At 57.7% G+C, this 84,669-nt stretch carries 78 protein-coding genes (1 of these 78 running past the window's edge); 46 read left to right on the forward strand and 32 right to left on the reverse strand.

Annotated features, from left to right (window positions below; translation table 11 throughout):
• Together DT594_RS14220 and gloB are read right to left on the reverse strand one after the other, a co-directional pair.
• Window positions 1–363, reverse strand: partial view of a LysM peptidoglycan-binding domain-containing protein gene (locus tag DT594_RS14220; protein ID WP_149333287.1) — the beginning only. The gene continues 1,206 nt to the left of window position 1, outside the view; only the first 363 of its 1,569 coding nucleotides appear in the window; the start codon lies at window positions 361–363; its stop codon lies off the left edge, out of view.
• Between the two features lie 75 nt (window positions 364–438).
• The gene (gene gloB / locus DT594_RS14225; protein WP_149333288.1) at window positions 439–1,218 is read right to left on the reverse strand and encodes a hydroxyacylglutathione hydrolase; all 780 of its coding nucleotides are present in this window, start codon (window positions 1,216–1,218) and stop codon (window positions 439–441) included.
• Between the two features lie 102 nt (window positions 1,219–1,320).
• Here gloB and DT594_RS14230 point away from each other — a divergent pair, with 102 nt between their 5' ends.
• From DT594_RS14230 to DT594_RS14260, 7 genes are all read left to right on the forward strand, one after another.
• Complete coding sequence (locus DT594_RS14230) at window positions 1,321–2,094, forward strand: class I SAM-dependent methyltransferase (RefSeq protein ID WP_149333289.1); 774 nt, start codon at window positions 1,321–1,323, stop codon at window positions 2,092–2,094.
• Window positions 2,091–2,552 (forward strand): ribonuclease HI, encoded by a 462-nt coding sequence (rnhA, locus tag DT594_RS14235; protein WP_096347386.1) that lies wholly within the window; start codon window positions 2,091–2,093, stop codon window positions 2,550–2,552. The genes DT594_RS14230 and rnhA overlap by 4 nt, the downstream gene beginning before the upstream one ends.
• A complete protein-coding gene (gene dnaQ, locus DT594_RS14240; RefSeq protein ID WP_149333290.1) occupies window positions 2,545–3,267 on the forward strand; it encodes a DNA polymerase III subunit epsilon in 723 nt (240 codons plus the stop codon). Before rnhA ends, dnaQ begins: the two co-directional genes overlap by 8 nt.
• A 204-nt stretch (window positions 3,268–3,471) precedes the next feature.
• The gene (locus DT594_RS14245) at window positions 3,472–4,284 is read left to right on the forward strand and encodes a crotonase/enoyl-CoA hydratase family protein (protein WP_149333291.1); all 813 of its coding nucleotides are present in this window, start codon (window positions 3,472–3,474) and stop codon (window positions 4,282–4,284) included.
• A 96-nt stretch (window positions 4,285–4,380) separates the two neighbouring features.
• Entirely contained in the window at window positions 4,381–6,000 is a 1,620-nt protein-coding gene (locus DT594_RS14250; protein ID WP_149333292.1) for a FimL-related protein, read from the forward strand.
• 5 nt (window positions 6,001–6,005) lie between these two features.
• Window positions 6,006–6,845: an NAD(+) diphosphatase gene (nudC, locus tag DT594_RS14255; RefSeq protein WP_149333293.1), complete on the forward strand. Its 840-nt coding sequence runs from the start codon at window positions 6,006–6,008 to the stop codon at window positions 6,843–6,845.
• A 17-nt stretch (window positions 6,846–6,862) separates the two neighbouring features.
• Complete coding sequence (locus tag DT594_RS14260; protein ID WP_149333294.1) at window positions 6,863–7,510, forward strand: hypothetical protein; 648 nt, start codon at window positions 6,863–6,865, stop codon at window positions 7,508–7,510.
• 23 nt (window positions 7,511–7,533) lie between these two features.
• Here the strand turns inward: DT594_RS14260 and DT594_RS14265 are convergent, their stop codons facing one another.
• From DT594_RS14265 to DT594_RS14280, 4 genes are all read right to left on the reverse strand, one after another.
• Window positions 7,534–8,301, reverse strand: coding sequence for an SDR family oxidoreductase (locus DT594_RS14265; RefSeq protein WP_096347392.1), 768 nt, complete (start codon window positions 8,299–8,301; stop codon window positions 7,534–7,536).
• A 20-nt stretch (window positions 8,302–8,321) separates the two neighbouring features.
• Window positions 8,322–9,389: a phosphotransferase family protein gene (locus DT594_RS14270; RefSeq protein ID WP_149333295.1), complete on the reverse strand. Its 1,068-nt coding sequence runs from the start codon at window positions 9,387–9,389 to the stop codon at window positions 8,322–8,324.
• Window positions 9,390–10,008: 619 nt separating this feature from the next.
• Window positions 10,009–10,323, reverse strand: a complete 315-nt coding sequence (locus tag DT594_RS14275) for an SCP2 sterol-binding domain-containing protein (RefSeq protein ID WP_096347394.1) — start codon at window positions 10,321–10,323, stop codon at window positions 10,009–10,011.
• Window positions 10,324–10,378: 55 nt separating this feature from the next.
• Window positions 10,379–11,080: a histidine phosphatase family protein gene (locus tag DT594_RS14280; protein WP_149333296.1), complete on the reverse strand. Its 702-nt coding sequence runs from the start codon at window positions 11,078–11,080 to the stop codon at window positions 10,379–10,381.
• A gap of 205 nt (window positions 11,081–11,285) precedes the next feature.
• Between DT594_RS14280 and sohB the strand changes: the two genes are divergently transcribed.
• Window positions 11,286–12,305 carry a protease SohB gene (gene sohB / locus DT594_RS14285; RefSeq protein WP_149333297.1) on the forward strand — a complete coding sequence of 340 codons (1,020 nt, stop codon included), beginning with the start codon at window positions 11,286–11,288 and terminating at the stop codon, window positions 12,303–12,305.
• Window positions 12,306–12,314: 9 nt separating this feature from the next.
• Complete coding sequence (locus tag DT594_RS14290) at window positions 12,315–13,301, forward strand: YhdH/YhfP family quinone oxidoreductase (RefSeq protein ID WP_149333298.1); 987 nt, start codon at window positions 12,315–12,317, stop codon at window positions 13,299–13,301.
• Window positions 13,302–13,357: 56 nt separating this feature from the next.
• Here the strand turns inward: DT594_RS14290 and DT594_RS14295 are convergent, their stop codons facing one another.
• Together DT594_RS14295 and gspG are read right to left on the reverse strand one after the other, a co-directional pair.
• Window positions 13,358–14,545: a type II secretion system F family protein gene (locus DT594_RS14295; protein ID WP_149333299.1), complete on the reverse strand. Its 1,188-nt coding sequence runs from the start codon at window positions 14,543–14,545 to the stop codon at window positions 13,358–13,360.
• A 63-nt stretch (window positions 14,546–14,608) separates the two neighbouring features.
• Window positions 14,609–15,040, reverse strand: a complete 432-nt coding sequence (gene gspG / locus DT594_RS14300) for a type II secretion system major pseudopilin GspG (RefSeq protein ID WP_149333300.1) — start codon at window positions 15,038–15,040, stop codon at window positions 14,609–14,611.
• A 153-nt stretch (window positions 15,041–15,193) separates the two neighbouring features.
• Here gspG and DT594_RS14305 point away from each other — a divergent pair, with 153 nt between their 5' ends.
• The 19 genes from DT594_RS14305 to DT594_RS14395 all read left to right on the forward strand — a co-directional run bounded on the left by DT594_RS14305 (window position 15,194) and on the right by DT594_RS14395 (window position 36,622).
• Entirely contained in the window at window positions 15,194–15,790 is a 597-nt protein-coding gene (locus tag DT594_RS14305; protein WP_149333301.1) for a lytic transglycosylase domain-containing protein, read from the forward strand.
• A gap of 357 nt (window positions 15,791–16,147) precedes the next feature.
• Window positions 16,148–21,844, forward strand: a complete 5,697-nt coding sequence (gene mnxG / locus DT594_RS14310; RefSeq protein ID WP_281290911.1) for a manganese-oxidizing multicopper oxidase MnxG — start codon at window positions 16,148–16,150, stop codon at window positions 21,842–21,844.
• Complete coding sequence (locus tag DT594_RS14315) at window positions 21,837–23,771, forward strand: YncE family protein (protein WP_149333303.1); 1,935 nt, start codon at window positions 21,837–21,839, stop codon at window positions 23,769–23,771. The genes mnxG and DT594_RS14315 overlap by 8 nt, the downstream gene beginning before the upstream one ends.
• Before the next feature lie 38 nt (window positions 23,772–23,809).
• Window positions 23,810–24,514 (forward strand): SCO family protein, encoded by a 705-nt coding sequence (locus tag DT594_RS14320; protein WP_246164649.1) that lies wholly within the window; start codon window positions 23,810–23,812, stop codon window positions 24,512–24,514.
• Window positions 24,511–25,134, forward strand: coding sequence for an SCO family protein (locus tag DT594_RS14325; RefSeq protein WP_149333304.1), 624 nt, complete (start codon window positions 24,511–24,513; stop codon window positions 25,132–25,134). The genes DT594_RS14320 and DT594_RS14325 overlap by 4 nt, the downstream gene beginning before the upstream one ends.
• Window positions 25,135–25,137: 3 nt before the next feature.
• Window positions 25,138–26,670 (forward strand): ABC transporter substrate-binding protein, encoded by a 1,533-nt coding sequence (locus DT594_RS14330; RefSeq protein ID WP_246164650.1) that lies wholly within the window; start codon window positions 25,138–25,140, stop codon window positions 26,668–26,670.
• A 232-nt stretch (window positions 26,671–26,902) separates the two neighbouring features.
• Window positions 26,903–27,454 carry a response regulator gene (locus DT594_RS14335; protein WP_149333365.1) on the forward strand — a complete coding sequence of 184 codons (552 nt, stop codon included), beginning with the start codon at window positions 26,903–26,905 and terminating at the stop codon, window positions 27,452–27,454.
• 32 nt (window positions 27,455–27,486) lie between these two features.
• Window positions 27,487–29,190 carry a GspE/PulE family protein gene (locus DT594_RS14340; protein ID WP_149333305.1) on the forward strand — a complete coding sequence of 568 codons (1,704 nt, stop codon included), beginning with the start codon at window positions 27,487–27,489 and terminating at the stop codon, window positions 29,188–29,190.
• A complete protein-coding gene (locus DT594_RS14345) occupies window positions 29,171–29,992 on the forward strand; it encodes a hypothetical protein (RefSeq protein ID WP_149333306.1) in 822 nt (273 codons plus the stop codon). Before DT594_RS14340 ends, DT594_RS14345 begins: the two co-directional genes overlap by 20 nt.
• 1 nt (window position 29,993) lies before the next feature.
• Window positions 29,994–30,545, forward strand: coding sequence for a pilus assembly protein (locus DT594_RS14350; RefSeq protein ID WP_149333307.1), 552 nt, complete (start codon window positions 29,994–29,996; stop codon window positions 30,543–30,545).
• Window positions 30,532–31,077, forward strand: coding sequence for a GspMb/PilO family protein (locus tag DT594_RS14355; protein WP_149333308.1), 546 nt, complete (start codon window positions 30,532–30,534; stop codon window positions 31,075–31,077). Before DT594_RS14350 ends, DT594_RS14355 begins: the two co-directional genes overlap by 14 nt.
• 2 nt (window positions 31,078–31,079) lie before the next feature.
• A complete protein-coding gene (locus DT594_RS14360; RefSeq protein WP_149333309.1) occupies window positions 31,080–31,625 on the forward strand; it encodes a secretion system X translation initiation factor in 546 nt (181 codons plus the stop codon).
• Window positions 31,622–33,475, forward strand: coding sequence for a secretin N-terminal domain-containing protein (locus DT594_RS14365; protein WP_149333310.1), 1,854 nt, complete (start codon window positions 31,622–31,624; stop codon window positions 33,473–33,475). The genes DT594_RS14360 and DT594_RS14365 overlap by 4 nt, the downstream gene beginning before the upstream one ends.
• Complete coding sequence (locus DT594_RS14370; RefSeq protein WP_149333311.1) at window positions 33,472–33,951, forward strand: type II secretion system protein; 480 nt, start codon at window positions 33,472–33,474, stop codon at window positions 33,949–33,951. Before DT594_RS14365 ends, DT594_RS14370 begins: the two co-directional genes overlap by 4 nt.
• A 3-nt stretch (window positions 33,952–33,954) precedes the next feature.
• Window positions 33,955–34,329 carry a type II secretion system protein gene (locus DT594_RS14375; RefSeq protein WP_149333312.1) on the forward strand — a complete coding sequence of 125 codons (375 nt, stop codon included), beginning with the start codon at window positions 33,955–33,957 and terminating at the stop codon, window positions 34,327–34,329.
• On the forward strand, window positions 34,316–34,843 hold the full coding sequence (locus DT594_RS14380) for a type II secretion system protein (RefSeq protein WP_149333313.1): 528 nt from the start codon (window positions 34,316–34,318) through the stop codon (window positions 34,841–34,843). Before DT594_RS14375 ends, DT594_RS14380 begins: the two co-directional genes overlap by 14 nt.
• 74 nt (window positions 34,844–34,917) lie before the next feature.
• The gene (locus tag DT594_RS14385) at window positions 34,918–35,343 is read left to right on the forward strand and encodes a CsgE family curli-type amyloid fiber assembly protein (RefSeq protein WP_149333366.1); all 426 of its coding nucleotides are present in this window, start codon (window positions 34,918–34,920) and stop codon (window positions 35,341–35,343) included.
• Window positions 35,340–35,756, forward strand: a complete 417-nt coding sequence (locus DT594_RS14390) for a curli assembly protein CsgF (RefSeq protein WP_149333314.1) — start codon at window positions 35,340–35,342, stop codon at window positions 35,754–35,756. Before DT594_RS14385 ends, DT594_RS14390 begins: the two co-directional genes overlap by 4 nt.
• Before the next feature lie 23 nt (window positions 35,757–35,779).
• Complete coding sequence (locus tag DT594_RS14395) at window positions 35,780–36,622, forward strand: CsgG/HfaB family protein (protein ID WP_149333315.1); 843 nt, start codon at window positions 35,780–35,782, stop codon at window positions 36,620–36,622.
• Window positions 36,623–36,695: 73 nt separating this feature from the next.
• Here the strand turns inward: DT594_RS14395 and DT594_RS14400 are convergent, their stop codons facing one another.
• The 4 genes from DT594_RS14400 to DT594_RS14415 all read right to left on the reverse strand — a co-directional run bounded on the left by DT594_RS14400 (window position 36,696) and on the right by DT594_RS14415 (window position 42,208).
• Window positions 36,696–37,979: a hypothetical protein gene (locus tag DT594_RS14400; protein ID WP_149333316.1), complete on the reverse strand. Its 1,284-nt coding sequence runs from the start codon at window positions 37,977–37,979 to the stop codon at window positions 36,696–36,698.
• 55 nt (window positions 37,980–38,034) lie between these two features.
• Complete coding sequence (locus DT594_RS14405) at window positions 38,035–38,535, reverse strand: curlin (RefSeq protein WP_149333317.1); 501 nt, start codon at window positions 38,533–38,535, stop codon at window positions 38,035–38,037.
• A 64-nt stretch (window positions 38,536–38,599) separates the two neighbouring features.
• A complete protein-coding gene (locus DT594_RS14410; RefSeq protein WP_149333318.1) occupies window positions 38,600–40,816 on the reverse strand; it encodes an Ig-like domain-containing protein in 2,217 nt (738 codons plus the stop codon).
• A gap of 33 nt (window positions 40,817–40,849) precedes the next feature.
• Window positions 40,850–42,208 (reverse strand): hypothetical protein, encoded by a 1,359-nt coding sequence (locus DT594_RS14415; RefSeq protein WP_149333319.1) that lies wholly within the window; start codon window positions 42,206–42,208, stop codon window positions 40,850–40,852.
• Between the two features lie 288 nt (window positions 42,209–42,496).
• On the opposite strand from DT594_RS14415, the gene DT594_RS14420 reads away from it, so the two are divergent.
• The 3 genes from DT594_RS14420 (at window position 42,497) to DT594_RS14430 (ending at window position 46,710) form a co-directional block, all read left to right on the forward strand.
• Window positions 42,497–43,960 carry a sensor histidine kinase gene (locus DT594_RS14420; RefSeq protein ID WP_149333320.1) on the forward strand — a complete coding sequence of 488 codons (1,464 nt, stop codon included), beginning with the start codon at window positions 42,497–42,499 and terminating at the stop codon, window positions 43,958–43,960.
• Between the two features lie 2 nt (window positions 43,961–43,962).
• Window positions 43,963–45,390, forward strand: coding sequence for a sigma-54-dependent transcriptional regulator (locus DT594_RS14425; RefSeq protein ID WP_149333321.1), 1,428 nt, complete (start codon window positions 43,963–43,965; stop codon window positions 45,388–45,390).
• 105 nt (window positions 45,391–45,495) lie between these two features.
• Window positions 45,496–46,710 carry an MFS transporter gene (locus DT594_RS14430; protein WP_149333322.1) on the forward strand — a complete coding sequence of 405 codons (1,215 nt, stop codon included), beginning with the start codon at window positions 45,496–45,498 and terminating at the stop codon, window positions 46,708–46,710.
• A gap of 39 nt (window positions 46,711–46,749) precedes the next feature.
• Here DT594_RS14430 and DT594_RS14435 read toward each other — a convergent pair whose 3' ends face one another.
• The 5 genes from DT594_RS14435 to DT594_RS14455 all read right to left on the reverse strand — a co-directional run bounded on the left by DT594_RS14435 (window position 46,750) and on the right by DT594_RS14455 (window position 51,683).
• On the reverse strand, window positions 46,750–48,114 hold the full coding sequence (locus DT594_RS14435; protein WP_149333323.1) for a mechanosensitive ion channel family protein: 1,365 nt from the start codon (window positions 48,112–48,114) through the stop codon (window positions 46,750–46,752).
• Window positions 48,115–48,179: 65 nt separating this feature from the next.
• Window positions 48,180–49,559: an L-serine ammonia-lyase gene (locus DT594_RS14440; RefSeq protein WP_149333324.1), complete on the reverse strand. Its 1,380-nt coding sequence runs from the start codon at window positions 49,557–49,559 to the stop codon at window positions 48,180–48,182.
• A gap of 135 nt (window positions 49,560–49,694) precedes the next feature.
• Complete coding sequence (locus DT594_RS14445; RefSeq protein WP_149333325.1) at window positions 49,695–50,039, reverse strand: DUF3135 domain-containing protein; 345 nt, start codon at window positions 50,037–50,039, stop codon at window positions 49,695–49,697.
• A 204-nt stretch (window positions 50,040–50,243) separates the two neighbouring features.
• Window positions 50,244–50,642, reverse strand: coding sequence for a GFA family protein (locus DT594_RS14450; protein WP_149333326.1), 399 nt, complete (start codon window positions 50,640–50,642; stop codon window positions 50,244–50,246).
• 150 nt (window positions 50,643–50,792) lie between these two features.
• The gene (locus DT594_RS14455) at window positions 50,793–51,683 is read right to left on the reverse strand and encodes an AraC family transcriptional regulator (RefSeq protein ID WP_149333327.1); all 891 of its coding nucleotides are present in this window, start codon (window positions 51,681–51,683) and stop codon (window positions 50,793–50,795) included.
• A 149-nt stretch (window positions 51,684–51,832) separates the two neighbouring features.
• Between DT594_RS14455 and DT594_RS14460 the strand changes: the two genes are divergently transcribed.
• From DT594_RS14460 to DT594_RS14485, 6 genes are all read left to right on the forward strand, one after another.
• On the forward strand, window positions 51,833–52,588 hold the full coding sequence (locus DT594_RS14460; RefSeq protein ID WP_149333328.1) for an SDR family oxidoreductase: 756 nt from the start codon (window positions 51,833–51,835) through the stop codon (window positions 52,586–52,588).
• Between the two features lie 127 nt (window positions 52,589–52,715).
• A complete protein-coding gene (locus DT594_RS14465) occupies window positions 52,716–53,087 on the forward strand; it encodes a hypothetical protein (protein WP_149333329.1) in 372 nt (123 codons plus the stop codon).
• A gap of 110 nt (window positions 53,088–53,197) precedes the next feature.
• On the forward strand, window positions 53,198–55,399 hold the full coding sequence (locus tag DT594_RS14470; RefSeq protein ID WP_149333330.1) for an FUSC family protein: 2,202 nt from the start codon (window positions 53,198–53,200) through the stop codon (window positions 55,397–55,399).
• 79 nt (window positions 55,400–55,478) lie between these two features.
• Window positions 55,479–56,741: a PQQ-dependent sugar dehydrogenase gene (locus DT594_RS14475; protein WP_149333331.1), complete on the forward strand. Its 1,263-nt coding sequence runs from the start codon at window positions 55,479–55,481 to the stop codon at window positions 56,739–56,741.
• Window positions 56,742–56,866: 125 nt separating this feature from the next.
• Window positions 56,867–57,793 carry a DUF808 domain-containing protein gene (locus DT594_RS14480; RefSeq protein WP_149333332.1) on the forward strand — a complete coding sequence of 309 codons (927 nt, stop codon included), beginning with the start codon at window positions 56,867–56,869 and terminating at the stop codon, window positions 57,791–57,793.
• Between the two features lie 45 nt (window positions 57,794–57,838).
• Window positions 57,839–58,165 (forward strand): PQQ-dependent sugar dehydrogenase, encoded by a 327-nt coding sequence (locus DT594_RS14485; RefSeq protein ID WP_149333333.1) that lies wholly within the window; start codon window positions 57,839–57,841, stop codon window positions 58,163–58,165.
• On the opposite strand, the gene DT594_RS14490 is transcribed toward DT594_RS14485, so the two are convergent.
• Window positions 58,158–59,123: a sulfite exporter TauE/SafE family protein gene (locus tag DT594_RS14490; RefSeq protein WP_149333334.1), complete on the reverse strand. Its 966-nt coding sequence runs from the start codon at window positions 59,121–59,123 to the stop codon at window positions 58,158–58,160. The genes DT594_RS14485 and DT594_RS14490 overlap by 8 nt on opposite strands.
• A gap of 284 nt (window positions 59,124–59,407) precedes the next feature.
• On the opposite strand from DT594_RS14490, the gene DT594_RS14495 reads away from it, so the two are divergent.
• Entirely contained in the window at window positions 59,408–60,514 is a 1,107-nt protein-coding gene (locus tag DT594_RS14495; protein ID WP_178091532.1) for a histone deacetylase family protein, read from the forward strand.
• A 53-nt stretch (window positions 60,515–60,567) separates the two neighbouring features.
• Here the strand turns inward: DT594_RS14495 and DT594_RS14500 are convergent, their stop codons facing one another.
• The 6 genes from DT594_RS14500 to DT594_RS14525 form a co-directional block, all read right to left on the reverse strand.
• Window positions 60,568–61,755 carry a GGDEF domain-containing protein gene (locus DT594_RS14500; protein ID WP_149333335.1) on the reverse strand — a complete coding sequence of 396 codons (1,188 nt, stop codon included), beginning with the start codon at window positions 61,753–61,755 and terminating at the stop codon, window positions 60,568–60,570.
• Between the two features lie 265 nt (window positions 61,756–62,020).
• Window positions 62,021–62,467, reverse strand: coding sequence for a GNAT family N-acetyltransferase (locus DT594_RS14505; RefSeq protein ID WP_149333336.1), 447 nt, complete (start codon window positions 62,465–62,467; stop codon window positions 62,021–62,023).
• 72 nt (window positions 62,468–62,539) lie between these two features.
• Entirely contained in the window at window positions 62,540–62,944 is a 405-nt protein-coding gene (locus tag DT594_RS14510; protein ID WP_149333337.1) for a VOC family protein, read from the reverse strand.
• A gap of 128 nt (window positions 62,945–63,072) precedes the next feature.
• Entirely contained in the window at window positions 63,073–63,240 is a 168-nt protein-coding gene (locus DT594_RS14515) for an excalibur calcium-binding domain-containing protein (protein WP_149333338.1), read from the reverse strand.
• Window positions 63,230–63,649, reverse strand: coding sequence for a hypothetical protein (locus DT594_RS14520; protein ID WP_149333339.1), 420 nt, complete (start codon window positions 63,647–63,649; stop codon window positions 63,230–63,232). Before DT594_RS14520 ends, DT594_RS14515 begins: the two co-directional genes overlap by 11 nt.
• A 100-nt stretch (window positions 63,650–63,749) precedes the next feature.
• Complete coding sequence (locus tag DT594_RS14525; protein ID WP_149333340.1) at window positions 63,750–64,334, reverse strand: DUF6151 family protein; 585 nt, start codon at window positions 64,332–64,334, stop codon at window positions 63,750–63,752.
• Window positions 64,335–64,489: 155 nt separating this feature from the next.
• Here DT594_RS14525 and DT594_RS14530 point away from each other — a divergent pair, with 155 nt between their 5' ends.
• Entirely contained in the window at window positions 64,490–65,020 is a 531-nt protein-coding gene (locus DT594_RS14530) for an outer membrane beta-barrel protein (RefSeq protein ID WP_149333341.1), read from the forward strand.
• Window positions 65,021–65,316: 296 nt separating this feature from the next.
• Here DT594_RS14530 and DT594_RS14535 read toward each other — a convergent pair whose 3' ends face one another.
• The 4 genes from DT594_RS14535 to DT594_RS14550 form a co-directional block, all read right to left on the reverse strand.
• Complete coding sequence (locus DT594_RS14535; protein ID WP_149333342.1) at window positions 65,317–65,895, reverse strand: Swt1 family HEPN domain-containing protein; 579 nt, start codon at window positions 65,893–65,895, stop codon at window positions 65,317–65,319.
• 8 nt (window positions 65,896–65,903) lie between these two features.
• Window positions 65,904–66,527, reverse strand: a complete 624-nt coding sequence (locus DT594_RS14540; protein WP_149333343.1) for a DUF5343 domain-containing protein — start codon at window positions 66,525–66,527, stop codon at window positions 65,904–65,906.
• Between the two features lie 432 nt (window positions 66,528–66,959).
• Window positions 66,960–67,457 (reverse strand): DUF934 domain-containing protein, encoded by a 498-nt coding sequence (locus DT594_RS14545; protein WP_149333344.1) that lies wholly within the window; start codon window positions 67,455–67,457, stop codon window positions 66,960–66,962.
• Window positions 67,441–69,099 (reverse strand): nitrite/sulfite reductase, encoded by a 1,659-nt coding sequence (locus DT594_RS14550; RefSeq protein ID WP_149333345.1) that lies wholly within the window; start codon window positions 69,097–69,099, stop codon window positions 67,441–67,443. The genes DT594_RS14545 and DT594_RS14550 overlap by 17 nt, the downstream gene beginning before the upstream one ends.
• A 265-nt stretch (window positions 69,100–69,364) precedes the next feature.
• On the opposite strand from DT594_RS14550, the gene DT594_RS19155 reads away from it, so the two are divergent.
• Entirely contained in the window at window positions 69,365–69,487 is a 123-nt protein-coding gene (locus tag DT594_RS19155) for a hypothetical protein (RefSeq protein ID WP_281290913.1), read from the forward strand.
• Window positions 69,488–69,591: 104 nt separating this feature from the next.
• On the opposite strand, the gene DT594_RS14555 is transcribed toward DT594_RS19155, so the two are convergent.
• The gene (locus DT594_RS14555; protein ID WP_096347304.1) at window positions 69,592–69,819 is read right to left on the reverse strand and encodes a DUF2970 domain-containing protein; all 228 of its coding nucleotides are present in this window, start codon (window positions 69,817–69,819) and stop codon (window positions 69,592–69,594) included.
• A 68-nt stretch (window positions 69,820–69,887) separates the two neighbouring features.
• Window positions 69,888–73,592 carry a methionine synthase gene (gene metH / locus DT594_RS14560; protein WP_149333346.1) on the reverse strand — a complete coding sequence of 1,235 codons (3,705 nt, stop codon included), beginning with the start codon at window positions 73,590–73,592 and terminating at the stop codon, window positions 69,888–69,890.
• 198 nt (window positions 73,593–73,790) lie between these two features.
• Here metH and nfuA point away from each other — a divergent pair, with 198 nt between their 5' ends.
• Together nfuA and DT594_RS14570 are read left to right on the forward strand one after the other, a co-directional pair.
• A complete protein-coding gene (gene nfuA, locus DT594_RS14565) occupies window positions 73,791–74,375 on the forward strand; it encodes a Fe-S biogenesis protein NfuA (protein ID WP_096347302.1) in 585 nt (194 codons plus the stop codon).
• Window positions 74,376–74,503: 128 nt separating this feature from the next.
• Window positions 74,504–75,436 (forward strand): chemotaxis protein CheV, encoded by a 933-nt coding sequence (locus DT594_RS14570; RefSeq protein ID WP_149333347.1) that lies wholly within the window; start codon window positions 74,504–74,506, stop codon window positions 75,434–75,436.
• Window positions 75,437–75,465: 29 nt separating this feature from the next.
• Here DT594_RS14570 and DT594_RS14575 read toward each other — a convergent pair whose 3' ends face one another.
• A complete protein-coding gene (locus DT594_RS14575) occupies window positions 75,466–77,412 on the reverse strand; it encodes a transglycosylase SLT domain-containing protein (protein WP_149333348.1) in 1,947 nt (648 codons plus the stop codon).
• A 195-nt stretch (window positions 77,413–77,607) separates the two neighbouring features.
• Between DT594_RS14575 and DT594_RS14580 the strand changes: the two genes are divergently transcribed.
• Window positions 77,608–79,542, forward strand: a complete 1,935-nt coding sequence (locus tag DT594_RS14580) for an ATP-binding cassette domain-containing protein (protein ID WP_149333349.1) — start codon at window positions 77,608–77,610, stop codon at window positions 79,540–79,542.
• 322 nt (window positions 79,543–79,864) lie between these two features.
• Here the strand turns inward: DT594_RS14580 and DT594_RS14585 are convergent, their stop codons facing one another.
• Window positions 79,865–80,308 (reverse strand): universal stress protein, encoded by a 444-nt coding sequence (locus DT594_RS14585; RefSeq protein ID WP_096347298.1) that lies wholly within the window; start codon window positions 80,306–80,308, stop codon window positions 79,865–79,867.
• Window positions 80,309–80,401: 93 nt separating this feature from the next.
• Between DT594_RS14585 and DT594_RS14590 the strand changes: the two genes are divergently transcribed.
• The 3 genes from DT594_RS14590 to fadA all read left to right on the forward strand — a co-directional run bounded on the left by DT594_RS14590 (window position 80,402) and on the right by fadA (window position 84,508).
• A complete protein-coding gene (locus DT594_RS14590) occupies window positions 80,402–80,839 on the forward strand; it encodes a hypothetical protein (protein WP_149333350.1) in 438 nt (145 codons plus the stop codon).
• Between the two features lie 315 nt (window positions 80,840–81,154).
• Window positions 81,155–83,302, forward strand: a complete 2,148-nt coding sequence (gene fadB, locus DT594_RS14595) for a fatty acid oxidation complex subunit alpha FadB (protein WP_149333351.1) — start codon at window positions 81,155–81,157, stop codon at window positions 83,300–83,302.
• 30 nt (window positions 83,303–83,332) lie between these two features.
• A complete protein-coding gene (gene fadA, locus DT594_RS14600) occupies window positions 83,333–84,508 on the forward strand; it encodes an acetyl-CoA C-acyltransferase FadA (protein WP_149333352.1) in 1,176 nt (391 codons plus the stop codon).
• Window positions 84,509–84,669: the final 161 nt, after the last annotated feature.

Raw genomic sequence — 84,669 nt, forward strand, 5'->3', positions numbered from 1 at the left:
GTAGTGCATATAGCGTTCGGCGCGCGGACTGGTGAGTTCGAAATAGCGTGGTTGAGCAGTATATAAAAGGCGTTGCTGAGTCACCCGCGGATTGTCGATTGCGCCGGGGTCGAGCATGAAACCCTGACGAATCCGACTCCACAGGGTGTAGACCGATTCGATCTCGTCTGCGCTGCGAGGCGTGCGCGCGGTACGCAGTAAAGTGATCTGCCGTGCTTCCTTGCGTTCGGCGTCTGTAGGGTTGTTACCCAACCCGGAGCGAGAAGTGCTGGGCGATGACTGGCAACCTGCAAGGCCCGCAATCAGCAGGCACGCAAACAGTATTTTTGTGAATGAATACGAGCGTGGATCAGAAAAACACATAGGCTGGTCCGTTGAAAATTGGCTCGATTCTAGGAAGTCACCCTTCGGCGGTCAAGGAACCATTCCACAGAAACCTCAGAAGCTGTCTTTCCAGGCCCTGATCCGGGCAAAGGTCGCGACCTCTGTACCGGCCTCTTCGCCAGCATGGGCCGCCGCCGCGTGGTTCACTTGTGCCACTGCGGAACGCAGAAAGGGGTTGGTTTTCTTCTCCAGGCCAATGCTCGATGGCAGGGTCATGCGTCCTGCTGCGCGCAGATCATCCACCACTTCGGAGCGCACCTTGATATCGTTGTTTTCAGGCTCGACTGCGCGGGCAAAACGTAGATTGGCCTGGGTGTACTCATGCGCACAATAAACCCGCGTGTCATCGGGCAGGGCAGCAAGGCGCTGAAGCGAGCGGTGCATTTGTTCGGCCGTCCCCTCGAATAGCCGGCCGCAGCCGCCAGCGAACAAGGTATCGCCACTCAGCAGCCAGGGTGCACCGGGCTCATTGCAATAGAAGGCAATATGCCCGCGGGTATGGCCGGGCACGGAGATTACTCGCAGGTCCAGGCCGAAAAGGCTGACTGTTTCATCGTCCACCAATCTGCGATCCAGGCCGGGAATGTCTTCGGCAGCCGGACCCCAAACCTTGCAGCCGGTGGCCGCCTTGATGGTGGCCAGGCCGCCGGTATGATCCCGGTGATGGTGGGTGATCAGCATATGCGTCAGATCGTATTCGGGATGTCGTCCCAGCCAGGTGATCACCGGGACCGCATCACCAGGATCAACCACCGCGGCGCGGTTGTTCTGGGTGTCGAGAATCAGCCAAATGTAATTGTCCTGGAAGGCTGGTAATGCTATGAATTCGAGCATGTCTAAAGCACCCTGAAAGGAATATGCTTTTATAGTACAGGCGCCGAGTGGCTTGGCAAACCTGGTGCTCAAGAACTCAGGCGTGACGCCAACGGAGGCTCGATGTTGATTGATGACCGGTCCGGCTCCATCAGCCAGGCCGACTTGATGGACCTGCTAAGAGTGGCCCGCGGTTGGCTGGACACGCCCGCCGGAGTAATGCTGCTGCAGTCTCAGCAGGTGGTGATCGAGGAGGCGTTGCAGCGCTGCTTTGGACAGCATCTGGTGCAATATGGGCTGGCCCCGTCGTTGCTTGATGGCAGTCAGGAGGTGTTGCGTAATCGCTGGCATTTCGATCTGATTGCCGAGCCGCCCGCCATGCCTTTACAGGAAGATCAATGGCCGTTCGCTGCGCAGTCGCTGGACGTGGTGCTGCTGCACCACGGCCTGGACTTCTGCCTCTCGCCACGCACCTTGTTACGTGAAGCCAGTCAGGCGGTGCGCGCTGGCGGTCACATAATTATTCTTGGCTTCAATCCCTGGAGTAGCTGGGGGCTGAATCATTTCGCCGGCCGCAGTTGGCTGAGTGAGGCCGGGTTTGTCAGTCCGGCGCGCCTTGCCGACTGGTTGGAAGTCCTGGGTTTTGCTGTGGAGAAACGCATTAATGGGTGCTATCGTCCGCCGCTTGCCACACAGAAGTGGCTGGACAGGATGGTCTTTCTCGAGCGTTTCGGGGAACGGCATAATCTACCGGTGGGCGGCTTCTACTGCCTGATCGCACGCCGGCAAATGTACGGAGTAACTCCGCGCAAGCAGCCCGCCAGAGCCTTTCCAGCCTTGAATTTGCCGCCCCTGACGGTGGGTACCCGGCGCACGCAGAAACGGAAGAGTGAATGACGCACACGATCGAGATTTTTACCGACGGGGCCTGCAAGGGTAATCCCGGACCCGGTGGCTGGGGCGTATTGCTGCGCCTGGGCGAGCACGAAAAATCGCTGTACGGCGGCGAGTTGCAGACGACCAACAATCGCATGGAGCTCACCGCGGCGATCCGCGGGTTGGAAGCGCTGAAAAAGCCGGCGCCGGTATTGCTCACCACCGATTCGGAATACGTGATGAAAGGCATTCGTGAATGGATGCCGAACTGGAAAAAGCGCGGTTGGAAAACGGCCAGCCGCCAACCGGTGAAGAATGCCGACCTGTGGATGCAGCTCGATGCGTTAGTCAATCAGCATCAGGTGGAGTGGCGATGGGTCAAAGGCCACAGCGGCCATAGAGAAAACGATCTGGCTGACGAGTTGGCCAATCTGGGAGTGCAGGACGTGCTGGCGAAACGGAGTCCGAAACATGCGTGAAGTGGTACTCGACACGGAAACAACCGGCATCGATCCCAAGGACGGCCACCGCATCATCGAGATCGGCTGCGTCGAACTACTTGATCGGCGCCTGACCGGCCGGCATTTCCACGTCTACATCAATCCCGAACGGGAAGTGGAAGAAGGTGCGTTCGCGGTCCACGGCATCAGCGACGAGTTTCTGTCCGACAAGCCATTGTTTGCCGACGTAGCCAATGACTTCATGCAGTTCGTCAAAGGCGCCCGGCTGGTCATCCACAACGCAGCGTTCGATATCGGCTTTCTGGATATGGAGCTGGAACGCCTCGGCGGTCTGCTCGGCAAGATGGGCGATCATTGCGGCGTGGTTGATACGCTGATGATGGCCCGGGAGAAGCATCCTGGTCAGCGCAATAGTCTGGATGCGCTGTGCAAGCGCTACATGGTCGACAACTCCCAGCGCGACCTGCACGGCGCTTTGCTCGACGCGGAGATTCTGGCTGACGTTTACCTGACCATGACCGGCGGCCAGACGGCACTGCTGTTGGCCGGGCAGGGCGCAGAAAGCGACACCAATAGCCACGGCGTGACCAGTATCCGCCGGCTCGACTCGAGCAAGCGCGGCGCCCTAAAAGTGGTCATGCCCAGCCCGGCTGAACTGGATGCGCATACCGAGCGGCTCGCGGCGATCGAAAAGGCCGCCGGGTTTGTGGTGTGGGAGGGTTCGGCCGGATAGGTCCGGCCGGGTAGGCTCGGCCGGATAGGTTCCGCCAGATAGCCCCGGCCGTTAGGTCCCACGAACAGATCGGCCGAATGCTGGCTTTTTGCTTCACCCAGTACCCGAGCAGCCTGAGCTATGCCATTGATCCTTAATGCTTGTTATAGTCTGGTTTGAACACATTATCGCCGCGTTTGGCTAAAGTATCCCGGGAGCGCAGTCATGCCTGAGTATCAAACCCTGCTGGTGGAACAAACCGGCAATATTGCCCACATTCAGATCAATCGGCCTGACAAGGTCAATGCGATGAATAAGGCCTTCTGGGAAGAGATTATCCAGGCTTTTGACTGGGTAGACCGCACCGACAGCGTTCGCGTGGTGGTCGTCTCCGGAGCGGGCAAGCACTTCTCCGCGGGCATCGATTTGCAGCTGCTGGCTCAGGCGTCTTCCGAGATGGGCAAGGACATTGGCCGTAACGCCGAGATCATTCGCCGCAACGTGTTGCGCCTGCAAACCTCGTTCAATGTCATCGACACCTGCCGCAAGCCCGTCATCGCCGCCATTCATGGCTACTGTATTGGTGGCGCCATTGATCTGATCAGCGCCTGCGACATGCGTTATTCCACCCCTGATGCGCATTTTTCCATCAAGGAAATTGACATGGGCATGGCCGCGGATGTCGGTACTTTACAAAGATTGCCCCACCTCATTGGTGATGGCATGATGCGGGAGCTGGCCTACACTGGCCGTGCCTTTGACGGCGATGAGGCGGCGCGCATGGGGCTGGTCAACAGAACTTTTGCCGATCATGCCGAGCTGCTTTCGGGCGTCATGGCGGTGGCAGGTGAGATTGCCAGCAAATCACCGCTGGCCATACGCGGTACCAAGGAAATGATTCGCTATAGTCGCGACCACAGTGTTGAAGATGGTCTCAACTATATAGCTACATGGAATGCAGCAATGCTTCAATCCGAAGATCTGAAGCTGGCCATGATGGCGCATATGGCTAAAAAGACCGCTGATTTCGCAGACTGAGGCGGTCAGGGCACAGCAGGGACGGTGGGGAGACACAATACGATGTTAACAGGCGCCACATCATTAGATCTTGTCAGGGAAGAGCTCTTCACCAGCATGGGTGAAGTGGAAGATCTGCTCCAGCAGTTTCTGGAAGACCGCCACAATGGCAGCTTGCTGCAACAGGCCATCGAGGGGCTGCAGCAGCTGCGCGGCACCCTGACGTTGATCGAGCTGCGCGGTGCAGCCTTGCTGCTGGCAGAGATGATCGCGCTGGCCACGGATATTCCCGAGCATGACGGCACCGATCGCAACGAACCGCTTTCGGCGTTGTGCGACAGCCTGTTTTTGCTCGAACGTTATTTGCAGCAGTGCCGGCACCAGGGTTTTGAACGACCGGAGCTGTTGCTGCCCACCATCAATCAATTACGCGCCAATCGCCCCGGCGTTCCGGCGTTGTCGGATAGCCACTTCTATAGCCTGACCGCAGAATCTCTGCCATTGACATTGCGTGGCCAGCAAGAGCAGCAGCCACTCGATGGCCGTACCTTCAATCGTCTGCGGCAAATGTACCAGTTGGGCTTGCTGGGCATGATCCGTGATGATGGTCTGGCCGCTTCCGCGCCGCTGATGCAGCGTGCTTTGGTGCGCTGGCAGTCAACGCTGGACCCAAGCGCTGCAACCTTATGCTGGGTTGCGGCCGCCGCGCTGGAAGCCATCGAAAAGACCCCGTTGCAGTTGTCGTCGCCGCGCAAACGGCTTTTCTCGCAGCTCGATCGTGAGATCAAGAAGCGTGCCGTGCGTCAGCCATCGCCGGCGCCAGCCAACAACCCCGAACTGCTTCGCGAATTGGCTTTTCTTGTAGCGCTTGGCGATGCCTCTTGTGAACGCTGTGAAGAAGTCAAAGCGGCCCTGAGGTTGCCCGATACCGGCTATACCGAGCTGGAGCTGCAGTCCTCATTCCATCGCCTGCGTGGGCCGGGTGTGGATGTCATGCGCTCGGTGGCGGAAGCGCTACGCGAAGAACTCACGGCGATCAAAGACCTGCTTGACCTGCTGGCGAGAAACGCCGGCGATCCGGAGCAATCGCTGGAAACGCTGGGCGGCGCGCTTCAGCGTCTCTGGAAGACGCTGTCGATGCTTGACTTGCCAGAAGCCGCTGCGGCTATCGAAGCGGCGGCCGAGCAACTCAGCAGCTGGAAGAGTGCCGACATAGAGCTGCTTGAACAAATAGCCGACGCGGTACTTATGGCGGAAACCGCGGTGAATCGTCTGGACGAGCGGGGCAGCGATGTGGGTCCGGTACCCGGTTCGGTCCCGGGTGACAGCAAGGAGCCGGTCGAGCTGAAAGAAGCACGCATCGTGCTGATCGAAGAGTCCCAGGCCGGTCTTTCTCTGGCCAAGCGTGCAATCACCGCTTACATGGAATCAGGCAACGACATCATGCATTTGATGAACGTACCCTCTACCCTGGAAACCGTGCGCGGCGGTCTGATATTTTTGGGCATGACCCGAGCAGCGAGTATCATCAATTTGTCCGGCCGTTTTATTCAGGAAGTCATGCTTGAGCGCCGCGACGTCCCCAAGGCCCAGCAATTGGAAGTATTGGCTGACGCTTTGACCAGCATCGAATTCTATCTGGAGTCGGCCGAACGCTCCGCCGTCGCCACCACCGATGTATTGACCCTGGCCGAAGAAAGTCTGGCTGAACTGGGCTACACCCTGGCAGGACCCTAAGTAGCATGAAACAGAGTGACAAACGCTTTATCGCCGCAACGCGCACAGCGAAGATCCAAGACAATGACCTGGTTGTGGTTTTCCATGAACAGAAATTCGCCATGTACCAGGGTCGCTTCCTGCACGACCCGGACAGCATGCGCTTTCTCGGCAACACCGATTTTCATCTACTGATTGGCCATCTGGATAATACCGCGTGTCATCTGCTGCGCATCAGCGATCCGGTGGACCTGCCCGGTCTTAGTTGGCATGGCCTGCGCACGCTGATCGGACAGGTGGATGATGACGTATATCGTTTGCTTGGTCTGGCGCAACAGTTGGAGGCCTGGTACGACAGCCATCGCTTCTGCGGCCGCTGCGGTGCCACCATGCAACCGCGGGGCGAAGAGCGGGCCATGGAGTGTTCCGCCTGTGATCTGCGTCAGTACCCGAAATTGGCGCCATGCATCATAGTGCTGATTACTCGTGGTGATGAGGTGCTGCTGGCTCGTTCACCGCATTTTCGTCCCGGCTTTTTCAGTACCCTGGCCGGCTTTATCGAGCCAGGCGAGTCGGTCGAGGAATGTCTGCATCGTGAGGTGATGGAAGAAGTCGGCGTCGAAGTGGATCAGCTTGAATATCTCGGCAGCCAGAACTGGCCCTTCCCGAACTCCTTGATGATGGGCTTCCACGCCCGTTACGTTAGTGGTGATATCGTTCCGCAACCCGGTGAGATTGAAGAGGCCGGTTGGTGGTACGTGGACGATCTGCCGGGCATTCCACCACCTGGGTCCATCTCGCGCTGGTTGATAGACTGCCACCTGGCCCGCCGGCGCGGCCAACCCCTTCCACCTGTGCCGGCCTGATCTGGCCTGGAGATATCATGCTGTACTACGGATTGGCCGCCTTGCTGGGCGTGGTATCGCTGTTGATTCTCGGCGCTGTGATCGCAAAGGGTTGGCGAGTTGAGTGGTTGTGGTCCTGGTTGAAAGGCAATCTGCTGTTGTTGTCGCTGCTGGTCGGGCTGATCCTGGCCCTGGCTGCGTGGGATTTGCATCAATTCAAACCAGTCCAGATGGGCAACAACGTGGGCACGCTGACGTTTATCGAAGTCGCGCCGCAGCAATTCAATGTCCAGTTGAGCTCCCACGATGACCTGCGCCTGAAGTTGGAGGGCGACCTGTGGGAAATGGACGTACAGGTGTTGCGCTGGCGGGGCTTGGGTTATGCCATCGGACTGCAGGATGGGTATCGGCTGCATCGGCTGGCCGGACGCTATCTGGCGCTTGAACAGCAGCGCGATGCTCTGCCGCCGCAGCAGGATATATTGCATGGCACGCCGAGCTGGCGCGATTTATGGTATTGGTTGGACAGGTTGGGTACGCAGTCGCTGCTGGAGGCGGATGCCTTCACCTTGCGCTTCATTCCCATGGTGGACGGTGCCACCTTCAATCTTGAGATCGGGGCGACCGGCTTGACGCCGGTGCCTATGAACGAGGCCGCGGCAGAGGCTCTCGAACGTTTCGAGTAACCTCCGCGCGGTAGCGCTATCTCTCAGGCGAGCATGCCGCCATCAACGTTGATAGCTGCACCAGTGGTGTAGCTGGACGCATCACTGACCAGATACAAAACGGTACCGGCCATTTCGCTTGGATCGGCTGCGCGGCGCAGCGGAATGCGCTGCAGAGCCATCTTCAGGATCGAATCATTGGTGGTCAGCGCCGAGGCAAACTTGGTATCGGTCAGGCCTGGCAGCAGGGCGTTGCAACGGATGCCGAACTGCGCACACTCCTTGGCAAACACCTTGGTCATATTGATCACCGCAGCTTTGGTGATCGAGTAGATGCCCTGCATGTCACCAGGCACCATGCCGTTCACGGACGCTACGTTCAGAATCGCGCCGCCACCGTTCTCACGCATCAATTTGCCGGCTTCAACTGACATGAAGAAGTAGCCGCGGATGTTCACGTCTACCGTCTTCTGGAACGCTGTCAGGTCGGTATCCAGCACGTTGCCGAAATAGGGGTTGGTGGCCGCGTTGTTAACCAGGATATCCAGCTTGCCAAACTGGCTGCGGATGGTTTCGACGGTGGCGGTAATCTGCGCCATCTCGCCGATATGGCAGGCCATGGCGGTGGCTTTGCCGCCAGCGGCGACAATCGCGTCAGCCACTTCCTGGCAGCCTTCAATCTTGCGGCTGGTCACAATCACGTGGGCGCCTTGTTGGGCCAGCAGTTTGGCGATGGACTCGCCAATGCCACGGCTGGCGCCGGTTACCAGGGCTACTTTACCGTCCAGATCAAACAATTGAGTCTTTTGCATGGGGTGTCCTCTTCTTAAGCTTATAGGGTGGATTTGTTGATGACCGAGAGGCTCAACTGTTCCAGCAACTTGTTCATATGGATGAAGTTGCCGAAGCGCTTATCCTGGGTCTGGCCGTGATAGAAACGGTAGTAGATCTGCTGCACGATGCCAGCCAGACGGAACAAGCCATAGGTGTAGTAATAATCCAGGTTGGGAATCTCGATGCCGGCTTTCTCTGCGTAATAATCCGCAAATTCCTGCCGCGTCAGCATGCCCGGCGCGTGGCTGGGTTGACGACGGATGGCCTGCATCGATTGTGGGTCATCTGCCTGAATCCAGTAGGCGAGGGTGTTGCCCAGGTCCATCAGCGGGTCGCCGATGGTGGTCATTTCCCAATCCAGTACGCCGATGATTTCCATCGGGTTTTCGGGATCCAGAATAACGTTGTCGAAACGATAGTCGTTATGTACCAGGCCTGGCTTGTGATGATCGGCAGGCATTTTGTCACGCAGCCAGGCCATCACCGGTTTCCAGTCTGGAGCGTCGGGTGTGGCGGCTTTCTGATAACGGTCAATCCAGCCTTCGATCTGACGCTTCACATAGCCTTCAGGCTTGCCCATATCGGCCAGGCCGCAGGCGGTGTAATCTAGGTTGTGCAACTCTACGAACTTGTCGATAAAGCTTTTGCACAGCTCGCGGGTCTTGGCTTCATCCAGCCCGAGCTCTTCGGGAATCTCGGAACGCAAAATGATGCCTTTAACGCGTTCCATCACGTAGAACTCGCAACCCAGCACAGATTCATCGGTGCAGTGTGCGTACACCTTGGGGCAATAGGGGAATCCCTGACCCAACTGCTTCTGAATGCGGTATTCACGACCCATGTCGTGGGCCGATTTGGCTTTTTTGCCAAAGGGCGGGCGGCGCAGCACGAATTCCTGATTGGGATACGCAACTAGATAGGTGAGGTTGGATGCGCCACCTGGGAACTGGGTGATGGTGGGCTGGCCTTCGAGCCCAGGGATCTGGCTCTTGAGGTACTGGTCAACGGCTTGTACATCCAGTTCTTCGCCTTCGCGGATCTGGGTAGCCTGGTCTGTAGCGCTCATGGCTTTCCTTATAATGGGGGGCGTGGACAATCAGCTAATCTAATCCAGTGGGGCGGTGCGAACAAGCTCAAACGCTTGTTTGAAAGGGCTTATCAGGGTTCGTGTTGTTATGGGATTGGTTGGGGCTATTTTGGAGTAAGAGTAATGTCGAGCGGAAAGCGAATCCGCTTTTGATCTTCTCTAGTTCACGCAAATGACCGTGATCATCGCAGGGCGGTGGAGCTAAGCCGACCGTCGATGGCATGGATGCCATCGCCGAGCTACAGGGACGTACTTGCGCGTGTCGGCGTGAACCATCGGCCTGTGTTGATCAAAAGCGGATACAGAACAATCAGTTTTTATGGTCCCGGCGTAAATCGCATCTCAGCTTGGCAGGGTTCCGAAAGACGCCGTGAATACGTCCCTGTAGGCTTGGATACGAAGCCCGACCGCCATGGATGGCGGAAGTGTCGATAATGCAGGAGCAATTATCGACCTGTTTTATACACTTTCTCCACCCTGCCAAGCTGAGATGCACCTCAGGCTTTTGCGTGACTTTGATATTGCTGTCCCAAAACCCAGAAATCTAGGCATAAAAAAACCGGAGCACTTGGCTCCGGTTTTTTTATGCAGCAATTACTCAGGCGGGGAAGAGTTCGCCGAGTTTCAGAGCCAGCATCATGTCGCCTTCGGCGCGCAGTTTGCCTGCCATGAACGCTTGCATGCCATCAGTCTCACCGGTCATGACGCCTTCCAGAGTGGCCTTGTCCATGATCAGGGTAACGTTAGGAGTAGCAGCGTCGCCCTGAGCGATGGCGCAAGTGCCATCCTTGATGGTGACGTTGAAGTTGTTGTCGTCTTCAATGTTGAACTGGAAAACCAGATCCAGGCCGGCGGCTGCGGCTGGGTTGAACTTGGATTCCATTGTGCTGGTGATTTCTGCAACGCTGGTCATAGGTGTGTCCTTAATTTCTGGTTTTGCTGGAGCAACGTCAGATGCCGTTGCCGTTTTATCTGTAAGTAATGCAATCCGGCTGCTGGTGCAGATCAAGATGAGCCTGGTTGTTGAATGACGCCAGGCTGAGCTTGTTTTTACCATACTGAAGACGGCTTACAGAGGTGTTCACGATCTGCCAGTTCAGCTCGAAAGCGCTGGTCGCAGGCATTTGCGTGATGAGTTGCAAGGCAGCGGTAATAGCGCCGCCCGAAGTAAAGATTGCGATATTCTGGCCGCGAGGGGCATCTTCCAACACACGGGCCAAACCGCCTTTTACCCGATCAACAAAGGCAGACCAGGGCTCGCAACCACTGACCTCATTTGTCTCGGTAATCCAAAGAGTGATGACCTGGCTGAAAATTTTCTGAAATTCCTTGCGGTACTGCCCGGCGTTCTGCACGTAGTGCATGGCGTCAGGTTCAGTTTCCGCTACTTTCGGCAGGTAGGTTTGCATCACTGTGTCAGCGGCGTACTCATTAAAAGCCGGCTCGCATAAAATCTGCTGGTCGGAGCCCGGCATTTCCGCCAATGCATATTTGCCGGTATCGATCTGCCGATCCATTTCGCCCGCGTAGCTGCGGTCAAAGGTCAGACCGGTGCGGTGATAGTGTTCGCCGAGAATCTTCGACTGCTTGATACCCATCGGCGAGAGCACATCGTAGTTCTCTGCGCCTAGTGAAGCCTGGCCGTGCCGAATCAGATAGATACTGCCCACAAGGTCATCCCATTTTTAAAGGTAAATGTCTAAGACAAGGTGCCTGACACTGAATGCTGAGGGTATTGGCGTCTCATGCCCCTGTCAATAAAAAACCATACGCTTGTTTGAATTCGGGCGCGGGCGAGTTTGTCCCAGTCTGGGGCTGTTCCTGTATGCTTGAACGCAAATATCTATCCCCAATTTGTTTGTCTGGAGTGCGCTTGTGGAATGGCTTGCTGAGTACGCTATGTTTTTGGCCAAGGCCGCTACCTTTGTGGTGGCGCTGCTGCTGGTAGTCGCAATGGTGTCTGCGCTCAAGGAGCGCAAGGGCCGTGCGGTGGGCACGTTGAGCGTCACGCGCCTGAATGATCAACTGGATCGCATGACCGACAAGTTAAGCGAGACCATTCTGGGTAAAGCCGCGCTCAAGCTCCGGCATAAAGAGCGCAAGGCGCAATTGAAAGCGCGGGGCAAGTCCACGGATACGTCCAAGCGTGTGTACGTGCTGAATTTTCATGGCGATATCAAAGCCAGCGCGCTGGAAAATTTGCGTCATGAAGTTACCGCGATTCTGGAAGTCGCAACCGCCAAGGACGAAATAGTCGTCAAGTTGGAAAGCGGTGGCGGCATGGTGCATGCCTACGGTCTGGCCGCGTCACAATTGACCCGTATCCGCGAGGCCGGCGTGCCGTTGACCATCTGTGTAGACAAGGTCGCGGCCAGTGGCGGTTACATGATGGCATGTATTGCCGATAAGGTCCTGGCCGCGCCGTTCGCGATGCTTGGTTCCATTGGCGTGGTCGCGCAGATCCCCAACTTCAACAAAGTGTTGAAGAAGCATGACGTGGATTACGAGATGCTTACCGCCGGCGAGTACAAGCGCACGCTGACACTGTTCGGTGAGAATACCGAGAAGGGCCGCGAGAAGTTTCAGGAAGATCTTGAAAACATTCATCGTTTGTTCAAAGCGTTTGTTGCTCAGTACCGACCCAAGTTGGATGTGGCGGCCGTGGCTACTGGTGAAGTCTGGTTTGGCGCTGAGGCGCTGGACAATGCGCTGGCTGACGAGATCAGTACCAGCGACCAGTACATTAGTCGCATGATCCATGAAGCAGACGTATTTGAAGTGCATTATGTTACCCGCAAAAAGTTGCAGGAGAAGCTCTCGGGCAGCGTCTCGACCGCACTCGACAATCTGGTGCTGACCTGGCTTTCGCGCTTTCACAATCAGCGATTCTGGTAGGAGATCCACATGACGGAATTCAAGGCTCTGGTCGTCAGCGAACAAGACGGCCGCTATGTCTCCAATGTTACGACCCGGCAGATCGACGACCTGCCGGAAGGTGAAGTGCTGATTCGCGTCAAGTACTCATCGCTGAACTTCAAGGACGCCTTGTCCGCCTCCGGCAACAAGGGCGTAACGCGTAACTTCCCGCATACCCCGGGCATCGATGCTGCGGGTGTGGTGGAGTCTTCCTCGGTGCCGGAATTGTCGGCAGGGGATGAGGTGATCGTCACCGGTTACGATCTGGGCATGAGTACGTCCGGCGGCTACGGCGAGTACATTCGTGTACCTGCAGCCTGGGTTCTCAAGCGTCCGGAAGGCTTGAGCCTGCGTGACAGTATGGTGCTTGGCACCGCGGGCCTGACGGCCGCGCTGTGTATCGACAAGCTTGAACAGGCCGGCATGATCCCGGGCCAGGGCCCCATTCTGGTCACTGGCGCTACCGGCGGTGTTGGCAGTATTGCTGTCGCCATGCTTGCCAGCCTGGGTTACGAAGTGGCCGCGGCTACCGGCAAAGCCACGCAGGCGGACTTTCTCAAAGGGTTGGGCGCGACTCGGATTGTCGAGCGCAGTGAACTGGAAGCTGGCAAGGAAAAGCCCATGCTCAAGGAGCAATGGGCCGGAGCCGTGGATACCGTCGGCGGCGATATACTGTTCAACGTGGTCAAGTCACTAAAGTACGGTGCCAGCGTCGTGACTTGCGGCCTGACGGCCGGTACCCAGTTTCAGGGCAGCGTTTTGCCATTCATCTTGCGCAACGTGAACCTGCTGGGTGTCGACTCGGTCGAGCAGCCGTTGGTGGTCAAGGCCTCGATGTGGGATCGGCTGTCGCTGCAATGGAAGACCGATCTGCACAACCTGGAAAAAGAAATCGCACTCGATGATCTGCCTGCCGAAATCGAAAAGATACTGGCCGGCAAGATGGTTGGCCGGGTGGTGGTCAGGCTGGATTAGCACAGCATCAACGATACGGCCACGAGCCCGCTTGAGTGGGGTCGTGGCCGGTCGGCCTATTGAATGCTTGAGGCCAGTTCGAAGATCGGGATGTACATGAGGATGACGATTCCGCCGATGAGCAACCCGATAAAGGTCATCAGCAAAGGCTCGAATAGTTTGATGAACCAATCTATCCAGCGGTTGGTTTCGGCGTCGTAAAAATTGGCGGTTTTTTCCATCATTTCGCCTACGTTCCCTGATTGCTCTCCCGCACGCAGCATACGAATCGAGATGGGTGTGGATAGCTGGTATTCCTCGAGTACGCGTGAAAGCGATTGCCCCTCGCGGATCCGATCGCGAGCTTGTTGCAGCCGTAGTTGCGCGGTAAGACTCAGTAGCCCTTTGACCATCTCCATCGCAGTCAGCAGGGGGATGCCGCCCTGCAGAAGTATGCCCAGCGAACGATAGAACCGGGCCATTTCATAGATAAATAGCCGTTGATTGATGATCGGCAGGCTGGCTAGCAGGCGATGGAGCATTCGTTTGCTGACCGGTTGTTTGAACCCCGCCACTATTATGCAGACGGCTATCAGCACTCCGAGCAAGAGCGCGGTGTAGTGCTCGTTCAACCATTGGCCTGATGACAGCAGCACCTGCGACAACCACGGCAGCTGACCTTCCATGCCGTCGAACACCAGACTGAACCTGGGCACCACGTAGCCCAGCAGAAACAGCATGACCAGCCCGCCCACCGCCAGCAGCAGAACCGGGTAAACCGAGGCGCTGATGATCTTCTGGCGTACCTCTTCAAGCCGGTACCGATAGCTGACGTAACGTTCCAGCGCCGCGGCGGTATCGCCGGTTTTTTCGCTGGATTGCAGCAACGCCAGGTACAGCGGCGGAAAGATCCAAGGAAACTGCCCCAGCGCCTGGGACAGGGATTTGCCTTCGTACAGAAGCCGGATAATGCTCGACAGAACCTTGGCTGATTGCGGATCAGACTCTTTTTCCGCCAGGCTTTCCAGCGCATCGATCAGTGCCAGGCCGGCGCGCAGCAGCGTCGCCAGTTCCTGGCTGAAAAGCATCAGGGGGAAGCGTTCCTTGCGCCAGCTGCCAGCCATCCAGCGGGACACCGGCTGTACACCCAGCACCCGATAACCCTGTTCGCGCGCGAGATCTTCCGCTTCTTTCGCCGTAGGCGTGAAGAAGTTCAGGGTGACGATGCCCTTGGGCTGCTGGATGGCCTTGATCCGGTAGTGCATTGCTGCGTCCTTGGTTTATGAGGGGATGTTGTCAGTTGGGCCGATCAACAGGTGCTCACCAGTTCACCAACTGACGATTTCCACGTTTTCCCCTTCGCCACCTGGCCGGCCATCCTTGCCCCATGAAAGCAGGTCATATTCATCATGCTCACCTGGCGAACGGTAAACGTATTCGCGTCCCCACGGATCCAGTGGCACACCCTTGCGCAGGTAGGGGCCGCCCCAGCCGACCGAATCGCCGGGCGGTTCTACCAACGCCTGCAAACCTTGCTCACCGGTCGGGTAATTGCCCATCTCCAGGCGGTAGATGTCCAGGGCTTTCACCAGAGTTTCGATCTGGGCATGGGCAATTTTGGTTTCCGAACGCCCGAGTTGCTTGAAATACTTGGGCCCCACGATGCCTGCCAGCATCCCCAGTACCACCAGCACCACCAACAGCTCGAGCAAAGTGAAGCCGCGATTTTTCTGCTCGGCGTCTAGAAAGTAAGAAGTCATCACTGTTCCTCCTGAAAGTTGCGCATAAGCTGTCCATGCAAAAGTTGTGCAAGTTTTTGCGGGGCTGACTGGTCAGGGGAGGGGCTGAGCAACACGGGCATGTGCTTTGCAAGGGAGATCCGCGTCCAGGAGAACAAATAGGGAAATAAAAACATGCGTCCGATGCTGATACTGGTGCTGTCTCTAATGGTGTTCCCGGCGTATGCGCAGCAGGCGGCCGGCTTCTACACATCGGTATCAGCGACGGGCACCACGATCCTGACCAACGTGCGCTCCGGCCCGGGGTTTTCACCGGTAAAACTGGCAGAACCGACGCCGGTCACCAGGCCCTCTGGGTCGTCACAGCCCCAGGCCTACACCGCACTGGTCAGCGAGGCGGCCAACCTGCACGACGTACCGGAGGCCTTGCTGCATGCGGTTATCCAGGTTGAATCCGGCTATAACGCGCTGGCCCTGTCACCCCGAGGAGCGGTTGGTTTGATGCAATTGATGCCGGCGACCGCGGTCGAGATGGGCGTCGCGGATATATGGGATCCGGCTTCCAATATCAGTGGCGGCGCCCGTTATCTGAAGAGCTTGATGACATTGTTTGAAGGCGATATTGAGCTGGCGCTGGCTGCATACAATGCTGGTCCTGGCGCAGTACAGCAGCACGGACGGACGGTTCCCCCCTTCGCAGAAACGCAGAAATATGTTCCCCGGGTGTTGCGTCACTATCAGCATCTTCAGGCGGCTCATCGAGCCAAATGACGCAGGTTTACCCCACCATTGTCGGGTAAGTTTCCCCAGGCCTGGGGAGTTTGACCCTCACTCAAGTTGCAAAATCCGCTCACGCGCTACTTGCCAATAGACACTCCGCAACACCTGGAATTGCTGGGTGAATGGGTGGGCAATTTCCGGGGGATTACCCAATTTGATCTGATCGCCTTGCGCAGGTCACTGATATATAGCTAGATTTTTTCTGGCATAGCAATTGCTCTCGGTTCTGGTGACGCATTTTGGGCATCCCGACTGGAGGTCGCCGCCATGAGCCAGAACCTGCACCATCTATTCAATTCCATTCCAAGGTCGGGGCTACGCAGTCTCTTGTGCGTGTCGCTCGTGGCCATGGGTCTGGCAGTGCCGGACCGCGAGGTGCAGGCGGCTATTCAATGCCAGCGCCATCTGGTGGCCAAAGTCGTCGCATTCGACCAGCCGCTGATGTTCAACCGGCTTGGCGCGCAGAATATCAATGGGATGATGTTTGCCCTGCGTTCAGATGTGGTCGACGAAAACCAGGTTTTGCTGTCAGAGGGCGGCCAGGCCATCCCGGGGCGCGTACTGCTGCGCCCGGACAAGCGTCCGCGGCCGTTGATATTGCGCGTGGCGGAAGGCGACTGCATTACCGTGCAGCTGCAGAACCTGTTGGCGGAGCAAGCCAACCCACGCAAGGGCGAAGGGCATCCAGCCCTGCAGATTGATGACCAGGTGACAGATCGTCATGTCGGGTTCAAGGTGAATGGACTGCAGGCGGTCAACTCGATTGATGACATCGCCACCAACTCGGGCGAGAACGACAATACCCTGCTGGCCCCCGGCGCCAGCCGCAACTATGTGCTCTATGCCGAGCGTGAAGGCGCGTTTCTGGCCACCAGCTATGGCGCAACCTTTGGTGGCGAGGGTACGGCTGGGAATATGACCAACGGCCTGTTCGGCCAGGTGATAGTGCTGCCCAAAGGTGCCAGAAGTTATCGCAACACCGTTACCGAAGAAGAAATGCGCCTGGCCTCTACTGGTCGGACCCCGGCTGGGCAGCCGATCATCGACTATGAAGCGCGTTTCCCCCAGAGCGAGCCCTGGATTACCGAAGGCAAGGCTGGCAAACCCATTCTCAATATGGTCGATGGCAGCGAGATTGTCGTCAGCTCGACCGACGCCATCGTCATGGGGCCGAACGCCGATGGCAGCTTTCCGCCTGCAACTTATCCGCTGGAAAGGATTGGCAAACGCAATCCGTCGCTCCCTAACCGGCTTGAGCCGTTCCGCGACTTTGCCTCTGCCTGGCATGATGAGACCGCCGCTGCCCAGGCGTTTCCAGGCTATTGGAACGATCCGGTGTTCGGTCACGTGCTGCAACCCACCCGCGATTCCTTCATGATCAACTACGGCTCGGCCGGTATTGGTTCCGAGATTATCGCCAACCGGCTGGGCGTAGGTCCTATGCATGACTGCCTGTCCTGCGGCTATGAAGAGTTCTTTCTGTCTTCGCACGTCGTAGGTGACGCCGCCATGTTGGTCGATGTGCCAGCCAACGTCGGGCTGGAGGATATCGTCCCGGGGCAAACACCCGACCCGGAGGACATTGGCGTCAAGGCAACCATGGCGCTGTTCCCCAGCGATCCTTCCAACGTCAATCACAGTTACATTGGCGATTTCGTCAAGTTCCGTAACACCCATGCGGGGCACGAGCAGCACATTTTCCACCTGCATGGCCACCAGTGGTTGTTCAACCCCAATGACGATAATTCCGATTACATCGATGCCCAGGGTATCGGCCCGGGCGCGGGCTTTACCTATGAAATTGCCTTTGGCGGATCCGGTAACCGCAATCGGGTAGCGGGCGACGCCATCTACCACTGCCATTTCTACCCGCATTTTGCCCAGGGGATGTGGGCCTTGTGGCGGGTGCATGATGTGTTCGAGCAAGGCAGCCGTCTAGCGGTGTCGGAGGAGGGCGAAGATGGATTCCATGAAGAGCCTTTCGCCTTGCGTAGCGGCTTGCCAGCAGAGGGCGCACGCGCCTTGCCTGACGGCGAGATCGTCGCCGGCACGCCGATTCCTGCTGTCGTACCGCTGCCAGGCAAGCCACTCCCCCCCATGCCGGGCAAGGTCAGCGTGGTGCCCCGGTTTGCCCAGGGTGAGTTGCTGGCGGACGGGGATCACGAGGAAGGTGAACCCATCGAGACAGGCGACCCGATCGGCTCTCTGGCTCTGGTAGACCGCAGTGAAGCCAACTATAACCCGGACGGCACGCTGATAAACCCGGGCTATCCCTTCTGGATCGGCGGCATTGAACACACCGTAGGGCAACGCCCGCCAACCCCGCCGCTGGATATGCTTGATCCGTTGGCCGCCCAGGCACTGAAGGACAGCGGCAATGCATTGTGGCAAGCGCTGGAACCCACCCAGGTGGACGGATGGGACGGTGGCCTGCCACGGCATGCGCTGGACGGCTGGTCCGCGGGTGGTGAGGCAGATGTAACCACCAGTGCGGTGGATTTTTCCAAGCGGATCAGCCGCGCCCGACCAATCTGGTTTCCGGAGCAGGGTAATGACGTAGAACAAGCCGCGATGAGTTATCACGCGCGCAAGGAACACCCCAGCTTCAAGGTAATGCCCAATGGCGCGGTGCAGTCGGCCAGTTTCCGCACCAACGGTGCGCTGCCGATGGCCGGGGCACCCTTTTTCGAGCCCTGTGTGGATGACCAGCAGAAGCTCTTGACCAGCGCGGCCGGAGTGGGGCGTTTCTTCAGCGGCGAAAAAACCAACGGCATGTCCTTCACTGGCTCGTCCCCCTATACCGCGGACCGTCCGCGTATTTACAAGGGTGCCAACATCCAGTTTGACGCGGTCTTTAACAAGGTTGGCTATCACTATCCCCAGGCACGCATCCTCACTCTCTGGGAAGATGCCTGGCCGGTAATCAACAAGCAGCAACCGCCCGAGCCACTGGTGATGCGCTTGAACAGTTTTGATTGCGCCATGTACCACCAGACCAATCTCATCCCGGCATTCTATGAGCTTGACGACTATCAGGTGCGCACCCCCAGCGATGTGGTGGGTCAGCACATTCACCTGCCGAAATGGGATCTGACTGCGGCCGATGGCGCCTCGAATGGCTGGAACTATGAGGACGGCATACTTGCCCCCGTTGCGGTAATCGAACGTATCGAAGCCATCCGGGAATTCAACGAGTGCGCCGCAGGCGACGCCCGCGACGGCACCCAGGATTGTCCGCTAGCCAAGGTCCATCCGTATTTTGGCCAGTTCAGCCGGCCGGATTGGCTCGGAGCGCGCACTGGCATGCAACGCTGGTTCGTTGACCCTGTGGTCAATTCCCATGGCATCGATCGCGGCCTGGGCAATATCTTCACTCACGATCACCTGGCCCCGTCCACCCACCAGCAACTTGGACTGTACGCCACCGTGCTGGTCGAGCCAGCAGGCTCGACCTGGTATCACGCGGAAACCGGTGAGCCGATGTACACCCGTGACGATGGCGGGCCGACCTCCTGGCAAGCCGTGATTGCTGCTGGCGATGAAAATGCCGATGGTAAAAACGATAGCTTCAGGGAGTTTTTCCTGGCCTACAGTGATTTCCAGCACGCTTATGAAGCCGGCGTGTATGTGGGCGCAGGGCCAGATGGCAGACCAGACCCAAGCGCTTTCCCGGCGACTAGCGATACTTTCCGCTATGCCATCAATCCGCCTGAACGCAAGAGCGCCAACGCGCTACTGGAGTCGGTCATTGAAGTGGCCAGCGGCGAAAAGCTCAGCTGTCCGCTACGTCCATGCCCTCAGGCCATTTCCGCCGATGATCCCGGTATGTTTGTAGTGAACTACCGCAACGAGCCAGTGGGGCTGCGCATATTTGATCCGGAACGGATTGCTCCAGATGGCAAACCAGGCATGCAAGCCGAAGGTTTGGCGGGGGATCTGGCGTTCGCTTTGCAGACCCGCACAGACCGGGCAATTGCGGCACTGAATCTGACCCCCAATGCGGTACTGAATGCCATCGGTCCAACCGGTGGCACCACCAGCTTCCCACCGCATATCAATACTGGGGGAGGGGAGCCTGGGGACGCGTTTACGCCCATGCTCCGCACCTACACAGGTGACAATGTCAGGCTGAGAATTGTTGCTGGCGGCCATGAAGAGGAGCACAACGTCACGCTGCACGGGGTCAAATGGCTTCAGGGTGGCAGCGGTATAGTCACCAGCGCCAACTCGGGCTGGCGGGCATCGCAGATGATCGGTATTTCCGAGCAGCTTGGCTTCACCGCGCCGGTGCACATGTTTTCCGACAGGGCGTCTGATACAGCGGACTACTTGTACGCTATGGACGCCTCATTGGAAGGTTTCTGGAGCGGCATCTGGGGTGTGATGCGCAATTATTCAGCCAGCCGCGATGACCTGATGCCGGTGCCAAACAACAGCATCCCGGTGGCCCCGCGCAATACAGTCTCCTATGGCGGAGTGTGCCCGAGATTCAGCCCCAATCCCAATGGGATCGGCTCGCGCAGCACTGTCCAGCGGCGCATTGAGGTAGTCGCGGTGCTGGCCAACGATGTGTTGGATAACAGTCTCGGGCTTAGCATTGACGACCCGGATGGTGCCGGCTCGCATGTCGGCGGCGCGCTCAACCCCGATGGCGGAACGCTGGTGATGAATCCCCGGGCCACCGCCATTCCACAGGTCACTGTAGTGGACCCGGAAGATGGCGAAACCGTCACCCTGGGCGGTGAGTCCGGGCCGCTGCATGACCCCACCGCGATTCTCTACGTGCGCAAAAGCGATCTGGATCCGGTCACCGGCAAGCTGAAGCCTGGCGTGCCAGTGGAGCCGCTGATGCTGCGGGCCGCGGCGGGCGACTGCGTCACTGTTGTACTGGAGAACCGTCTGCCGCTGGTCATGCCCGACCTGCCGAACTTCGCCATCATGCAGGGTGTCGCCAAGCGTGACCGGCAGGGCAATCAGGGTTCGACCACCTTCAACAACAACCTGATGCGTCCCTCCAGCCACGTCGGCATGCATGCGCAACTGATGGCATACGACGTGACTCAATCCGATGGCATGAATGTCGGCATGAATCCGGTGCAAACCGTGGCACCCAGCACTGTGCCTGGTGAGTACCCGACGCGCGAGTATCAATACTACGCCGGGCATCTGCAGCGCGAAGGCAGGCCGCTGGTACGACTCGGCCGTAGCGTTGACAACATCATCGCCACACCGGTCGAGTTTGGCGGGTTGAATCTGCTGCCTGCGGACATGATCAAGCAGCCACAGAAGGGCCTGGTGGGGGCGATGACTATTGTGCCCATGGGCGCCACCTGGGAGGAGAGCCCGACCATGCGCGCCACTGCCACGGTCACTGCGCCGAACAAGCCCGCCTACAAGGACTTCTCGCTGATCTGGCAGAAGGGCTTGAACATGCGCTGGGCCAGTGGCCGGCCGGTGGAAAACCTCGCAATAGAAGGTATTGGCGTACCGAATGATCCCAAGGACAATTCCGGCATGGCGGTGAATTATCGCAGCGAGCCGCTGTGGTATCGCTTCGCCAAGGCGCCGGACGCGCCGTTCGGCCGCGCTGATGGCCAGGGCTGGGGCGACATACCCAATGCGCACATGGCATACAGCAATGCGTTGGTGGGCTCCGATCCGGTTACCCCGATTCTGCGGGTCAAACCTAACGAAGCCTTCCGGATCAATCTGACCATGCCGTCCGGTGGTAGTCGTGGCTCGACCTTCCAGTTGGCCGGACATCTGTGGCCGGTAGATCCGTTCATCTCGGAGAAAACCGACTCCCAGGGCTATCCGCTGAAGGATCCGGGTGTAGGAGCAGTGCGCTTTGGCTACAACCCGCTGAGCCGCTACGCCGCCGCGCAGGAAAGCGTACTGCCGGCAGCACATTTCAGCTTCATGTTACCCAGCGCTGGCGGTGCCAATGGCATCAAGGGCGATTATCTGTATCGCGATTACGCCGCCTTCGGTAACGCCTCAGGCTTATGGGGATTGCTGCGAGTAACGGATGATGAAGATGAATAAGCGCACAGCCTTCAACCGCATCCTGTCAGCCGGGCTGGCCACGCTGCTGTCGGTGAGCTGGCAGGCATCTCAGGCGGCGGCTGGTGCGGCGGATAAGCCGCCGCACCAGAGCCTGGAACGGGATGGCGTGGTCATCGATTTTGAAGTGCGGCCTGGCGGTGGCGCCGCTAACCAGTCGCCGATGGCCGGCCAGTATGCGGATATTCGCTTCAGCGTCACCGACAGTGCCGCGGGCCAACCAATGAGCGGGTTGAACCCGGGCGCCTGGCTGGATCAGCTGCATACGGAGTCTGGGCTGGATAGTCAGCAACTGGACTGCAAAAAGCGCATCGGGCTGTATCTGAAGGGATCTATCGGCATCAGGCCTCTGGTGGATCTCAATAGCTATTACCTGATGATTCTGAACAAGGATCCGAGCATCACCGTCATCGATCCTTCGATTTCGGTAGGGGGCGTGACCAGTACGCTGACGCGTATTTTACTCAAGGGCGCACCGATGGACTGGGTACTGAGTGCAGACGAAAAACGTCTGTTCGTCTCCCTGCCTGATGCCGATGAGGTGGCGGTGATCGATACCGACAGTTTCACATTGGTACGAAATATCCCCGCGGGTGCAGATCCGATGCGCATGGCCATGCAGCCTGATGGTCGCTACCTGTGGGTCGGCAATGATGCTGCCGATCCGGCCAAGGGTGGCGTGACCGTAATCGATAGCGAGAGCTTGCAAGTGGTCGTCAGCATCGCTACCGGTAGCGGCCACCATGAAATGGCCTTCAGCCCTGATTCGCGTTATGCCTTTATCAGCAATCGCAAGAGCGGCACCTTGAGCATCATTGATGTGCCTGAGTTGCGCAGGATCAAGGATATGCCGGTTGGCGCGCATCCGCTGGACGTCGCCTATTCGGAGCTCTCCGGCGCCGTGTATGTGGTCGATGGTCAAGTGGGCAACGTGACGGTAATTGATGGGCAGAGCCACGGCGTACGCAGCGTGATCAAGGGTAGTCCGGGCTTGGGGCCGATTGGTTTCAGTGGGGACGGGCGCTGGGGCATGGTGCTGAATACCTTGGACAGCCAGGTACTGGTAATTGATGCGGCGGATGCCAAGGTGTTGCATCGCATTGATGTGACGGCTCAGCCCTACCAGTTGGAATTCACCCCTGGCTACGCCTACATACGCGGCCTGGGCAGCAGCAAAGTCACCATGATAAACCTGTCGTCCATCGCCGCGGAGGCCAAGCCCATCGTTCAGGGTTTTGATGCGGGCAGGGCGGCACCGGGCCTTGCGGGGGAGCTTCCGATGGCCCAGAGCCTGGCGACCTCGGTTGATCAGGGCTCGGTGTTTGTCGTCAACCCGGCGGACAACACCACCTACTTCTACAACGAAGGCATGAACGCGCCGATGTCCGGCTACCCCAACCGCGGTCACACCGCGCGCGCGGTCTCGGTACTCAACCGCACGCTGCGCGAGGTTGAGCCGGGTATTTACCAGAGCCGCGTGCGGTTGCCGGCCTCCGGTCACTTTGATGTGGCCTTTATGCTCAATCAACCGGAACTCACGCACTGCTTCTCCATGCAGGTGCAGAGCAATCCGGAGCTGGACCGGCTGAACGCCAAGCCCAGGGTGACCTTACTGGCGGATCAGGCCCGGGTTAGCCCGGACAAATATCGGCCAGTGCGCTTTCAGGTCTCGCGCGGGCCCGACAATGCGCCGCACCCGGGGATAGAGGATCTGCGCGTCCGCTATTTTATGGCGCCCTCATCCAGACCCCGCGAAGTTGCGGCGACGGAGGTCAGCGCCGGGCTCTATGAGGCGATGCTGGAGCTGCCGGATCCAGGTGCGTATTACCTGCACGTTGGTTCCAGCTCGCTGGGAATGGCATTCGGCGACCAGCCATACACCAGCGTGCGGCGTACGGCGCCACGCTGAAACAAGCTCAATGATGAGACGTTTGTCAGGAGGTAGTAATGCGATCAATACAGGGACGATCAAACACCGCTGTCATGCTGATGAGCTTACTGCTCACGTTCGGTACCGGCACAGCCTCGGCGCACGCTGAGCATGAGCATGCTCAGAAGGCCCATGCAAGCGATGCCCATGCCGGCCATGCCCCGGCCAAAGGGCATGTTCAGGCAGAGCCGCGTATCACCTTTGCCGACCAACCGCTGACCGATCAACATGGCCGCAGCGTCAATCTGGAAAAGGACCTGGTTTCCGGGCGCATTGTGGTCATCAGTTTCATGTATACCCAGTGCACTACGGTCTGTCCGGTGGTCTCGTCGATCATGGCCAAGGTCCAGGACCAACTGGGTGAGCGCGCTGGCGACGGGGTGAGTCTGGTATCCATCACCATCGATCCGCTACGCGACACACCAGAGCGTCTGCGTGAATATGCCGAGTTGCACAAAGCCGGGCCTGGTTGGTCATGGTTGACCGGATCGGTACCCGCCATTACTGCGACCCTGAAAAGCCTGCGTAGCTGGTCACCGGATCTGGAGTCGCACCAGCCGGTCTTTCTGGTGGGCAACGACGCCACCGGCGAATGGTCGCGTTTCTACGGCTTTACCGATCCCGCGGCCATCGTTGCCCGAGTCGACAGCTTGCAACCGGGGCATGCCGGGACGCACCCGGCTGAACTGCGTGCAATCGATTCCCAGAAGGTGGCGCTGTGAAACGTCAACGGGCGCTGCTGTGGAGTCTGGCGTTGCTGCTGAGCTTGCCTGCGCTGGCGCATGATGGGGTGGAGCATGCCGCGGCATCAAAATCGTCCACGCAACCGGTGGCCTCCGATTTGAGCCGCGACGCCCAAGCGTATTTCACCGATACGCTTTTGCTCAATCAGCACGGCCAGGAAGTGCGCTTTTATTCCGATGTGCTGGCCGGCAAGGTGGTGTTGCTGAATGTGGTCTTCACCCAATGCAAGGATGCCTGCCCGCTGATCAGCCGCAAGCTGCAGGCGGTGCGCGAGCAATTGGGCGAGCAGTCAGAGCGGATCCACTTCGTGTCGTTGAGCAGCGACCCGGTCAACGATTCGCCGCAGGCGCTCAGCGCCTTCATGAAAAAACAACGTCTGGATGAGCGCCAATGGACCTTTCTGACCGGTGACCCGGCAGCCATCGAGACGGTGTTGACGCGGCTGGGCCAGTTCTCTGACTCGCCGGAGGGCCACTCAACCTTGCTGATCGCGGGCGACGTACCCAACAAGCGCTGGAGCAAGATAAGGCCCGATGCGCCTGTCCAGGCCGTGGCCCAGCGCCTGCAACTGCTGGCCATGCCGATCGAGACGGAGTAAACCTTGTTCCGCGCTGCAGGGGTAATCACGTACCTGCTTCTCTGCAGTACTTTCGCCTGCGCGCTCCCGCTGAGCCCGGAGGAGCGCGCAGGCAAACAGATCTATCTGACCGGTGTCGGCCTGGACTCAATTCAGGCCCGGATCGGCATAGGCGACATGCTGTTACCAGGGACGTCGCTGCCCTGCGTCAATTGCCACGGCCGCGATGGACGTGGGCGTCCCGAAGGTGCGGTAGTGCCACCGGACATCACCTGGCAGCGGCTGACGAAACCCTACCGGCAACGGCTCGGAAACGGCCGTGACTACCCGCCTTATACCGAATCCAGCCTGTTGCGCGCGTTCACCCGCGGCGTGGATCCCGGCGACAATCAACTGGCCGCGGCGATGCCGCGCTACAGTCTTTCCAGAACTGACGCGATCAACCTGATTGCCTATATTCGCCGGCTGGAAGATGACCACGACCCGGGGCTGGAAGATAACCTGCTGCGCATTGGCACCTTGCTATCCGCTGACGGGCCGCTGGCGGGACCGGGGCGAATGGTCAGCGGACTGCTGCAGCAACTGGTAGAGCAGCTGAATAATCGCGGCGGAATTCATGGCAGAAAGCTGGAGCTGGTGGTCCGTGATCCCGGCCCGGATCGCTCTACATCCATACAGGCGTTGCAGCGGTTGGTACACGAGGATCAGGTGTTTCTGATACTCGCGCCAATGGCCCCGGCGCTAAGTGAGGGCCTGGAGGAGTTGGCCGCGTCGCTGGCGGTGCCCGTCATAGGTTCGCTGATTTCGCCGACCGATCATGCGCATCAAAAGTGGGTGTTCCAGGCCTTGCCCGGATTGCGTGAACAGATGTTGGCACTAGCCAGCTACGCCAACAGCATCCCGGGTCAATCGGCTCAGCGGGCGCTGGTGGTGCATGCCGCCGATCCGCGTCAGCAACGCCTTGCCGATCTGCTGGCCGGACGACTGCGTGATCTGGGTTGGCAAGATGTACAAACTCGGAGCCCGGCGGAGGCCGAGCAGTCGGCTGCTGCTGGGCAGATCGGTACGGTCTTTTTTATCGGCAGCGGCGGCGAGCTGGTGGATTTTGCCGAGGCAGGTCTGCAGGCAGATCCGCCGCCATTGCTACTGGCATCGTCTGACCAGGTTGGCGCAGACGTACTACGACTGCCGCAGCGGCTCAATGATCGGGTAGTACTGGCCTACGCCTTTTTACCCAGCGACTGGACCGCGCCGGCGTTGTCCCTGCTGCGATCGGCTGTGCCCGAATCAACGGGCGGGGAGCGGTACCTGGCGCTGCAGGTCAACAGCTATGTATCGACCATGCTGCTGTTCGAGGGGCTCAAACGCATCGGCCGCGACGCCAGCCGAGAGGCCCTGGTTGTCAGCCTGGAGAACCTGCATAACTTTCAGACCGGGCTAGCCCCCGCCATGAGCTTCGGCCCCGGCCGCAGAACCGGCGCGCTCGGCTCGCACATGGTCAGGGTAGATCTACGCCAACAACGTTTTCGGCCAACCGGCCGCTACGTTAATCCCTGACTCGCGGCGGCAGCCAGCCTCTACCCACCCAATAGTGGGGAAATCCACCTGTTCCCCAGTTGTATTTCCCCAATCCTGCTTTGCTGTCCCCGTTTCATCTTTAATTATCTATATGAATCATATGCTTATAAAAGATTCCGGATTTCCCGCGGCTGGCATGAAGCATGCCTAGGTTTACTCAGGAGCAGGCTCCTTGGCAGCTAAAACGGTCATTTTGTTAAGGAGATTTCAGTTGCTCAAAAAGGTTCTGTTAGTCGAGGACGAGATGCTGCTGGCGGAAAACCTCAAGCTGTATTTGGAGAAACTGCCATGCGAAGTCCATCTCGCAGCGGATGGAGCTACCGGAATACAGCTGGCCCGCACGCTATTGCCTGAAGTCATCGTACTCGACTACAGACTGCCGGACATGGAAGGGTTTCAGGTTCTCGATGGGCTGGAAATGCATTGGCAGGGAGGTTGCATTTTGATCACAGGCCACCCCTCAAGCCAGGTACTGGAAAGCGCGAAGCGCCGCAGAATCTCGCACATCATGTTCAAACCCTTCCCGCTTGAGGAGCTGCGACGGCTGGTCAGCGGTTTACTGGAAACGCCTATCGTGCAGAAGAACAGGCCCATGGCAATCATCGAGGAAAGACGCAAGGAACGTATCAATGTCTTTCCGTTGAAAATGTATGACGGTAGCTGGGTGATGGCTAACCGCCGCCAGCCCTTGTTAAGCCTCAGCCTCAAACGCGGCGTGGCAAGTGAAAGGCTCGCCGATGATGACGCTGGAGAAGCGCAATAAGCCCTCTACCGAATAGCAACAAGGAGCGCGTGATGGATAGTCAGGTCAATGCGGTTCTGGTGACCGCCACGGCTTTACCTGCCCAGCGACTCGATGCGCAACTGCTGAGGTCTGCCCATGCCTGTTCGCTGGCCAACGCCAGCAGGGTGCTTGAAGAGGCTGAGGAACTGTCAGGACTCAGCTCTGCTGAATTCGTCCAGCAGCTCGGTGCCACCTTTTGCTATCCGGTGCTGGATCGCAGCAGCCTGCTTGACGCTATTCCCGACTTCAGTCAGCTGTCGCTGGCGCAGGCGTTGAAGCGCGAATTCATCATGGTTCAGCAGGGCGACATCAGCATCGGCGTATTCGCCGATCCGTTCGATGCTGCGCGCCTGGCCTGGATCGATCAATGCCTGGCCGGCGCACCGTTATATCTGGTACATGCCCTCGACCTGGCTGACTACCTGGCGCGGCTGGAAGACGGCTTTCAGGCAGTTCAAGGGCTGGGTGAAGGCGCGGCGATAGTGGCGGATGAGTCCTTGGAAATTCTCTCGCTGACGCGCATCAGCGAGGACTCCAGCGTGGTGGTCAAGCTGGTCAACTCGACGCTTTACGATGCTTTGAAGATGCACGCCAGCGACATTCATCTGGGTATGACCGCCAGCGGCCTGGGCATCAAATACCGCATCGACGGAGTGCTCAACAGCGTGACCTGTGCCCAGGGAATGCAGATTGCCGAACAGGTCATCTCACGGATCAAGGTCATGGCCGAACTGGATATCGGCGAGCGCCGCGTACCCCAGGACGGACGCTTCAAGGTCGGGATCAATGGCCGTCAGATTGACTTCAGGGTCTCGGTGATGCCGAGCATCTTTGGCGAAGATGCGGTCCTGCGGATTCTCGACAAACAAGATCTGGCCGACCAGAGCAAAGGGGTGTGCCTGGAATCGCTAGGGTTTGCCGACGAGAGCCTCGTGCAACTCCGGCGCCTGGCGGCTGATCCCTACGGCATGGTGCTGGTAACCGGCCCGACAGGCAGCGGCAAGACCACCACCCTGTACGCGATGATCAGTGAAATCAACAACGGCCGCGACAAGATCATCACCATTGAAGACCCGGTCGAATATCAGCTTCCCGGCGTGCTGCAGATTCCAGTAAACGAGAAAAAGGGACTGACCTTCGCCCGTGGGCTGCGTTCGATTCTGCGCCATGATCCGGACAAGATCATGGTCGGCGAGATCCGTGACCCCGAGACCGCACAGATTGCCGTGCAGTCGGCACTGACCGGCCACCTGGTCTTCACTACCATCCATGCCAACAACGTGTTCGATGTGATTGGCCGCTTCATTCAAATGGAAGTCGACCCCTACAGTTTCGTCTCCGCCCTCAACGCGGTACTAGCGCAGCGGCTATTGCGTCTGGTGTGTCCCGATTGCGCGGTCGCGGTTGATTATTCCGAATCCGAGCTCCTGCTTTCCGGCATCACGCCTGAGCAGCGTGGCACCTTCAGCCTGATGCAAGGGCAGGGCTGCAGCCGCTGCCGGGGCACCGGCTACCGCGGCCGCACGGCGATCGCTGAACTGCTGCGGCTCGACGATGACTTGCGCCAGATGATCGTGGAAAGGCAGCCGCTCAAGCAAATCAAGGAGCTGGCCTGCCAGCGTGGGCTGCGCCTGCTACGCAGCTCGGCACTGGAACTGGTTCGCACTGGACAGACTTCGCTGGAGGAGATCAATCGTGTCACTTTCGTGGCTTGAACAACGCGTGTTGATACTCGGCAGAACCCAGGTCGGACTGTTTCGCCTGGGCGCAAATGGGCCGCAGGAGATGCAACGCGTGGTGATCCCTGCGGAGGCCACGCCGGCGAGCCTGTTGATCGCTCTGGCCGAGCTGTTGCGGCAAAACGCATCGGCCCGCTGTCGGCTGCAGGTACTGATCTCCAGCCATCTGGTGCGCTTTATGCTGGTGCCCTGGCGTGAGGAAATCGCCTCGCCGCGCGAGTTGCTGTCCTTTGCCCAGTTCTGCTTTGAGCAGGTCTATGTTGAAGAGCCGCACAACTGGTCGTTCAGTGTATCGCCTGAGGCAAAGGGCCGGGCTCGTATTGCCGCTGCTACGTCCGCAGAGCTCATTAGCGGGCTGCAGGAGCTGAGCAAGGAAACCGGGTGCCGGCTGCTTGGCGTGCAGCCGTATCTGACCGCAGTGTTCAATCGCTTTTGCCGCAATCTCGCGGACCAGTCTTTTCTGTTCATTGCGGTGGAACAGGGTCGCGTGGGCGTGTTGCGCGCGCGTGATGGGCAATGGCAGAGCGTGCAAACCCTGGCCTGCGCCGATACCGACAACGCACTCGCCGAACTGATAGCGCGTGAGCAGCAGTTGCTTGAGCTGAGGGACGAGGCGATCCAGGCGGTGTACGTGCACGGTGGTGCTGGCAGCTTCCCAGAGCAAACCTCGGCAGGCAACGGCTGCGTGCTGCACAGGCTGGGTCAGGAGGATCAGCAGGCGGATCAGCAGGCCGAGCCTGTCGATCCGATGTTGGTTATGGCCCGGGCGGTGCATTGACATGCGCACCCTTGAACTTGATTTCGCACCCCCGCGCACAGCTCGCGCCAGAGGTTGGGTACTGCTCAGCCTGGGGCTGGTATCGGTCCTCGCCTGCGGGCTGGCGCAGCAAGTGATCAGCAGTCAACAAGCCGAGCGGGCGGGCGCCGTCGTGCAGGTCGGTGCAGCGGGACTCGCCGCAGATCAACAGACCTCAACGCTTTCTCAGTCGCCTGAAGAATTGAGAAGTAGCCGCGCTATTCTCGCTGAGATTCGCTCTGCGTCCGATCAGGTAAACCGCCCCTGGGAGCGTTTGTTCGTAAACCTGGAAACCTTGCCGCTTGAGAATGTCGCGCTGCTTTCGCTGATCACTGACGGGCGCAACCGGCAGCTGCGCATCCAGGCCGAAGCGCGCGATCTGGCCTCCATGCTGGCCTTCCATCAGGAGCTCGAGCGCAGCCAGGAGTTGAGCGACGTGTACCTGATCAATCATGAGGTCATGGCGCAAATGGACGGTGAGCCGGTGCTTTTCAATCTGTTGGTCACCTGGAGCGGCAGCCATGCACCTCTCTAGATTGATCCTGCTTGAACAGGCCCAGCGCCTCGGCTGGCCAGGGCTGCTGGGCGCCAGCTTGATGCTGATGGCGGCATTCTACGCCGGGCTGATTCTGGCGCCCGCCATTCCTGAGCTGACTCGCCCGGCTGATCTGTCCGCCAACACTGGCGTATTGGACCCAACCCAGCCGGCTTCTGCCTACCCGGAATCAGATGGCGGCAAGAACGAGGTCGACGCCTTCCGCGAAGGGCTTCCCGGGCAAATGGACGCTACCACCACCATCAATCGCATCTACGCCCTGGCAAGCTCGGAAGGCATCACCCTTGCGCGGGGCGAGTACTCAATGGGGATCGATGCCCGGACCCGTCTGGCGCGATACCAGATGACGCTGCCGGTCGGCGGCAGTTATCCCCAACTACGTCGTTTCATTCATTCGGTCATGGAAGAAATACCGGCCCTGGCGCTTGAGGATATTGATCTTCGGCGTCTGGACATCGGCACAACACACCTTGAAGGGCGAATCCGCCTGACTCTGTATTTATCGAGGTAGCCATGGATAAGAAGCGGTCTCTCATATGGTTGGGGTTTTTGGCTGGAGCGGCCACGTTGGCCATCATTCCAGAGCTGTTCTGGGACGACGAGCAACTGGTGCAGCCGGCACCCAGCTATTCCCCTGAACTGCCCGATACCGCGGCGGTTCAGGCGATCCTGCAGGAAGAGCAGGGGTCGCAATCTGCCGCGCACCTGCCAGCAGAGCAGCAGGCCATACCGCGCGCTGATCTGTTCCCGGCACACAGCTGGTATGTAGCCCCCCCCGTGCCCGACATTCCGCCGCCGGCTGCTCCACGGGTGAAGGCGCCGGTATTGCCCGCCGCACCACCGGTGCCTTTTCAGTTCGTCGGTACGCTGAGGGATAACGAGCAACTGCATATAGTGCTCCAACGCAACCAGACCATTCATGTGGTCAGCGTGGGCGATGTGATTGATGAAACCTACCGCGTCGAGGGCCTTCGCGGGCGTGAAGTGATACTGGTTTACCTGCCCCTGGACCTGAACCAGTCGGTGCTGGTCGGTAGCACCGCAGGAAGTGCGTTATGAAGCCTGCAGACTATCGTCCCGTTTTGCATGTGCTGGCGCTGTTGTTGGCGTTGGCTACCCTGGGCGGCTGCGCGAGCGACTTGAGCCAGGGTATCGCGCTGATCGACGAAGGCTCCTATGAAGAGGGCCTGGCGCAGCTGGAGGCGGTCAGCGCGAAAAAGCCGCGTGACCCGTCTGTGCAAATTGCGCTGGCCAACCAGAAGGCACGGGTTATCACCATGTTGCTGACTCAGGCCGACAATGCCCTGACTGTGGGTGACCAGGTTGCCGCGTATGCGATCTTTCAGCGCGTGCTAAGGCTGGAATCGACTAACACGCGCGCCAAGCAGGGCATGCGCAAGATCGAGCAGATGCAGTACATCGCCGATTTTCTGCGCCAGGGCCAGGCGGCTCTGCGGCGCGGAGACCTGATCGGCGCGGAAACTCAGGTCAGGGCGATTCTGGAGCTGGATCCCTTGCATCCGGGGGCGCGCAAATTGCGCGATGATGTAGGCCAGATACGCGCCCGCACTGACACCATGAACCCGCAGCTGCGCGGCCGGCTTCAGCGCCTGGTGACCCTGGAGTTTCGCGACGCGAATCTGGGGGTTATTTTTGAAGTGCTCTCGCAGACCGCCGGGTTGAATTTCATCCTCGATAAGGATATTCGTCCGGATCTGAAAGCCACCATCTTCGTGCGCGATGTCAGTATTGCTGACGCGGTGGAACTGATCACCCAGCAGAACCAGCTACATCAGCGCATCATCAACGATAACACCATCATCATTTATCCGGACTCGCCGCAGAAGCTCAAGGAGTATCAGGAGCTGGTCATGCGCAGTTTCTATCTGACCAATATTGGCGCCGATGCAGCGCTGAACATGATCAAGACGCTGCTGAAAACCCGCGACATCTTTGTCGACGAGCGCCTCAATACCCTCACCATGCGCGATACCCCGGACGTGGTGCGCATGGTTGAAAAACTGCTGTATTCGCAGGATCAGCCGGACCCCGAAGTGGTTCTGGAAGTCGAGATCATGGAGGTCTCACGCCAGCGGATACTCGACCTGGGTCTGCAGTGGCCAAACACCTTCGGCGTGGTCAATGCCGAAGGCGGCGCGATCACCGTGCTCGATCAACTGCGCGGCATCGATTCAGGACGCATCACCCTCAGCCCCTCGCCGCAACTGCGCATCAACGAGCAGGACAACGACATCAACACCCTGGCCAGCCCGGTTATCCGGGTGCGCAACAAGGAACAGGCGAGAATTCATATCGGCCAGCGCGTGCCGATCATCAGCGCTACCTCGGTGCCCTCGACCCAGGGGCCGGTGATCACCGAAAGCATCACCTATCTGGATGTGGGTCTGAAACTCGAGGTGCAGCCAACAATATATCTCAACGATGTGGTGGGTATTCAGATCGCCCTGGAAGTCAGCAATGCCACACCACTGGAAGCTACCCGCCAGGGGACCATTCCGGTGCAGGTCGATACCCGCAATGCAGTCACCACCTTGAGCCTGAAAAACGGTGAAACGCAGTTGCTCGCAGGTCTAGTGCGCAACGATCACGGCGTCACCGGCAACCAGATTCCGGGCATTGGCGATGTGCCCGGGCTGGGCCGGTTGTTCGGCAGCAGGAAAGACACCATCGGCAAATCCGAGCTGGTGCTGTCCATTACCCCGCGCATAGTCCGCAACCTGCCGTATCAAAGCCCTGGCGATATGGAGTTTGCCACCGGCACCGAAAGCCACATGCGCGCACGCCCTGTGACCTTGATGGAGGAAGAGCCACGCGCGCCGATTGAACCCCTGGAGCTGCCTGATCCGGTGGATCTGGCGCCAGCGGTGAGCGAGGCCCGGCCATTATGAACACGGCAGCGCGGCGCTCGGGCTTCACCCTGATAGAGCTGGTTATCAGCATGGCGATATTGGCGTTGTTGGCCAGCATGGCATTGCCACTGACCGAGACGCTGGTCCGGCGCAGCAAGGAGCAGGAACTGAAAACCTCGCTGTATCAGATACGCGATGCGATTGATCGATACAAGATGCTGGCCGACGCCGGCTTCCTGGAGAACAGCACCGGCACCTCGGGTTATCCGCCGTCACTGGAATTGCTCGTGGATGGTGTGCGGGACCTGCGCAGCATCAAGGGCGAAAAGGTGTATTTCCTCAGGCGCATCCCCCGTGACCCTTTCGCCGATGCCAAAATTCCCGCAGTCGATACCTGGGGCAAGCGCAGTTACGCGAGCTCGGCGGAGGATCCGCGCGAGGGTGAAGACGTTTTCGATGTGTATTCATTGATGCGTGGCGACGGCCTGAATGGCATCGCTTACCGGGATTGGTGAAACATGAAACGACACAGCGGTTTCACATTGATCGAGCTGATGGTGGTCATGGCGATCGTGGCCATGCTGATGACCATTGCCTTGCCGCGGTATTTTTCCAGTCTTGAGGCATCCAAGGAAACTACGCTTAAACAGAGCCTGGCAGTGATGCGCGAGACGCTTGATCAGTATTACGGCGATACCGGTGCCTATCCGGACTCGATCGAGGAGCTGGTTGAACGTCGCTATCTGCGCCAGCTGCCGGTGGACCCGATCATCGAGCGCTCTGACCTGTGGGTCATCATCGAGCCGCCGGAAGGTGTGGCCGGGCGGGTAAGTGATGTAAAAAGCGCGGCGACCGGGCATGCCCGGGACGGGAGTGCATATGCGCACTGGTAATCATCTGGCACGGCCGCAACAGGGCTTCACCTTTCTCGGCGTGCTGTTTCTGGTCACAGTGATGGGCGCTTCGCTTGCCGGCGTGGGTCAACTCTGGTCGGTCAGCAGCCAGCGCGCGAAAGAGCGAGAGCTGCTCTGGGTCGGCACGCAATACGCTCGGGCGCTGCGCAGTTATTACCGCAATTCACCCGGTACTGCGGCTTATCCCCGGCACCTGGAAGAGCTGCTGGAGGATCGTCGCTCGGTGGTGCCCAAGCGGCATCTGCGCCGCCTCTATCCAGACCCCATGACCGGCTCCCAGGACTGGGGGCTGGTGATGTCCTACGGCGAGGGTATCGCCGGTGTGTATAGCCGCTCGGAACGCAGCAGCATGAAACGCTCCAACTTCCCGCCGCAGTGGCAGACATTTGAAGGACTGGAGCGGGTGTCGGACTGGCAGTTTGTGGCGGAGGACGCGTTCGCAGACAGTCAATCGACCGCTCAGCCCCTTGCTGTACCGGGAGGCAACCCATGAGCCCGGTAAAGAGTGCCAAACACAGCGCGCGGGGGTGGCCCGCCTGGACCCTGGCGTGGCTACTGGGGTGGTGGATGCTTTCGGCGCCCGCTGACGTCAATAACGATATCGACGCCGGCGCCGAAGCCGAGGCTGGCGGAGATGCGGCTGTCGATGATGCTGCAGCAGCGGATGACGCCATCCTCGCCGGCTTTGTGGTCAACGACACAATTTCCAATATCGGCCACGAGTTCTATCGCTACTTCAGCGAGCGCCTGCGTGACGGCGACGAGCTGGACGTCAACCTGGTAGTGCATGAACGGCCCTCCGCGCGCTGGGGAAGTTTGATCTGGGTCGAACTGGACGGCGTGATTCTCTACCAGCGGTTTTTACCACCCAATATCTCGCTTCTGCAGCCCGTCGCCTACAGCGCGGCAGACTGGATACGTGAGGCCATAGCCCAGCAGAGCCTGGAAAGAATGTTCCAGGATAACTTCGATATAGAAGGGGACGAATTATGAAATGCACCACAGCAACACATGTCTTGCTGGCCTGTGCCGGCCTCGCCCTGGGCGCTGGAGCTAGCGCCACGGAGCTGGTTTACACCCCGGTCAATCCGTCCTTTGGCGGCAACCCGTTGAACGGCAGCTGGCTGCTGAGCAATGCCCAATCGCAAAACAGCCATCGGGCAGATTCAAGCTCCCGATCTTCAACGTCGGGTATCACCGCCTTACAACGCTTTACCAGCCAGCTGGAGTCCCGGCTGCTGTCGCAACTGTTGACCGATATCCAGAATGGCGACAGCGGCAGCCTGACCACCGACGCGTTCATCATCAACATCATTGATGACTCCGGCATGCTCAGCATTGTCATCACTGACCGGCAGACCGGCGAAGTATCGGAAGTCGTAGTAAATGGCCTGACCAATCCGTAGCCGCTAAACACAGGGATGGACCCATGAACAAAATCGTTGCGACACTGATACTGGCAGCTACGCTGCACGGATGCGCAAGCCGCGAACCTATGCCAGCCCAGGACACTGAGGCCCCTGTGCTCACACCCAGGGCGTCGACCTATTATGACTTGCTGGCGCTGCCCCGGCCGAAGGGGCGGGTGGTTGTCGCGGTCTATGGTTTCCGTGACCAGACCGGGCAATACAAGCCCAACCCAGCCAGCTCATTTTCTACCAGCGTGACGCAAGGCGCTGCCAGTATGTTGGTGGATGCGTTGCAGGCCAGCGGCTGGTTCATGGTGCTGGAGCGAGAGGGGCTGCAGAACATTCTCACTGAACGCAAAATTATCCGCGCCTCGCAGAACAAGCCGAACATTCCGGCCAATATCCAGGAGGATCTGCCGTCGCTGCATGCCGCCAATCTGCTCCTTGAGGGCGGGATCACGGCGTTTGATTCCAACGTCCGCACCGGCGGAGTAGGGGCGCGCTACCTGGGCATCAGCCTGGCTCAGGAGTACCGGGTTGACCAGGTGTCGGTCAGCCTGCGGGCCGTTGACGTGCGCACCGGGCAGGTGCTGGGCAATGTCATGACGTCCAAGACCATCTATTCAGTTGGTCGCAATGCGGGCGTATTCAAGTTCATCGAGTTCGAGAAGCTGTTGGAAGCAGAGGCCGGATACACGTTGAACGAGCCCGCTCAACTGTGCGTGTTGTCGGCCATCGAATCGGCGGTCGCGCACCTGGTTGCCCAAGGCCTGGAACGCCGCTTATGGCAGTTGGCTGATGACGAGCCGGGTTTCTCTTCGCTCTCCAAATACTCCAGTAGCCTACGTAATCAGGCGCCTTGATCGATTTGCCAAATAAAATTGCCGGATAAAAAAACCGCCCTGAAACGGGCGGTTTTTCTTTTACGTGGAGCGCTTACTGTTGCGTTACGTTGGCCAGGTTGCCGTTACCCTGCTGGGTAATATAGGCCGCATGGTTAGCACCCGCCTGTACAGCGTACGCCTGGTTGCCAATCCCTCCCTGAACAATGGCCGCATAATTGAGGCTGTCAGTCTGGGTGATGCTGGCGAGGTTATCCGAACCGTACTGCTGGGCAACCTCCGCGACGTTAAAGGTGCCGGTCTGGTCCAGTACCACTTCGTTGTCGGTACCCATGCTGGAGCCGCTGGCGGTATTGTCGCTGCCACCTTGCTCGGCCGTCAGCAAGTTTCCGGTGCCGTCCTGGCTGAAGGTGAGCAGGTTGCGCTCACCGGTTTGGCTTACGTCCAGTTCGTTTTCCTGACCGGTTGACGAGACGATCTGCAGGTGGTCCTGGCCCTCCTGATAGATCAGCCCCACGTTGTCGCTGCCGTCTTGATAGACGTAAGCCTGGCTGTTGAACGAGTCGATTTGCTGGAGATCCAGGCTGTTCACGTCGCCGGACTGGGCGGCGTAGGCTATGTTGAATTCACCGCTGGTCTGGTCCACCAACATCTCGTTCAGGCTGCCACTCTGGTCGACAATAATCTGGCTCTGGTTCTGAAGTTCCTGATAGGTCGCCAGGTAGCTTGAGTCGCCGTTTTGAGTGATGGTTGTGGTGCTTTGCTGGCTGTCCATTTGATCAGCGTAGGCTTCATGGCCCACTCCATACTGTTGCAGATAGATCTGACTGTCGTCGGAGAACTGCTGCCAGGCAGCCGCGGTGTTCATGTCACCTTCCTGGTAGACCGAAGCGGTATTCCCACTACCAACAATCTGGTCAACCGACACGAAGTTTTCATCGCCGGCCTGAATCATCAACGCGGTGCTTTGTACCTGCTCCTCCTGCCAGGTCAAAGCGCTGTTACCGTCGCCGATCTGCAGCTGTGTGGTGGTGCTGTCGGTGCCGAATTGCTGCAGGCTGGCCCCGTCATTGAACATGCCTTGCTGGTCCTGAAGCGAGGAGCTCCCAGTATTCAGGCTCTGTTCGGACGCAGCGGCGTTGAGATCCCCGGTGTGGATCTGGGTTGCAGTGCTCTGGGTTTCTGACTGGAAAATGAAGGCGTTGTTGTCACCGCCCACCTGATCCTGGTCGGCAAAACTGCCGGTGGCACTACTCTGGTTCACGTCGGCGATGTTGAAGTCCCCGGTCTGATCCTGGGTCGACAGGCTGTCGTCGGCAAAAGCGTTGAGGCTGATGACAGTAATTATCGCAGCCGTGAGGGGTTTGATGTTGAACATGGTGTTACCTCCACAAATAGAATGTGATGCGTTGCGTTTTTAATTGAGACCAGAGCTACTGGTACTGCGTAACCTCTATGTTCTGGCCACTGCCATGCTGGGTGATGCTGCCGTGCAGCCCCTCCCCGGATTGCTCGATGCGGGCACTGTTGTCTGCGCCATGTTGGGTTATGGATGCCTGGTTGTAGGCGCCGTGTTGCGTAATGCTGGCCAGGTTGGAAAAGCCGTCCTGGCTGATATAAGCGATCATTTCAATTCCCTCCTGGGTGATGAATGCCTCATTACCATTGCCTAGCTGCGCGATAATCCCGACCAGGCCCTCACCGCTTTGGCTGATGCTGGCCTGATGCTCGTCACCTTGCTGGTCAATCACTGCTCGCGTTGCACTGTTGCCGAGCTCGGCCAGTTCAGGCGCAACCGCCAGATCCTGGTTGTCCATAAGGTCCGCCGCTGCGACCTGGCCCGCCAGCATCAGGCTTAAGACCAAGCCCAGGCCCAAGGCCAGACAGCGGCTTACCTGGCAATTCAACTGACGAGCTATGTATCGAGTCAGCATGGCCTTTACTTCCGTTTACCGCCGCCCGCTCAGACCTCACGTCTGTGCGGGCGGAGGATTTGGCTCAACGTACGGTTAATGGCACGGTCAACACTGTCCCGAAAGCGGACCTGATAGTCGCAGTCGGATTGGCCGGCAATGAAAGCCCTTCAGTGTTTGCCGACAGCCGCCATTGGCCGGTCAGGCTCAGCGTTGCGGTACCCAGTGACAGGGGGCCGTTATTGGTGCTGACCTCAATGGTGATGGTATTGCCGGTCGCCAACGAGGTATTGCCACGAAGATCCCAGGTCTGCCGATCATTGCTGCGCAAGCGTAGCAGCGCAGTCGCGACATTGATGGTTTCAGCTGTGGCGGGTGGTGGAGACACACTGACCGTTACCGTGGCGGGTGCTGACACCGCATTCAGCGCATCCTGTACCTGATAGGTGAAGGTTACATTGAAGGCGCTACTGACGGTAGCCGGCGGGGTATATCTGACCAGCGAGCCATTGACGCTCACAGTACCCTGGCCATTGGCAGGCTGGGTCAGACCGACGATGCTGAACGGCTGGTTGTTCTCCGGATCGGTATCATTGGCAAGCACATCAATATCGATCGGAATGGCCAGCGTAGCGGCGCTGTCGTTGACTGCCACCGGTGCCTGGTTGGCGCTGATGCTGACAGTTACCTGAGCCACATTGGACTGCTCGCCGCGGATATCCTGGGCGCGATAGCTGAAGGTCGCCTGCATCGGTACGTTGGTGATCGGTGGGGTATACAGCACGCTGGTGCTACCGTTGAGCGCTACACTGCCTTGCCCGGTTGGGGGCTGAGTCAGCGCGACGATGCTTAACGGAATGTCGCCATCAGGGTCTGTATCATTGCTCACCACATTGATGACGATCGGCACCCCGGAGCTGGTGCTGGCGCTGTCATTGGCTGCCACCGGAGGCTCGTTGTCGCCAGTTGCAGGTGCGTCATCGACCACACTGACCATTTCGGTGTCAGCGCCGCCCGCAGACGACTTCACGCTGATCCTGGACGGCGGTTGCATCAGGTTGGGTACGCTCAGGGTCTGGGTAGTACCTGCCTTTGACAGTCGGCCAAAGCCTTCTGCTACCAGGTCCGGCACCTGGACCTCATCGCTGGAAACCGCTTCGATGGTCAGGCTGTTATTGACCCAGGAGTACTCGGCACTGGTGATTTTCACCACGTCAGTCAAGGGCCTGGATTGCGTGGTTGGCACGGTTGCGCCGCTGGGATTGACTGCCGTTACAACGATCACCTCAGGCAGCTCGGCCGGAGCCGGCTTGTAGCCAAAGAAATGCCCGTTGTTATCGCCGGTCATATCCACCAGGCAGGGTGAACCGGGGTTCTCGCCCACCAATTCAATGGACTCCCGGAAGCACACCTCAGCATTACCCACCGAAGTCGCGAACACATCGATGCTGCTGCTTCCGCCAGAGCGGCTATAGGTAGCTCGCTCGATCTCGGCTGCGGTGGGCGTAAGGCTGTCAAACACCTTGCCACTCAGGCTAAAGGTGTTGGTCTCGATCGTCCCCGCAGGTCCTTCGATACGAACGAAGTTGGTGTCGAATGGGCTTCCTGTCATCGGTTCACGCAAGCTCGGGTCGCCTACAAAGCTCTCGGTTAAACCAGTCTCCGGATTAACCTCGGTGTAGGGGCCGTTGACGCTCTGCAGGAAGGGACCAACATCGCCCTCCAGAGCACCGTCAAAATCCCCTGGCAAGCCGATGCCAATATCGCGCGTCATGTTGATTGCCCGACGGCCTGTGCCGGTCACCTGGATGGTTTCCACGCCGTAAGGGTGGGTGATCACATAGGTGCCAGGTATCGGGATGGTCGCGCGGATGCGGATACGGGCAAAGCTGACCTGATCACCGTCCACTGGCGAGTCGCCGGAGAAGGCGGCTTCAAGTGCAGCCACATAGGTTTCCAGCTCGTAGTTGTTGTTGCCTGCCGCGGGAATGTCCGTCTCGGCCAGCATCCAGAACAGCTCCCCTGGCCAGTTGCCTGGGAATATCATGGGGAGCGTATCGTCGAATACGCCGGGATCGGCCGCCAAAGCGCACATGGATGCGTTGGCGGTGCGGGAGCTCACCGCCTTGGATCGGCAGAGCTCAAGCGAGAGCTGATTTTCGTCCTGATACCAGATGGGGAATCCCCCCGATGCGGCGGTATAAGGCCCAAAATCGAGGCTGCTGAGCGCTCCGAAAGCTTGGCCAGCCGTTAGTGCGGCAAGCGCAAGGCTGGTTGTTAGGGTTTTGTGCCAAATATTCATGGTGCCTCCTGACCTTAGAGCCGGCTAGCTTTCCTAGGGGAGAATGGTGACTTCTTCAACATCGACGCCGCCATTGGACGAGGTCACGTTGATACTGGCGGGCGGGATAGGTGTGACGCCGGTCACCAACTGCTTGATGGCGCCAGTCCCGCTCAAATCCCCAATGGGTCCGCTGTTGCCGGTCACGCTCAGCACCGGTGGGCTGGTTTTATCGCTGGATTCGGCTTCAACAGTCAGCTGCGCAGTCGACAGGCTGTATTCAGCGCGATGGATGATCACTTGATCGACGATCTGCGCCTGCGCGGTGGTAGCGGAACTGCTGGGTATTGCCAGGCTGTTGTCGGCGGTAACGCTGATACTGCCGAGCACCGTTGGGATCTCACTGGACTGCCCGTACCAGTTTCCGGTGGTGTTCTCCTCGCTCATCACATGGGAGGTACCGCCGGTATCGCTGAATTGGGCTGTGCCGGGAGGCGGGGGAGCCAGAGCGAATACATCCTGCCGAGCGACAACGCCGTCTTCACCGGTCTGGCGTGAATAGGTGGCGCGGTCGATTTTTAGCGGTGTCGGCAAGGCAACATCCGAAAGCATGCCGGTAATGGCAAACAGGTTGGTGCGCAGATCAATGCCGTTAGGCCCTTCGATACGGACGTAGTTGGTGGCGAACGGGCTGCCGGTCACTTCTTCCTCAATGTTCGGGTCGCCAACATAGGTATCCACCTCACCGGTATCCGGATTGGTTTCGGTATAGGGACCATTGATGCCGCGCAGGAACGGGCCCACGTCGCCAGCCAAAGCACCGATGAACTGACCATCGCTGGCAATGCCGATATCGCGGGTCATGTTGATCACCCGGTCACCACCATCTTCGGCTATGGCTTCGGCGGTGATGTCGAATACATCTACGCCGTAGGGGTGGGTAACCGTATAAACCCCTGGAACAGTCAAATCGACGCGAATGCGAATGCGTGAAAAGGCGACCTGATCGCCGTCAATTGGCCCATCCCCGCTGAAGGCGGCTTCCAGAGCTGCGCCAAAATCCAGTGCAATGCCGGTGGCGGCATCTTCAATGGCAGCATTGGCCATGAACCAGAATGCTTCGCTGGGGAAGTTGCCTGGGAAGGCAAAGGGCAGAGTATCGTCGAACACGCCGGGCTCGGGTCCCAGCCCGCACATGTAGGTGCCTGCGCCGCCACCTGCGCGTGAGCTGAGCGCTCGGGACAGACACAAATCCAACGCGCGTCCATGAGTGTCCTGGTACCAGGCGGGGAAATTGGCATTCGCCGGTACATAGGGTCCGGGGTCCACGGTATACAGCGCTGCTTGAGCGATGCCTGCGCACAGCCCTCCGATGATTATCAGCGCTGATGTTTTCGAAACAGAGCTGCGCATGAGTAATTCCTCCTGCAAGTGGGGTGGGCCTGGCTTGCTTTTTGAGCCAGGCCATCATCCCTAAGCAGCTTCTGTACCAGATCGTTTTATCGGGCTGTAACCAGCGTAATAGACAGGCTGTGAATAATGGAGGTTGGAGAGGGGAGGCATGGAATGGGGGTATTCCCCCGTTAATGGGCCAGTTTAGGGGGAGCCGCCGGTCGGCTGATCTGGCGGCAACTGACGAAGGGCGCTTGATCTGTGCTGGCCGTGGGCTATAACTGTACTGTCGGCAAGGATGGAGTGGCTATGATAAATGTCACATCGCACTGGACGGAATCCAAGATCGAGCCCGACTCAGTTATAACACCGGGTAGCCGGCCTTTTAATCTATTGCGCTGGTATTCCTGGCTGAGCCTGATCCTGATCTCTGCGGTCGCTCTGGTACTGGGCGCCGTGTCTGCGCATTTCGTCGTAAACGAGAGTATTGAACGTGACCTGATGCTTAGCGCGCAGTTCGTCAGGGCAGTGGCTGAAGCAGAAATCAGGCATTCGGTCCTGCCTGAGACTCTGACCATGGGCGATCTGGTCGACCTGCGGCGTCTGGCAGATGCTGATCTGCCTCTCGAAGTGGTTCATGACGTGCGCGGCGAATTTCTCGACCATATCACCCATCTTCCCGACGCTCTACTGGCGAATATCTACGCCACCGACCGCCGTGTTATCTGGTCTACCAACCCTGACCTCATAGGTCATCAAAGCGCAGCCAACGGTAACCTGGATGAAGCGTTCAGCTCAAAAGGACGGGTGGGCTCCACTTATTTTCATGTGTCTGCAGAAAATCACCACGAGGAACAGCAGTTTATCCGACATCCGCGCACCTTCTTCATTGAGAACTATATTCCTCTGCTGGATCTGAACGGCGACGTTGCAATAGTCGTCGAAATCTACAAGGAGCCCAATGATCTGGTCGCCAGGATCAAGCGCGGCATATGGCTGATCGCATCGACGACCATCATTGGCGCGGCGACGCTTTATCTAGGGCTGTTCTGGATTGTGCGCAGAGCATCCCTGGTGCTGGCCTATCAGCAGCAGAAACTGGTTGAGAACGAAACCTATGTGGCGATGGGCGAAATGTCTTCCGCTATAGCCCACAGTTTGCGTAACCCGCTGGCTACCATCCGCTCCAGTGCCGAGCTGGCGCTGGAACTTGATCAGGAGCCGGCGAAGAAAAACATCAACGATATTATCAACCAGGTCGACCGCATGTCTGCCTGGGTACGTGAGCTTCTGCAGACCTCGCGCCCAATGTCCAGCCGGGTCAGGCCCGTCGAACTGGTGCCCGCGATTGAAGAAGCCCTGAGCGCGTGCCAGTTGCAGCTGCAGACCTTTCGCATCGACGTCGATTTCGCGCCGCAGGAACAACCTCTGGTGCTGGCCCATCGCGTACTGCTGTCGCAGGTGCTGAACAGCGTGCTGTCCAATGCCATTGAAGCCATGCCCCACGGCGGGGTGCTGCGGCTGAAGATGGATACGGACACCGCCGCCGGCAAGCTGGTGCTGTCCATCAGCGATACCGGCAACGGCATGTCCCATCAACAGCGCACGATGGCCTTCAAACCCTTTTTTACAACGAAACAGGGGGGCCTGGGAGTGGGCCTGGTTACAGTTAAACGGATCATGGAGCGATTCGGCGGCAAGGTAAGTCTGAGCAGCTATGAGCAACGTGGTACCACGATCAATTTGGGGTTCAGTCTGGCCCAAGGATCATGACGATGGATAAGACAATTCTGGTAGTAGAAGATGATCGCCTGTTGGCAGAAAACATCCAAAATTATCTTCAACGAAGGGACTACGAAGCGGTGATCTGCGATTCCGCCGAAAGGGCATTGGAATTGCTGAATACCACTCGTCCTGACATTGTGCTGACGGATAACTCCTTGCCGGGCATGAGCGGCATCGAGCTGATCAGAAAATTGCAGGCCAGCGCGCCCAACTTGAAAACCATCATGATGACGGGCTACGGCAATATCGAAAATGCGGTGGAGGCGATGCAGGCCGGCGCCTTCCATTACCTGACCAAACCCATCGCGCTATCCGAGTTGAAAGTGCTGATGGAGAAGGCCTTCGGTACGCTGAAACTGGAGCAAAAGCTGTCGTTTTACCAGAAACGCGAAGCTGAAAACGCCGGCTTTGAAACCCTGGTTGGCGGATCGCCGGCGATGCTGGCGTTGAAGGATCGCATCACCAGAATCCTGGCTGCCGAAAGTCTGATGAAAAATACCGATTTGCCGGTTGTACTGATAGAAGGGGAGACCGGTACCGGAAAGGAGCTGGTAGCGCGCGCCTTGCACTTCGAAGGCGCCAGGCGTGATAACCCGTTCGTTGAAATCAATTGCGCCGCCATTCCGCCGCAGTTGCTCGAAGCCGAACTCTTCGGTCATGAAAAAGGCGCTTTTACCGATGCCAAGGAGCGCCGCTTGGGTCTGGTCGAAACCGCCGATGGCGGCACCCTGTTTCTGGATGAAGTAGGCGAGCTGGATCTGGCCATGCAAGCCAAGCTGCTCAAGTTGCTGGAAGACCGTTCCGTGCGCCGGGTAGGTTCGGCCAAGGAGCGCAAGGTGGATGTGCGCATCATCAGCGCTACGAACTGTGATCTGGAACAAATGGTACGTCAGGGTCGTTTCCGCAAGGATCTGTTTTTCCGCCTGCGTATTATTTCGCTCAAGGTCCCGAGTCTGCGGGACCGCGGCGCAGACGTGCTGTTGTTGGCGCGGTACTTTCTGGATCTGCATGGCAAACGCTACGGCAAGCCCAACCTGCAGTTCTCCCGCGATGCGGAAGATCTCATCGCCAGCTACAGTTGGCCGGGCAATGTCCGGGAGCTGAAAAACATGCTGGAACAGGCTGCTCTACTGGCGCCGGACCAGATAGTAAGCGTCGCTCAACTGAGTGTCTGCCCCAGCCTGGCGACCACTTACGCCCGGCGGATAGGTGATCTGGAAAACACCCGGTTTACCCGGCAAACGGATAACAGCGAAGAGGTATCCGGCGGCAGCTGCGGAAAGGACAAGGTCCTGGGCGCGCTGGAACGCACCGACTGGAACGTGACCAAGTCAGCGCGGATGCTGGGCATAACGCGGGACATGTTGCGCTACAAGATCGAGAAGATGGGCCTGGTGCGGCCTGAGCGGCATTCGTGAAGCGAGGGCGCTAGCTTTATCCAGAGCCTGCTGGGAACATGAGGGGCCGGGTTGTGGTCAATCTGGCTTGAGTTGATCCTTCCGCCCTCGTCATGGAGCCGTTGCATGGCCGCCCCCCAGAATGCGATCCCGTCCGCGAATACGCAGCAGGCGTTATCGCCCCAGACCGTATTCACCCTGGCTGCCGGTGCCGGCCTCAGTGTTGCCTCCATCTACTACAGTCACCCGATGTTACCCAGCATGGGCGCAGAGCTGCGCGTCAGCGTGGCGGCCATTGGACTGGTGGCGACCCTGACGCAGGTTGGCTATGCCCTTGGCCTGTTGTTGCTGATTCCGCTGGGGGATCGTTTTGACCGGCGCAACGTCATTCTCGCCAAGGGTTTGCTGCTGGCGCTGGCGCTGGTGCTCTGTAGCCTGTCTGGAACGGTCAATACGCTGCTGCTGACCAGCCTGCTGATCGGCGCCGCCGCAACCCTCGCCCAGGATATCGTCCCGGCCTCGGCGGCACTGGCCCCTGAAACTACGCGCGGTAAAACCGTCGGCAGCGTCATGACCGGCCTGCTGGTGGGGATTCTGTTGTCCCGGGTGATCAGTGGTTTTGTTGGCGAGTACCTGGGTTGGCGCGTGATGTATGGGCTGGCTGCGGTCAGCATAGTGCTGATTACGCTATGCCTGTGGCGCGTCCTGCCGCGCTTTACACCCAATACCGGTGTCAGCTATGCAAAGCTGTTGCTGTCGATGGGGCTGCTCTGGCGCCAGTACCCGGCGCTGCGTTATGCCGCCTTCGCCCAATGTCTGTTGGCGGTGGCCTTCAGCGCCTTCTGGACCACGCTGGCCATCATGCTGTACGACGACTTCGGCCTCGGCAGCGCCACCGCCGGACTGTTCGGCCTGGCCGGTGTTGCTGGCGCCCTGATCGCTCCGCTGGCCGGTAAACAGGCCGACCGCTTTGGCCCACACCGGGTCACCTTGGTCGGCGCGGTTATCGTCATCGTCTCCTTCGCTTCGATGTTTCTACTGCCGTTACTGGATACCCAGAGCCGGCTGATTCTGATTGCATTAAGCGCGCTCGGGTTTGATCTGGGCGTACAGGCCACCCTGATAGCACATCAAACGCTGATCTATGACCTGGATCCCGAGGCCCGCGGGCGTCTGAACGCAGTGTTCTTTACCACGATGTTTGTCGGCATGGCCGCAGGCTCCGCGCTCGGCGCGTTCTTGCTGGCCAACGTCGGCTGGCTGGGCGTGGTCGCGCTGGCGACCTTGGCAGGGGTGGGCTGTTTGCTGATTCGGTTGGGGGCAGGGCGGAGAACTGTTTGAATCAGACCTGCCGGCAAATTTATAGCTCAGGGCAAGCCATCAATCTGCTGGCCTGGGGCGTTCATCCGCCTCGCGCCTGGGGCCAGGCAGGCCCTCCGCCGAGACGATATGCAGATCCCGCTGCGGGAACGGAAACTCGATATCGTGCTGGTGAAACAGGTCCCAAATGGTCAGGCGTATCTTGCTCGCCACGTTCACCAAACCTTGCTGAGGATCGCTGACCCAGACACGCAGTTCAAAATCCACTGAGGATTCGCCGAAATCGACCAGATGGGCTTGGGGCGTATGTATCTCGTCGCTGAGTACCCGGGGCTGGGTAAGTGCGGCTTCGGTCATCAATTCGATGGCCTTGTGCACATCCGAGCGGTAGGAGATGCCAACCTTGATTTTCAGACGTACGGCGGTGTCAGAATAACTCCAGTTGATCACCTGCTCGGTAATCAGTGTTTCGTTGGGAATCAGGTATTCCTTGCCGTCGCGCGTCGCCACTGTCGTATAACGGGCGCCCATGTGCTTGATCCAGCCGTAGGCGTCACTCGTTTCGATCACGTCGCCTGGTTTCAAGGAACGATCCAGCAGCAGAATGATGCCACTGAACAGGTTGGAAACGACCTTCTGCAAACCGAAGCCGAGACCGATGCCCAGGGCGCCCGAAAACACTGCCAGGGCGGTCAGATTGACACCAACAAAGGTCAGCGCGACCACCACAGCGACCAGATAAAGAATGATGCGCAATACCTTGCCGATTAGCACCCTGGCGGCTGGCGTCACGCCCTCCAGATACACCAGACGGCTATCGACCAGCCGGGCCAGCAGGCTGGACATCCAGATAAAGATCGTCAGCACCAGAATGCCGTTGACGAAACCCATCAGCGACAGGCGTAGATCGCCGATGTTGAAAGCGATTGCATTGAGCAGGTCACGGAAGGCCTGTAGCCAGCCGAGAATGGCCAGCGCAGCGACAAACCAGACGATGGCAGCGAGCAACTTCGCCCACCCAGGTTGGCGCAGCAAACTGGTAAGCAGGCGTATGACCACCCAGGCAGTCAGCAGATTCGCTGCGATCCGTAGCAGTTCACCCTCAAGGCCAATCCTGGTCGCTGTGCCATGGGCAATCCAGGTCAGCAGTGCAGCCGCGCCGGTGGTGCCGATCAATAGCAGGCGGCGCAGGGTGTAACGCAAGCCTGGCAACAGGGCTTCGCGCGCCAACATGGCGTCCACACGCGGTATGGTCAGCCGGCGCAGGAGGAATGCAAGCAGCAGGATGCCTGCCAGCAGCGCGGCTTCAATCAGTGTTGCACTGGTGAAAAGATGGGCTTGTGCCCAACCGCCAACGGCCTCAGCACCTTCCTCGAGGGAGAAGGCCGGAAGGTCTAAAGGTACCTGCGGATCGTCTTTTGCCATGCAGCGATTGCAGCACCTTTAACGGGGCTTGTCGAGATAACGCGGCGCCTATCTACCACTCAGGCTCAGCATTCTGTAATGCTGACCGCAAGCCCGCCCAGGGATGTTTCCTTGTATTTGTAGGACATTTCCAGCCCGGTTTTTCGCATCGCCTCGATGCAATTATCCAGCGGCATAAAGTGCTTGCCGTCACCGCGCAGCGCCAACGAGGCGGCCGCATAGGCCTTGATGGCGCCAAAGCCGTTGCGTTCAATACAGGGCACCTGCACCAGCCCCTTTACCGGATCGCAGGTCATGCCTAGATGATGCTCCAACGCAATCTCCGCGGCATTCTCTACCTGCCGGGCATTGCCGCCACGCACTTCACATAAGCCGGCGGCGGCCATGGCCGCTGCGGAACCGACCTCACCCTGGCAGCCAACTTCGGCGCCTGAGATCGAACTGCGCTGCTTGATCAGGCCACCAATCGCACTGGCCGTCAGCAGAAAGTCCCTCACCTGTTGCTGCGTCCCCTGTTCGTGGGTCACAAAGTAATACAGCACCGCCGGTATCACGCCGGCCGCCCCATTGGTAGGCGCTGTCACCACCATATTGCCGGCAGCGTTTTCCTCGTTAACGGCCATGGCATACGCACACAGCCAGTCATTAATGTTCGCCGTTTCCGGTTTGCTCTTTATGCCCTCGTAAAGCCCCTTCGCTCGCCGAGGAATATCCAGCCCACCCGGCAGCACGCCATCTGTAGCCAAGCCACCTTCGATACAGGTGCGCATGGCGCGCCAGATGTTATCCAACCCTGCAATGAGGTCACTTTCATCAAGATGCTCAAGCTCATTAATGAACTTCATGCGAGCGACGGAAAGCTGATGCTTGTCAGCCAGCGCAAGCAAGGTGTTGGCTGAATCAAAGGGATAAGCTGAAGAATCGACTGCTGCGAATTTCAGCGGAGCCTGCAACTGGTCAATTTCGGCTAGAGTGTTGATAAAGCCGCCACCAATGGAGAAATAGGTTTCCGAAAGCAGCGGCTTGCCATCACGGCCTGTCACCTCGAATACCATACCGTTGCTGTGCTGCGGCAACGGTTTGCCTGTGTCAAAGATGACGTCCCGAGCGGGACTGAACAAGAGTGCTCGATTCTGATCCAGCTCGATCTGCTGGCTCTGCCAGAGTTGAGTCACCAGCGCCTGTACATCAGTATCGACAAGATCGGCCGGTAGGTAACCCTGCAAGCCCAGGGCAACAGCCCGGTCGGTTGAATGACCCCTACCGGTATAGGCCAGTGACCCTTTGAGGGTGCAGCGGAGGGTGGCACCCTGCAGGCTCTCTCCATCAAACGCATGCGCTTTTATAAGACCGATAAACTCATGGGCGGCAACCATAGGCCCGACCGTATGGGAACTCGATGGCCCGATACCTATTTTGAACAGATCCAGCACGCTGATAAACATGGTCGCTTGCACTCTCGGAGGGTTAGGGAAAGCGTAGCACGACCCTCAGAGTGCTCTCCTTTTCGAGCGGAATCCATTCCCCAATTCAAGCGGTCTACATCCCCAGGATAGAACCGAAAAAAGAACGCATAGGCGTCATTGCAGCGAACGGCGGTGTTTGCCGAACGGTATAACCGTCGCGGTTGGGGGCTGTTCTGTGGGGGAAGGTCTACGCAGATCCAGGCTCGCATTCAGCTCGACCAGCGAATCCAGCATCATGCGAGAAATTTTGATGCAGGCTTGCATTGGATTGTGCGCCTTGCGCCGCTCTGCTTCGATTACGAATGCCAGACCTTCCAGCCTGCGGCGTCGACATTCCGGAGCGCTCGCGATCAACTCGGCGATCAGCAGCGTGCGCAGATTTTCCAGCGCCTGCGGTTGTTCCAGCGCCATGATTTTCAGTTCATCAAAGCTGGGTAATCTGGATGGTTGCTCGGTCATCGCGCGAACCCCTGCAATAAGGCTCGCCGCTATCGGCGTGACGTCTTACTGGAGCGTTAGCCGGGGCGGCGCTGTTTTACTGCGCTGGTATTTCTGATGACCACGGAACTGAGCAGTAATTCCACAGAGCCCACAAAAAGAGCTCGTTATAAAGTCCTGTGTTGGACGCCAGGTAGGCTTGCCGCCCGGATTATCGACGCCTTCCTATTCCGGAAACCGCTCAAAATCCGGCAGCTCATTCATATGCTGCATCCAGTTCATTTGCTCAGCCGTCTGTATATTTATCTCGGGAGGCAAGGCTTCTGGGTCGTCCAATGTCGCCGTCTGCACATCAACGATACCCGGCAGGATCTCTTCATTGCGATAGAACAGCCCGCTGCCGCAGTCGGGGCAGAAGCTGCGCATGGCGGTGCCGGATGAGTTGATGGTCTTCGGCTCCCCTTGTGTCACGGTAAGGGAGGCCTCGGGGTACATGGCCCAGGTCACCATGGGGGCGCCGGCGCTGCGTTGGCAGTCACGGCAGTGACATAGCGCTACGGTTTGTGGAGTACCGGTCAGTTGGTAGCGAATGGCGCCGCATTGGCATTGTCCGGTATGGGGCATGACCTGAGCTCCTCAGTAATTTTCGTCTATCCAAGCATAGTCTGGATACGCTGGAATTCACCAGGAGAGCTCGGAAAAACGACAGGAGAAGTAGGCCGAGGACCGTCGCAGTGCGTGCGGGTTGGTAAAGGAAAGTGATCGTATTGCAGGTTAGCCAGCGTGGGCCTTGCGTTTGACCTCCTGGGTTTCCTGGGCAGGGGGCAGGCCAAACATTCTGCGGTACTCGCGGGTAAATTGGGACACGCTTTCATAGCCCACGGTAAAGGCGGCATGGCTCGCGGTAGAGCCCTCGGTAAGCATCAGGCGGCGTGCTTCGATCAGACGCAGCTTCTTCTGGAACTGCAGCGGTGAGAGGGTGGTGACCTTGCGAAAATGATTGAAGAAGGATGAGGGGCTCATGCCGGCGGAGGAGGCCAACTGCTCGACCGATAACGATTTCGCATAATCGGTACGCAGCACTGATACCGCGCGTGCCACGCGACGAACATGCGCGTCGGGCCAGCCCAGGCGTCTGATCGCGGGGCCGTGCTCGCCTACCAGTAGCCAGTAGTGCATTTCGCGCACCAGCTGCGCCTGCAAAATGGGTATGGATTCGGGTTTGTCGAGCAACTCCATCATCCGCAGCGCGGTGGTGATCAGCTCTTTTTGCGTCGGTTTGGTCTGCACCAGCGCTCCGTTTTGTACTGGGGCGCCTTCCATTGCGGTGGTCAGATCGGTTAGCACAGACAGATCCAGTTCCAGTGCGATGGCCAGATACGGCTCCTGTTCGCTTGCGGACACGATCTGGCTGACCGCCGGAAGATCTGCGGAGATCAGCATCGAATTGCCGGGCCTCAACTCCAGCGGCTCCTTGCCAATGGTGACCTGTTTTGCCCCCTGCAATACCAGACAAACCAGTGGCTTCTGGATCGAATGCTGCAGTTCGTTAGGTGCAGTCAGCCGCATAGTGCTCAGGCCATCGAACGGCGTTAATGCCATACCACTGGCCTCAGCGTGTGCCGCTGCATAGCGATCAACTGCATTGATTAGGAGATTATTCATGGCCTGATTCTGCGCGTGGGTGGGTCGTCCGGCAATATGGGCCTGGGCTATTTTGTAGGAATAGGCAAAGCGTGCATAAGATCCGGCAACGCAGCAGTTTCGCGTGAGGCGCAGCATTTCAGTGTGCCCATCGACTACAGGAGCTGCATATGTCTAAAGTTACACTGGTTACCGGATCAAGCCGTGGCCTTGGCCGCAATACTGCACTGAACATTGCCCGTCAGGGCGGCGATGTGATCGTCACCTATCACAGCCGCAACGAAGAGGCGAACGCGGTGGTGGCGGAAATTGAAGCGCTGGGCCGCAAGGCGGTTGCGTTGCAGCTGGATACCGGCGCGGTCAGCTCGTTCCCCGCTTTTGTTGAGCGGTTGCAAGGCGTGTTGCGTGAGGTGTGGCAGCGCGACCGGCTGGATCATCTGGTCAATAACGCCGGGCAGGGTGAGTTCGCACTGATAGCAGACACCACTGAGGCTCAGTTTGATGCCTTGATGAATGTGCATGTAAAAGGGGTGTTTTTCCTTACCCAGGCATTGCTGCCGTTGATTGAAGATGGCGGCCGTATCATCAACCTTTCATCAGGGCTGACACGCGTCACCCTGCCTGGTTTCGGCGCCTATTCCGCAATGAAGGGCGCGGTCGAGGTGCTCAGTAGATATCTGGCGAAAGAGCTGGGTAGCCGCGGCATCACCGTGAACACGGTCGCGCCGGGCGCCATCGAAACCGATTTTATGGGCGGTGCCGTGCGCGACAATCCGGACATGAATCAAACCTGTGCGGATATGACGGCACTGGGTCGTGTAGGGGTGCCGGATGATATCGGCCCGATGATCGCCAGCCTGTTATCCGAGAATAATCGTTGGGTTAACGCGCAGCGAATCGAGGTTTCCGGCGGGCAGGGTATCTAACCAGGCCAAGGTCGCCCCTCGGTAAGACCACCAGGGGCGCCCTGGCTATTTTATGCTTGCTGAACAAAGAGGTTAAACTACCGGGAATATGGACCACAGCTCCCATTCCCTCACCCCGGTAATTTAAATGCTTATATACCTTCTGGTCGCCTGTGACCGTCTTGAAGAAAAACGAGAGAAAAAACTGCGGCAGAACCTGCCGGAGCTGCAAGCAGCGTTGCAGACGTATGTTGATGCCAACGCCGCCAACAATGTCACGCTGATCAATGAGTGTGAGAGCGAGGACTGTGAAGACTGGCAGTTGGGTATCACCCAACCGGTGACCAAGAACATTCATCTCAACTTTCCGGTGGACCTGTTCAATGGCCTGGCTGAGCAATACGGTATTGATTGCGAGGTTGGCTATATCGAGGACGATGCCCGCGAGCCGGTCAGTTATTTCGGTAAGCATGAAGGCAAGGGTGAAGCGTTCCTGATAGCGGAATATCTGGGGCTATAGCCGCACACCCAGCGTCGTGATGATGACAAAGTATGGTTTGTCATCGGGGAGCGGGCCGCTGCAGATCAACTAAGCTCAGTCATACAGGTCACTCCCGCACAGGGCTGGAAATGCGCAAACGCTTCAAAAACCTTCTTCGTATCCTTCTTAGCTCCTACGTCACCACTGGCATTTCCGCCGGCCTTGGGCTGCTGATAATCGCGGCTTCGGTGTTTTTCCTGTTCGGGCCACTGGCTGCATCGGTCGCCACGGTGGGGGCTATCGTCTGTATTCCGCCGGACCGCGCTTCGCCGCGGCGCAACAAGTTTTTCCATCTGCTACCCGCTGCGGTGATCGGTTTACCCTTGTTCGCCTGCGTGCAGATATTGCACGACCAGCCGCTGTATCTTGGTTTACTGCTGGTACCCGCGACCTTCGTGGCCTTTCTGGCTGGCGCATGGGGCAAGCAGGGCGTGCCGATCGTCATCTCGATCATGTTCGCCATGATCTTTTCCATGGCGGTGCCAAGCCAGAGTCATGGCGTGTCCCTGCTGGTCACCTGTGGGTATTTTGCGCTGGGTGCGACGGCCTATCTGCTGTATGCCACCGCGTCCAATACGCTGCTGAATGACCGCTATCGGGCACAGGTATTGGGTGAGATCTTTCTGTCGATGGGTGCGCTGATGCGCATACAGGGTAGCCGGTTCGGCGCCGCACTCGGTCAGTATCCCGCTCCTCAACCGGGCGAGTTGATGCAAAAGCAGGCGGAACTGGCGGACGAGCTGCAGGCCGCGCGCAATATCCTGCTCGAGTCGCCGCGTCAGCCGCGCCGGCAACAACTGGCGGCGATGCTGATCAACCTGCTGGAGCTACGCGATCATCTGCTGGCCAGCGAGCTGGATCTGGATGCCGCTGCAGCCAACCCGGATTGCGCGGCCACGCTCGATCAACTGGGCCAGATAATCGGCCAGTTGGCGAAAGCGGTGGAGAACATGGGCGACGCTCTGCTGCGAGGTGGCATACCGCCCAGCTTTACCGACCGGCGTTCGGAACTGGCGGACCTGAACTGGAACGTCGCCGGGAACGCACAGCCCGGTACCGATTTTCCGCCCGTATGGATGCTGTTGCGTGGGTTGATCCATCGCGTCGGCAACATCAATGACGAGATCGTCAAGCTGAACCGCCTGGCGCGGGGTGAAGCAGAGCCGGATCTGGCTCTGGTACGCACGGCATGGAAGCTGTTTGTCAGCCCCACCGCGTGGTCCTGGCGGCCGTTCCTGTTGCTGTGGCGCTGGGATGCGCCACCGTTGCGCCATGCCTTGCGTGCCGCGCTGGCGGTCGGGACCGGCTATTGCCTGTCCCTGGCCTTGCCGTGGGCAACCCATGGCTACTGGATTCTGCTGACTATTGTCGTGGTGTTGCGCGGCAGCCTGTCGCAAACACTGGAGCGCCGCGACGCCCGGGTAGCCGGCACCGTGCTCGGCTGTATTCTGGCCGCCGGCCTGTTGGTCATGAATCCGCCGCTGCTGTTGCTGATGATCATAGTGCCCGTGGCCCAGGCGATATCGCATTCCTTCGCCATCAAGCGCTATCTGATTACCTCTGTGTCCGCCACGGTGCTGAGCCTGACCCTTGCGCATTTGCTCAGCGCTGGCACCAGCTTGGAGTTTCATGTGTTCGAGCGGCTGGGCGATACCCTGATAGGCGCGGGCATAGCATGGGCGTTCAGCTATGTGCTGCCCTCCTGGGAGCGCGGGCAGATAGTGGCACTGGTCAATCGGGCTGTGCTGGCGCAGGCCCGACACGCCAAGATCGCCCTGAGTCGGAGCCAGTTGCAGGCGATCGATGATGAATTTGAGCTGGAATGGCGGCTCGCGCGCAAGGAAGCCTTCGACAGTCTGTCGGCACTGGTTCAGGCCACACGCCGATCATTGTCAGAGCCAAGGGCCGTGCGCCCGGCGCTGGAATCACTCGAACAGCTGCTTGCCAGGGGCCATCAGCTGCTTGCGCAACTGACTGCGGTAAAAAGCCTGCTCATTCGTCGCGGGCATTTGGAGCACGACGATATAAGCGAGCCGATGCACATCGCCGCTCAGAAAATCGACGCAGCCCTGACCGCGCCCCATTCACATGCGCTGCCGGATGCACCTGTTTATAAAGCCTGGCCTATTGAGAACTCAGCTGCCGATTCACTTGATTACGATCTGAAACCCCTGATTCTGCGACGGTTGAACCTGTCTGTAGATATCGCCATCAAGCTGCGCGAGGATGCGGATAGAGCTCTGGCGATCAGGAGTGCTGAAAATCGCCAGGCTATCGGGGATAAAGCGTAACAATTAGCTAACAGACGGAACAGTCACCTCACGACTGGAAGTATGATGGATTAGATTCCCCAACCCTTCAGGAGTATTCATGGTTCCTTTCAGACATTCCCTGATCTTTCTCGCAACCCTCGGGCTGTTGACGGCCTGCGATAACTCATCGGATCCAGGTAACCCGGTCGAACCTCCCGCGCCGACCACTGAAGCCCAAGCGGCCCCGGCAGAGTCGTCTTCTGCCGCTGTCGATACAGACTCTGCGCAAGCGATGGCAGCATCTGAGCAGGGCGAGGCGGAATCAACCGACTCCGGTACTCCTTTTTCGTTAGCCGAGATCACACGGTTCGAGTCACCCTGGGCCATGACATTCCTGCCAGATGGCCGACTCCTGGTAACAGAGATGGCGGGTAACCTGCGTCTGCATGACCTGGAGACAGGTGACACCGGGAGCATCGGCGGCGTACCCGAGGTGGTTCATGCCGGGCAGGGTGGACTGGGTGATGTGCTGTTGCATCCGCAATTTGAAGATAACCAGCAGATCTATCTCAGCTATGTCGAGGCTGGAGACGGTGGTTCTGGTGCAGCGGTCGCCCTGGCCCGGCTGGCATTGGACGAGAATGGCGGCGGCGAGCTTGAGGATCTGAAGGTGATCTGGCGGCAAACGCCGAAGATGTCTGGCGATGGCCATTTCGGCCACCGCCTTGCGTTTGATGATGAGGGAATGCTGTGGATCAGCTCCAGCGAGCGGCAGGAGTTCGATCCGGCGCAGGACATGACTGGCAATTTGGGCAAGATGGTCAGGTTGAACGAGGATGGCAGCGTCCCTGACGATAATCCATTCACCGATCAGGGCGAAGTCGCGGCTCAGGTCTGGTCGTTGGGGCACCGTAATATTCTTGGAATGGCTTTCGATGCTGACGGCAGATTGTGGGCCCATGAAATGGGACCGAAAGGTGGCGATGAACTGAATCTGATCGAAAAAGGTGCCAACTACGGTTACCCAGTGGTATCCAACGGCGAGCACTATGACGGCAGGCCCATTCCGGATCACGACACCCGCCCAGAATTCAATGCACCCGTCATCACCTGGACGCCGGTGATCTCACCGGCTGGCTTCATCATCTATGACGGCGAGCTTTTCCCTGAGTGGCAAGGCAGCGGCTTTATTGGCGGCCTCTCGTCCCAATCTTTGGTACGTGTTGAGTTCGATGGTGAAAGCGCCCAGGAGGCAGAACGCTTTGACCTGCAGCAACGCGTGCGCGAGGTTGAGCAAGGTCCGGACGGTGCGATCTGGCTGTTGGAAGATGGCAAGCGTGGAGGTAACGGCACGCTGCTGAAGTTGACCCCGCAGAAGTAGGTCTGCAGCCGAGCCAGCCTATTGCTGGCTCGGCTGCTTCTGGGTCGGAGTATACTTGATCCTTTTGACACTGCGGGCGCTGGTCAGGCCTCTACTCAGGTTCCAACGAACAGGAGATTCACCTCGTGGCTTCCAGTCTGCTTGCGCTAATCGATGATATTGCCACCATTCTCGACGACGTCTCTATCATGACCAAAATCGCCGCCAAGAAAACAGCCGGCGTGCTGGGTGATGACCTTGCGCTTAACGCGCAGCAAGTCACCGGTGTTAAGCCGGTCCGAGAGTTGCCGGTGGTGATGGCCGTGTTCAAAGGCTCCTTGCGCAACAAGTTGATCCTTGTGCCCGCGGCACTTTTGATCAGTGCATTCATTCCCTGGGCGGTAACGCCATTATTGATGCTGGGCGGCGCGTTCCTTTGCTACGAAGGCTTCGAGAAACTGGCACACCGGTTTCTGCATGATGATACGGAGAAGCATGCCGAAACGGTCCGGGCGCTGGCTGATCCGCACGTGGATATGGTGGCTTTCGAGAAGAAAAAAATCAGCGGGGCGGTAAGAACCGACTTCATCCTGTCAGCAGAAATCATCGCGATCACGCTCGGCACAGTGGCCGACGCGCCATTCCTGCAGCAGGTTCTGGTACTGTCAGGCATCGCATTGATCATGACCATTGGCGTGTACGGACTGGTTGCCGGCATCGTCAAGCTGGACGATCTCGGTCTGCTGTTGAGCCAGAAGACCGGTGCCCTGGTAAAGAGTATTGGCAACGCCATACTCTTTATCGCGCCCTGGTTGATGAAAACCCTGTCAGTTGTCGGCACGGCAGCGATGTTCATGGTCGGTGGCGGCATTCTTACCCACGGCTTCGGTGCTGTGCATCATGCAATTCTAACCAGTGCCGAGTTTACCCTGGCGCTGCCTTATATTGGCTCGGTGTTAGGCGGGTTGGTGCCAACGCTCCTCGATGCGCTGTTCGGCATACTGGCGGGCGCGGTGATCCTCGGTGTCGTGACATTGGCCGGCCGTGTTTTCGGAAAGGAGGGGCATGAGTAGGCAGGATAAGTAAATCTGAACTGACCCCAATTACCCGCGGGTAACCTGCGTCTGCATGACCTGGAGACAGGTGAAACCGGGAGCATCGGCGGCGTACCCGAGGTCGTTCATGCCGGGCAGGGTGGATTGGGTGATGTGCTGTTGCACCCACGATTTGAAGATAACCAGCAGGTCTATCTCATCTATGCCGAGGCTGGAGACGGTGGTTCTGGTGCAGCGGTCGCCCTGGCCCGGCTGGTATTGGACGAGAATGGCGGCGGCGAGCTTGAGGATCTGAAGGTGATCTGGCGGCAAACGCCGAAGAGGCAGAAGGTCTGGACCTGCAGCGACGCGTGCGAGCGATTGCAACTCAGCGAGACACGATTTACATGAACATTGCTTTATACAAATTGAATACTGATATCACGCTAATCAACAACCCAACCAATATCAACAAGCTTCTGGTCGAGAATTTTTTGCACGCGTAAGCCGCAAAAGGCGCGGCGAATAAACCTCCCACAATCAAACCCGCCACCACATGCCAGATGGTTTCATCGACCAAAATATAGAGCGATGCAGCGCTGATGAGCGTCAAGAAAAATTCAGCGAAGTTTACCGATCCGATAGTTGTGCGTGGGTCGTGACCGGTACCGACTAATGTCGTGGTAACGACCGGGCCCCAACCGCCACCGCCAGAGGTATCTACAAAACCACCCAGCAGCGCAAGTTTGGCAACGTGTTTGGGTTCGCCTTTCCGCGAGGCTATGTGTTTGCGGAAGGCTTTGCTCAAAACATAAACACCCATCAACAACAGATATGCGTTGATGAAGGGCTTCAAGGTGTCGCCATCAATTTGAGTGACAAGCACTGCACCGAGCAGGCCGCCGACAATGCCGGGGATCAACAAGCGGACAAATAACTTTTTATCGACGTTGCCAAATTTAGCGTGAGATACACCCGAGACGCCGGTAGTAAAGACTTCGGCCATGTGTACTGATGCAGTGGCCAGCGCTGGCGATGCGCCGGTCGCCAGCAGAAAGCTGGTGGAGGTTAGTCCATAAGCCATGCCGAGTGCTCCATCAACAGCCTGTGCGAGTAAACCCACCAGCAATGCATTCCAGAACATGGGGTCGTTCAGGGTATTTTTAATGGTAGAGATACCTTCATCCCAGCTGCTACCAAATACCTGCGCCGCTCCAAGAGCGACAAGCCCAATGAGTGTCAGTATTGCGAACCAGATGGCAGTGCGAATAACAGGATGTAATGGGATTTGCTCTATCGGAGGGATGCCGAGCGCCTCGTGTTCCTGGTTTAAGGGATTATCGGATAAATCGAGGTCACGAATTTTCATCAGAGCGCCGTCCGGGCGGGTATTGGGTAGGCTCATGCTATTTAAATCGGACTATTCAGAGAAATACCAATGGGTTATCAGCTTATAACCTAAATATACTGCTATCAGTGTTTTTTATAACACGTATGCGCGGCGGGCTGGGGAGAGACGCTTATCTGATTGCGGTTTTCGCTAAGCAATCCAGTCCTGCCGCCTTTCTGCTTATTTGCTAAAGCGACTAGACTGCTGGTAGAAATCGACCAGTAAGCCTGGTCCTGATTTTTGTCAGCTTGAAAGGAGATGGTGTGATAGGCGATCGCAGCGTAAGTGTATTTTTCGATCAAGGAATGCTCGGACACAACCCCGAGGTAGATCTGCCCTTCTTGCCCAGCCGGGTAGAAAAACGGGTCAGGACAATCCTCCAGGGGCTGAATTTTAAATGGAGCTATCCGGAGCATCCGGGACGGCTGAAGGCAATCAAGGAGTATCTGGAGCAAAATCCGATACCCGGGGTCAGCTTCAAGTCAGGCTTGGGTGCTACCCACGAGCAGTTGGCGCGCGTACACACGACGTCCTACCTGGAACACTTGTTCTCCCTGTCCGGTCAACGGGCCTGGCTGGATGAAGATACCACCGCCGTATCGCCCGACAGTATCAAGGCGGCCACCCTGGCGGCAGGAAACGCCATCGCGGCGGTGGAAAGCGTCGTCAATGGCGACTCGCAGAGCGCCTTCGCTCTCGTGCGTCCACCTGGGCACCATGCCGAGCCGGTGCGGGCGCAGGGCTTCTGTCTGCTCAACAACGTTGCTGTTGCCGCCGCACACGCTCAGGCCAAGCTGGGCTGCGAGCGGATTCTGATAATTGATTGGGACGCACATCATGGCAACGGCACCCAGGAGATTTTCTGGGCAGACCCCGATGTTCTGTTCTTCGATACTCATTGTGCGGCGCCGTTTTATCCCGGCTCTGGCCACATCACCGATGTGGGGGCCGGGCTCGGTAAGGGCTACACGATAAATGTGCCGCTTCCAGAAACTGCCGGAGATATTGCCTTCGAGAAAATTTATCGCGAGATCCTGGTACCGGCTGCGGACTACTTCAAGCCCGACCTGATACTGGTTTCCGCAGGGTTTGATCCCCACCGCAACGACATGGCCTTGAATCTGACCTATGACGGGTTCAGGGTCATCACCAGAATCGTTCAGGACATTGCCGACAAGCACTGCGATGGGAGGTTAGCCCTGGTGCTCGAGGGTGGTTACAACCTGAAGTCATTGTCCCTGGGCGTTCACGCCGTTCTTGAAGTCCTTGCCGGCGGTGAGGTTCCGCAACTGTCGGAGCCCGGCATGAGGGAGGCGGAGCAGGCTATCGAGTTTCACCGGTCTGCGTTCAGCGACGAGGACGATGAATAGGTCATCAACCTGCAAGCAACTGCCGAGGGTAATTGGTAGTCAACTCTGTCAGGTTATGTAGTGAAAGCCGCTTTAGTGCTTGCGCCAACCAGCTTGCCACCAGCCATTCGCACTGTATTTCTTCCTGTCGCTTTGCATTCATACAGCGCGGCATCTGCCTGAGCGATCAGGCTGTTGCCATCATCTGTGGCGCTTGGCACACCGACCCAGACGCCAGCGCTGAAGCTCTGGTGAATGCATTGCTCGCCAAACGGCGTGGGATTGTCTGAAATGGCCTGGCGCAGATCTTCTACCGCTGTCATGGCACCCTCCACGGTGGCGCCGGGCATCATCAGCAGGAACTCTTCTCCGCCGTAGCGACCCAGACTGTCGGTCTGCCGCAGTCTTTTTTTCAACTGTTCCACGCAGTGCCGCAACACCTCGTCGCCAGCCAGGTGTCCATGCTGGTCGTTGATGGTCTTGAAGTGGTCCAGGTCGATAATGGCGATGGCCAGCTTTGTTTCAGTCCGCCGTGCACGCTCTACTTCACGCTCAAGCTCCTCCAGAATGGCTCGCCGATTGGGTATGCCGGTGAGGGCATCGCGCAGGGCAAGATACTTGAGGGCCGCCTCACTGCGCTCCTTGGACATCAGCACCAAGCCCAGCGACAGCATCATCACTGTCACCGTGCCGATGCTGATGGATATGGATTGCCTGAGGTTACTGACGTCATAGCGCATTTCCGGTGCGCTGCCCCCAACAATGGTCACCACGCGGATGAGGATGCCTATCAGACTGATTCCCGCGCCGACAATCAGCAGAATATGAGCGCGTCCGCCCGGCTGGGCGAAGTGTGATGCCCAGCGGATGATGAACGCGCACTGGATCATGAGTATCACGGAGGCCACCAGGGTGCGCGGCTCCAGCGTATTGAGCAGCAGAGTAAGCAGGACTATCTGGCAGAGCGGCAGGCTGAACAGCCAGAGCCAGGGCACGCGGTGCTCGGCAATACGGAAGATACTCGCTGTGTAGAAGGCCACTGCGACCGACAGTAGCGCGTTGGGCACGGCATAGGTAAGCCACAGAGAGGCGTGGCCGAACAGTGTGAAGCAGACATAGGCCAGTGCGTGTGCCAGCAACCCGGCCCCCACCGTCAGCATGCCATCGCGCTGGTTGAAGCGGCCGACCACCAGCAGACAAAATGCCATGATCATTGCCACCCAGGCCACCGAGGCGAAGATGGTGGGCGTGTGAGCAATCATGGGCAAAGCACCGGGCAGGGCGAGCTGCGCGGATGGTCTGTAACTGGAGGAGAGGAGGGAGACTGCACTTTATTTTTTGCCTATACCAAGCGCATCTGACATCGAGCTTGCATGTTGCCCAAGGCCGTTGCCGTCAGCGTGTCCTGTTGAGATTGCTGGCTTCCTTGGCTACAAAATATAGCACTAGCGGCAGAAGGTGGCACTCTAGTCATAGCAAAACTTGGTATTGCGTCGAGGCGGTATCATCTGATCCTGACCCCATTCATCAGGATTCAGGATCAATCACAAAACTGTACCCATGCTGCTCAAATCCCAATGACAGGTAAAACGCATGTGCATCGTGGCGCTGGAGGTTGGAAGAAAGCGCCAGCTTGTAGCAGCCATGCTTCTGACATTGCCGCTGGGCAAATTCCATCATGGCTTTGCCGATACCTTGCCCCTGCATTGACGCATGCACGGCCACATCTTCGACCACCGCCGACGGAGCGCCAAGGTGGCCCAGGTTGTCCATGATCAGTAAGGCAAAGGTTCCTACGATCCTGTTCTCTGCTCTAACCACATAGATCTCGTAATGCGGATACGTGCGCATGCGAGCGAAAATGGCCTGGGCTTGTTCCAGCGGCAAATGTGTATCGCCATCAAGACCTGATTCAACATAAAGATCCAGCACGGCCGGGAGGTCCGCTTCCGTAGCAGGTTCAATGCTCAACATGATGACGGCCCCTAACGATTCGGTGTCGTCATCACGATGCCTTTATCGGTTGGGGCGGTCAATCACTGCTCTTTACTGAGGTATCGCCGCCGGGTCCATCCAGAAGGGCTCCCACACGTGGCCGTCAGGATCAGCGATGGTACGGCTATACATGAAACCGTGATCCTGAACGGGATTGATATCAGCTGTACCCCCGTTGGCGGCAGCGGTTTCCGTTATGCCATCCACCGCCTCGCGGCTGTCAAAGGTCAAAGCGATCATCACTTCGCCAGATGTGGAAGGCGGGATGGGTCGGCTGGTAAAGGTGCGCCACTTGTCATGCGTCAGCAGCATGACGTGTATCGCCTCGCTCCAGACCATGCAGGCGGCCGTCTCGTCGGTAAAATGCGGGTTGTTTTCAAAGCCGATGGATGTGTAAAAAGCCATCGAAGCGGCAAGATCGTTGACGGGAAAATTGATAAAAATCATACGGGACATGGTTGCACTCCTAACCTTTGTTGATGACGTTTTTGTATGTCATCTGTTAGTCGAGCAGTGAGCCCCGATTTCGACAGGGCGCAGGAAAATAATATCGTCTATAGCCGCAGTGGACTTGCGGCCAAGCGCTAGAACCTTGAGTCGTTCTCGCAAGGTACGCCGTCATGGTCACCATCCATTTTGGTGTTGGGGCAGTGCCTTACAAAGTACTCGGCTTCCGCTCTGGAGCGCATCTGGCTGCAATGCTGGCGACCATCGCATGTGAAAATTTGTGCTGGCTGAGTTTTAGCGCTCATCGGCCCTGCGTCCACGCTTACGGCTTCGCTTTTCGTCTGCTTCAGTATTCAGATAAAGCGTGCTTCGTAATGGACTCAAGGTGCGTCGATCATCCTCGTCACTGCGCCGGTCATCTCGATGGTCATATTTGCAGTGACAGCTCGACACTTGGGTACATTCTGCCAGGGGTAAAGTGGGTGCATTGCCTTCGTTTTTAAGAAACAACATGCCTTGTAAGTCCTGCGCTGCCAGGCAGGCGTCATTTCCCGGAACAACCTTGGTGGCCTGAAATCTGGTCTGATTTCTACTGACCGCAGCTTGACTGATGCGGCCGAGCGGGTACTTTTTACCCTTTTTGGGTTGTCTCTTTAATATGGTCAGCACAAGAAAAATAACAGCAATAGCACCTAGTATTAGAAAAACCTTCATAGAGCTCGCCTTTCGATTTAATTTGAGTCGCAGTAATTACGATCAGATGAAAATAATGTCGGTAGACATGTTCATCTGACTCCCAGTAACACCTGAGGCCTTATAACTTCTCGCCCGGACTTAAAATATGCGGGCTAGCCAGCGGTTGACCCTTGGTGCTGAACAATGGGTTTGGTCGCCCTTGACCGCTGAGTTTCCAGACGAGGATTTTCAGCATGAGCTTACCGACATAGCCGCGTGCGGGCGCCGCATCGAGCTGGCTCTTGGGGATCTGGCCGGTCGCCCCACGCAGATTGACACAAGCGCGCACCGGACCAAGCTTGGCTTCGCGTTCAGGATCGACGATAAAGCTGTGGATTAACCCAATCATCGGCACCCGAGGCGCCAGGCTATTGCCGATGGGAGTGTTACAGCAGCCGGCATACCAACGATAAAGGCCTTTTTCGCTCAACCGCAGGCAGCGAATCTGTTCCAGACCCTGTTGAATCTGCAGGCGCGCAGGCGGCAATTGGTAGATGTCGGTACCGCCTTGCTCGTCCAGTACCTCAGCACCCGCCTTGAGGGCGTGGGCAAAGGCCTGGCAGTCTTTGCAATAACAGATAACGCGGGTACCGTCCGCTGGATTCACTTTGATAGCGCGGCCTTTTATCTGACCACAACGACACTGTAGTGCCAGGTTATCCATCAGGTTGCTCCTTGCAATTTTATCTAACCCTGATTGCTGCAGTCTTAGCCAGCGTTGACATCTATACTTATATGCTGAATCACAGGATACTGAAACGGCAGTTATAAAAACAGTGATCCTAATGAGTTGTGCAGCGTTAATACAGGGAGCAGATAATGAATAAAACCAAGCTTTTTGGCGCAATTTTGTTGACGTTGGGTATGACAGCCGATGCCCTCGCAGATAATGACTTCTATGCTGGAGCGAGCATCGGGCAGGCGACCATCGATGCGTGCGACGGTGTCAGCAATTGCGACGATGAAGACACCAGCTGGAAGGTCTTCGGTGGTTGGGAGCTCAATCCTAATCTCGCCTTTGAAGCAGGTTTTGTGGATTTCGGTGAGATCAGCGGAACGGTAGGCGGCACTTCAGTCAGCGCCGAAGTGGACGGCTGGACTCTCGCGGCAAAAGGCACCTGGCCTGTGAACGAGCAGTTCGGCGTCTTCGGCAAGTTCGGCGCCATCATGTGGGATGTTGAAGGTGGCGGTGCTGCTTCTGGTATTAGCGACGATGGCACCGACCTACTGTACGGGATCGGTGCTCAATACATGCTCACTAACCAGTTCGGTATTGTCGGTGAGTGGGAGTGGTACGATATTGAAAGTGATGTTGACCTTTATTCCGTCGGGGTGCTGTTCAAGTTCTAAGATGCTCGATCATGCTCAATAAGAAGGCCCGGTAGGGCTTTCTTTTTGGTTCGTCGCGCATTAGGAAGACCGCGGCCAGATGAGCGTTTTTACCGAATGTCGAAAAATCAAGCCAGGGTCTAAATACATTCACAGTTAATTTTCATCTGACCCCAATTACCTCCGGTGTTGTTTGAAATCAGCGAACGTCGAACTCACGAATATGTTGATTGGCACGCTGAGCCTCCCCGAAGATGTCTAACGCCCGCGTAATAGGCGCGAGCTTGCGAGCGTCCTGATTGACGCGATTGTTAGATTTAACCTACTTGCCGTATCCAGTCACGGCATATGCTTTCAATTCTTTCAATTTCGATGTCCGGCAATATTCCCGTATGCATGATTATATTCCTAGACATTTCTAAGTCTGTAAACCGAGCATTGATCCATGCCTGAGAAGGAAAGAGATCAGAAAAGTCGTCCCAATTATTAATAATAATTTGAGCTAGGTTGCCGAGCATCGTGTAACCAATTAACGAGCTTGAACGTTGCGCGTGATACCGATTAATCTCTTCTTTTTCTTTAAGAGATTGAACGGAATCTTTTATCTTTTTTGGGACGCTCGTATCCCACCAATCCACCCCTTTTCTTTCAGCCAGACGATCTGTAATTAGCTCCCTAACTGAGTTTTCAATACAAAAGAAAACTATGTAGACAGATGCCATTTTATTCGCTCGATGGATTATTGTCGGGCTAAAATCAGACTCATCAATTCTCTCCACTGGTATAACATGGTGCCCACTCTTTACTGAGATGCCATCTTTTTCTAGACGCTCGAAGCTGTCTTCCAGCAGCATCCCATTAAAAACCAGCTGTTTTAATTCTTCGATACTTTTCATACCTGAGCCTATATGTTCAGATTTTCTTTTAAGCTCTTGAATATTGCATTGTATACCGAGATATCAGTTGTCGCCGGAAGATGAATTTGAATATTGTAGTGAAAGCCTGGCTGACCTCCAGCGATCACAGGTTTATCCATATTTCCATTTTTCGGCTTATCTTCTTTATCAAGATCATCTTCTTGATTGTGGACCGTTGCTGCCTTCGCGGCACTGTCAAACTTAGCCATATCACACAACGTTTTAAACGTAGCATAATATCTCCCTACAGCTTTAGCGTCTTTTCCTGTGACTCGCGACATGGCACCCTTCACTTCATCCTCAGTAGCGCCATGAATTTTGGTGTTTATCGCATACAGGTCTGAATATAAATCTTTAATTCTCGCCCCTAAAGCCGACCAGCGCTTGGTCGTGTCCTTCAGATCGTCATAATAAGTCGTAGGTGTGCCGCTGTCTGTCAAAAACCCTAGCCGTTTGAATAAGGGTATGACCGCTCTATCGTTAGAGCTACTAAATCCAATTTGCTTTAGGAATTCATGTGAAAACTTGGGTGGCTTAGCTGCATTATGAATAGCCTCAATTATCGGCTTTATTTTGTTGTTTGAAACCATATACGGATAATCATCGGCCATTCGTTATCTCCTTTGTATATTGAAAAATCTAACAGTGATTAGATCGAGCGCGATATTAATACGCGGCATGACATACAGAAGGTAACCGGAGTATTTCTAAGGGCGATCAGCATGTTACGCATCCTTTTCCAGATTTGGTCTGCACGTTAAGCCGCATACGATATAACTCCATGAGAACCGAGCTACACAAAGAGCCGTCAGGTGGAGGGAGAGGAAGCCTGAAAAGAAAAGTAGGGCATCCGTGCCACCGAAGAGGGACTGCGTGTGAGCAGTTGCTAGCATATTGCTATGTTTTGGCTGGGATTGCCAAGCGCTTTGCGCAGGACCTTAGTCGAAGCTGATAATGGTCTTGGACTTACAGAGAGATAGAGATTTTTCAGCAGAGGGGCAAAACAACCGGGGCAGGGCGCCCCGGCTTTAGCACAGTACAGCTCAAGCCCGCCGACGAAACAACGGCAACGGCTGATCAGTAGCAGCCTGATAAACCTCAGAGAAGTCCTTGAGGCTTTCCAGCGCTTCCTCAGCATTACGGTCTTCGCGGATCACGAAGGCATCAAAGCCGCAGCGTTTCATCAGAAACAGCTGGTCGCGGAGCACATCGCCAATAGCGCGGACTTCACCCTTGTAACCGTAGCGGTCACGCAGCAGGCGCGCGTTGGAATAGCTGCGGCCGTCGCTGAATACTGGGAAGTTCAGGGCGATGACCTGGAAGTGTTCCAGGTCATCAGCGATGGCTTCCACTTCTTCATCGCTGTTCAGCCATACACCCAGGCCGCCGTCGCGGGCTTTCAGGGCGTGGGAGTGATCGAGCCACAGGTTCAGCGGTACGATCAGGTCGTCGCTGTTGCTCAGCCCTTCGAGCGTGGTCTCGGCTGGCATCAGGTGCCAGGTTTCCTTGATCAGCGCGTCGCCTTTAATGAGTTGCTGCATATACACGCTCCTTGAAGGGGTCCATGCCGATACGCTCGAAGGTGTCGATAAAATCTTCTTCTGGTGTGCGGCGTTCCAGATAGACATCGACCACCTTGGTCACTACCGCGGGCATCTCTTCGGCGGCGAAGGACGGGCCGAGGATCTTGCCTATAGCGGCGTTGCGGCCGCTGTTGCCACCCAGGGACACCTGGTAGAACTCGGCGCCCTTCTTGTCCACACCCAGTACGCCGATATGGCCGACGTGGTGGTGACCACAGGCGTTCATGCAGCCGGAGATGTTCAGGTCCAGATTGCCGATATCGTGCAGGTAATCCAGATCATCGAAGGTGCGCTGCAGAGCTTCGGCAATCGGGATAGATTTGGCGTTGGCCAGCGAGCAGAAATCGCCACCGGGGCAGCAGATAATGTCGGTCAGCAGGCCGATGTTCGGCGTGGCAAAACCTTGCTCCTTGGCTGCTTCCCACAGGGCGTACAGATCGGCCTGGCGAACGTCGGCCAGCACCAGGTTCTGCTGGTGGGTCACGCGAAGTTCACCGAAGCTGAAACGGTCAGCCAGTTCGGCGGCGGCGTCCATCTGTTTGTCTGTGGCGTCACCGGGGGCCACAGCGGTGGGCTTGAGTGACAGGGTAACGGCAGCGTAGCCGGGTACCTTGTGCGCCTGGATATTGCGCATGGCCCAGTTGTTGAAGCCTTTCTCGGCTTCACGCTTGGCCAGGTAGTCGGCATCGTCACCGCTGAACTGCTCGTAGGCAGGGGCGCTGAAATGCTTGGCTACGCGGTGCAGTTCTTCTTCAGTCAGGGTAGCGGGGCCATCTTTGGTGTGCGCCCATTCAGCGTTGACCTTTTCGGCGAACACTTCAGGCGTCAGCGCCTTGACCAGAATCTTGATCCGCGCCTTGTACTTGTTGTCCCGGCGGCCATAGCGGTTGTACACACGCAGGATGGCGTCCAGGTAGGTCAGCAGGTGCTCCCAGGGCAGAAACGCGTTGATTTCGCTGCCAACCATGGGCGTACGGCCCAGGCCGCCACCAACCAGTACGCGGAAGCCAACTTCGCCGGCGTCGTTCTTGACCACATTCAGACCGATGTCGTGTACGCCGATGGCTGCACGGTCTTCGGTCGCGCCGTTGACGGCGATCTTGAACTTGCGTGGCAGGAAGGCGAATTCCGGGTGGAAGGTCGACCATTGGCGGATGATTTCACACCAGGGGCGCGGATCGACCAGCTCATCTGCGGCAACGCCGGCGAATTGGTCGGTGGTGGTGTTACGGATGCAGTTGCCGCTGGTCTGGATCGCGTGCATCTGCACTTCAGCCAGGTGAGCGAGAATGTCCGGCACATCTTCCAGCGCGGGCCAGTTGAACTGTACGTTCTGACGGGTGCTGAAGTGTGCATAGCCCTTGTCGTATTCACGAGCGATAAACGCCAGCTTGCGCATCTGCGTGGAAGACACCAGGCCATAGGGAATGGCCACGCGCAGCATGGGCGCGTAGCGCTGAACGTAGAGACCGTTCTGCAGACGCAGGGGCAGGAATTCGGGATCGCTCAGCTCGCCAGCCAGGTAGCGGCGGGTCTGGTCGCGGAACTGCTGGACGCGTTCCTCGACAATCCGTTGGTCATACTCGTCATAAATATACATTCAGACAACCTGTTGAATGGTGATCGGGCGGCGCGCGTTGAATTCAGCGTCGGCCAGCCGATTGGGCAAGTAGGTAAGGGCGGAAAGATAGCAAATTTTCAATATGCACAAAAGGAATGTTTATCTATATGTTTATATTCAAATTACACATTACCGGCTGTGCATATCACTCATTCCTATAAAAGCGCATTTCGGGGTTTGACAGGCAGGCACGGGCAGGCTTAACGTTAGTGCGTCTGTGCCCATAACAATTAAAAGGATCGCCATGATGAACGAACACGACCTGCAGGAAACGTCCAACACTGACAGTCACCTTGATGCCTTTGCTGCCGTCGCCCTGATTTTGATCGCGGTGATTACTGCGGTGATCTGGGTCAGCAATAGCTAATAGCCAAGTTCGATCTCACGCTTTACTGATGAAGCGTTTCAGCACCGTTCAAATCCAAGTTTTCACCATCCGGCCAGCCTGTTTTTGCGCTGGCCGGATGCGTTTCAGATACCCGCCAGATGCAGCACGCCTTTCACCACGCCAAAAATGATCAGTATGAACAGCAGCGTGAAAAGCACGCCGGCAATGATGAAGTGCGAGGGCTTACCCTTGGTAAAATCTCGCTCGCGTGCCTTGTTGCTATGCACCCCCAGAGCTGCCCAGAGCACACTGGAGAGGGTTTCCCTTAGAGTCATGCCTTCCGGCTTTTCTTGCTTGTGCGGGTCGCTCATCATTGCCTCTTTGTTAAGCCAGCCTATGCGCATCATGGCACAGGCTGGCGGTCGGTCAAGTCAGCGGATCAATTGTCGTAGGACAGGTTCGGCGACAACCAGCGCTCGGTGATACTCAGTTCCTGCCCTTTGCGCTCGTTATACGACTCGACCTGATCCTTGGTGATCTTGCCCACGGCAAAATATTTCGACTCCGGGTGCGAGAAGTACCAGCCGCTGACGGCTGCGGTCGGGAACATGGCGAAACTTTCGGTCAGGGTCACGCCGCAGTTCTGCTCGGGATCCAGCAAGCTGAACAGCGTGGCCTTTTCGGTATGGTCCGGGCAGGCCGGGTAGCCCGGGGCAGGGCGGATACCCTGGTATTTTTCCTTTATCAGTTGGTCGTTATCCAACTGTTCATCACCAGCATACCCCCAATAACGGGTGCGTACCTCACGGTGCAGCCATTCTGCGCAGGCTTCCGCCAGACGGTCGGCCAGGGCCTTGACCATGATCGCGTTGTAATCGTCGTTCTTGGCTTCGTATTCCTTGGCCAATTCTTCGGCACCGATACCTGCGGTAGTAATAAAGCCGCCTACGTAGTCGGTTTTGCCTGAAGCCTTGGGCGCGACATAATCGGCCAGTGACTGGCTGGGCTTGTTGTCCGGCTTGATGCCCTGTTGGCGCAGGTGGTGCAGGGTGGCAAGGTCTTTACCCTGTTCATCGAACAGGGCGATATCGTCATCGTTGACCTGATTGGCCGGCCAGAAGCCGAGCACCGCCTTGGCGCGGATCAGCTTTTCGTCGATCATGCGCTTGAGCATGGCCTGGGCATCGGAGAACAGACTGCGCGCGGCTTCGCCGACCACTTCATCTTCAAGTATGCGCGGGTATTTGCCGGCCAGATCCCAGGAGATAAAGAACGGCGTCCAGTCGATAAATTCGACCAGTTGCGCCAGGTCGATATCGTCCAGCGTCTTGATGCCGGTAAACGTAGGTGCCGGAGGCTGGTAGTTATCCCAGTCCAGTTGCAGCTTGTTGGCCTTGGCCTGCTCGTAGCTCAGGTACTGGGTGCGGGCGCTACGGTTAGCGGTGCGTTCACGCACCACTTCATAATCCGCACGGATCTTGGCGATATAGTCCGGCTTGATCTCTTTGGACAGCAGGCTGGTGGCTACACCCACAGCGCGCGAGGCGTCGGTGACGTAGATCACCGCATCATTCTTGTAGTGCGGCTCGATCTTCACTGCTGTGTGCGCCTTGGAAGTAGTCGCGCCGCCAATCATCAGCGGCAGAGTAAAGCCCTGGCGCTGCATTTCCTTGGCGACGTGGACCATCTCGTCCAACGATGGAGTGATCAGGCCGGACAGGCCGATGATGTCGCACTTTTCTTCAATCGCGGTCTTGAGGATCTTGTCCGCTGGCACCATCACGCCCATATCGACCACGTCGTAGCCGTTACAGCCGAGGACGACGCCAACAATGTTTTTGCCGATATCGTGCACGTCGCCCTTGACCGTAGCCATGAGGATCTTGCCCTTGGCTTCGGGCTTGTCGCCCTTTTCCAGCTCGATAAAGGGAATCAGGTGCGCGACCGCCTGCTTCATCACGCGGGCAGATTTGACCACCTGCGGCAGGAACATCTTGCCGGCGCCGAACAGGTCGCCAACGATATTCATGCCGGCCATCAGCGGCCCTTCGATCACTTCAATCGGGCGCGCGCATTGCTGACGGGCTTCTTCGGTATCGTCGATGATGAACGCAGTGATACCTTTTACCAGCGAGTGCTCCAGGCGCTTGTTCACGTCCCAGCCACGCCATTCTTCGCTTTCCGCTTCCTTGACGCTGCCGTCGCCCTTGTATTCATCAGCTACGGCCAGCAGCGCATCGGTGCCGCCGGGTGTGCGGTTGAGCACAACGTCTTCAACGATATCGCGGAGTTTCTTCGGGATCTCGTCGTAGATTTCCAGCTGGCCGGCGTTAACGATACCCATGGTCAGGCCATTGCGAATCGCATGCAGCAGGAACACCGAGTGGATCGCCTCACGCACCGGGTTGTTGCCACGGAACGAGAAGGACACGTTGGACACGCCGCCGGAGGTTAGCGCGTAGGGCAGTTCGTCACGGATATAGGCACAGGCCTCGATAAAGTCGACGGCGTAGTTATTGTGCTCTTCGATACCGGTGGCGATGGCGAAGATGTTCGGATCGAAGATGATGTCTTCCGGCGGAAAGCCGACTTCATTGACCAGGATGTCGTAGGAGCGTTTGCAGATCTCGCGCTTGCGCGCGGCAGTATCGGCCTGGCCCTGTTCGTCAAAGGCCATGACCACCACGGCGGCGCCGTAGCGCTTGCACAGGCGCGCCTGCTGCTTGAACTGCTCGACGCCTTCCTTCATGGAGATCGAGTTGACGATGCCCTTGCCCTGGATGCACTTGAGGCCGGCTTCGATCACTTCCCATTTGGACGAGTCGATCATGATCGGCACGCGGGAGATATCCGGCTCGCCGGCAATCAGGTTGAGGAAGGTGACCATCGCCTTCTTCGAATCCAGCATGCCCTCATCCATGTTGATGTCGATAATCTGCGCGCCGGCTTCGACCTGCTGCAGCGCGACTTCCAAGGCCTCGGTGTAGTTGTCCTCACGGATCAGCCGGGCGAAGCGGGCAGAGCCGGTAATGTTGGTACGCTCGCCAACGTTGACGAACAGCGAGTTGCGGTCAATCGTGAACGGCTCCAGGCCGGAAAGACGGCAGGCCTTGGGGATGTCCGGAATGGCGCGTGGCGGATACTTGGCGACGGCTTTGGCGATCGCTTCGATATGTGCCGGAGTGGTACCACAGCAGCCGCCAACAATATTCAGGAAGCCTGCCTGGGCAAACTCTTCAATGATCGCCGCGGTTTGCTCGGGCATTTCGTCGTATTCACCGAACTCGTTCGGCAGGCCAGCGTTCGGGTGAGCGGAGATATGTGTGCCAGCCTTGTCGGACAGCTCTTCCAGATACGGCCGCAGTTCGCGGGCGCCCAGCGCGCAGTTGAGGCCCACGGAAATCGGTTTGGCATGGCACACCGAGTTCCAGAAGGCTTCGGTAGTCTGTCCTGACAGGGTCCGGCCGGAGGCGTCGGTGATGGTGCCGGAAATCATGATCGGCAGTTCCACGCCCAACTGGTCGAAGGTTTCCTGCACGGCAAAGATCGCCGCCTTGGCATTCAGCGTATCGAAAATGGTTTCAATCAGAATCAGGTCGGCGCCGCCTTCGATCAGACCTTTGGTCGAGTTAATGTAGTCCTCAACCAATTGATCAAAGGTGATATTGCGGTAGCCGGGGTTATTCACGTCGGGCGACAGCGAACAGGTGCGGCTGGTTGGCCCCAGTACGCCGGCGACAAAGCGTGGGCGATCCGGCGTTTCAGCGGTTTTCTCATCGCATACGCGACGGGCCAGGCGTGCACCTTCCAGGTTCAGCTCGTAGGCCAGCTCCTGCATGCCGTAGTCGGCCTGCGAGACGCTGGTGGAGTTGAAGGTGTTGGTCTCGATGATGTCTGCGCCGGCGTCCAGATAGGCTTTTTCCATGGCCGCAATCGCGTCTGGCTGGGTAATCACCAGCAGATCATTGTTGCCTTTCAAGTCCGACGGCCAGTCGGCAAAACGCTCGCCACGGAAGTCGTTTTCTTCGAACTTGTAGCTCTGGATCATCGTGCCCATACCGCCATCAAGAATCAGAATGCGCTCACGCAGGGCAGCATTCAGGGCGTTCAGGCGGGCGTTGCGATCAGACTGTTGCGCAGACATTAATACTCCGGACTCTGTTACACACGGGTAAGACACACGGAAAGCCCGCCATTCTAACAGATGCGCGGCGCACACTGAACGCCAAGCGCTTGGCTATCTGTAAGCAGGGGAAATAACCTAGTGGAAAGGTAGGACTTTATTCGCCGAGTGCAATCCCGTACACTAGCGGCATTAAAGTCATTGAGTACGAGGCAATTCATGGCAGGCATTTTGTTGACAACCGCGGCGCAGGAATACCTGGGCGATCTGCTTTCCAAGCAGGATACTGACGGTATAGGCATCCGCGTTTTCATTACTCAGCCGGGTACGCCCTATGCTGAAACCTGTATCGCCTACTGCAAGCCCGGTGAAGAAAAGCCCGAAGACCGCATGATCCCGCTGGAGCCGTTCAACGTCTGGCTGGACTCGGTCAGCGAGCCCTTTCTGGAAGATGCGGTAGTGGATTACGCGGTCGACCGCATGGGCGGCCAGCTGACCATCAAGGCGCCCAACGCCAAGGTGCCGATGGTAAACGCCGACAGCCCGCTGAACGAGCGCATCAACTACCTGCTGCAGACCGAGATCAATCCCGGGCTGGCCAGCCACGGTGGCGAGGTCAAGCTGATCGACGTGGTTGAGGATGGCGTCGCCATTCTGCAATTCGGCGGCGGCTGTCAGGGTTGTGGCATGGTCGATGTGACCTTGAAAGAGGGTATCGAAAAAACCATGGTCGAGCGCATTCCGGAAATTACCGCTGTGCGTGATGTGACTGACCACACCGTGAAAGAAAACGCTTACTACTAAGCGAGTTTTAAATCCGGCTATTAAATGCAGTGCAGCCCTTCAGAATCTACTGAAATGGCAGATAACCTTGGACTGGGCTGAAAGCCTGAGTTAGAAGTTAATCTGTCATTTCAACTGCGAGGCTTTCCATGGCTGGAGTTCTGGATACCGTCAACCAACGAACGCGTCTGGTCGGTGAAAACCGGCTGGAGATTCTGTTGTTCCGGTTGGCTGGTCATCAGCTATTTGCCCTGAACGTATTCAAGATCCGCGAAGTCTTGCAGTTACCCCGGCTGACGCAAATGCCTCAGCGTGCCCCGCACGTGGCCGGTGTAATCCATTTGCGTGGCCAGACGCTACCGGTAATTGATCTTTCCGGTGCTATCGGCATGCGCCCGCAGCAGGCGTTGCCGGACAGCACCATCATCATCACCGAATACAATCGCTCGGTGCAGGCGTTTCTGGTCGGTGGCGTCGATCGCATCATGAATCTTAACTGGGACTCTGTGCAGCCGCCGCCGCGCGGGGCAGGGCGCACGCATTACCTGACTGCCATTACCCGTCTGGATGATCAGCGTCTGGTAGAAATTATCGACGTGGAGAAGGTGCTGGCGGAAATCGTGCCGTTCAATGCCAAGGTCAGCGAAGGTTTGCTGGATGACGAGCTATTGAACAAGGCTCGCGGCCGTGAAGTGCTGCTGGTGGACGATTCGCCGACGGGTATCAATCAACTGCGCGAGACCCTGTCACAGCTGGATCTGAAGATGCATGTGGCCACCGATGGCTTGCGTGCGTTGCGCCAGCTGCAGGCCTGGGCTGACGAAGATGAAAATATCTCACAACGACTGCTGATGGTGATTACCGATGCGGAAATGCCGGAGATGGATGGCTACCGTCTGACCTCGGAAATCCGCAAGGATCCACGCCTGAAGGATCTGTACGTGGTGCTGCATACCTCGCTGTCAGGCAACTTCAACAAGGCCATGGTCGAGAAGGTCGGCTGTGATGGCTTTCTCTCCAAGTTCCAGCCCGACCAATTGGTTGAGGTGGTTCGCGAGCGTCTGAAGCTACTCAAGGAGTAGCTTCGGAAACTACTGGACTCAGGCGCGTTTCAGCGCCGGTCCAGGTAGCGCTCGTGTTGTTCCATCACCGGCTGCTGAATGCCCAGCTTGTTACCATAGATCACCGCGTAGCTAAGCACGCTCTGCACGTAGGTGCGGGTCTCGTCGAAGGGAATGGTCTCGATCCAGATGTCTGATGGCAGCGGCTGCATATCCCGCGTCCACTGGCGTACGCGGCCAGGGCCGGCGTTATAAGCGGCCGAAGCCAGTACCCGATTACCCTGAAACTGATTGTGCAACTGGGATAGATAGGCCGTGCCCAGGGCGATGTTGCGCTCGGGAATCAGCACGTCATTCGGGTTGCGCAGGTTGATACCATAGCGCTGCGCGGTCTCCCGGGCGGTGGCTGGCATCAGCTGCATCAGGCCCATAGCGCCGGCGTGGGAGCGCGCATCGGCCATAAAGGCGCTTTCCTGGCGAGTAATGGCGTAGACCCACGGAGAACCAAGCCGGCGCGCCTGTGCCTGTGCGCGGATCGAGTCTTCATAGGCCATGGGGAAGCGGATATCCAGGTCATCCCAATACTGCGCCTGGCTGATGCCGCGAATCGCCGGGAAGTACCATTCCATATCCTTGGCCATGACTGCCTGAGCGATCATTTCCTCGCGGCTGAAAAAGCGAGCGACGTGGTACCACTCACGGCGCGCGTCGACGATCTGCCCGCGGGCGAAGAATTCACGTGCGCGGCGGATGCCGCCAGTATTGCTGACCTTGCTGAAGATCTTGGGATCCACCTGCGCAGGGGTGTGATTCAGTGCATAGGGCTTGTTGCTACGTTCGGCGGCCAGAAAGCCGTAGAAATCGCGCTGCTCGGCCAGGCTGGCATATTCAGTCACCAGTTCACCGACTTCCGGCTGCGCCAGTTGCTGGCTGCGCAGCTTCCAGTAACGCCAGCGATTCTGCTCCTGCATGCTTTCGGGCATGCTGCTGGTCAGCGTGCGGGCGGTGTCATATTGACCGCTGCGCAGCGCCAGGCGGATACGCCATTCGCTGATCTGGTCGTCTTTCATTGCCGGATCGTTGGCAGCCATAAACGGCAGCGCCGCAGGGTTGTGCCGGCGGGCCATGCGCGTACCGATGTCGCGGGTGATTGCCAGGCGATCGGCTTCTTTGTAGGGCAGGTCGCGATAATTCGGCCAGAGCGCCATCGCGGTGGCCGGATCGTCACGGCTCATGCGGCGCAGCGATACGGCGGCAATGTCTGCCAGCTTTTCGGCAGGTTTGCCCGCGCCAGGGCGGAAGTTACCAAACTGGTTAAGACCTTGCGGCTTGGTGGCGGTATCGACGAAGAGTTCGGCCAGCGCTTTCTGGCTGGGCAGGTAGCGGGTCAGATAGCGGGCGAGGGCGTCTTGCCGGTACAGCAGCGCTTCGCGAATACGGGCCCAGGCGACATCTTCAGTCAGGCCGCCGGCAGCGCGCCAGCGGTCAAATAGCGGATCGCAATCCTTGGGCTGCGAACGGCCTACGGTCCATAGCTCCTGGGCGCGCTGCATGGCTTCAACCTGATTGCCCTCACGCCAGCGCTGGAAGGTGATCTGGCAGTCGATGCCGGCATTCTGGCTGTGGGTGTCATAGTTTTCATTCAACTGACGCCATTCGCCGTCGCGGGCGAGGCGACGCAGCCAGTCATTCTTCAGACGTTGGGCCGTCGGTAAATCGCCATGGGCGACAAAAAAGTTCTGCATTTCCTGGTGGCTGACCGCATTGCCACGTTGTTGAAGTGCTTCGAGAAGCAGATAGGGGTAGAGCGGGTAGTCGCGCAATTGGTTTTTAAGTGTTTCATAGCGCTGCATCTGGCCGCCCTTGAGCGCGGCCATGGCTTGATCATATTGCTGGCGTTGCTGCAGCGTATCGGCATGCAGGCTTTGACTGGCCAGCAGCGAAGTAAGAATAAGGCCGGCTGCTAACTTTATTTTTTTCAATTGCTTAAAGGGCATTGTTCATCCTGACCCGAGGGCCATTAATAGAATGGTGAAGGCGTGGGATCGATACTGCACTGCTGCGATTCGGCACATCCAGATGGCCCGAGTTTAGCGGTTTGTCTGCTAGGGGCATAGGGGCGTCATGCAAAGTACGGGCAGCGCTGCGCCGCAACAGGTAGAATGCCGCCCTGATTAATTAAAAGGTGTGTTATGGCGCTGCTTTCATTTACCGATGTTTCCCTGGCCTATGGCCTGAATCCACTGCTATCCAAGGTCGGCTTTCAGCTTGACCGGGGTGAGCGCGTCTGTCTGATCGGCCGTAACGGTGCTGGCAAGTCGAGCCTGTTCAAGCTGCTCAACGGCGAGCAAAACAGTGATGAGGGAGAGATCTGGTACGCGCCCGGCTTGAAGATTGGGCAACTGCCGCAGGAATTGCCCAAGGCCGACGACAGCCTGGTGTACGACGTGGTTGCCGCCGGTCTGGCTGGCGTGGGTGATCTGCTTGCCGAATACCACCATCTGGTCCACGGCGAAATGGGCGAGGCCGAGCTGGAGCGTCTGGAGAAAGTCCAGGAGCGTCTTGAGGCGAAAGACGGTTGGCGTTTGAACCAACTGGTTGAAACCACGCTGACGCGACTGGGTTTGCCGGCCGAGAAGAAGATGTCGGAGCTCTCTGGCGGTTGGCGTCGACGCGTATTGCTGGCCCAGGCGCTGGTTTCAGAGCCGGATGTGCTGCTGCTCGACGAGCCTACCAACCACCTTGATATTCACACTATCGCCTGGCTGGAACAGGTGCTGCTGGATTTCCGCGGCGCCGTACTGTTCATCACCCACGATCGTCAATTCCTGCAGGCATTGGCGACGCGCATCATGGAGCTGGACCGCGGCCAGTTGATCGACTGGCAGGGCGGTTACCTGAGCTTTCTCGAGCATAAGGAGCAACAACTGGCGGCAGAAGCCACGGCTAACGCGTTGTTCGACAAGCGTTTGGCCCAGGAAGAAGTCTGGATTCGCCAGGGCATCAAGGCGCGCCGCACCCGTAACGAAGGACGTGTGCGAGCGTTGAAGGAAATGCGCAACGAGCGCGCCCAGCGCCTTGAGCGCCAGGGTAAGGCCAGTTTCCAGCTGGAAACCGCAGACTCTTCCGGCAAGCGGGTGATCGAACTGGACAAGGTCAGCTTCGCCTGGCCGGGCCACGTGCCATTGGTACGTAACCTGAATCTGAACGTACTGCGCGGCGACCGTATCGGTCTGATCGGCAACAACGGTTCCGGCAAAACCACGCTGCTCAAGTTGCTGCTTGGCAAGCTCGAGCCCACCAGTGGTAGCGTCAAGCACGGCACCAAGCTGGAAGTGGCCTATTTTGACCAGTTGCGCGCACAGCTTGATCTGGAAGCCACGGTGATCGACAACATCTCCGAAGGTCGCGATTTTATCGAGATCAATGGCGAGCGCCGCCATGTGATCAGCTATCTGGGCGATTTCCTGTTTTCACCGGAGCGTGCGCGCACGCCGGTCAAGGCTTTGTCTGGCGGTGAGCGTGCGCGCTTGCTGCTGGCACGCCTGTTCAGCAAGCCAGCCAACATGCTGGTACTGGACGAACCGACCAACGATCTGGATGTTGAAACCCTGGAACTGCTGGAAGAAGTGCTGGCGGGCTTTGACGGTACCGTGCTGATCGTCAGCCACGACCGGGCCTTCCTCGACAACGTGGTTACCAGCAGCTTGGTATTCGAAGGTCACGGCAATGTGCGTGAGTACGTGGGCGGCTACGCCGACTGGCTGCGCCAGGGCGGCAAGATTGAAATGCTGGCCGAGTGGGACTCCAAGGCCATGGCAGCGGATACACCTGCTGAAGCGGCACCCGCAGTTGCGCCGACACCTGCAGCAGAGCCAGCCGCCGCAGCACCAGCCAAAGTCAAATTGAGCTATAAAATCCAGCGAGAGCTGGACGGATTGCCTGCAGTGATGGAGAAGCTGGAAGCTGAACTGGCGGCCCTTCAGGCCAAGGTCAATGATCCAGCGTTCTATCAGCAATCCATGGAAAAAACGACCTCGGTACTGGATGCCATGGCGGCCAAACAGGCTGAACTGGACAAGGCGATGGAGCGCTGGGCGGAATTGGAAGATATGGCTGGCGGTTAGGAGATGGTGCGTAGTTCATCCAAGCCAACTTCCGGATTCATTGGGGGGTAAATCGGGACTGTACTTTGTGGGCGTGGGGAGCGGTGCAGCCAACCTCCGCCTGGATTCCCGCCTTCGCGGGAATGACGAGGTTTTGGGTGGCGGTGACGGTTTGAGCGACGGTATGAGCAATAAGATGGTTTGAGTAATAAATCGCGCCGTCTCAACAACGTCATCCCCGCGAAGGCGGGGATCCATTTTGACTTTGGGTTTAAATATTCAAAGAAAAGGTGGGTGTCTGGCGGCTGCCCCCAGATTCAAGCTTGCAGCTTCGCTCCAGCGCTCAGCCTTTCTTCTTTTTGGCCAGCCGCACCGCAATAACATCACAAGGCGCGCCGTGCAGTACGTCGTTCGCGGTAGAGCCGAGTAACAGGGCGAGGCCATGACGGCCGTGGCTGCCGACGACGATCAAATCGCACTGCTGGTCAGTAGCTACACGATGGATCTCCTGACGCGGATGGCCAAAGGCGATCTGCATCTGCTCTTCCGGCAGTGAATAATCGTTGGCAAACAGCGTCATCCGTTCGCGGGCTTGCTCGAACTGCTGCTGTTGCAGCATGGACAGGTCCATGGGTACATCGCCGCCGTAGGCCATAGCCAGGGGTTCGACAACATGCAGCAGGGTCAGTCGGGCATCCAGTGCCTTGGCCAGAGCCATGGCATGGTCGGCAACCGCTCGGCATTCATCTATAAGATCTACGGCGACCAACACGTGAGAGTAGAGCATGCAGGTTTCTCCTGTTTTTCCGTTCGATAGTAACAGTCTTTGCGCGCCAGTCCAGCATCCCGAGCAAGCGGCCTGGTACCGCTGCGTGTCCTTATGAGCTGGATCATCGTCGGGGTGGTGGCGGCCATACTGGTAGCCAACCTGTTCAAGCTGATGCCCCGTGGGCGCATCATGCATATCCAGCGGTTACGAGAGGAGGCGCGCAAGCTTGGCTTCCGGGTAGAGAGGCAATTGCAGGCCGATCACAATCCGCTTCTGGAGCATTGCGTGGGTTACCGCAAATCGCTCACCCGCTGCCCCATGAGCAAGGAGTTCAGTTGCCAGCGTACCGAGTCCGGCTGGACCTGGTTACTGGGCAGCCCGGAGAGTTCGGGTGCTCAGCCGGTGCTGGATGCGCTCCCCGAGGGCATTCGCCGGATTGATCGGCAGTCGTTCTCGGTGCTGGTGTTCTGGATAGAGCCGCAGACGCTAGAACCTTTGATGGAGCTGGATAAAGCATTAGCACTGCTGCCTGAAGCGACCCAGCCATAGCAGCAAATGGCTATCTCGTTCGGATGTTATGTTGTTTATTGATTTCTTTATTATCTTTTTGTTTTAGAAAGGAAATAGATCAAAAAATCGCATGCTTGAATGCCGCTGACAGCCCCGCCTGATTGACAACAGCGACGATTTGCACGAAGGTGTGCGCACCCGAATCAAACAAGCGTATGAATTTTTCTGGCCTGGCCAGAACAAACTATCGCCGGGAACCATCATGGCATCCTCCGGGTTGTCAGGCTGCATCATAGATTCAGCCTGTTCCGGGAAGGTGTTTCTCAAGTGCTTTCATAGCGTGGAGATCAGTTGATGATTTACGAAGGTAAAGCCATCACGGTTCAAGCCCTTGAAGACGGCATCGTCGAGCTGAAGTTCGATCTGCAGGGCGAGTCTGTCAACAAGTTCAATCGTGCCACCCTGGCGGAGCTGCAAGCTGCCGTCGAGGCCATTCAGTCCAATAGCAGCGTCAAGGGCGTTATCGTCAGCAGCGGCAAAGACGTGTTCATTGTCGGCGCCGACATCAACGAGTTCGTTGATACTTTCCAACTGCCCGAAGCTGACCTGGTTGCTGGCAACCTGGAAGCCAACCAGATCTTCAACGCCTTTGAAGACCTTAACGTCCCCACAGTTGCTGCCATTAACGGCATGGCGCTGGGCGGCGGTTTTGAAATGTGCCTGGCCTGTGACTATCGCGTCATGGCCGCCAGTGCCAAGGTCGGCCTGCCGGAAGTCAAGCTGGGTATCTACCCTGGCTTCGGCGGCACCGTACGTACCCCACGTCTGATCGGCGTTGATAACGCTATCGAGTGGATCTGTGGCGGTTCCGAGAACCGTGCCGACAAGGCCCTGAAAATGGGTGCGGTTGATGCGGTTGTTGAAGACGCCAAGCTGCACGCTGCTGCTCTGGATCTGGTCAAGCGCGCCATCAGTGGCGAGCTGGACTTCAAGGCCAAGCGTCAGCCCAAGCTGGAAAAGATCAAGCTCAACACCATCGAACAGATGATGGCGTTCGAAACCGCTAAAGGTTTCGTTGCTGGCCAGGCTGGCCCGAACTACCCGGCTCCGGTTGAAGCGATCAAGACTATCCAGAAAGCCGCTGCCCATGGCCGCGAAAAGGCGCTGGAAATCGAAGCCGCTGGTTTTGCCAAGCTGGCCAAGACTTCTGTTGCTCAGGCGCTGGTTGGTCTGTTCCTGAACGATCAGGCGCTGAAGAGCAAAGCCAAGCAGTACGACAAGCAAGCCGCTGATGTGAAGCTGGCTGCGGTACTGGGTGCAGGCATCATGGGTGGCGGTATCGCTTTCCAGTCTGCTTCCAAGGGCACGCCGATCCTGATGAAGGATATTCGCGAGGAAGGCATTCAGATGGGTCTGGACGAAGCGTCCAAGCTGCTGGGTAGCCGTGTTGCCAAGGGCCGCATGAAGCCTGATCAGATGGCGACTGCGCTGAATGCGATTCGTCCGACCATGTCTTACGGTGATTTCGGCAATGTCGATATCGTCGTGGAAGCCGTGGTAGAAAACCCCAAGGTCAAGCACGCTGTGCTGGCTGAGGTGGAAGGTCACGTGCGTGAAGATGCGATCATCGCTTCCAACACTTCTACCATCTCCATCACTTACCTGGCCCAGGCGCTTAAGCGTCCGGAAAACTTCTGCGGTATGCATTTCTTCAACCCCGTGCACATGATGCCGCTCGTTGAAGTTATCCGTGGTGAGAAGTCCAGCGAGAAGGCGATTGCCACTACCGTTGCTTACGCCAAGAAGATGGGCAAGACCCCGGTTGTTGTTAACGACTGCCCGGGCTTCCTGGTCAACCGCGTATTGTTCCCTTACTTCGGCGGCTTTGCTCGCCTGGTGAACATGGGTGCAGACTTCCAGCGCGTCGACAAGGTCATGGAAAAGTTTGGCTGGCCCATGGGCCCGGCTTACCTGCTTGACGTAGTAGGCCTGGATACCGGTCACCACGGTCGTGACGTGATGGCTGAAGGTTACCCTGATCGTATGGCTGAGAAAGTGCGCACTGCAGCCGACGTGATGTACGAAGAAGGCCGTCTGGGCCAGAAGACCGGCAAGGGCTTCTACGCGTACGAAACAGACAAGAAGGGCAAGCCGAAGAAGGTTGTTGATCCGCAGGCGTATGAGCTGATCAAGCCAGTCGTTCAGGAGAACCGCGAGTTCACTGATGAGGAAATCGTCGAGATCATGATGGTTCCGCTGTGCCTTGAGACTGTTCGCTGCCTGGAAGACGGCATTGTCGAAACCGCTGCAGACGCTGATATGGGTCTGATCTACGGTATCGGCTTCCCGCCCTTCCGTGGTGGTGCGCTGCGCTACATCGACACCCTGGGTGTGGCTGAGTTTGTGGCCATTGCAGACAAGTACGCCGAATTTGGTCCCATGTACGCGCCGACTGAAAAGTTGCGTGAAATGGCCAAGAACGGCCAGAAATTCTTCGGTTAACCGCGGAACGCACAGAGCGAGAGTGAATCTATGAGCCTGAATCCGAGAGACGTCGTTATTGTCGACTTCGGCCGCACCCCGATGGGCCGTTCCAAGGGTGGCATGTACCGTAACGTACGTGCCGAGAACCTGTCTGCCGACCTGATCACCGGTCTGCTGGCACGTAACCCGAAAGTAGATCCCGCAGAAGTGGAAGATGTAATCTGGGGCTGTGTAAACCAGACCCTGGAGCAGGGCTGGAACGTTGCCCGCATGATCTCCCTGCTGACGCCGATCCCGCACACCAGCTCAGCGCAAACCGTGAGCCGCCTGTGTGGTTCGTCCATGAGCGCGCTGCACACTGCTGCTCAGGCGATCCAGACCGGTAACGGTGATGTGTTCGTCGTCGGTGGTGTTGAGCACATGGGCCACGTCGGCATGATGCACGGCGTTGATCCAAACCCGAGCCTGTCTCTGTACGCTGCCAAGGCGTCCGGCATGATGGGTCTGACTGCGGAAATGCTGGGCAAGATGCACGGCATTACCCGTGAGCAGCAGGACCAGTTTGCCCTGCGTTCGCACCAGTTGGCGCACAAGGCGACCATCAATGGCGGCTTCAAGGATGAAATCATCCCGATGCACGGCCACGATGCTGACGGTTTCCTGAAAGTGTTCACCGAAGACGAGACCATCCGTCCTGAAACCACCCTGGAAAGCCTGGCGGCCCTCAAGCCGGCATTCAATCCGAAGGGTGGTACCGTGACAGCCGGTTCTTCTTCACAGATCACCGACGGCGCTTCCTGCATGATCGTGATGTCTGCCGAGCGGGCCAAGGCCCTGGGTCTTGAGCCGATGGCAGTTATCCGTTCCATGGCGGTTGCTGGTGTTGATCCGGCGATCATGGGCTACGGTCCGGTCCCGGCTACGCACAAGGCGCTCAAGCGCGCTGGCATGACCATGGATAACGTCGATTTTGTCGAGCTGAATGAAGCCTTTGCTGCCCAGGCCCTGCCTGTGCTGAAAGACCTCAAACTGCTGGACAAGATGGAAGCCAAGGTCAACCTGCACGGCGGCGCGATCGCCCTGGGTCACCCCTTCGGTTGCTCCGGCGCCCGCATTTCCGGCACCCTGCTGAACGTGATGAAGCAGAATGGCGGTACTGTTGGTGTCTCGACCATGTGTATCGGTCTGGGGCAGGGCATCACTACCGTATTCGAGCGTGTCTGATACGCTTGTGGTGTGACCAGAAACCGGGGCCTTGTGCCCCGGTTTTTGTTTGTGCTTTTTATGTAAGTGCGATGATTGTTTGAGATAGGTGTTTGGCGCCGGCGGCCATGGGCCTGTGTTCGGCACGCTACAAGCCGTCCATGGGACTCGGCGATGGCCAT

Origin of the sequence: Halopseudomonas laoshanensis, from assembly GCF_008365385.1 — a bacterium.
Taxonomy (GTDB): Bacteria; Pseudomonadota; Gammaproteobacteria; order Pseudomonadales; family Pseudomonadaceae; genus Halopseudomonas; species Halopseudomonas laoshanensis.

What these genes read in the sequence shown, in the direction of transcription:
- DT594_RS14260 (WP_149333294.1), top strand. Translation starts at nt 6,863, where the DNA reads ATGCTGTACTACGGATTGGCCGCCTTGCTGGGCGTGGTATCGCTGTTG.
- DT594_RS14530 (WP_149333341.1), top strand. Translation starts at nt 64,490, where the DNA reads ATGAATAAAACCAAGCTTTTTGGCGCAATTTTGTTGACGTTGGGTATG.
- DT594_RS14585 (WP_096347298.1), bottom strand. Translation starts at nt 80,308, where the DNA reads ATGCTCTACTCTCACGTGTTGGTCGCCGTAGATCTTATAGATGAATGC.
- DT594_RS14440 (WP_149333324.1), bottom strand. Translation starts at nt 49,559, where the DNA reads ATGTTTATCAGCGTGCTGGATCTGTTCAAAATAGGTATCGGGCCATCG.
- DT594_RS14290 (WP_149333298.1), top strand. Translation starts at nt 12,315, where the DNA reads ATGACGGAATTCAAGGCTCTGGTCGTCAGCGAACAAGACGGCCGCTAT.
- DT594_RS14415 (WP_149333319.1), bottom strand. Translation starts at nt 42,208, where the DNA reads ATGCGCAGCTCTGTTTCGAAAACATCAGCGCTGATAATCATCGGAGGG.
- DT594_RS14435 (WP_149333323.1), bottom strand. Translation starts at nt 48,114, where the DNA reads ATGGCAAAAGACGATCCGCAGGTACCTTTAGACCTTCCGGCCTTCTCC.
- DT594_RS14475 (WP_149333331.1), top strand. Translation starts at nt 55,479, where the DNA reads ATGGTTCCTTTCAGACATTCCCTGATCTTTCTCGCAACCCTCGGGCTG.
- DT594_RS19155 (WP_281290913.1), top strand. Translation starts at nt 69,365, where the DNA reads ATGATGAACGAACACGACCTGCAGGAAACGTCCAACACTGACAGTCAC.
- DT594_RS14540 (WP_149333343.1), bottom strand. Translation starts at nt 66,527, where the DNA reads ATGGCCGATGATTATCCGTATATGGTTTCAAACAACAAAATAAAGCCG.
- DT594_RS14425 (WP_149333321.1), top strand. Translation starts at nt 43,963, where the DNA reads ATGGATAAGACAATTCTGGTAGTAGAAGATGATCGCCTGTTGGCAGAA.
- DT594_RS14555 (WP_096347304.1), bottom strand. Translation starts at nt 69,819, where the DNA reads ATGAGCGACCCGCACAAGCAAGAAAAGCCGGAAGGCATGACTCTAAGG.
- DT594_RS14400 (WP_149333316.1), bottom strand. Translation starts at nt 37,979, where the DNA reads ATGTTCAACATCAAACCCCTCACGGCTGCGATAATTACTGTCATCAGC.
- DT594_RS14545 (WP_149333344.1), bottom strand. Translation starts at nt 67,457, where the DNA reads ATGCAGCAACTCATTAAAGGCGACGCGCTGATCAAGGAAACCTGGCAC.
- DT594_RS14270 (WP_149333295.1), bottom strand. Translation starts at nt 9,389, where the DNA reads ATGAGCGCTACAGACCAGGCTACCCAGATCCGCGAAGGCGAAGAACTG.
- DT594_RS14420 (WP_149333320.1), top strand. Translation starts at nt 42,497, where the DNA reads ATGATAAATGTCACATCGCACTGGACGGAATCCAAGATCGAGCCCGAC.
- DT594_RS14455 (WP_149333327.1), bottom strand. Translation starts at nt 51,683, where the DNA reads ATGAATAATCTCCTAATCAATGCAGTTGATCGCTATGCAGCGGCACAC.
- DT594_RS14360 (WP_149333309.1), top strand. Translation starts at nt 31,080, where the DNA reads ATGGATAAGAAGCGGTCTCTCATATGGTTGGGGTTTTTGGCTGGAGCG.
- DT594_RS14380 (WP_149333313.1), top strand. Translation starts at nt 34,316, where the DNA reads ATGCGCACTGGTAATCATCTGGCACGGCCGCAACAGGGCTTCACCTTT.
- DT594_RS14385 (WP_149333366.1), top strand. Translation starts at nt 34,918, where the DNA reads ATGCTTTCGGCGCCCGCTGACGTCAATAACGATATCGACGCCGGCGCC.
- gloB (WP_149333288.1), bottom strand. Translation starts at nt 1,218, where the DNA reads ATGCTCGAATTCATAGCATTACCAGCCTTCCAGGACAATTACATTTGG.
- DT594_RS14575 (WP_149333348.1), bottom strand. Translation starts at nt 77,412, where the DNA reads ATGCCCTTTAAGCAATTGAAAAAAATAAAGTTAGCAGCCGGCCTTATT.
- fadB (WP_149333351.1), top strand. Translation starts at nt 81,155, where the DNA reads ATGATTTACGAAGGTAAAGCCATCACGGTTCAAGCCCTTGAAGACGGC.
- DT594_RS14315 (WP_149333303.1), top strand. Translation starts at nt 21,837, where the DNA reads ATGAATAAGCGCACAGCCTTCAACCGCATCCTGTCAGCCGGGCTGGCC.
- fadA (WP_149333352.1), top strand. Translation starts at nt 83,333, where the DNA reads ATGAGCCTGAATCCGAGAGACGTCGTTATTGTCGACTTCGGCCGCACC.
- DT594_RS14570 (WP_149333347.1), top strand. Translation starts at nt 74,504, where the DNA reads ATGGCTGGAGTTCTGGATACCGTCAACCAACGAACGCGTCTGGTCGGT.
- DT594_RS14505 (WP_149333336.1), bottom strand. Translation starts at nt 62,467, where the DNA reads ATGTTGAGCATTGAACCTGCTACGGAAGCGGACCTCCCGGCCGTGCTG.
- rnhA (WP_096347386.1), top strand. Translation starts at nt 2,091, where the DNA reads ATGACGCACACGATCGAGATTTTTACCGACGGGGCCTGCAAGGGTAAT.
- DT594_RS14250 (WP_149333292.1), top strand. Translation starts at nt 4,381, where the DNA reads ATGGGTGAAGTGGAAGATCTGCTCCAGCAGTTTCTGGAAGACCGCCAC.
- DT594_RS14350 (WP_149333307.1), top strand. Translation starts at nt 29,994, where the DNA reads ATGCGCACCCTTGAACTTGATTTCGCACCCCCGCGCACAGCTCGCGCC.
- DT594_RS14490 (WP_149333334.1), bottom strand. Translation starts at nt 59,123, where the DNA reads ATGAAAATTCGTGACCTCGATTTATCCGATAATCCCTTAAACCAGGAA.
- DT594_RS14535 (WP_149333342.1), bottom strand. Translation starts at nt 65,895, where the DNA reads ATGAAAAGTATCGAAGAATTAAAACAGCTGGTTTTTAATGGGATGCTG.
- DT594_RS14510 (WP_149333337.1), bottom strand. Translation starts at nt 62,944, where the DNA reads ATGTCCCGTATGATTTTTATCAATTTTCCCGTCAACGATCTTGCCGCT.
- DT594_RS14445 (WP_149333325.1), bottom strand. Translation starts at nt 50,039, where the DNA reads ATGACCGAGCAACCATCCAGATTACCCAGCTTTGATGAACTGAAAATC.
- DT594_RS14525 (WP_149333340.1), bottom strand. Translation starts at nt 64,334, where the DNA reads ATGGATAACCTGGCACTACAGTGTCGTTGTGGTCAGATAAAAGGCCGC.
- DT594_RS14265 (WP_096347392.1), bottom strand. Translation starts at nt 8,301, where the DNA reads ATGCAAAAGACTCAATTGTTTGATCTGGACGGTAAAGTAGCCCTGGTA.
- DT594_RS14305 (WP_149333301.1), top strand. Translation starts at nt 15,194, where the DNA reads ATGCGTCCGATGCTGATACTGGTGCTGTCTCTAATGGTGTTCCCGGCG.
- DT594_RS14245 (WP_149333291.1), top strand. Translation starts at nt 3,472, where the DNA reads ATGCCTGAGTATCAAACCCTGCTGGTGGAACAAACCGGCAATATTGCC.
- DT594_RS14500 (WP_149333335.1), bottom strand. Translation starts at nt 61,755, where the DNA reads ATGATTGCTCACACGCCCACCATCTTCGCCTCGGTGGCCTGGGTGGCA.
- dnaQ (WP_149333290.1), top strand. Translation starts at nt 2,545, where the DNA reads ATGCGTGAAGTGGTACTCGACACGGAAACAACCGGCATCGATCCCAAG.
- DT594_RS14515 (WP_149333338.1), bottom strand. Translation starts at nt 63,240, where the DNA reads ATGAGCGCTAAAACTCAGCCAGCACAAATTTTCACATGCGATGGTCGC.
- DT594_RS14230 (WP_149333289.1), top strand. Translation starts at nt 1,321, where the DNA reads ATGTTGATTGATGACCGGTCCGGCTCCATCAGCCAGGCCGACTTGATG.
- DT594_RS14580 (WP_149333349.1), top strand. Translation starts at nt 77,608, where the DNA reads ATGGCGCTGCTTTCATTTACCGATGTTTCCCTGGCCTATGGCCTGAAT.
- DT594_RS14405 (WP_149333317.1), bottom strand. Translation starts at nt 38,535, where the DNA reads ATGCTGACTCGATACATAGCTCGTCAGTTGAATTGCCAGGTAAGCCGC.
- DT594_RS14295 (WP_149333299.1), bottom strand. Translation starts at nt 14,545, where the DNA reads ATGCACTACCGGATCAAGGCCATCCAGCAGCCCAAGGGCATCGTCACC.
- DT594_RS14355 (WP_149333308.1), top strand. Translation starts at nt 30,532, where the DNA reads ATGCACCTCTCTAGATTGATCCTGCTTGAACAGGCCCAGCGCCTCGGC.
- DT594_RS14590 (WP_149333350.1), top strand. Translation starts at nt 80,402, where the DNA reads ATGAGCTGGATCATCGTCGGGGTGGTGGCGGCCATACTGGTAGCCAAC.
- metH (WP_149333346.1), bottom strand. Translation starts at nt 73,592, where the DNA reads ATGTCTGCGCAACAGTCTGATCGCAACGCCCGCCTGAACGCCCTGAAT.
- DT594_RS14465 (WP_149333329.1), top strand. Translation starts at nt 52,716, where the DNA reads ATGCTTATATACCTTCTGGTCGCCTGTGACCGTCTTGAAGAAAAACGA.
- nudC (WP_149333293.1), top strand. Translation starts at nt 6,006, where the DNA reads ATGAAACAGAGTGACAAACGCTTTATCGCCGCAACGCGCACAGCGAAG.
- DT594_RS14320 (WP_246164649.1), top strand. Translation starts at nt 23,810, where the DNA reads ATGCGATCAATACAGGGACGATCAAACACCGCTGTCATGCTGATGAGC.
- DT594_RS14340 (WP_149333305.1), top strand. Translation starts at nt 27,487, where the DNA reads ATGGATAGTCAGGTCAATGCGGTTCTGGTGACCGCCACGGCTTTACCT.
- gspG (WP_149333300.1), bottom strand. Translation starts at nt 15,040, where the DNA reads ATGACTTCTTACTTTCTAGACGCCGAGCAGAAAAATCGCGGCTTCACT.
- DT594_RS14520 (WP_149333339.1), bottom strand. Translation starts at nt 63,649, where the DNA reads ATGAAGGTTTTTCTAATACTAGGTGCTATTGCTGTTATTTTTCTTGTG.
- DT594_RS14370 (WP_149333311.1), top strand. Translation starts at nt 33,472, where the DNA reads ATGAACACGGCAGCGCGGCGCTCGGGCTTCACCCTGATAGAGCTGGTT.
- DT594_RS14410 (WP_149333318.1), bottom strand. Translation starts at nt 40,816, where the DNA reads ATGAATATTTGGCACAAAACCCTAACAACCAGCCTTGCGCTTGCCGCA.
- DT594_RS14275 (WP_096347394.1), bottom strand. Translation starts at nt 10,323, where the DNA reads ATGACCAGCGTTGCAGAAATCACCAGCACAATGGAATCCAAGTTCAAC.
- DT594_RS14460 (WP_149333328.1), top strand. Translation starts at nt 51,833, where the DNA reads ATGTCTAAAGTTACACTGGTTACCGGATCAAGCCGTGGCCTTGGCCGC.
- nfuA (WP_096347302.1), top strand. Translation starts at nt 73,791, where the DNA reads ATGGCAGGCATTTTGTTGACAACCGCGGCGCAGGAATACCTGGGCGAT.
- DT594_RS14390 (WP_149333314.1), top strand. Translation starts at nt 35,340, where the DNA reads ATGAAATGCACCACAGCAACACATGTCTTGCTGGCCTGTGCCGGCCTC.
- DT594_RS14470 (WP_149333330.1), top strand. Translation starts at nt 53,198, where the DNA reads ATGCGCAAACGCTTCAAAAACCTTCTTCGTATCCTTCTTAGCTCCTAC.
- DT594_RS14430 (WP_149333322.1), top strand. Translation starts at nt 45,496, where the DNA reads ATGGCCGCCCCCCAGAATGCGATCCCGTCCGCGAATACGCAGCAGGCG.
- DT594_RS14550 (WP_149333345.1), bottom strand. Translation starts at nt 69,099, where the DNA reads ATGTATATTTATGACGAGTATGACCAACGGATTGTCGAGGAACGCGTC.
- DT594_RS14450 (WP_149333326.1), bottom strand. Translation starts at nt 50,642, where the DNA reads ATGCCCCATACCGGACAATGCCAATGCGGCGCCATTCGCTACCAACTG.
- DT594_RS14375 (WP_149333312.1), top strand. Translation starts at nt 33,955, where the DNA reads ATGAAACGACACAGCGGTTTCACATTGATCGAGCTGATGGTGGTCATG.
- DT594_RS14365 (WP_149333310.1), top strand. Translation starts at nt 31,622, where the DNA reads ATGAAGCCTGCAGACTATCGTCCCGTTTTGCATGTGCTGGCGCTGTTG.
- DT594_RS14395 (WP_149333315.1), top strand. Translation starts at nt 35,780, where the DNA reads ATGAACAAAATCGTTGCGACACTGATACTGGCAGCTACGCTGCACGGA.
- mnxG (WP_281290911.1), top strand. Translation starts at nt 16,148, where the DNA reads ATGGGTCTGGCAGTGCCGGACCGCGAGGTGCAGGCGGCTATTCAATGC.